The following is a 109781-nucleotide window of genomic DNA, read 5'->3' on the forward strand; positions in this document are numbered from 1 at the left end:
CCGTTGGCTCGACGATGGCGACAAAGTCACTGTCGGTGAATTGGAACTCGACGTAATCCATTGCCCCGGTCATACGCCCGGCCATGTGGTGTTCTTCCATGGGCCCAGTAAATTTGCGGTTGTGGGCGATGTTCTGTTTCAGGGAAGCATTGGCCGTACTGATTTCCCGATGGGCAACCATCAGGATCTGATCGATGCGATCACGCAAAAGCTATGGCCGCTGGGCAATGATGTGACCTTTATTCCGGGGCATGGACCGACCAGCACATTCGGCCAGGAACGCAAGACCAATCAGTTTGTAAGCGATTATGCGCTTTCTTAGTTGAGGCGCCTAGCCACCCGCGCCCTCCACCCTTCCACCCGGATAGTGTCCCGGTAGGCTCCGGGTGGAAGGGTGGAGGGCGCGGGTGGCTAGGGCATCCATCAAAAAATCCCCTAAATCACACCCAGCACAATCAGCACCGCCGCAATCGCAAGGCCCAGATGCGACAGCAGCGTTATCAAAGTGCCGACCAATCGCCCTTTCGCCAGTGCGCCGCCATCCATTCCAAACGCATGTGCAATGCGTCCGATTATGAACACGGCTGCAACAATCGGTAGCCATGGTTCGCCTTTGCCGGTCAGCTCGATCGCGGCGATCAAAATGAGGGCAAATGGGGTATTCTCAACAAAATTCGCATGGGCTCTCATGCGCCGGACGACCGCTTCATTCCCGCCGTCCCCGACCAATACGTTTTCGCCAATCCGCACTTGACCCACCCGGATCATCAGCCACGCGGCAAGAATGGAAGCGGCGGCAGCAGTGCAAAGCGTTATGGGTAAAATCATTGTGTTCCCTCCGTATTTGATCCCATGCGTACTTGCTGGTCTACCACTCGGCAAGAGGTCAGTTGTATTTTGCAACCAATATCGCATCGACGCAGGGTTGCTTTGCCTCGAGAATTGGCTATGTAGCGCGGCTTCACCGCATCAGCGGAGCTGTCTAGCGCGCGCAAACACTTGTGCCGTTCCGCTCCTTCGCCTAAGCGGCCAACCGAAACGACTTGTATTTATTTGAGGAACAGGTGCCGCCATGGCTGTCCCTAAGAGAAAAGTATCGCCACACCGTCGCGGTAATCGCCGGGCTCATGATTCGCTGAAGGTTGAGGCATTCCACGAATGCTCAAACTGTGGCGAGCTGAAGCGTCCGCACAATCTGTGCCCACACTGCGGCTATTACAACGGTCGCGAAGTCGTAGCCGTCGGCCTCTGACAATAACTGACCGGAGAACGCCATGAGCACGCCGCGTATCGCCATTGATGCGATGGGCGGCGATGAAGGCGTGCGTGTTATGGTGGAAGGTGCCGCGATTGCGCGCCGTCGCCATGACGCATTTAAATTTCTTCTCGTCGGTGACGAAACGCGCATTAAGGAAGCCCTTGATGCGCATCCCGGCATGTCGACCGCATCGGAAATCCTTCATTGCGAAGATGTCGTGGAGGGTGATGAATTGCCCAGCCGGGCTATTCGACGAGCAAAGACCACGAGCATGGGGCTGGCTGTAAACGCCGTAAAGCAGGGTGACGCTGGCGCGGCGGTAAGTGCTGGCAATACGGGTGCCTTAATGGCCATGAGCAAGCTCGCGTTGCGCACGATGCCCAGTATCGACCGACCGGCGCTCGCAGCGGTGATGCCGACACTCGACGAGGACGACGTGGTTATGCTCGATTTGGGCGCTAACACCGATGCAGATGCTCGCAACCTTGTGCAGTTCGCGGTTATGGGCGCGGCTTATTCGCGCATCCTGACGGGCCGCGAGGAGCCTAGGGTACGACTGCTCAATATCGGCACGGAGGAGATTAAAGGTACCGAAGCCCTGCGCGGTGCGGCGACGCAGCTTCAGGATGCCACTGGGCTTGCAATGTCTTTTGACGGCTTTGTCGAAAGCGACAAAATCAATCGCGGTGAAGTTGATGTTGTCGTGACAGATGGGTTTTCGGGCAATGTCGCTTTGAAAGCTATTGAGGGGACTGCACGTTTTGTGACTGACCTGCTGCGCAATGCCTTTAGCTCATCCTTGCGCTCGAAGATCGGCTTTCTTGTATCTCGACCGGCGACAGAACTTCTGAAGCACCATCTTGATCCCAATAATCACAACGGCGCGGTTTTCCTGGGTCTGAATGGTGTCGTCGTGAAAAGTCATGGCAGTGCAAATGCGAAAGGCGTCGCCAATGCGGTTATCGTGGCGGCGCGACTGCTCGAAGACAAAATCACTAATCGGATTTCCGATGATCTGGCAAAGCTCAATGGCGGGGTAGACGCAAAGTGATCCGCTCCGTCCTGCTTGGCACGGGCTCGGCGTTGCCGGCCAATTGCGTTACCAATGCGGAGCTTTCGGAAAAAGTCGATACTAGCGACGAGTGGATTGTCGAGCGCACGGGCATTCGTCAGCGCTACATTGCAGAAGACGGCGAGACCACTTCGACTTTAGCGACCGAAGCTGCGCGCAAGGCGCTGGATGCTGCGAATATCGATGGGAGTACCATCGACCTGATTATCTTAGCAACGGCGACGCCGGACCACACGTTCCCGGCAACCGCGACACAGGTGCAAGCTGCGCTGGGATGCGGCGGTGGTATCGCATTTGACGTGCAGGCCGTTTGCTCAGGCTTCTTATACGCATTGGGTACTGCCGACTCGCTGATCAAAACGGGACAGGCAAAGCGTGCCTTGGTGATAGGCGCGGAAACTTTCAGCAGAATTCTTGATTGGGAAGATCGCACAACCTGCGTGCTTTTCGGAGACGGCGCTGGCGCGGTTGTCTTGGAAGCACAGGACGTTGAAAGCGATGGCCCGGGCATTCTGGCAACGCGTCTTCATGCCGATGGTACGCACAAGGAATTACTTTATGTCGATGGTGGGCCGTCGACAACAGGAGAAGTGGGCAAGCTGCGGATGCGGGGCCGCGAAGTGTTCCGCCACGCGGTCGTTAACCTCGCTGATGTTCTGCATGAAGTGCTTGAGGATACTCACCTTTCTGCAGATGACATCGACTGGGTTGTTCCGCATCAAGCGAATGCCCGCATACTGGATGCGACAGCACGCAAGCTCGGCTTGCCGTCAAAGAAAATCGTCGTGACAGTTGACCGGCACGCCAACACATCTGCCGCCTCAGTGCCTTTGGCACTCGACCATGCTGTCAAGGATGGCCGCATAAAGCCGGGCGACCTCGTGATGTTTGAGGCAATGGGCGGGGGCTTCACTTGGGGTGCGTCGCTCGTACGTATTTGACTATTCGTCGAAAACCATCGGACGTTCGTTGCAAAAATTGCTATAAAGTTGTAACACTTTTGTGCAATTTCGCTCTGGGTCGCGCTTAGAGAGGAGACTCCGTTTATGTCATCTATCGGTACCCTAACCCGCGCTGATCTTGCTGAGACGATCAATCGAAAGCTTGGTTTCAGTCGTGCGGAATCCCTAGACTTGGTCGAGGCTATTCTTGACCAGATGGCCGGGGCACTGGATCGCGGTGAGAATGTAAAAATCTCGGGCTTCGGCAGCTTCGTTCTGCGCGACAAGCGTGAACGGATCGGACGTAATCCGAAGACCGGCATTGAAGTCCCGATCACTTCGAGGCGGGTGCTGACTTTCCGGGCCAGTCAACTGCTGAAAGAACAGATTTCAAAGGGTTAAGGCATGAGCGCAGATTTCGTAGACGGTAAGGATGAGGGCGCACTGCGCACCATCGGTGAGGTTGCGAATGCGCTCGGCATCAAAACGCATGTTTTGCGATATTGGGAAGAGCAGTTTCCCACACTGTCGCCGCTGAAACGTAGTGGTGGGCGCCGTTATTACCGCCCGGAAGACGTGGCGCTGATCGAGCAGATCGACGATCTGGTGAATGCACAAGGCTATACTCTGAAAGGTGCGAAAGCCGCGTTGGAGACCGGCGAAACGTCAAGCATTGTGAGCAATGCTGACATCGTCAGGAGCTTGAACGCAGTTCGGGCGGATCTGGCATCCGCGCTGAACGCCTAACCAGCTAAAGTGTGAATTTGCGGAACCCCAATCCCGATCGCGGGGAGAGTTCTATTCGGCGGCTAGCAATTCCGCTTGGCCAAGGTCCACGCTAACCAGGCGGCTAATACCCTTTTCAATCATAGTCACGCCAAACAGGCGATGCATGCGGCTCATCGTTACGGCATTGTGCGTGACGATCAAATAGCGCGTGGTTGTCTCGCGAACCATGGAATCGAGCAGGTCACAAAAGCGATCGATGTTGGCATCATCAAGCGGCGCATCGACTTCGTCCAGGACACAGATTGGTGCGGGATTGGTGAGGAACAAACCAAAGATAAGCGCAATCGCGGTCAGCGCCTGCTCACCGCCTGACAAGAGCGTCAGCGATTGTAGGCGTTTACCGGGTGGCTGTGCGAAGATTTCCAGTCCTGCCTCAAGCGGATCATCGCTGTCGATCAGCGCCAGATGGGCCTGACCCCCTTCGAACAGTTTCGTGAACAGACGCTGGAAGTGGTCATTCACCTGCTCAAATGCTTCGCGCAGCCGCTCGCGCCCTTCGCGGTTCAGGCTGCCAATTGAACCCCGTAGCCGGTTCACTGCTTCCACCAGCTCTGCCTGTTCTTCGGCGCTGGTTCCGTGCTCTTCTTCAATCCGCTTCAATTCTTCAGCGGCTACCAAATTGACCGGACCAATCCGCTCACGGCTGGCGGTAAGACGGTCCATCTCCTCTGATTCCTGCTCAGATGAGCTGACTTTCTCGGGATCGAACGTGAATCGCTCTGGCAGCATTGGCGGTGGGCACTGAAAACGTTCGCCGGAAATGCGCGCCATTTCTACGCGGCGGGTTTCCTGATTTTCGGCCCGTGCGGCCAGACCAGCACGCGCCTCGCGCGCCTGAGCCAGCGCTTCGTTTGTGGTATTGAAGGCGCGATCTGCTTCCTGCGCGGCCTCCTGCGCGGTTGCGACATCAGCCTCAGCCTTGGCAAGTTCCTCTGTGAGCCGCGCGCGCACGGCATCGCCTTGCTCGATTTCCTTCATCAGGCCTTCGGGTTTGACAGCGATAATCGCCCGCTCTTCCTCGATTTCCTCGAAGCGTCGGGCCATATCCGACAAACGCCGGGCCGCTTCGCCGGAGCGTGCTTCCCAATTGGCCATATCGCTCCGCTGCGCCTGTGTGCGTTCGCGGGCAACCGCCAATCCCTGATCATGCGCGGCGAGTTCCGCGCTTGCAGCCTGCAGCTCAGCCCGCGCCGCCTCGTTCTTTGCCTGCGCCGCCTCCAGCGATGCGCGCCCTGCCTCCGGATCGGGCAGTGCCTCGTGCTTTTCTTGCGCGGACTTCAGCTCTGTCTGTGCCGCCTCCAGCTGTTCTTTGTGATCCGCTTCGCTGGCATCCAGCTCAGCCAGGCGATTGGCGACGCGCTCCTGCTCTGCTTCGGCACGGTCTACTGCGCGCAGAGCTTCGCGTTCATCCTCAGCGGCCTCCGCAACAGAGCGGTCAGCGGCTATAATCTCACGCTGAATGGTGCTGAGTTCGTCATGCGTGCTGTTCTGTTGCGCTTCCGTCTTTGCAACGGTGTCGCGCAGGGCTGGTAGTTGCGCATCCAGTTCGGCAAAGCGGTTTTCCGCCTCAAGCCGTGCGGCCTCCGCCGCTCCTTCGCCGCGTGCGACAAAGCCGTCCCAACGCCGCAGATGGCCTGATGGTGTGACAAGCCATTCGCCCGGTGCCAACGCGCGCCCATCATCGTCGTCAGCAATGTGAACCAAGGCAAGTCGAGCCGCCAGTTCATCGGGGCAGGAATCGACATACTGGGCGAGGCTTTCGGGAACTTTGCGCGTTGACGAAGAACCGGTCCAATACCGCCCTTCTTCGAGGCCATCTGGTGAACCAAGCAAGGCCTTACCATCACGGCCCAGCACGGCGGCGAGGGCCCGTTCGTACCCCGGCTTGGCGCGTACGCCATCGAGTGCCTGCTTGCGCCCGGCGCGTTTCTCGGCCTGTTTGGCCCGCGCAGCACGATCGCGCTCCAACGCGCCATGCTCGCGCTCCACTCCGGCCAGCTCCGCACGTGCGGAGGACAGAGCGCTGGCTGCCTCGTCGCGCTGTTCCTGCAACGCCGCCTTACGGGTTTGAAGTTCTTCAATTGTCGATTGCGCGGTCTGCAGCGTTTCAGCGGCAGATTGCGCCGTTGCTTTCGCGCTCTCGACTGCATCCGCGCCGACTGCACCAGCGAGTGCCTGACGCTGGTCGACCATCCGCTGACCTTCGGCCTCAAGCCGCGAAACGCGCGACTTGGCCTGTTCAATTTCGGCGTCGACAACGCGCCATTCCGCCTCAACACCCGCATGATCAGCGGTTGCCTTGGCAAGCGCAAGTTCCGCGGTACGACTGGCGCGTTCTGTATCCTCACGCTTGGCCTCAAGGCTGGGGCGCTTATGCTCATCCGCGTTGAGCGCCTTCTCGTTGTTTTCAAGTTCTTTGGCGAGACGGGCCAGAGCTTCCGCTGCGTCTTTGGTCAGGCGGTCGGCATCGCCGCGATCTTCTTCCAACCGCGTCTTCTGCCGGTCGAGGTCGGCAAGGCGCTGTTCCGCGGCCTCAAGCTTGCTGGTGAGCGCGGCCATGCGGTGCCCATGCGCGCTGGCATCGTCGCGCCGGTCGGCCAGTTCCTCCCGAGCATCATTAAGAGCAATCGCTGCTTCTGCCTGCGCCTTTTGGGCGGCATCGCTAGCCTCTTTTGCGGCAGTGACCTTGCTCTCCGCGCCTGCAGCAGCTTCTTTTGCTTCATCGGCAGCCGCCGCTGCGTCGCGCCAGCGTGCATAGACCAGTCGTGCCTCGGCACTGCGGATCTGTTCGGATAGCTTAGCGTAACGTTCGGCCTGCTTGGCTTGGCGGCGCAAAGAGGCGATCTGGCTGTCCAGACCAGCCATCAGGTCTTCGAGCCGCTCAAGGTTTTTCTCGGTAGAGCGCAGCTTGCTTTCCGCATCGCGCCGCCGGACGTGAAGGCCCGCAATACCTGCGGCTTCCTCCAGCATCTGCCGACGTTCGGTTGGTTTTGCCGCAATGACCTGTGCGATCTTGCCCTGACTGACCAGAGCAGGGGAGTGCGCACCCGTCGCGGCATCGGCAAAGGTCAGCGCAACGTCTTTCGCCCGCACATCCTTGCCGTTGACCCGGTAAGCGCTGCCTGCACCGCGTTCGATGCGGCGCATGACCTCCAGTTCGTCATTATCGTCAGTCGCGCCGTGGAGGACGACCTCCGCAAAGTCACGTGGTGGGCGGCTGGCAGTACCGGCGAAGATGACATCTTCCATCCCGCCAGACCGCATCGATTTGGGTGAATTTTCGCCCATCACCCACCGGATTGCCTCCAGCAAGTTCGACTTGCCGCAGCCATTGGGGCCAACGACGCCAGTCAGCCCCGGTTCGATGCGCAGTTCGGCAGGCTCAACGAAGCTCTTGAAGCCACTCAGTTTGAGCTTCTTGATGAGCATCGTCGTTGCTGTCCCCCTCTGCTATCGCGCCCTTATCGCGCGCCTGCCCTTTGCAGGGCAGGCTCAAGGCCGGTCCAGTTGATCACGCCGTCAAGCTTTTGCCCATTGATGAAAAAGGTAGGCGTACCAGTGACCTCAAATTCCTGTGACTGGGTATTCGAATTGTCGGCAATGGTTTCCATTGATGCAAAATCAGCGAGGCAAGTCCGCGCTTGATCTTCACTTAGGCCGCGCGTCGCGAAAAAGTCGTAGAAATTGGCTACTTCAGCCGCTCTGACGAAGCGCTGATCTTCTGGCAATTCCAACGCCTGCTGGAAGGCCTGCTGATTTTCAAAGACTGGCGCGAGCACGTTTTGAAGATCGCCCCAAACCTGGTCTGAGAGCGGGTGGAACGTTTCGGACGCACCGCAGCGGACCAATTTCGCCAGCATCAAATCGTGCGGCCCATGGATCTGATTGCGCAGCTCAAAGCTGACACGGCCAGAGCTCACATATTCTTGCTTGAGCTGCTCAGCGCCGTCGGTGGCGAATGCTGCGCATGCCGGACAAGTGAGCGAAGCATATTCGACGACTTTGATTGGCGCCTCAGGATTACCGAGAATATATCCATCATATTCAGAGACGGCGACAGCGTCCGTCCATTGTGTGCCATCCGGCGCGGGAATTTCGGCGATTGGCTCGCCCTCCAGAACGGCATCGTCCGCTCCGGTACGAACCGCAGGCGGTCAGCGCAAGAGCGAGCGGGGCGGTGAATGCGGCAATGGAAAGGCGGTGAAGCGAAGCCATGACGAACAAATCCTCTTTATGAAATTATGAAGCTAGACGAAGCGGCGGAGGGAATGAAGCAGGGTAACCGTGTTTTTGAACAGCTCTGCGTTAGCAAGAATACGGAGAGAACCACATATAGATCGACGAAGATTGATTGGCTGTGTCACGGAGGCTCAATCTAGCCATCCTCAATCGCAGGGTTGAAAAACTTGTCGAGCTCTGGCTGCAAGGTTTCCCATTGGAATACGCCATTCAGTTTCTCTCCGTTGAGAACAAAGCTGGGCGTCCCGCTTAGCTCAAACGTTTCGATATCAGCGCGGCTGGTTTCGGCTAAGGCTGTCTGCTTTCGTTTCATCGGCCAGACACCGATCAATTTCGGGGCGCGAATAGCCGCGAGAGGTCATGATGCCATAAAAACCCAAATCGCTGGCAATCGCTCGGCGACGGGATGACGGCGTCCCGAACTGCCATCGGGAACGCTGCGCCCGGGACGCTCTTTGAGCAACTGCAATCCATTCATCCTGCCGGTACATGATCGCACTGTGATTTAGTGGGAACTTGGCCGGATCGCCGCAATGGGTGAGCAGCGCTGCGGTCAGATCAATCGGGTCACGCAGCAGATGACGGATTTCAAAACTGACCTTGCCTGTTGGTACATAGATCAACTTGACCGCGCCTTCGCCTTGCTTGGCAAAAGTGGCACAATGAGAGCAAGTGTAGCTGACAAATTCGACCAACTTTGCCTCAGCATCCGGGTTGCCGATCAGGTGACCATCGCGAACCTCGACTACTTCTAGCGACCATCGGCTGGCCGCCTGCGGTTCGTCATCTCTTTTGTCTAGGCTGCTTTGAGCAGATCCAGGGCTGCTAAGAATTGCAGCAGCGAGCGCCAATGCACCGGTTGTTCTCATCAGTCTACGCATATCAGTCAGTCTGGTTCTCGTTTGGGTTTTCTTCATCAGGGCCAAGGCTACGCGCAAGAGATTCGAGCACCGTGCGCAACTCTGGGTCACCAATATCGCGCAAGCTTTCGCCCAATTCCATGGGGATGGGTTTGAGCGACGGTGGCGGTTTAGGTTTTGCGCTACTTTGTGGCGGCTTAACCTCGCCTTGCCTCATCTTGATGCGGGCGACTGCGCTGTATCCGAAAAAGCGGTTCACACGCTCGATGATTTCGGGGATCACATGCTGGATCAGCGGGGCGTGAGCAGGCATCACAACCAGCTCAAGAATGCCCTCTGACTTTTCACCCGGCGGGAAACGGATCGCTTGTGGTGAGCAAACTTTCGCGTGTGTTTCTCCGACAATCTCGGGCCAGCGTGACACAACGGAGCTTTGAATGAACCCAAACCGCCTAAACGCCGTACGTCCGATTTGCGGCATAAGATCAGAAATCGGCTTGGCTGCGCCGCCGCGCGGGCGCTGATATTCACGAACCTTTTTTTTGCTCGTTGAACTTTTTGCAGGAGCCTTTTTGCCCGTCTTTGATGAATCATCCCGTTTCATGGTGGATAAGGCCATGGCATAGGCATCATCAGAGCGCCACAATGACTGCACAGATTTCTCAGAAACTCTTGGATTGGTATCGGATGCATGCGCGCGCTTTGCCGTGGCGTTCGCCGCCGGGCGAGCCTGCGCCTGATCCCTACCGCGTGTGGTTATCCGAAGTGATGCTGCAACAAACCACAGTGGCTGCGGTGAAGCCCTATTTCGCAAAGTTTACGCAAGCCTGGCCAACGATAGAAGCACTTGCTGCTGCGCCTGAAGAAGATGTGATGGCTGCGTGGGCGGGCCTGGGATATTATTCGCGGGCTCGCAATCTGGTTAAATGCGCGCGTGAGGTGGCCAAGCTGAACGGCTTTCCGGAAACTGAGACGGAGCTGCGCAAGCTGCCTGGGCTTGGTGCTTACACAGCGGCGGCGGTGGCGGCGATTGCGTTTGGCCAGCGTGCGGTGGTGGTCGATGCGAATGTTGAGCGGGTCGTTTCGCGTTTGTTTAGGATTGCAACGCCATTGCCAAAGTCGCGCCCCGAGATTCGTGAAAAGACTGATCAGATCACCCCCGACAAGTATGCTGGTGACTTCGCCCAGGCGATGATGGATCTGGGGTCAGGGATTTGCACATCGCGCGATCCGAAGTGCCTGCTATGCCCGCTGATGGATGAGTGCGCGGCACGCGTTAAGGGTGACCTGGCCAAGTATCCGGTCAAAGCCCCGAAAAAGGCTAAGCCCATGCGTCAGGGCAGAGCGTTTTGGATCGAGCGGGACGGTGCGGTTTGGCTAAGCCGGCGTGGGGGAACGGGAATGCTTGGCGGAATGCGAGCTTTGCCCGACGACGGCTGGTCTGCACGCGGAGATGGTGAGGGTGATCCACCACTTGTTGCCGATTGGCAGCTGCTTGGCCTCGTGCGTCATACTTTCACGCATTTCAGCTTGGAGATGTCTGTGCTGCGCGCGTTCATCAGTGCGCCCGATGGTCCTGGCGAGGGCGAATGGTGGCCGATCACCGACATAGAAGAGGCTGGCTTACCGACACTTTTTGCGAAAGCTGCCCGGCTCGCTGCGGCAATTGGTGAGGATTAGATAATCCCGCCACCCAGGCTCAGGCGAATGCCAGCGATTAGCAGGACGATCAGGCAGAAATTACGACCACCGTCTTTTGACGAAAGTGCGCCGATAATTACGCCGATCACGATGAGTGGCAGCGCCACCCAGTTGGCCCAACCGAGCAAGGGGATTGTCGCGGGGATCACGATGACGAGTGAGATTAGGCCGAAGAGATAAGCAAGTATATTTAGCATGTGTCCTATATGGGTAACACAGCCCATGTTTTCAAGAACAATCGAGGCGTAGCAATGTGCCTAAAAATTGATAATGGTTGCAAATCGCAATCTGGCGTTCACACAGACGTAGCAATACGCACGATACGCAAAGTGATAAAGAAACCGGGAGAAACAATGGCCTATCGCGAATTCGATCACCTTCAGATGTCTCGCCGCTCATTGTTTCGAGCCGGTAGCCTGCTCGCAGCTGGCGGTATGCTCTCTACTATGCCGATGGGGCGAGCCTTGCTGGCCCACGATGTGGGCGAAAGCTGGCCCGAAGTCGCAAAGCTTGCAAAGCGCTATCTTAATGAACGCAAGGTCGCCAATCTGTTTGTGACCTTTGGTTGGCGCCAGGAGGATCACGCGCACACTGTGGGCGGCGGCAAACTTGGTTTTAACAGCACTAAACTGATCGATGAAAACTCGCTCTATCGCATCTATTCAATGAGCAAACCGATCACCGGCATGGCCACGATGATGTGTATTGAGGATGGCCATTTCACGCTTGATACTCCGCTGGCAGAGGTCATGCCGCAATTCGCGGATATGCGTGTGTTGAAGGATCCTGAAGGAGCTTTGGATGACACCGTTCCGACGGAGCGGGAGATCACCATTCGCCACTTGCTTACCCACACGGCTGGAATAGGATATCTGATCACGAGCAAGGGGCCGTTGCTGGAGGCGTATCAAAAGAATGGTCTGGTGGGTGGCCGGGTAAGCCGTCTGCCAATCCCTGGAATTCCGCCTGTGACGCCCGCACCCGGGCTTGAGGAATGGGCCAATCGTCTCGCGACTTTGCCGTTAATGGCGCAGCCGGGTGAGAAGTGGATTTACTCAGCCGGCATTGATCTGCTCGGGCGGGTTATCGAAGTGGCTTCTGGTCAATCTTTCGAAGAGTTTCTCCAAACGCGCCTATTCGATCCATGTGGGATGGAGAGTACATTCTTCACGTTGCCCAAAAGCGAAGTTGGCCGCATGACGGACAATTATGGCATTGCAGGGGGTTTCCCAATCCCAATCGATCCAGCCGCCAACTCAATCTATCTCGACGCGCCAAAAGTGCCATCGGGCGGCGGCGGGTTGATCTCTTCACCCAAAGACTATGACAGGTTCCAGCGTATGCTGCTTGGCTATGGCAATCTCGATGGCACGCAGGTGATGAGCGAAGAATCTGTCCGGGTCGGTACGTCCAACCTGTTGCCTGACACGGTCGATCTGACGGGTAGCTGGATCGTCGGACAAGGGCATGGCGCAGGCGGTCGATCTGTCGGCAATACCTTTGGCTGGGGCGGGGCAGCTGGCACAATTGCCAGCGTTGACTTTGACCGTCAGCTGCGCGCGGCGCTCTTCACGCAGTATATGCCGACCGAAGCGTATCGGATGCGCGACGAGTTCCTCGCGGCCTTCGAGGCGGATCTTAGCAGCGTGAATGAGGCCGAGGCCGCTTGATGGCTTCCGCAGCTCTGGCGTTCACCGGTTCGCCGCTTGACCGGGCGGATAATGTCCGTGCCGATCCAGAGGCACTGGCTGGCATGATGAACTGGCGGGCGAAGCTGCTCGCGCTTGACGGTCTGATGCCGGGCATGGATGACCAAGGCGGGCTGCTCTGGACGACGCTCGCTGATGCGCCAGAAAATGCTGAGCTTGTCTTTCTTGGGCTGGATAACGGCAAACCGTGCTTCGCGGCTGTTCCTGAGCAAGGAGACGCAGCCCCACGCATGGCGAATCCCGCCGTCTGGCAGATGATGACAACGCTCTCGCCGCCTGATCTCGCAACATACGGTGCGGCGCGCAGCGTTGTTGATTGGCACGCGCGGCACCGATTTTGCGCCCAGTGTGGCGGCGCGACGGAGCTTGCGAAAGGCGGCTGGCAGAGAAACTGCACCGATTGCGGTGCGCAGCATTTCCCACGCACCGACCCGGTTACGATCATGCTGGTTGAGTATGAAGGAAAGGTAATGTTGGGCCGCGGCAAAGGATGGCCGGAAGGGCGTTTTTCCGCGCTGGCAGGCTTTGTCGAGCCGGGCGAGAGCATCGAGGAGGCGGTGGCCCGTGAGGTGCTGGAGGAAAGCGGTATTGTCGCGCGCGATGTACGCTATATTGCGAGCCAGCCTTGGCCATTCCCATCTCAGCTTATGATCGGTTGTCACGCGATGGCTGATGATGACGCGGTGACAATGGATGAGACCGAACTGGCGGAAATCCGCTGGTTCACGAAAGAAGAAATCGGCGCCGCGCTTGATGGCGATCCGAATGCCTCGCTAGGCTGCCCGCCCAAGCAAGCAATCGCGCATCATTTGATGACATGGTGGAGAGAACAGTGAGTACAGCCCCCAATTCCGCGCCGCGCACGCTAACTATCGATATTTGGTCTGATGTCATGTGCCCGTGGTGCCTGGTCGGTTGGGGGCAATTGCAAAAGGGCCTCAAGCTGGTCGAAGGCGAAATTGACGCAGATATTCGCTGGCATGCATTTGAGCTAAACCCTGACATGCCCGAACAAGGCGAGGATCGTGCCGAGCATCTTGCGCGTAAATATGGTCGCACGATAGAGCAATCGAAGGGCGTGCAGGGGCAGATGCGCGAAGCGGCGGAAAGCGCTGGGGTTTCGCTCGATTATGAAGGTGATGACGAGCCACCCGCCGCGATGATGTGGAATACGTTTGCTGCACATAAACTGCTGACCTGGGTGGGCGAGGTCCACGGTGCGGCGAAGCAAACCGAGCTGAAGCTTGCGTTGTTCAAGGCGCATTTCAATCACCGCCGTGCGATTGGCAATCGGGACGTTCTGCTTGAGATTGCACAGGAAAACGGTCTCGACCGGTACGTACCGCAGCAGAAGCGATGGGCAGTGAGGAATATGATCATAAAGTTCGCGCGGAAGAACGCGCCGCATGGGAGATGAACATTACGGGCGTCCCGGCAATGGTGATTGAGAGCAAGTTCCTTGTTCCGGGCGCGCAAGCGCCAGAAGCCTACGCCAACGCGCTCCGGCGCGTAGCGGAAAAGACGTACCGCATAATTGCTCAGTGAAGATCGGCCCGCCGCGACAAATATGACCGCCTTGCCTTGCGTCGCGGGTCGCAGTCTGCATATGTTTGAGCGCGTGGGTTCAAACAGCGTGCTACATTCAGGAGAACACCTATGAAGCGTTTCGCACTACCTCGTCTGGTAATCTCTGGCCTTGTTATTGGATCGCTTGCCGCATGTGGCGGCGAAGTTGCCGATGCTCCTGAGGATGGTGCGGCTGCTGGCGATGCTCCACCGATTATTAAAGAGCGGCAGGCCAATTTTGAGGGGATTGGTGATGCGTTCAAGGTAATTCGTGGGCAACTGGAAGGCGACAGCCCTGATTTCGGCGCCATTGGCGCAGCGGCAACTGACATTAACGAGCGCGCTCAGCAGATCACAGGCCATTTTCCTGAAGGTACCAGCGTGGACGATGGTTACGATACCGAAGCGCTCGCGACAATTTGGGAAAAGCCTGCTGAGTTTGAGCAGGCGGCACAAGATCTGGTCGATACAAGCGCTGAGTTTGTCACCGTCGCGGCGGGCGGCGATGCAGCCGCGGTTGTTGAGCAGGTCAAAGCGCTCGGCGGTACCTGCAAGGCCTGTCATGAAGAGTACCGTCTCGATACAGACTAGGCCTGATGTCTGAGGCACCGACACGCCCGGGTAGCACTATCAAGGTGTGGGACTGGCCGGTGCGTTTGTCGCATTGGAGCTTTGCCATTCTAGTGCCCGCGATGTGGTACACCGCCGATAATTCCCTATGGTGGTGGCACACCCGGCTGGGCATGGTGCTGCTGGCGGTGCTAACTTTCCGAATTCTCTGGGGATTTTTGGGATCAGAGACCGCACGGTTTAGCAGGTTTGTGCGTGGTCCGAAGGCTGTGTTGGCTTACCTACGTGGGGAGTGCGACCACACAATCGGTCATAACCCGCTTGGTGCGCTGAGCGTGGTGGCTTTGCTTGCTGCCATGCTTGCCCAAGTCACTATGGGCCTGTTCGGGGGCGATCCTTTCGATGGCGCGACCGGCCCACTCAATGGCTTTGTTGGTGTGATGACGGCGGCGACACTTACCGATTGGCATGAGAGCTTTGTGTGGGTGGTGATTTGGCTGGTGGCGCTACACCTCAGCGCGATTGCTTTTTACGCGGTTGCGAAACGCACCAATCTGGTGGGGCCGATGGTGACAGGCAGACGGTCAGCACAATCAAACCAGACCGGCATCGACCGTACGCCCACCGCAAGGGCGATTGCCTTGCTAACCCTAAGCGTCGCAGTGTCGGCGTGGATATGGTTTGGCGCACCACCCTTTGGGTGAGCCACTTTAAATCAAGCCCAATCGCTCCAGCTTCGCCGCCATTTTCCCGGGCAAGACGTCGCCGACTTCCTCGCCATCGGCCAGATCGGCAGGCGCATCACCCTCTTTGAGATAGCGCCACCCCTGATGCGCGCGTTTGCGCTTTTGATGAACGCGGACCAACTCTGGCTTCAACACGATATTCCAACGGCCATCCGAAGTTTCTTCAAAGCCCAGAATTTCCGATCGCGCGACCAGCGAGTGGTTCAGTATCCAGTAAAGCGATCCCCCCACCATTTCCTCGTGGCGAGTGGGTCGATATTTGGTGGTCAGACGCTTGGGTTCATCAGTGCGGGCATACCAACTGGCCAGATCATCCCAGCTTTTCGCTCCAAAAGCGATCTTGGTCATATGCAGCGGCATGGCGCCTACCCAACAATCCCGCTTGCTACCGCAAGGCCCAGAAACGCGAAGAAGCCCATGCTGTCTGTAATCATGGTCACGAAAACGGACGATGCGACCGCGGGATCCTGATTCAGCCGTTCAAATGCAACCGGCACCAACACGCCTGCCATGCCTGAAACGATGATGTTGATGAGCATGGCAAGAGCAATCACTACACCCAATTGCGGGGTGAAGATAACCGCTGTGCCGATGCCTATGAGTACGGCGATCGTGGCCCCGTTGATGAGGGCAACGCGCAGCTCACGCCAGACAATTCGCCAGGTATTGGATCGCGTGAGCTGGTTCATCGCAATCGCGCGCACCGCCACCGCCATTGTCTGCGTCCCCGCATTGCCGCCGATGCTGGCGACAATTGGCATTAGCACGGCAAGCGCGACCAGTTGCTCGATCGCAGCCCCGAATGCGTAGATAATCGCGCTGCCGACCAAAGCTGTGCCAAGGTTCGCAATCAGCCAGCGTACACGGCTGACATACGCCTCGCGGATCGGTTCGTTGATGTCGCCTTCGCCCGCACCGGACATGAGCAGAGCGTCTTCTGCGGCCTCTTCGGAGATAATGTGCACAACGTCATCAGCCGTCATCTGTCCGACCAGCCTACCGCTTTCATCGACCACAGCGGCGCTAATCAGGCCGTATTTCTGGAACATTAGCGCGACCTCTTCCTGATCCAGCGCAACAGGGATCAGCGTCTGGTCGCGTTTCATCACATCGGTCAGGGCAACGCCGCGCGGTGTACGCAGCACCCACGATAACAAGCATGTTCCGACCGGATGATGTTTCTCATCGACGATGAAGACTTCGTAAAACTCGTTCGCCATATCGACGCTGTCACGCAGATAGTCGATCAAATCGCCGACCGTGAGATGTTCAGGCACCGCGACAAATTCGCGGTTCATCAACCGCCCGGCGGTCTCATCTGGAAAAGCGAGGGCGCTCTCGACCGCCGCCTGCGTCTCCGGCTCCAGCTCGGCAATAACCGCCTGCTGATCGGACGCGTCGAGATCTTCGATCAGCTGAACCGCGTCATCGGTCTCCAACTGCTCGGCGATGGTGGCGACCGCCTCTGGCTCCAACGCCTCCATCATATCCTCGCGGACATAATCGTTGAGTTCTGCCACCACGTCTGAACTCATGAGGTCGGTGATTGCCGCCGCTAACTCGCCGCGCTCGCGCTTCTCAAACAGCTCCAGCAAATCGGCGATGTCTAGCCGGGTGCAGCGGTTCGACCAGCTCATAGACCCGTGCGGTGTCGCCCGCATCTAGGGCATCTTCAACACCTCGCACATATTCGGGTTTGAGCGTGTTTTCCTCGTCATGCCGCTCATCGTCAATCCGGTCATCGGGACGCGCAGCATCTTCGGCATCCACCTCTGGGGGATCGGCCAGCATGACGTCCTCGTCTTCGGAAGTGCGGTCCTGAGACATGCGGTTGGTCTAGGCAGGCAGCATTGAATTGCAAGCGCTCAGGCTCTGCCCACGTGACTTATCCCGAATAGGCACTATATCGGCGGCCAATTCACGAAATGGAGATTCACGCAATGGCCGACACACTTACCCTGACGCTGGAAACCGGCGACGTAAAAATCAAACTGCGCCCTGATCTGGCGCCCGGCCATGTTGAGCGGATTACAGAGCTTGCCAATGAAGGTTTTTACGATGGCGTCGTGTTCCACCGCGTAATCCCCGGCTTTATGGCGCAGGGCGGCTGCCCCAATGGCACCGGCATGGGCGGCAGTGACAAGCCTGATCTGAAGGCTGAATTCAACGCAGAGCCACACGTTCGCGGCACCTGCTCCATGGCGCGTACTCAGGTTCCGGACAGCGCGAACAGCCAGTTCTTCATCTGCTTTGGCGATACCGAGTTTCTCGACGGGCAGTACACCGTCTGGGGCCAGGTCGAGAGCGGCATGGAGCTGATTGACGGCCTGCCAACGGGTGAGCCGCCAGCAGAGCCAGGCAAGATTGTTAAGGCGAGTGTCGCCTAACACGCGGCGCGCCCTTGCAATGAAACCTACTAATCCTCCCAAGACCTACAGGGTCAAAAGCTTCGGCTGCCAGATGAACGTCTATGATGGCGAGCGTATGGGCGAGCTGTTGGCGGAGCAGGGCATTGCGCCTGCGCCGGAAGGGGAGGATGCCGATCTCGTCGTCCTCAACACGTGTCATATTCGCGAGAAGGCGGCGGAGAAGATTTACTCCGACATTGGCCGCCTGACGAAAGGCAAGACCCAGAAAAAAGCGCCGATGATTGCGGTCGCGGGCTGCGTTGCACAGGCAGAGGGTGAGGAGATTATGGCGCGCGCGCCGGCGGTCTCTATGGTGGTTGGTCCTCAGGCCTATCACCGCCTGCCCGAAATGGTTGAGGATGCGGCTGCCGGCAAACGCTCGACAGACACAGATATGCCCGCGATCGCGAAGTTTGCGGCTCTGCCACAACGGCGGAAAAGCGCACCTGCCGCGTTTCTGACCATTCAGGAAGGGTGCGACAAATTCTGCACTTACTGCGTTGTGCCTTACACGCGGGGTGCGGAAATCTCGCGGCCTTACAGCGACTTGATCGATGAAGCGCTGAAACTGGTTGATGCGGGGGCACGCGAGATAACGCTGCTGGGGCAGAATGTCTCGGCATGGTCGGGCGAGGACGAAAAGGGCACGCGACAGGGGCTTGCTGGCCTGATCCGGCGGCTGGCCAAGGTCGATGGGCTGGAGCGTATTCGCTACACCACGTCGCACCCCGCCGATATGGATGATGACCTTATCGCGGCGCATGGCGAGATCGACAAGCTGATGCCCTATCTGCACTTACCGGTGCAGGCGGGCAATGACCGTATTCTGAAGGTTATGAACCGCAGCCACACCGCAGAGAGCTATCTCAAACTGCTGGAACGATTCCGCGCGGCGCGGCCCGATCTGGCGTTGTCAGGCGACTTTATCGTCGGCTTCCCCGGCGAAACCGATGCCGAGTTCGAAGACACGCTGAGCATTGTTGACGAGGTCCGCTATGCGCAGGCCTATAGCTTCAAATACTCGCCGCGCCCTGGCACGCCCGCCGCGACGATGGACGGGCAGATTCCGCGTGAGGTGATGGATGAGCGGCTGCAAAGGTTGCAGGAACGCCTCAATCGCGATCAAATTACGTTCAATAAGGCCAGCGAGGGCAAAACGTGCCGCGTTCTGGTCGAACGCAAGGGTAAGTTTCCCGGGCAATGGCTCGGCAAATCGCCTTGGTTGCAAAGCGTTTGGTTTGAAGGTGAGGCAGAAATTGGCGATTTGGTCGAGGTTGAGTTGATCGAGGCGGGACCAAATTCGATTGCTGGCAAGTTACGCACCTCAATTGCGGCCTGATGCCCGGCGAAGCCGAGTGAAATTCACACGAAGACACTAAGGCACAAAGGTGTAATGCCGAGCGGATTTTCCGTCTTAATATCTTTGTGTCTTCGTGCCTTGGTGTGAAATCTGGAATGTGCTGAGCGTAGTATGCAATCATTACGTTAAGGTGACTTTCCCCAGTTCAGGGAAGTGCATAAACTTGCGCTCTGGCGCGGGCCGCTTACATTTCTACCAAGTCTCACGAGTCCCTGAAGGCCAAATCGCGAAAGGAACGCATGGGCCGTAAACCGACACGCAAAGTTGATCCTGCCAAGGAGCCTAGGCTCTCTGCTGATCCTATCCCGCAACGCGAAGTGCGCCGCGCGATGCTCGATATGGAGTTTGAGAACCAGTCGCTGCTGGGGCCGCTATTCGGACAATTTGACGCCAATCTTGTGCAAGTCGAAAACCGGCTCGGCGTGTTTATCTCTGCGCGCGGAGACCATGTGCAGATAGAGGGGCCGGAAGACGCGGTGGCGCGCGCCCGCGGCGTTCTGCAAACGATGTATGATCGGCTCGCCATGGGGCAGGACCTTGATGCAGGCGCGATTGAGTCGCTGATTTCCATGTCGAACGAACCCACCCTTGAGGGGATCGTCAACGGCAAGAAAGACGCACCGCCGATCATGATCCGTACACGGCGCAAGACGATTGTGCCGCGCAGCGCGATGCAGGCGACCTATATGCGCAGCCTGGTGCGCGATGACATTATTTTTGCGCTGGGGCCAGCGGGTACGGGCAAGACTTATCTTGCGGTCGCGCAGGCGGTGAGTCAGCTCATCAATGGTAGCGTTCAGCGCCTGATCCTGTCGCGCCCGGCGGTGGAAGCGGGAGAGAAACTTGGCTTCCTGCCTGGCGATATGAAGGACAAGGTCGATCCCTATTTGCGCCCGCTTTACGATGCCCTGTATGATTGCATGCCTCCTGAGCAGGTCGAGCGGCGCATAGCGTCTGGCGAGATCGAGATTGCCCCGATTGCCTTTATGCGCGGACGCACGCTGGCAGATGCGTTTGTGATCCTTGACGAGGCGCAGAACACCACGCGCGAGCAAATGAAGATGTTCCTGACACGCTTTGGTCAGAACAGCCGAATGGTGATTTGCGGAGATCCCAAACAGGTCGATATTCCGGGTGGCGATCGCATGAGCGGGCTGGCCGATGCGGTCGATAAGCTGGAAAGCGTGGACGGCTTTGGCACCATCCGCTTCACCGCCGCCGATGTGGTGCGCCATCCGATTGTGGGCCGCATTGTCGAGGCGTATGAGGGACCAGCGGAGTAATTGCAGTTCTCAATTGAAATCGAAAATTGGCCCAAAATTGAATTGGAGCAGTTGACCGAACGCGCTGCTCAAGCAGTGGGCGAAGTTGAGACGCTGCTCGCAAACCAACGCCTCGAAACGAGCATTCTCTTTACCTCTGACGAGCAGGTGCATCAGCTCAATCGCGAGTGGCGCGACAGAGACAAGCCGACCAATGTGCTGAGCTTTCCGATGCTCACGCGCGATGAATTACTTGCGCTCAAGGCTGATGGTCCGCCCGTCATGCTGGGCGATATTGCGCTGGCTTATGAGACCTGCGCCCGCGAAGCAGAGGAAAAAGGCATCGCGCTGGAGCATCACGCCGCACACCTTATCGTGCACGGGTTGTTACATCTTGCGGGGTATGACCACGTCACCGGCGATGAAGATGCGGACAAAATGGAGGCTCTGGAAGTCGCCATACTTGCAAAAATGGGCATTGCCGACCCATATGGGGATCGCAACTGAATAGGAGCGCACGTCAGGGCCATGCCCGATTCGTCATCACCCGCAGGAGACGCGGAGAGTAGCAGCGGGTTCTGGTCAAAACTGGGGCCCGCCATTCGGAAATTTCTCGACCCCGAAAGCGGCGAGCGTTCGCTGCGCGAGCAGATCGAAGAGACCCTCGACGAACACGAGGATGAGAACGGGCACGAAGCTCCGTCTGAGAGTGAAGATGGCGACCTGTCCTCAGTAGAGCGGCAAATGCTGCGCAATCTGCTGCATTTCAGCGAACATGATGCCGATGATGTTGCCATTCCGCGCGGCGAAATCGTCGCATTGAACGCGGATAGCAGCTGGAAGGAATTGGTCGCGGCGTTCTCTGAACACGGTCATTCGCGTATGCCGGTTTACCGCGATCAGCTCGATTCCGTTATTGGCATGATCCACATCAAGGACGTGTTTCCGTTTCTCGCGAGCGGAGATACACCGCCGGACGACTGGACTATTTTGATGCGGCAACCGCTCTATGTGCCGCAAACACGCAATGCGATGGATGTCCTCGCCGATATGCGGGCAAATCGCGTTCATCTGGCCATAGTGCTTGATGAGTTCTCCGGCACCGATGGGATCATCACAATTGAGGACCTGGTCGAGGAGATTGTCGGCGAGATTGAGGATGAGCATGACGAAGTACCAACTGAGCAGATTTCTGCTGTGGGCGATGGTTTGTGGGACTGCGATGCCCGCGCCGAATTGGAAGACATAGCTGAGAAGATCGATCCACAGCTTGGCGAAGTGGATGAGGCGGTCGATACCCTTGGCGGCCTTGCCTATGTTCTTGCGGAACAGGTTCCAGAGGTGGGAACTACGCTCGATCACCCCAGTGGATGGCAGATCGAAGTGACAGCCGGCGACGAAACCCATGTGAAGCGTCTTCGATTACATGCACCAAAGGAACCTAAAGCGACCTCGTGAGTTGAGAAAAATACCTGCGATACATAGGCGGGTCGATACTTGGGGAAGAGACGATGGCGACGCGCCGTTTGCCACCATTACGCGCCTTAGAGGCATTTGTACGCACCGTCCGTTTGGGCTCTGCACGGGCAGCAGCGGACGAATTGGGGCTCAGCCCATCGGCGCTGTCACGCCGGATTGGAAATCTTGAGACTTTCGTGGGCAAGAAACTGTTCACACGCGCGCGCCAGGCGATGCAGCTTACTGACGAGGGCCAAGCATTTTATGAGGCGGTGAATCCGCATTTGGAATCGCTTGCCCGCGCGGTAGAGAGCCAGTCAGACAATCTCTCGCTGCTCAGATTGCGGCTGGGTGTTTTGCCAATGTTTGGAAGCAATAGGCTGTTCCCACGGCTAGGTGAGTTGCGCACCCGGCACCCGTTGCTGCACATTGATATCGACACCGGGCCGCATCTGGAGGGGCGTGTCGGCGACACGTTGGATGCCGCAATTATCCTGTCGCGCGGCCCCGCGAGCGGACTGCATGCAATCCGGTTGGATCACAACAACGTGCACGCGATCGCCAGCCGCGCGCTGGCGGAGAAACTGGGTGACAAACCGGATGAAGGACTGCTCGCCAAGCAGACCTTCCTAATTCACAACGAATTGCCGGAGAGTTTTGTTGCCTGGAAAGCGGCGCTTAACCTGCAAGACCTCGATCCGGCAGCGATTGATCACTACGATTCAGGGCAATTGATGCTTGAGGCGGCGGCGCAGGGTTTAGGTATCGCGATCATGCATGATGACCACTTGCGACGTGACGAAGACAACCGTTTGCAAGAGCTCTACGACGTGGAAGTCGAGAGCCCGTATAGCTATTGGTTTGTGTGCAAGCCCACCGCGCTAGAAGAGCGTCCGGTGCGTTTATTCCACGATTGGCTGGTTCGCTCGGCGCTTTAGGCACTTCGAGTTAGCGTGCGCTATTCTCAGCGTCGTCTGGAGCCTCATAGCGGATCGGCGGGACCGTGTGGCGAAAGTCGCGTAGCGGCTTGCCAAGAGTTTCGAGTAGCGCGCTTTCGATCTCGATCCGCGCCTTTGCGCCAATCGCTTTGCGACCTCGGTGCTCCTCAGGACTGAATGGTTCCATGAAAGTGATATTTAGCGGAAATGATCCGCCGCGGGACAGTACGCGTTTTGCGTTATTAAATCCGCCCTCATCGCCGATCCAGCCGATTTCCTCCGCCACCGTGCCATAGTCTAGCAGCACCGGTTGCACCATGACGCCGGGTGGCGGCGGCTCAAGCACGCTCAACATGCTGGTTTTGAATGGCAGCAGTGACTGACCGTCTGTTGTCGTTCCTTCCGGAAAGATCGTTACTGACCAATTGTCTTCGAGGGCCTCTCGCAAAGCATTGATTTGCGCTGCCACGCCCATTCGATTCTCGCGTTTGACGAACACCGTGCGGTTTAGACGGCATAGCCAACCAATGATTGGCACTTGAGACAGTTCGTACTTTGCAACAAACGCGGTGCCGCTGGCGCCAGCAAGCGAGAGAATATCGATCCAAGAAACATGGTTGGCGACAAAAAACACATCACGCCGGAGCGGAGTGCCGGAAATGGTAACTCTAGCGCCCACAATCCAAGCCACCCATTTCAGAAAGTATTTGGGGAAGGGCGAGCCGTATGCGAAGATACGATAGAGGTAATGAAGCGGCACCAACAGGATCAGCAGCGTGAGCATCGCGATCCCCCGCACTGCAAATCGACACCAACCAATCAGCGAAACGGGAGTGTTCTCACCATGCATCGCAGCGAGGCGGATCGCCTCACGGCGCTCAGTGCCCTGACTCTTAGTCTTCGCGGTCGAGCCGGACGCCATAAAGTTCCATACGGTGATCGACCAAGCGATAGCCTAGCTTTTCTGCAATAACCTTCTGCAATGCTTCCAGCTCTGGATCGACAAATTCGACGACTTTGCCGGTTTCAACATCAATCAGGTGATCGTGATGCGCCTCTGGTGCAGCCTCATATCGTGCACGACCATCGCCAAAGTCATGCCGGTCAAGAATGCCCGCTTCTTCGAACAGACGTACTGTTCGGTACACCGTCGCGATCGAAATCTTGGGGTCGATATCGCTGGCGCGTTCGTGCAGAAGCTCAACGTCCGGATGGTCGTCGCTTTCTGACAAAACCTTGGCAATTGTGCGGCGTTGCTCAGTAATCCTGAGCCCTTTATCCGCACATAGCTGTTCCAGATCGATCCGTTGCTGCAAGACGGTCTCCCAAAATTGAAAGGACGCCCAACGCCATAGGCGTCGGATGCGTCCTTCTCAACCCCGCGAATGTAGAGCGCGGTTACGCTTTTTCTTGCGACCGCGCTTTTGCCCAGGCTTGCGACCAAGGCCGATTTTCTTTGCCAGCTTCCGGCGGGTTTCGGCGTAGTTTGGCGCAACCATCGGATAGTCCGCTGGAAGGCTCCATCGCGCGCGATACTCTTCCGGCGTCATGTCATAATTAGTGCGCAAATACCGCTTGAGCATCTTGAGTTTCTTGCCGTCCTCGAGACAGACAATGTAATCCGGCTTTATTGATGCCCGGATTGAAACGGCTGGCTCTGGTGGCGCTTCCTCCTCGACCTTACCTCCATCGAGAGATGAAAGAGCACCATAAACATTGGTGATTAAGGCGGGCACATCGTCAACAGCTACGCTGTTATTACTTACGTGCGCTGCCACAATATCAGATGTCAGAGTAATCAGCGCCTCTGATATATCAGTTTCGAAATTGTCCATAGTGAGTCCTCAACAGACTTTTTTGATGTATGTATGTGGAGCGACCCAGATGGGCATTGTACGAAAGCGACACTTTTTGCAAGCGCATTTCACAAGAAAACTGGTTGAGAATGCATTCTTACAGCTTCCTGGCGAAAGTAATCGCGTCAATTCGACCGCCAGCAGCAGTCTTATAATATTCCTTGCGTCTTCCGATCGGCTTAAAGCCAGCCTTTCGGTAGAGCGCTTCTGCTGAGTTATTTGCGCGCATTTCAAGGAACACTTTCGCCGCGCCCCGCTCTTTCGCCTGATCAACAAAGGCCGATAGAAGCGCGCGTCCCACCCCTCGATTTCGGTGATCGGGAGACACCGCGATGAGCAATAACTCCTCTTCGTCAACGACGAACCGCGACAACACGAACCCCGCGACCTCTTCATCGGCAGCGGCCAACTCACCGCGCTTGTTCACGAGCAAGAGGTGAGATCCGGGGAGGGCGAGCGTGTTGGTGAGTTGTCGCTGGTTCCAAGCCTCTCCCCAGTGCGGGTCGAACGCCGCCGTCATCACTTCCATCGCACGAGCGATGCCGCACTCTGTCGCAGTCATGAGGTCGCTTTGGCAGGCAGCTTGGCGTCGGGCGCTCTGCCATAGATTGGGCTTAGATCATCTGTCAGCTGCCTCTCGTGAAGCCGATTCGCCTTCCGTGCGTCGGGTAATAGCGAGATTGCGAACGCATCGCGGTCAAGCAGTTCGGCCAATTCTTCCGCGCGATTGCCGACAATCACATCATGCGCGCATGCTTTGGTTGCATCAATTGGTGTTAGCGAGCGGACTTCATCTTCGGCTGCGCTGCCATAAAAGTTCTGAACGAACCATTCTCCGTGCCCGCCATTCATGCAGACAGTGACGTGACGCGGGGTTGGCTGCCAGGCGGAGGCAGCCATGAATGTGAGAGTGGGATAACCCAGCACTTGCGAGCTCCATGCAACGCCCAGAGCCCGCGCTGCTGCAATACCGATACGCAACCCGGTGAAGCTACCGGGGCCGAGTGACACCAATATTCGCTCGGCTTTGCCGCTCTCGGGCAATTCGCTAATCATCGGGATCAGATGCTCAGCATGGCCGCGACCCAGGACTCTATGGCTGTTCGCCAAAAGCTTAGCGTCGTCGAACAAGGCGACAGAGCACGCCTCGGTTGCACAATCTATGGCGAGAATCCGCATGCGTTGTGCGTTGCCTCAGCCACGGTCCCGCATCAAGGGGGTAGCTGCTCGCGCGCCCTCAAACCATGCGATTAAAGCGGTCGAAGTCGGGCCGCGGGCTACGCTCAAAAATACTTTCCGGATCACCATATCCAATCGAACAGATGAAATTGATCTTGTGGCGCGGATTGTCAGCAAGGAACGCCTTTTCAATCGCTTCGGCATCGAAACCGGACATAGGACCGCAGTCGAGACCCACTGCGCGTGCTGCCATGATCAGATATGCGCCCTGCAAAGCGGCATTTCGAAAAGCACCTTCTTTGCGATCTTCTTCGCCTCCCTCGAACCAGCTTTTTGCGTCGGTATGCGGGAACAGCCATGGAAGTTCTTCATGAAAGTCGATGTCATGTGCGATCAGCACGGTAACCGGCGCAACACTGACCTTGTCTTTATTGCCATCGGCAACACACTCGACAAGTTTCGCTCGCGCTTCCTCTGACTTTACCCAAACGAACCGACCAGGCTGCATGTTCGCCGAAGTCGGCGCCATCTTCATCAGGTCATAAATGTGATGTATTTGATCATCGCTAACCGGCTTATCTAGCCAGTCATTATAGGTGCGCGCTTCGTTGAAGATTTGATCGAGTGCGGCGTTCGACAAAACAGTGTCGTGAAATTGCGTTGTCATGGGCGTCCTATGTGTTGAGGTTTAAGCTGCTCTTACCTCAACGACTTCAGGCACATAATGTTTCAACAAACCTTCGATTCCATGCTTTAGAGTCGCGGTGGATGAGGGGCAGCCTGAGCATGCGCCCTGTAATGTCAGGTAGACAATGCCGTCCTTGAAGCCGCGATAGGCAATGTCGCCGCCATCACCAGCCACAGCTGGGCGCACGCGTGTTTCGAGGAGTTCGTTGATCTGCGCGACGATTTCCTCATCATCCGCGCTTTGCTCAACAATCAGTTCCGTGCCTTCTGCTGGGACTGAAATCCCATCCGCGCTGCCACCTGCAAACAGCGGTGCCTGACTCACGAAATGATCGAGTAGGATCGACAAGACTTGCGGCTTTAAATCGCTCCACGACACCCCGGGCGCCGCAGTAACGGTGATAAAGTCACCGCCAAAGAAAACATTCACAACCTCGCCAGTGTCGAAAATGGCCTGAGCAAGCGGGCTGGCCTCAGCTGCTTCTGGCGTCGCAAATTCGCGGGTGCCGCTGGGCATCACCGTTTGACCGGGCAGGAATTTGAGGCTGGCGGGGTTTGGCGTTGTTTCGGTTTCGATAAACATATCCCATATGTAAGGATGATGATCTGCCCTCACAACCCTGGGCAAGACGACTTTTTGTGGTGATAGTATCCGTTCACTATCCCTTCACGCCATTGCGCTCTATACCGCACATTATGGTCGTTTCTCTTCGCGCCGCTCGGCGTTTCGCTCTCATACTTCCTGCGCTGTTTCTGGTGCCGCAACCGCTCGCCGCACAGGACGCGGCTCTGCCTGCGCCAACTGCGCTACAAACCGGCGATGAGACGCCTTGGATTTATCGCGGTAGTGATGTTCCTCAGGATAAGGAATGGCTGTTCGGCGAGATGAATAACGGCCTGCGCTATGCCGTGCGCCGCAATGGCGTGCCGCCAGATCAAGTGTCTATTCGCGTAAGGATTGACGCTGGCTCCCTGCACGAAATGGATGATGAGCGGGGCTATGCACACTTGCTGGAACACTTGTTGTTTCGTGAAAGCAAATATTTGGGTCCGGGGCAGGCGATCCCAACTTGGCAGCGTCTGGGTGCGACATTTGGCAGCGACACTAATGCCGAGACCAGCCCCACGCACACAGCCTACAAGCTCGATTTGCCCAATATCGACGCGGCGAAGCTAGAGGAAAGCTTCAAGCTGCTTTCAGGCATGATCCGCGAGCCAAAGATCAACCGTCGCAACTTGCGCGCAGAGGTGCCGATCGTAATGGCAGAGAAGCGAGAGCGTGGCGGTGCCGCGCAACGCAGCGCGGATGCGTCTCGCCAGACCCTATTCGCGGGCCAGAGGCTCGCCAAGCGTAGTCCGATTGGAACGGTGGAAACCTTGCAAGGGGCAAGCCCGCGCAAAGTAAATGCTTTTCACCGTCGCTGGTACCGTCCTGAAAACACTGTAATTTCTGTTGCTGGCGATGCCGATCCGATGCAGCTTGCGGCGCTGATTGAGAAGTATTTTGGCGACTGGGAGGAGCGCGGCGAAGCGACACCCGCGCCTGATTTTGGTGACCCTGTCGCGCCAGAAGGCGCCGATCCGGACAATCCAGTGGGCGAAACGGTCGTGACAGTGGAGCGCGATCTGCCGCGATCATTCACATATGCGGTAATGCGGCCATGGCGGTACGGTGCAAGATACGATCGTTTATAACCAGGGATTACTGCGTGATGCGCTCGCGCAGGCTCTGATTAACCGGCGCCTCGAATCGAAAGCTCGCGCTGGCGGAAGCTTCCTCTATGCGCAGGTACAGCAGGACGATGTCAGCCGCTCCAGCGACGCGACCTTCGTCAATTTTGCGCCCTTGAGCGAAGATTGGCAGACGGCTCTTGGCGATGTTCGTGGTGTTATCGCCGATGCGCTTGCGACTCCGCCAAGCGACGAAGAAATTGCTCGCGAGATTGCGGAATTTGAGCAGATATTCACCAGCTCGGTCGCGGAACGCGCTGTGATGCCGGGCTCACGCTTGGCCGATGACATTGTGCAGGCGGTCGACATTCGTGAAGCGGTGGCATCGCCGGAAACCGTTCTGATGGTCTTTAACGGCATGAAGGATACCATCACGCCTGAGCAGATCCTTGAGCATACGAGAGCACTGTTTTCTGGTGCGGTTATCCGCGCGGCTTACGTCACGCCGGCCGAGGGTGGGGCGAGCGCGGAAACAGTCCGTGAGGCTTTGCTGGCCGAGGCCGTTCCCGACGGGGGATCGCGGCTTGATACAACACCAATTTCGTTCGAGGATTTACCGGCGATTGGCAAACCGGGTGAGGTCGAAAAGGTCGCGCCTATTGGGGTCCTTGGCATCGAGCAGGTCGAACTGTCCAACGGGGTCAAGGCGATCATCTGGTCGAATAGTGCAGAGCCGGGCCGCGTTGCGGTCAAAGTGCGGTTTGGTGCAGGGTATCGTGCATTCGGGCCAGAAGATGGTGGGTATCTGTCGCTTGGCAAATCTGCGCTGGTTGGCTCGGGTCTCGGCGAGTTGGGCCAGGAAGAACTCGACCGGATTTCAACTGGCCGCAAGATGGGCTTCAACTTTGACATTACAGAGGGCGCTCTCACATTCTTCGCGCAGACACGGCCGGAGGATCTGGAAGACCAGCTTTATCTTTTGCGGCGAAGCTCGCGATGCCGCGTTGGGACGCGGCACCGGTCCAGCGTGCCCTTGCGGCGGCGCGTCTGGCGTATGAAAGCTATGCGACCAGCCCGGCAGGGATGATCAACCGCGATCTGGAGCTGCTGTTGCGGGACGATGATCCTCGATTTGCGACGCCTGATCTTGATGCATTGTCGCAACTGACGCCAGAGGGTTTTCGCGAGACGTGGGAACCAGTGCTGGCGCAGGGGCCAATCGAAGTTCTGATCTTTGGTGAGTTTGATCGCGAACAGGGACTTGCGGCGCTTGAGAAAACCTTTGGCGCGTTACCGCCTCGACCAATGCTCACACCTGAAGTTGCGGGCCGTCCTTCATCATTCCCGGCGCCAGGCGAAACCAAGGTGCTGCAGCATCGCGGCGACGCCAATCAGGCGGCGGCGGTGATTGCATGGCAGAGCGGCGCAGGCGTCGCAGGTCTCAGGGAATCACGACAGCTCGAAATCCTGACACAGTTGTTCAACAACCGATTGCTGGATGCGATGCGTGAGCGGGCGGGGGCCAGCTATGCCCCAGTGGTGCGGTCTGAATGGCCAAGTGATGCACCTACGGGTGGCCGGATAACGGCGCTCGCCCAGCTGCAACCACGCGATGTTCCAATTTTCTTTCAGGAGGCGGATCGCATTGCGGCTGACCTTGCGGCAAATCCGATCGGGGCTGATGAACTTGAACGTGTGACGGAACCACTTCGGCAGTATATCAGCCGGGCCTCTACCGGGAATCTCTTCTGGATGTTCCAGCTTGAGGGCAGCACGCAGGACGCGCGGATCATTACTTATCTGCGGTCACTGCTCAGCGATTATTCGCGGACGACACCAGAAAATATGCAGTTGCTTGCTCGCAAATATTTCGGGTCGCGCGGTGGATATCGCTTGGCTGTTATCCCAGAGGGGCAAGAGCTTGCGACAAGCGTTCCAAGGGGTTCGCGAGGCACATCGAGACGTGGTCGTTGAGCGCGGCTGGCGTGGTCTGAACTCAACCGTCGATCACAGTCATTGAACATTGATGCTTGACTAGACCCAAGCAGAATTGTCCTTACAGGCTTCAGGGCTGTGCTAATTACGTATCAAGAAATCTACACTCGCAACGTGCGAGAGTACTGACAGGAACAGGTGAATTATGGCGCAAAGTTGGACGCCGGACAGTTGGAGAAACTTCGAGGCGCGGCACTTGCCGACCTATGAAGACGCAAATGCACTCGCTTCGGCAGAGGCCACTTTGGCCGCGAACCCGCCACTGGTTTTTGCTGGCGAGGCTCGCGCATTAAAGGCTGAGCTGGCTGAGGTGTCCGAGGGTCGCTCGTTCCTGCTGCAAGGTGGCGATTGCGCAGAGAGCTTCGCTGAATTCCACCCCAACAACATTCGCGATACCTTCCGTGTGATCCTGCAAATGGCGGTCGTGCTGACATTTGCCAGCAAGCATCCTGTGGTGAAGGTCGGACGGATGGCGGGTCAATTTGCCAAGCCGCGCTCCTCGCAAACCGAAACGCAAGGGGATGTGACTCTGCCGAGCTATTTCGGCGATAATATCAATGGCATTGAATTTGATCCGGAGCAGCGTCGCAACGACCCCGACCGGATGGTGCGCGCCTATTCGCAAGCAGCCGCGACGCTCAATCTGCTGCGCGCATTTGCGGGCGGTGGCTACGCGAACCTGCGTCAGGTTCATCAGTGGACGCTCGACTTTATGGGGCGCTCACCCTGGGCCGAAAAGTTTGCCGAGACCGCTGATCGTATCGGCGAAGCGCTCGATTTTATGGAAGCGTGTGGGATTGACCCAGCGACAGTGCCACAATTGCAGGGCACCAGCTTCTTCACTTCGCATGAGGCCTTGTTGCTTCCCTATGAGCAGGCGATGACGCGGCAAGATTCGCTGACAGGCGACTGGTACGACACCAGCGCGCATATGGTCTGGATTGGTGATCGCACCCGGTTTGAGGGTAGCGCGCATATTGAATTTGCGCGCGGCATTGGCAATCCGCTCGGCATGAAATGCGGGCCATCGCTTGATCCTGACGCAATGTTGAAATTGCTCGACACGCTAAACCCCTCGCGAGAGCCGGGCCGGATTACGCTGATCAGCCGCTTTGGCCATGACAAGGTTCTGGATGGCCTGCCGCCGCTGGTGCGTGCGGCGAAGCGCGAAGGGCATCCCGTCGTGTGGAGCTGTGACCCGATGCACGGCAATGTCGTGAAGGCGGAAAGCGGCTACAAAACGCGTCCGTTTGACCGCATTCTGACCGAGGTGAAGGGCTTCTTTGCTGTCCATCGCGCAGAGGGCACGCATCCCGGCGGTATTCATGTCGAAATGACCGGGCAGGATGTGACCGAATGTGTTGGCGGCGCGGTCGCGATTACGGACGATGCACTGGGTGATCGCTATCACACGCATTGCGACCCACGTCTCAATGCAGCGCAATCGCTGGAGCTGGCTTTCCTTCTTGCGGAAATGCTGAATGAAGAGGCAGAGGTCCGCCGGGCGGATGCGGCCTGAGATTTGACTGCGGGTTGCATATGACCAGCGGCAGAATGCGGAATAAGTGCAAAGTCACCCTTTAATCGAGGGGCATTTCGCGCCATAGGATCAAGTGGTTGCCGGTTTGTGGCAGCCGCAGCCCCCGGGGGTCCGCATTGGCCCAAATTCAGAAGTTTGCGCTTGCCGCTCAGGGCGACGCGCTCGCGGCGCAGTTTCGAGCTACACGCAGCCTTAGCGAGGCCTTGGTTGCGCCGCTCAGTGACGCGGATGCTACGATCCAGTCCATGGAAGATGCTTCGCCCGCGAAGTGGCATTTGGCGCATACGACATGGTTCTGGGAGACATTCCTGCTGCGCGAGAACGTGCCGGGTTATCAGTTGTTCGATGAGGCATGGCCGTTCTGCTTCAATTCCTATTATGAAGCGGAGGGCGAGCGGATAAATCGATTTGCGCGCGGGATGCTGTCGCGCCCAGGTCTGGATGAGATTATCGACTATCGCACGCACGTCGATACGGCGATGCAGCCGCTGCTTGATGATCCCAAACATGCTGACCTGATAGCGTTGGGCATTGCGCATGAGCAGCAGCATCAAGAGCTGCTTTTGACTGATATCAAACATGCCCTGTTTCAAAATCCGCTAGGGCCGGCGATGTGGGGTGACGCGCGAGCAAACAACGGGCCAGCGTCTGAAATCGGCTGGGCATCTCACCCCGGCGGTGTGGCGAAAATTGGCCACCAGTCAGATGGATTTGCGTTCGACAATGAGGGGCCTGCGCACCGCGTTCTTCTGGAGCCTTTCGCGCTTGCAAACAGGCTGGTGACCAATCGCGAGTGGAGCGAATTTATCGCGGATGGTGGATACGGTAATCCAACCCTGTGGCTGTCAGACGGTTGGTCGTGGGTGAAGGAAAACGGCATTTCCGCACCGCTCTATTGGCGCGAAGACGAGCATTTTACCCATGCCGGATGGCAGACACACGAACCCGACGCTCCAGTGACGCATATCTCATATTACGAAGCGGATGCCTTTGCGACATGGGCCGGGAACCGATTGCCGACCGAGTTTGAATGGGAAGCGATTGCGCGCGGTCAAGACGGTAAGGCAGCGGCGCATGATCCCGCCGTCGGTAACCAATTGGACGATGCCTCAGCGCCACTCCCGCGTGGCGGAACCGAGCTGTTCGGCGACTGTTGGCAATTCACCCGCTCCGCCTATCTGCCTTTTCCGCGCTTCGCCCCTGCAGAGGGCGCGGTAGGCGAGTACAATGGCAAGTTTATGAGCGGACAGTTCGTGCTGAAAGGCGCCAGTTGCGCGACGGTGCGTGGCCATTCACGCGCCTCTTACCGCAATTTCTTTTACCCCCATCAACGCTGGCAATTCACCGGATTACGGCTGGCCAAGGATATCTAATGACGGATGCAAACGGATTGACGCTGGTCAATCTCGATGAACACGGCGTCAATACGGCGTTTCGTAAAGATGCGCTGGAGGGGCTGTCGCAGCGGCAAAAAGCGGTGCCAGCGCGTTGGCTTTATGATGACGCCGGCTCTGATCTGTTCGAGGATATTACGCGGCTTGAGGAGTATTATCCCACCCGCGCGGAGACCGAGATTCTCTCCACTTATGGAGAAGAATTTGCCGTTGCGGTCGGCGCGGGCTGTGCGGTTGTGGAGTTCGGATCAGGCAGTTCGGTAAAGACACCTTTATTGCTCAAGGCCATTGATCCGGGCGCTTATGTGCCGCTCGACATTGCGGGCGATTTTCTGCGCGAAGCAGCGAAAGAACTGTCAACTAAGTTTCCAGGCCTGCCTGTATATCCGGTCGAAGCGGATTTTATGCGGCGAGTGGAATTGCCTGAAGAAATAGCCGCTTTGCCCAAGATTGGCTTTTTCCCGGGCTCCACCATCGGGAATATGGTCCCCCGCACGGCGGTCGACTTGCTTCGTTCGATGCGGGATACTTTGGGCGAGGGCACTCAGCTTTTGATCGGTATGGATCTGGTGAAGGGGCGCGATGTGCTGGAGGCCGCGTATGACGATGCGCGCGGCGTTACGGCTCAGTTCAACCTCAATCTGGCACGGCGGATAAATCGAGAACTCGATGGTACGATTCCGGTCGAAAAGCTGAGACACGAGGCTCGCTGGAATGATGAATTTGCGCGTGTTGAAATGCATTTGGTGGCGAGCGAAGACCTGAGCTTCACCGTTTCAGGCCAAGACTTTTCGATGGATGCCGGTGAGACAATCCACACTGAAAACAGCCACAAATTCACACGGCGCAGCGCCAATCTGTTGCTGGAAGCCGGCGGTTGGACCCCTCGCAAACGCTGGCTGGATAGCGGCGAGCGTTTCTCGCTCCTGCTCGCCGAGGCGACAGAGCCGAGAAAGGCACCCTAGCGCGTGGATATTGCGATCATCGGCGCCGGTATGGCGGGGTTGTCCTGTGCAGAGGCGTTGCGCGTGGCCGGATATGCGCCGGTTCTGTTCGACAAGGGGCGCGGACCGGGCGGTAGAATGGCGACCCGGCGGGCAGAAATCGCTGGTGAGACTGTCCATTTCGATCATGGGACGCAGTTTTTTGATGCGGTTGATGAGCGCTTCATGGCTCAATTAGAGGCGTGGATGCGCTTAGGCGTTGTCGCTACATCGCCCACAGTGGGTGCCAATATGTATGTCGGCACGCCCAGTATGAACGCGCCGCTCAAACATATGGCGGCCAATCATGATGTGCGTTGGGGGCAGCGGATAGAGACAATCGGGCGCAAGGACGATAGGTGGCGTCTATCGGGCGCAGGTATCGCTCATAATTGCGAGGTGGTGATCGCCGCGATCCCGGCAGAGCAAGCCGCAGTTCTGCTGGCTGAACCGGCACCAGAATTCGCGAAGCTGGCGAGCGACGTCGTTTCGGAGCCCTGTTGGGCGGTCATGGTGGTGTTCGAGCAAGAGCCTGACTTGCCCGACACGTTGCGCGGGCGTGGCGCGGTCGCATGGGCGACGCGTAACTCCTCAAAGCCGGGGCGGGGCGGACGCGCAAATTGGGTTATTCATGCGACCGCCGATTGGTCGCGAGAGAATTTGGAGATGGGGCAAGAAGAAGCGGGCGAGAAGTTGCTCGCGGACTTCCTCGCGGAGACTGGCATTGGGGCGGCCAGCACCGTGCATCTTGCCGCCCATCGCTGGCGCTATTCGACGCCGATTGTTGATAATCCCCAATCCGCTTTATGGGATCCGGCATTACGATTTGGTGTTGCAGGAGACTGGTTGATCGGCCCTCGCGTTGAGGCGGCCTGGATTTCGGGCCGCGAAGTCGCTGCAAGAGTAATCAGCGGCTAACCACTTATGGAACAGCAAGCCTGACTGTACTATATGGGGTTGGTGGACATCGAACCCGCCTTTGCCGCCGCCGCTGATATTATCCGTGCAGTTCCGCGATTTGAACTGCTCGTGGCTGCGGTCATGGCCTTGGTCCTAGGGTTGATCGGCTCGTCCATGATCAGGCGCAGCATTTCAGGAGGGCGTTTTCTGAGAACGCTCAGCACGCTGTTTCTGGCTGGCATTCTTATCACCGTGGTTCTGCAACTGAGCCGCTTTGATCCGCGTCTGGACGTCGCGGTTCCGCAAATTGGCTTGCCAGAACAGATTGTTGAGGGCGGGGAAACGCGGGTGCCGATCTCACCTGATGGACATTTCTGGCTTAGAGCTGAGGTCAATGGAGTGCCAGCGAACTTCCTCGTCGATACCGGTGCGACGCTGACAGCTGTTTCACAGGACTTGGCGGATCGGGCAGGGCTGGAGCCGCGGCGCGGTGGTATCCCCGTGCGAATTCAGACTGCCAATGGCGCAGTCAACGCGCAAATTTCAACAATAGAGGCGCTGAAGTTTGGCAATGTTTCGGCGCAGGGGATCGATACGGTCATTGCACCAACGCTCGGTGATACGAATGTGATCGGGATGAATGTGTTGTCACGTCTTGGGTTGTGGCGAGTTGAGGGCCAAACCATGATCCTCGTCCCTGCCGAGGCTGATGAGCAACCCTAAACTCTAAGGCGCTGTGGCTCTTTTGGTTGTGTGACGCCAAGCATTCTGTCGCGCAGACTTTTATGACCATCCTGTTTGTTCAGGATACTGGCAACCTTTCGGCATAGGATGGCCGGATCAATCGGCTTGCGTAGATAATCCTGCGCGCCCGAATACAGCGCAGCCAATTCATCCTGTTCCCCCGAGATTCCAGTGAACATCATGACCGGCAGATCGTAAAACTCCTGCGATCCGCGCAGTTCACGCAGAAACTGAATACCGGTGATTTCTGGCATGTCCTGATCGAGCAGGATCATGTCCGGTCTGCGCCACCGCATCAGAGCGAACGCCTCACGAGGGTCTGTTACATTCCCGCAAGCGTGCCCCGCACCGATCAGTATGTTACTCGCAACCTGTGCGACCAGCGGATCGTCATCAATGATCAGAATTCGTGCCACAAACCTTCTCCAAGACCATGGCAGCCTGTCTAAGGGACTAGTCGGCAATGCCCGCTTTTCATGACGCTAGGTGCAATTGCTTAGCGGCGGTTGCTCGCGCGCCAGCAATCCTTCACGGTCGCGCGCGATGATTCGAGAAACAGCTGAACGCTTCATCCCGACTGAAGGGATCCACAATCTGCGCGATTACGGTGGCTATGCCGTCGCGGGCGGCGGCGCGGTCCGCCAAGGGCTGCTGTTTCGATCCGGGCAGCATATTACCGCCACTGACACCGATCTGGCGACATTTGACGACCTGAATGTGCGAACGATCATCGATTTGCGTGGCAATAGTGAGCGCGGAAACCATCCTTGCCGCCGCAGCGAGCGCTTCGATGCCCGAGTATTGTTTTTCGATGGCGAAACGAGCAGCAGCCCGCCGCATATGGATGTGGCCCCTGACACCACCACCGCCGAGTTCGCTCGTCAGCGTATGATTGCTGTCTACACCTACATGCCGCGTAACCCAGCGATGATTGACATGTTTGGTCGCTATCTGAATGCGTTGAGCAATAGCGAGGGCGGATCGCTGGTTCATTGTTTTGCGGGCAAGGATCGCACTGGCGTTGCGGTAATGATGTTGATGCATATTCTTGGCGCGAACAGCGACGATCAGATGGCAGAGTTCCTGCTGACCAATCATGCGCCGACGTTGAATGTCCTTCGCCAACAGTCTGTGCCGGGTATTGAGGAACGGCTTGGCCGAACTCTTGATGAGGACGCAGTACGGGCGTTGCTTGAAGTGCATGAAGATTACCTCGCCACCTTCTGGAAGGTGGTGGAGACCGAGCATGGATCGCTCAATGGCTACCTCAAAACTGTGATAGGTGTGGATGATGCGCTGCGCGAGCGGCTTAAGGCGCGTCTGATAGCGTGACTCTTGCGATCAGGGTTCCCATATAGAGCGCAACGGATATTTATGCATCCTGACCCTAAGATTTTACGAGACGACTTATGGCTACTCATCATACGAAACTGCTGATTATTGGCTCTGGCCCCGCAGGCTATTCTGCTGCGATTTATGGCGCGCGCGCAATGATGGAGCCGATCGTGGTCCAGGGCATTCAGCCGGGTGGCCAGCTAACCATCACGACTGACGTTGAAAACTATCCTGGTTTTCCTGACGTTGTCCAAGGCCCGTGGCTGATGGAAGAGATGAAGGCGCAGGCTGAACATGTCGGCACGCGGATGATGTGGGATACGATTGTTGAGGTCGACCTTGAGGGTGGATCACCGTTCCGTGCGGTCGGTGATAGCGGTGATGAATATATCGGCGACGCTTTGGTGATTGCGACAGGTGCACAGGCAAAATGGCTGGGCGCGCCGGGCGAGCAAGAGCTGGGTGGCAAAGGCGTCTCGGCCTGCGCAACATGCGATGGCTTCTTCTACCGCGGCAAGAAAGTGGCGGTTATTGGCGGCGGCAACACCGCAGTTGAAGAGGCGCTTTATCTTACCAATCATTCCGATGATGTGACCCTGATTCACCGCCGCGATGAGCTGCGCGCCGAGAAGATTCTGCAGGAACGTTTGCTCAACCACCCCAAGATTTCCGTGATGTGGAATAAGACGGTCGACAGTTTCCAGGGTGACGCAGCCGATGGCGGACTGACGCATCTGGCTTTAAAGGACACGCAGACGGGTGAAGATAGCACATTAGAAGTCGATGGTGCTTTTGTCGCGATTGGCCACGCGCCCGCGACTGAGCTGTTCAAGGGCAAGTTGCCAATGGACGGTTCGGGCTATCTCGATGTGGAGCCAGGCACGCCCAAGACCGAAATTCCCGGCGTGTTTGCGGTACCGGAGATGTGACGGACCATGTCTATCGGCAGGCAGTCACTGCCGCTGGAATGGGGTGCATGGCGGCGCTTGATGCAGAACGTTTCCTTGCAACGCTAGACGTTGCCGAACGGATGTCAGAGGTCGAAGCGGCGGAGTAATCCGCCGCCGCAAGGTCTCAAAAACTTTGGCGCCCCATAACTCAGGCACCTGGCAATCTAGGCACCTTACAACCTAGGCATTGTATCCGAAGACGACCATGGTCGCGTGGAAGATCATCATCATCAAGACGATGCTCGATAGCGCGAACAGTACAAAGCGGATCATAACCTTGTTCGTTGTCGCCTGAATGATCGAGTGAATCACACGCAATCCAACATAAATCCAGGCGAGGAATGCGTGGCTGGCATCACCGTGTCCGCTCACGGCCAAAACGATGGCAATGGCGTAGAACACCGTAGGTTGTTCGTGCAGGTGATTGTAATTGTCGGCCTTCCAGCTGACCGTTTCCGGCAGTTTCTCGCGCAGGCTTGCGCCAGTGCTCCCTACCAATTGTGCCGGCGCAGGGATATCGGGTGCTTTGTTCATGGCCGGAATGCGCGTTGCATACATCCAGATCCACATGATCATGGTCCAAATGGCGAGTGCAACAACCGGTTGCAGGATCAGAAGTTGGTCAGTCATGAAGGTGCAAGTCCCGGATCAAAAAATAATGTCGCCATGACAGCGCGGACGGCAAGAACGGTTAGAGCGATGCTCGATATTGCGAACAGCGTAATGCGCACAGGAATTGTATTGACCATAGCCTGCCAAAACGAATGGGTGATACGCAGGGCCACATAAATCCATGCAAGGGTCACATCCAGTGCGCCAGCCCCCATGATGGCGAGGATTACAACCGCTGCATAAAACGCCGTCGGCTGTTCCATCAAGTGATTGTAATTATGGCCTTTCCAATTGATCCTGTCCGGCAAGACACCTTCAAGATCTTGGCCTCGACCGCCGGGCTTGCCGATATCCGGGTTGCCCTTGAGCTTTGCCAGCGCAGGCAGTCGTGTGCCCGCCATCCACCACAACATTATCATCGACCACAGTACTAAAACTGCAGCCGGTGCGAGCATCTGAGCCTGCATGAACATCCCCTCACGTCTCTTGACGGGTTTTTGCGGGTTGCTCGTTAGATTGTCAAACGCAACCGATCACGTCGCCGAGATCGTTTCCGCAAAGACTGCTGGATCTGCATTCCCACCCGTCACCATTATCACCATACGATCATCGAGGGGGATCTTTCCCTCAAGCGCCGCAGCGAGGGCTGCTGCTCCGCCTGGCTCCACCACCATGCGCAAATTGGCAAAGGCCCAGCGTTGGGCGTTTTGCACCTCCGCTTCAGTCACGCACACGCCCGGTTCGGCGCGGCTCGACAAGATGTCGAGATTAATCTGTTTGGTGGCGGTGGGTTGCAAAGCGTCGCAGATGGTCGATGGCACATCGCTCGATACGGCAACAATCTCGCCGCGCGCCAATGCTTGGCCGACCATGTCCCAGCCAACCGGCTCAACCACATGTATTGCACTGTCTGGACAGGCGAGCGAAAGGCCGGCGGCCAAACCACCGCCGCCGCAGCAGGCAATCAGGCGAGACGGTTGATGGCCAAGTTGCGCAGTTATCTCCACACCAGCGCTGCCTTGCCCTTCGATAACCCACGGATCGCCGAACGCATGGACCAGGGTGCCTCCGCGTTCATCGATCAGTGTCGCCGCGACTGCATCGCGATCTTCGTCAGCGCGGTCATACAGCACGATCTCCGCACCCAACGCCCGTGTGTTGTCGAGCTTCACCTGTGGCGCATCGCGGGGCATCACGATGGTGGCCTTGATCCCGAGCCGCCGTGCCGCCCAAGCGACACCTTGTGCGTGATTGCCACTTGATACAGCAACAACGCCAGGCGCGCGTTCGTCTTCCCTCAAATTGCTCAGCCGCCACCATCCGCCGCGAATTTTGAAAGCACCGATCGGTTGCAGGTTTTCCGCCTTCACATGGACAGGAACCCCGTTGATTTCGACTGGCAAAAGCCGCGTAGGCGGCAAAATCGCGCTGATAGACTGTGCGGCGGCTTCAACGCCCTTTTTCGTAGGTGTTCGGATCATTTTGCGCCTCGTACGCATTCGACTAATAGCTGCGCAAGAATCACTCCCGAAAGGCTCACGATATGTCCACTGTTCTCGTCATTGGTGCTGGAGGCGTCAGTTCTGTCTGTGTCCACAAAATGGCTTTTAACAAAGACATTTTTACTGACATACATTTGGCCAGCCGAACAAAGCGCAAGTGTGATGCCATAGCCGAAAGCGTGAAAGAACGCGCTGGTGTGGACATCGCGACGTATGAAATTGATGCAGAAGAAGTGCCCGCAATGGTGCAGCTGATCCGCAAGGTTCAGCCTAGCCTCGTCGTCAATCTCGCTCTGCCGTATCAGGATCTACCGATCATGGATGCGTGCCTTGAGGCGGGCGTGAACTATCTCGACACGGCGAATTACGAGCCGAAGGACGAGGCGAAGTTCGAATATAGCTGGCAGTGGGCCTATCACGACCGTTTCAAGGGCGCGGGTTTGATGGCGCTGCTTGGCTCGGGCTTTGATCCGGGTGTGACGAGTGTTTTCACCATGTGGCTCAAGAAGCATAAGCTCAAAACCATCCGCACGCTCGACATTCTGGATTGCAATGGCGGTGACCATGGTCAGGCGTTCGCGACCAACTTCAACCCGGAAATCAATATTCGTGAAGTGACTGCGCCAGCCCGACATTGGGAAAATGGCGAATGGATCGAAACGCCAGCGATGCAAATCTCAACGCCGTTTGATTTTGAAGAAGTCGGCACGCGTCAGGCCTACTTAATGTATCACGAAGAGCTGGAGAGCCTCGCCAAGTTTAACCCGGAAATCGAGCGCGCGCGGTTCTGGATGACCTTTGGCGATGAGTACATCAAGCACCTGACCGTGCTTCAGAATGTCGGGATGACCAGTATTGAGCCGGTGCGGTATCAGGGCAAGGAAATCATCCCGCTGCAATTCCTCGCCGCTGTTCTGCCGAAGCCCGAAACGCTGGGTGAGACAACCACTGGCAACACCAATATCGGTTGTATCGCGACCGGTGAAGCGCTGGATGGCTCAGGCGAAAAAACGTTCTATATCAACAATATCTGCTCGCATGAGGCGGCGTTTGAGGAAACCGGCAATCAAGCGGTCAGCTACACCACGGGTGTGCCCGCGATGATTGGCAGCGCGCTGATGGTGCAAGGTATCTGGAGCGGTGAGGGCGTCTTCAACATGGAAGAGATGGACCCCGATCCATTTATGGAAATGCTCAATGCACACGGCCTGCCGTGGCAGGTGAAAGAACTAGATGGGCCGATCGGGTTTTAGGTGTCGGGCATCACACGAAGCCACAAAGACATGAAGATGGATCACGATGATCGTCTTGAGCATATCGCCCGGGAAGTCGTTGATTGTGGCTATCATTTGCACAAGGAATTGGGTCCAGGGCTGCTGGAGTCGGCCTATGAGCAGATTCTAGCTAAAGTAATCGAAGAACGTGGATTTGCTGTGCAACGGCAACTTTCCGTTCCGATTTCATACCAACGCGTTATCGTCGATAACGCATTCAAAATCGATCTGTTGGTCGAAGAGCGTCTTGTTGTCGAACTTAAATCAACCGAGCGAAACGCTCCTGTTCACGCAAAGCAACTCCTGACTTATCTGCGCCTGATGAAGCTACCTCTCGGTCTGTTGATGAACTTTGGGCAGCCAACGTTTAAAGGCGGGCTTCAACGTGTTGCCAATAACTATTTCGGCCACATCGGTAGGCACTGAGCTCTTCGTGTCTTTGTGTGAACCAAGAAATGAGAACACCATGCAAAATCCAATGCAAACACAAGCCGGTGATCCGGGCGCGTTCGCCCATTTTGACCTGAGCCGCGTTCAGAGCCCCGCCTTTGTTGTCGATGCGGCAAAGCTACGCACTAACTGCCAGATGCTCGCCGAAATTCGTGATGAGGCAGACATCAAAGTGCTGATCGCGCTTAAGGCGTTTTCCATGCATGCGGTCGCACCGCTGATTGGCGAGTATCTCGACGGGGCGTGTTGTTCCGGCCTGTGGGAAGCGCGGCTCGCCAGCGAGTTCTACGATGGCGAGATCAGCACATTTTCGCCTGCGTACAAGCCCGAAGAGCTGGAAGAGATTTGCCGCCTTTCTGACCACGTGATTTTCAACTCGCCCACGCAGATGCGGCGGGCAGCGCTGATCCTCGATCACGCGGCAACCACCGGGGGCGATGTGTCAGTCGGTCTGCGCATCAATCCGATGGTAGCAACCGGCGAAGTCGCAAAATATGATCCGAGCGCGCCGGGATCACGGCTGGGCTTTCCTATAGATCAACTGACCGAAGAACATATGGAGGGTGTGGACGGCATCCATTTCCATAATCTGTGCGAGCAGACATTTGAGCCGCTGCGCGCGACATGGGACCGCGTGTTCGATGCCATTGAGCCTTGGTTTGGCCAGCTCAAATGGATCAATATGGGCGGCGGGCATCACATCACGCGGGCCGACTATGAACGCGATGAACTGATTGAGTTCCTGAAAGACGCCAAAGAAGATACGGGCGCGGAGATATACTTGGAGCCCGGCGAAGCGATTGCGCTGGATGCCGGGATTCTGGTCGGTACGCTTCTAGACACGGGCTTCAATGAAGTGCCGTTTGGGATCACCGACGTTTCGGCCACCTGCCACATGCCCGACGTACTTGAGGCACCCTATCGCCCCGCAATGCTGGGCGAGCTGGCGGACGAAAGCAAAGTTCCCATTCGCCTTGGCGGGCCATCCTGCTTAGCGGGCGATGTGATCGGCGATTATCGTCTGCCGGTCCCCGCAGAACCAGGCGCGCGTTTCGCTTTCCTCGATCAGGCGCATTATTCGATGGTCAAAACCAACACCTTCAACGGCGTACCTTTGCCGTCGATCTATTTGTGGGACAGTGAGACCGACGCGCTCGATGAGGTGAAAAGCTTCGATTATCACGACTTCCGCGACCGGTTGAGCTAAGGGGAAGCTCATTGGTGAAATCGCGCGTTTTTGCTTGAAATTCGCGCACTCGTGTGTATTTCGCCACCTCGCGCTGCCGATCCCATGATGGGGCGGGGACTCTTGATCGCAAGACCGTAGGTAGCCTTGTTCAGAAACTAAACCTTCTGGGGGTCCCTTGAGTTGTACGCATATCCTAACGCACAGGCTGTAGTCGAAGCCCTCAGGCCCGACGAACCCGTTATCCTCAATCGTCCGCATGCCGCCGCGCGCGCTGCCCGCTTCTTTGTCGAGAAGTTTCCCGGCAAGTCGCTGTATGCGGTGAAAGCCAATCCTTCGCCAGAGCTGCTTCAAGCGCTGTGGGGTGCGGGTATCACGCATTACGATGTCGCCTCGATTGCGGAGGTCCGGCTAGTGCGTGCGACCCTGCCAGAGGCGGAACTGTGCTTCATGCATCCGGTCAAGGCTGCGAGCGCTGTCCGCGAGGCGTACCATACGCACGGCTGCAAAACCTTCAGCCTCGATAGCGCCGAAGAGCTGACCAAGATCATCGATGCGTGCCGCGACGAAGACGGCAATCCGGCACAGGACCTGCGCCTTTGCGTGCGTATTCGCGTGTCGAGCGAATATGCTGAGCTGTCACTTGCGTCGAAATTTGGCTGCGACCTGACCGAAGCTCCGGGCCTGCTGCAAGAGGCCCGCCAACACTGCGACTGGCTGGGCGTGTGTTTCCATGTTGGCAGCCAGGCGATGAACCCGTTTGCCTTCGTTCAGGCGCTCGACCGCACGCGTGCCGCAATTGCAGAGGCGAGTGTGGTGATCGACATGGTCGATGTGGGCGGAGGGTTTCCGAGCGTCTATCCGGGCATGGAACCTCCGCCGATGGAGGATTTCTTTGTCCTCATCGAGCGGCATTTTGAAGCACTTCCGATTGCCTACAACGCGGAGCTTTGGTGCGAGCCGGGCAGGGCGCTATGTGCAGAATATTCTTCAATGATTGTGAAGGTCGAAAAACGCCGCGAGGCGGAGCTTTACATCAACGATGGTGCCTATGGCGCGCTCTATGATGCCGCCCACGTCGCGTGGCGTTTTCCGGTCCGCGCGCTGGAAGACGACCTGATCAAGCCAGAGATGGACTTTGCCTTTTTCGGGCCGACTTGTGACGATGCGGACTATATGGCTGGGCCATTCTCACTGCCTGAGGATATTCAGGCCGGCGACTACATCGAGGTCGGAATGCTCGGCGCGTATGGCTCAGCGATGAAAACCGGTTTTAACGGGTTTGGCGACGCGCAGCAGGTGATCGTGACTGATGAACCTATGGCGAGCCTTTACGATGGCAGCCGCGTGCGCCCTGTGGCGGACAATGTGGTGAGCTTGCGGTAGGGGTACAGGCGAGTCTCCTGGAAACTGAGACTCACCCTTCCTGAACGCGATCTTGTTGAGTGTCTTCCTCAAATTCCTGCATCACTTGATCTGCCTGCTGCTCGTCGGCTTCGTCAGCTGGAACCGTGTCTTCATTGTGGTGTTCGGCGGTGTCGGGATCAAGGCACAGGCGCGCAATCACAGGTCGGTGATCGGATCCCACGGCCTCTCCAACCCTCATCTCGGCGAGCATGAACTCCTCTGTCACGAAGAGATGATCGAGCGGCCATCCCAACCAAAGTTGGTCGGCGGGAAATGTCGCGAATGTGCCGCGTCCTATCCGGGGATCAAGAAAACCACCAACGTCCTTGAACAGCTGGGTCGTGTCTGACCATGCAACATCGTTGAAATCGCCTATCGCAAGAACTGGCGAATTTGTGTTTTGAGATCGCTTGGCTGCGATGATAATCTCCGCGTCGCGCTCCTCAGTGTCTTGTCCGGGACGCGGGGGGCGCGGATGAAGGCCTATCACGCGAAATTCATGCTCGGCGACCGCGACAGTCGCAAAGACCGACGGTGTGTCTTTCTGAGCCAAATCCTGGATAGTCGCGTCGCGTATTGGCAGCTTGCTCGCAAACAGAATGCCATATTTGTTGTCTAATGCTCTGCCGGTTCGGTGCGCATAGGGCGCAAGCACTGGCTGCATCGCGTCGATCCATGCCTGATCGGTTTCCATCAGCAAGACAAGCTCGGGATCCAGACTCTCAATGAGCTCAGCTGTGCGCTGATATTCGCGATTGGTCTGCAACACATTGAGAGTGAGCACTGTGAAACAATTCGTTTCGCCGACATTAGCCTCGGAAACTTTAGCCACCTCAGCGGTCGCCAGCGGTGTGTAGGGATGTATTCGAAAAGCCTGCCAAGCTATCAGCGCGGCAAGCAGGAGAGGTACCCACGGGCGTGTGGTGCGATCAAACAACCAGAGAGCTATACCAACACTGGCCATGGCGATCAGCATTTGCAGTCGCGGAAAGTCCCAAATCCGGATCCACCACTGATTGGAATCGGTCATGCTGAGCAGTGTCGCGATCGTCAGTGCGATGGCGAAGCATCGCAGCGCCCATACGCCGACAATTCTAGATGAAGACGCTAGCCTCTCAGCCAATTCACGCAAAGTGATCGGCTCCCGCGTTCTCAGACATCGTCACACTCTCCATTGTATGCTGATGGTTGCGCAATGTTGTTGTAACGGGCTGCGATGCGGTTTGATCCGGGTAATTTTGCTGCTTTCTAATCAAACCCCAAAAACCGCGCCGCCTCTGAGACGTCGCGGCGGGTGATCTTCACCGGGTTGGCGGGGAAGTCCGGATCGGGCCAACCCATCGCGACGGCCTTCATTATTACCTGATCGTCCGGGATATTGGCATGCTCGCGTACCACGGGAGATTGCATGATCCCCTGCGAGTTAATTACGCAGCCCAATCCCCGCGACCAGGCGGCATTGACCAGCGCGGTCGTCACCGCGCCGCAATCGAATACGGTGTCGTCGGCATCGGACAGTTCCTTGTCATAAGTCACGATCACGCAGACAGGTGCATCGAACTGGCGGAAGCCGCGCAATACCCAGTCTTGCCGTTTTTCCTTATCCTCGCGCCCGATGCCCATCGCTTCGAATAGCTGGATCGCGCAGCCAACCTGCCGGTCGCGGTGCACGCCTTCAAAGGGATGTCCCTTGCGAAATTCACGGCTGTCAGGCTCGCCTGCCAAAATGCGTTCAGTGTTGCCGTTGCGAGATCCGGTCAAGCGGTTCGCCGGTGATGACATGGAAATGGTAAGGTTGTGTGTTCATCGAAGAGGGCGAACGCATTGCCATCGCAAGCACGTCTTCGATCAGATCTTGCGGCACGGACTTATCGAGGTAGCCGCGGATAGAACGACGCCCTTTTACAATCTCTGCGTACGTTTGATCAGGTGTGCCGCTCACGTATGTGCTCCTTGTCGCTTGCATCAGCACGGCTAGCGCATCAGTACGGTCTGCGCAAAGGACGCTAGGGCAGAGCGGACTTCAGGTTGTCCGTGAGAATCAGGTGCCCGTTTCGCAGACGCGAAAACTATCGACTGCAGGCACGAAAAAGGGGAGCCGAAGCTCCCCTTAAACTTTGAGCAATGTCGCTCAGTCTTTAGCGAAAATTACGCGTACTTGACTGAGATGCGACGTGCTTTGTCCTTGCGACCGCGCATCGAGAAACCGATTGCGCCGAAGCCGAGGATCATAAGTGCCCATGTGCCTGGCTCTGGAACCGCTGAGAAGTTCAGAACGCCGCTGTAGCTTGAGTCTTCAGCAACGCCGCTGATGTTCAGCGTGTAGTTACCAGCAATCGCACTGAAAGTTGGCAGATCGCCAACGAGAGTGTTGCCGAATGTTGCGAGGTTGAAATCAAACTCATTCATGTTTGAATCAACCAACCAAGCACGCGTAATCGTGATAGGGTTGATGCCGAAAGTAGCAGTCAATGAACCTTCGAAAGCGCCTTCGTCTGGAAGCACAAGATCGACAGATTCGCTGAACGCACCGTCAACACCGTTTGATTCAAACGTGAATGTGCAATCTGGTTCGCCGATGAGGCATGGATCCGGATCGGCCTGGATCGTAAGCGCAGCAGAAGCTGGAGTAGCTACTGCAAACGCCGCTGCTGCTGCCGCAGCTGAGATAGCGAGTTTCTTCATTAGATTTCCCTCTGTTTAGGCATCCAAACACGACCTTTGGATCGAATGCCGAATAAGTAAGTACGCGATTCGGTTGCGCTTTTACGGTTTGTTAACCTCTCCAACAAGCGAAAACGAGTTTGCTGTCTCTTTCCGGGACAGCACCGATTCGCTTGCCTTCAAGTGTCAGTAATAGCGCGGATTTTTCGGTTAACATTGTATGGACGCGACGCGCAATGCGACAATCCACCATGTTTCGAGAATTTACGTTTTATATCAGAGCCATGCTGATGTGCTAGGCAGCTTTGGCTAGCTCAAGATCAAGGCGATCCCAAATCTCAACCAATGCTGCGGCCAAATCTCGCATCATTTCTTCGGAATGAGCCGGGCCAGGAGTGAACCGAAGGCGTTCTGTCCCGCGCGGGACAGTGGGGAAATTGATCGGCTGAACATACACCCCGTACTCGGCGAGCAGGATGTCGCTGATCCGTTTTGCACGGACGGGATCACCCACCATGACAGGCACGATGTGCGTGACGCTGTCCATGACGGGAATACCTGCCTCACGCAGGATGTCTTTCAGCATAGCCGCATTGGCTTGTTGCGCGTCCCGCTCTTCAGAGCTTTCCTTGAGGTGTTTTACAGAGGCAAGAACACCGGCAACCAAAACGGGGCTGAGCGAAGTGGTGAATATGAAGCCAGGCGCATAGGATCGGATGCAGTCGATAATGCGTGTATCAGCGGCAATGTATCCGCCCATCACACCGAATGCCTTACCCAGCGTGCCTTCAATAATATCCAGCCGGTGCGCGGCCTTGTCGCGCTCGGTAATGCCGCCGCCGCGTTCGCCATACATGCCAACCGCGTGCACTTCGTCGACATATGTGAGAGCGTTGTATTTTTCCGCGAGGTCACAAATCGCGTGGATCGGCGCGACATCGCCGTCCATGGAATAGACGCTTTCAAATGCAATCAACTTTGGCGTGGCTTCGTCTTCCGCCGCGAGTAGCTCTTCCAGATGCTCCAGATCATTGTGGCGGAACACCCGCTTCTCACAGCCGGAATTGCGAATGCCGGCAATCATGCTGGCATGATTCAGCTCGTCTGAGAAAATGACACAGCCCGGCAGGAGCTTGGCGATGGTCGACAGCGTCGCATCGTTGGAGACGTAGCCCGACGTGAAGAGCAGGGCGCCATCCTTACCATGCAAATCGGCAAGCTCTTTCTCCAGCTCGACATGAAAGTGCGTGTTGCCGCCAATATTGCGCGTTCCGCCAGAGCCTGCGCCAACATCGTGCAGCGCTTCTTCCATCGCTTCGATCACTTTGGGGTGCTGGCCCATTGCAAGGTAATCGTTGGAGCACCAAACCGTGATCGGCTTGGGGCCGTTATGCCCGTGAAAACAGCGGGCATTTGGATAGGCGCCTTTGTTGCGCAGTATATCGATGAACACACGGTAGCGGCCTTCTGAATGAAGGCGGTCAATGGCTTCGTCGAAGACCTGTCCGTAATTCACCGGTTTTCCCTGCTCTTTGTCCGATATATCGGCTTTATTCCGAGTGACCCTTAGGCATGTCATGCGCAGAATTCTATCATGATCTTTGCGAGTGATTCGCGACATGTCGCCTTAGAATTGTTTAATCTGAGTGATGCCAAAACCCTCTAAGGCATTGGATAGTCTAGTAAATTCATCTAGGTCGCCAGTTGTAATCGCAAAATCTGGATCACTGCGTGCAAATTTTTCGTCAGTGAGCAGAGAGGCTATGCGTCGTGCGATACCTTCGCTTCCATCGACGAACCTGACGTCTGGCGACCAACCCAAGTCAAACACGGCGACATCCTCGAGCTCTTCCTTGAGCAGCGGGAAATGCGTGCAGCCGAGCACCACGTGGTCGATATACATTCCCTGAGGGTGTTCGGTGAGCGCGTTCAGAGCTGCTGCCAAAACTGCGCGGTCCACCGGCCTTCCGCGCAGTTTCTGTTCAGCGGGTTCTACAAGCTCAGGCGCTGCATGTCTGAGTAAGGTGCCATCGCCGACAAATTCTGCCTCTAACCGGTCAACATATCCCTGCCGGATTGTGCCTGCGGTCCCCAGCAAACCGATCACCCCAGTTTTGGTGGCAAGCGCTGCTGGTTTGATCGCCGGGACAGTGCCGACAATTGGCGTCTCAAGCACATCGCGCACCATATCCAGCGCTATGGTGCTCGCGGTATTGCAGGCAATGCAGATGAGGCGAGGATCATACCGTTCGGCCATCCGGCCCAGCAATCCGGATACACGCGCGGCGACTTGTGCCTCTGTCTTTGTACCATAGGGGCGACCAGCCTCGTCGGCGGCAAAGATGACCGGTGCATCGGGCAGAATCTTGCGCAATGCACTAAGGACTGTCAGCCCGCCAACACCCGTGTCGAGCAGCAGAATGGGAGCAGATGCGTTCAATTTGGACCTTCCGTTCGCCCTGAGCTTGTCGAAGGGCCGTGTTATCTCTTAGAGCGTTAGAAGAAAGTGCAGGGCTTCGACAAGCTCAGCCTGAACGGAGTTTTATTTGGAACCTCTACTCGCAGCTTTGCTCGGCTATTTCTGCGGCTCGATCCCTTTTGGCCTGCTCCTCACCAAAGTCGCTGGAATGGGGGATATTCGTGACATTGGTAGCGGCAATATCGGCGCGACGAATGTGCTGCGGTCCGGCAATAAGGGGCTGGCTGCGGCAACCCTACTGCTCGATCTGTTGAAAGGGTTTCTCCCTGTTTTTCTTGCTGGGCAGATTTGGGGCGGACCAATTGGCGACGTCGCCGGGGATTATGGCGACGTCCCGAAGGCTTTTGCCGCCGGTGCCGCAGTGATCGGCCACTGCTATCCCGTCTGGCTTAAATTCAAGGGCGGCAAGGGTGTCGCGACAAATGCGGGTGTCAGCCTTGGCCTCGCATGGCCGATTGGCCTTGTTTACGCGATCGTTTGGCTGGGGATGCTTGCGGGCTTTCGTATCTCATCGCTTGCCGGGATGTGCGCTGTTATCGCGGCGGCTGCGGCTGCGCCACTGTTTGGCTACCCACAATTTTTCCCTGTTTTGGCGGCAATAGCTGCGCTGATCGTCTACCTGCACCGGGCCAATATTGGCCGCTTGATACGTGGTGAAGAACCCAAGATTGGCCAGAAAAAGTGAGTGAGGCCGCGCTTTCACAAGCTGAGGCGTTTGCTCGCATCCGGCTGCTGCGTTCTCCCAATATCGGTCCGGTCAGCTATGCGCAGTTGCTCGCGCGGTTTGGCAGTGCGGAGGAGGCGCTGGAGGCGCTGCCCGATCTGGGCAGGAAAGGTGGTCGCCAATACAAGGCGGCGGCGGTCGACAAGATTGAGCGGGAGGTGGAAAGCGTCCGCAAATCCGGCGCGAAGTATTTGTTTCATGACCAGCCGGATTATCCAACGCTTCTCGCACAAATATCGGGTGCGCCGCCAATTGTCACTTACTGCGGGAATGCCAGCATCCCTGCCAAGCCTTGCATTGCGATGGTGGGCGCACGCAATGCCAGCGCGGCGGCGGTGAAGCTTGCGCGTGAATTGGCGATGGATTTATCGGGTGCGGGCTGGGTGGTTGTGTCTGGGCTCGCCCGTGGGATTGATGGCGCGGCGCATGAGGGCGCGCTGGCAAGCAGTACCGGCTCGACAATCGGAGTGATCGCGAGCGGGATCGATATTGCCTACCCGCCGCAGCATGAGGCTCTACAGGAACGGATCGCAAACGAAGGGCTGCTGATCGCGGAGCAGCCACCAGGTACCGAGCCGCGCGGCAGCCATTTCCCCAGCCGCAACCGCATTATTGCAGGGCTTGCGGTAGGCACGCTGGTGGTTGAGGCGGCACCAAAATCGGGTTCGCTTATAACTGCGCGGTTGGCGGGCGAGGCGGGGCGAGAGGTTATGGCAATACCCGGCAGTCCGCTCGACGCGCGTAGTCAGGGCTGCAATCATCTGATCCGCGAAGGTGCGGTGCTGGTGCAGAGTGCAGATGACATTATCGAGCTCGTATCTGATTTTGACGGGATCCCGCGCTCAACATTCCGCGAGCCGGTAAGCGAATTCGAACATGCGCCGGAGGATTTGGCTGACGCAGAGCCTGCTGACATCGCCAGCCTGTTGACGAGCGCGCCAATCGCGATTGACGAGCTAATCCGGCAGTCAGGGACGAGCGCCGCGAGCGTGCAGCTCGCGCTGCTGGAACTGGAGATTAGCGGGCAGTTGGCGCGTCATGCCGGGGGGAAGGTGAGTTTGTCTGCATGACTTTCCTTATCGTCTCCCCGGACTTGATCCGGGGTCCAGCTTTTTTGGTGAGGCCAAGCTGTGGACGGTGAGCAGATCGGCGGTTGGGTCTACATAATGGCCAATCGCTATCGCGGAACGATGTATGTCGGCGTGACGACCGATTTGCCATTTCGCGTTGCTCAACATCGGGCTGGCCTAGGTTCCAGATTTTGCGCGGAGCATGGTCTTGCGAAGTTGGTCTGGGCCGAGTTCATCGAACCGATTGACGAGGCGATCACGTATGAAAAACGGCTGAAACGCTGGCGTCGAGATTGGAAATTTGACCTGATCGAAAAGGCCAATCCTGAATGGGCAGACCTATCCGACGAGTTGAACAGTTGAGTAAATGAGCTAGACCCCGGATCAAGTCCGGGGCGACGTTTAGTTTTTGCAGTCCGCTGGAGCGCCACGCCGGGGGAAGGTGAGTTTGGGGTGAGTCAGGTCAATGGATCACCTTCCTTGTTTTCGAAGATGTCCGCAGTCAGATCCTTTTTGATAGTTTGAAGCTTGGACAGAACGAATGACTGATCTGCAGTCCAGACTGATCCATCGGCCAGTCGCGCCCTGCTAATATAGGCAACGCCGGTTCCGTATTTTTCAAAAGCAAAAGCGGCATAAGGGTTGTGGCGCCACGAACCTTTTTTGCTTTGGCTCGGACCAATTGTGTCGATTGATATACCGCCCAAAGAGCGGCCTAACTCGTCGTTGAAAGCGTCGAATGAGATAAACGAAACTTGGTACGCGACAACTGCTTGCTCGCTATCATTCGAAATTAGCACTTGGTGGGTGATGCCTTCGCGAGAATATCTTCCAAAACTGGAAGTATAAGCGGCTTGATAACTGTCAATCTTGAGTGGGCTTCCCTCTTGATTCACGATTATCGCTTCTTGAGCCGACAAGCTGCTCACCCAAACAAAACTCATTGCTAACCAAAAAAAAGATAGAATGCGCATTTTTAGGTCCCCCATTTTTCGAACCATGGCGCTACATAGCCGTTTCCAATGAGATTAATAGCTACGCTCAGACATCTCGCTATGGCAATCAACATCCCCGCTTGACGTTTCTCTTGACCCGCTCAAACTCGCGCGTACGTACACGTGAAAGCGTGAAACACACGTCAGAGGGTTACCGACACTTCCATGCAACTCGTCATCGTTGAATCGCCTGCCAAGGCGAAGACTATCGAGAAATATCTGGGCAAGGACTTCAAGGTTCTCGCCAGTTATGGCCACGTCCGCGATCTGCCGCCCAAGGATGGCAGCGTCCGCCCGGATGAAGATTTCGCGATGGATTGGGAGTTGTATCGCGACAAGCAGAAGCGCTTCAAGGAAATTAGCGATGCGGCGAAGGATGCCACGAGGCTTGTTCTCGCGACTGACCCTGACCGCGAAGGTGAGGCGATCAGCTGGCATGTTCAGGAGCTGCTGAAGAAGCGCAAAAGCCTGCCCACCAAGGTCGACCGGGTGACGTTCAACGCGATTACCAAGGGCGCGGTGACGGAGGCGATGAAAAGCCCGCGCGAGCTCGATACCGACCTGATCGATGCCTATCTGGCGCGCCGTGCGTTGGACTACCTCTATGGCTTTACACTGTCGCCAGTGCTGTGGCGACGCCTGCCCGGCGCGAAAAGCGCGGGGCGCGTTCAGTCGGTTGCTTTGCGCCTGATTTGCGAGCGCGAGCATGAGATTGAGCTGTTCAAGCCCGATGAATACTGGTCAGTGCTGGCCAAGCTCGAGCATGACGGTACGCAATTTGATGCGCGGCTGTTCAAATATAACGGCAAGAAGCTTGAGAAACTGACGCTTGGCAATGAAGGCTCTGCGCTGGAGGCCAAGGCAGCTGTTGAGCAGGGCAAGTTCACAGTTGAGGAAATCGAGACCAAACCGCTGAAGCGCAACCCAGCACCTCCGTTCACGACGTCGACATTGCAGCAAGAGGCGGCACGTAAGCTCGGCTTTTCCGCCAGCCACACAATGCGGTGCGCGCAGTCGCTCTACGAAGCAGGCGCGATCACGTATATGCGGACCGACGGTGTGCAGATGGATGGGAGCGCGATTGCGTACCGCACGTGATGCGATTGGTGAACGGTATTCAAACGATTATCTGCCAGAAAAACCACGCCATTACAGCACTAAGGCCAAGAACGCTCAGGAGGCGCACGAAGCGATCCGACCCACCAGTTTCAGCCGCGATGCAGCAGGCTCAGGCGATGAGGCAAAGCTCTATCAGCTGATTTTCAAGCGTGCGATTGCGAGCCAGATGGCAACCGCGCTGCTTGAGCGCACAACCGTCACTTTGCGTGATGCGACGGGTAGCCATGAGCTGCGCGCGACCGGGCAGGTGGTGAAATTCCCCGGCTTCTTTGCAGCGTACCAAGAGGGGTTCGACGACAAGGATGATGACGAGGAGGGCTTGCTCCCGGTCATTCGCAAAGGCGATGTGCCGGATAAGAAAGCGGTTGAGGCGAACCAGCATTTCACGCAGCCACCGCCGCGTTTCTCCGAGGCATCGTTGGTCAAACGCCTTGAAGAGCTCGGTATTGGTCGCCCATCCACCTATGCCAGCACAATCCAGACCCTGCGCGACCGCGACTATGTGCGGATGGAGAAAAACCGTTTCTTTGCAGAGGAATCTGGTCGACTGCTGACAGCATTTCTAGAGCGTTTCTTCCCGCAATATGTCGCCTATGACTACACGGCGGGCCTTGAGGATGAACTGGACGATGTGTCTGGTGGCCGCGAGGAGTGGAAGAAGCTGCTCGAGGCGTTCTGGCGTGACTTTAAGCCCAAAACCGAAGAGGTGATGGACAAGAAGCCGTCTGAAGTCACCGAGGTGCTCGACGAATATCTCGACGATTATCTCTTCCCAGAACGTGAAGACGGCAAGGACCCGCGTTTCTGCCCATTGTGCGACAAAGAAGGGCGTGAGGGTGGCCGCTTGGCACTGCGCGGTGGCCGCTATGGCGCGTTCGTCGCCTGTGCGAATTATCCGGAGTGCAAGTTCACCCGCCGCTTTGCACAGCCGGGCAGCGATGGCGATGACGGTGCCGATGATGCGGTAATGGGCAAGCACCCGGAAACTGGCCTCGACATCGAACGCAAGTCAGGCCGCTTTGGCCCGTATGTGCAGATGGGTGAGGGCAAAGAGGCCAAGCGTGCGAGCATCCCCAAGGACCTCGACGATTTCGATCTGGAATGGGCGATCAAGCTGCTAGACCTGCCGCGTGTGGTCGGCGCGCACCCGGAAACGGGCAAGGAAATCGAGGCGGCGATTGGCCGCTATGGCCCCTATCTGCGCCACGATGGCAAATACGGCAAGCTCAGCAATACACGCGAGGTTTTCGACGTGGGCATGAACCGTGCGGTCGATATTCTGGCCCAGGCTGCCAATCGCAAGGGCGGTCGCGGGGCAGCGAAAGAGCCGCTCAAGACTTTTGGCGCGCACCCCGAAAGCGGCGGCGATATGAAGCTGCTCGATGGGCGCTATGGCCCTTATGTGACCGATGGCACGACCAATGCGACGATCCCGAAGGATATGAAGCCAGAGGATGTGACCGAACAACAGGCGATTGAACTGATCACTGCGCGCGCCGCCAAGGGCCCGGCGAAGAAGAAGCGGAAGAAGGCCGCCCCGAAGAAAAAGGCACCGGCCAAGAAGAAAGCAGCGGCAAAGAAGAAGGCGGAAAAATGATAACTTCTGCGACGGCGTTTCTGCTCTCCTCCATGGTCGCCGCCGAGCCATACCCCATCTATATTCGTAATCTTCTCGTTGCGTTTCGCCAGATAGAGGATGAACCGGGAGAAGTATCTTCTGCGGATATGCGCTTAGTCGTTTCACCCAGGGGCATAGTACTGAGTTGTAAGACGTTGGCTACATCGGGCAACCCGGCGTTTGCCACACAAATTTGTGATGCAATGCCGCAAATGAAATTCAAGTTTGCGCGCGGACCAGATGGCAGAAAGGCGTACTCTATCTTCAACGAGCGGGTCATTTATTGCTCACGAGGCAGTTGCTCGGTTGAGGACGATAACGCGGCCTTCGCCGACCTGCAGGTTAAAGTGAGCGAGATTCCAAAAAAAGCGCGTGAGACCGGTTTGATGCCGATTTTGGTATGGCGCGAGAAAACCGGAGAGCTGGGCCATTGTCAGGCCCCAAAATGGGCGTCCGCGCAGCTGGCGGAGACAGCTTGTCAGCGGGCTAGAGAGCTCAAATATGTACGGTTGACCAACGAGGGACAGCCAGTCCCTTACGTTAGAGAGTTGACCGTTAGGCTACAGGAAGAAACCCCTAGCTAATGGCGAAGGATCGCTTTGAGCGGCACAAACAGCCATGGAATTCCGAGGAGGCCGGGCGGTTAAAGCTGCTCGCCTCCAAGGGACAGGGGCTTAAACAGATCGCCAAGGCCCTGAATCGTAGTGAGGAATCCACCAAAAGTTTCGCCAAGCAGAACAAGATAAAGATCGCCAAGAAACACTAGCGGACAGCTCGGTCGGCCACGCACAGTTCGTCGCAAACCCGCAATTAACGTTGCGGCGTTGGGAATTCATCAAGGATTACGCGGTATCCCCTATCTCGGAGACCGGGTAACACACGATGGCGACATCATGATTGAAATCGAAGTTCAAAACGAGACGCATCAGAGCCAGCAGCGGGTACGCTTTGCGGCAGTGCCGCGTATTGGCGAGGGGCTTCGCCTGCGCGAGCCTGACGGTATGTGGGCCAGCTATGACGTGCTCGACGTTTGGTATCAGAAGGCCGAGTTTGGCGATGTCTGGATGCCATATCTGCATGTGCGGATGACTCCCGGAGAGGGCATGGATGACGGCGCAGAAATGCCATCAGCCAAGCCTGTGAACGCACAGAGGGAGCTGGAACCATTCAACATCTGATCAAACGCACAACCGGCGCGAAAGCGAATCAGGATCCCAGGATGGAGGGCATGACGCTGGCTGAAAAGCTGGCGGCGACCAAGCAGGATACGCAAGGTGCGGATGCTCCTGAGGCGAAATCGGATGCATCTGAGGCCAATAGCGATGATGGCATCACAGAGGTTCCTGTACCGGGTATGGAGAAACCCTCCAGCGAGAGCGGAGAGACCGATGCGATTGTGGCCGCGGCCAAAGCCATGCGTCAGGTTTCATCTGCGCGAACAGGCAAAAAGGTCTGCCTGATCGTCGATGACAGCCGCATGATCCGCAAGGTGTCTCGCGGCATTGTCGAGGGGCTGGGCTATTCCGTGATGGAAGCGGAAAACGGCGAAGAGGCGCTGGCGCGGTGCAAGCACGCTATGCCTGATCTGGTGCTGACCGATTGGCAGATGCCGGTCATGGGCGGCCCGGAGTTTGTTGAGGGCTTGCGCAAACTGCCCGCGCAAAAGGCGCCAGTGGTGGTGTTCTGCACCTCGAAAGGCGAAGCGACTGACATTCATGAGGGCATCTCAGCGGGCGCGGATGATTACATCGTGAAACCGTTTGATGAGGCTGCACTGAAGACGAAATTGGCGAAGCTTGGGGTTGGGTGAGTTATAAACCGCTTTAGCATTTGGCAAGTGTGCAATTGCCGGACAACATCATCGTCTTAGACGGTCTTTTCTGATAACCGCGACTCCAAGCAGGGGGTCGTGTTGTCAACATTTCCAAAACAGTCCTCGTTGTCATTTTGGCTGTGGTGGCTCGCCATCTTTTCCGGCGCAACCTATTGGCTGGGTGCGCTAGCGCGTGCTCAGATTGCTTTTCTCGCGCTCGCTGATCTACCCGGCCCGCTTATTGTCGCTTGGAAATGTCTTGCGACAGGCTTGCTTGTTGTCGCTGCTTCAATAGTTGCTCGGTCCACACCCTTGCGTCGCCTAGGCGTATCCTTAGGCATTATCTGGCTAGCCGATCTGGTCTTGGCTCTGGGTTATGCTTTCGAGTCAGGGTTCATCTTTGTTGCTGCCCATTTTGTGGCAATTTGGGCATTCGCGTCCCTTCCAAGGCGAACCGCCGATAGGGCGCTTGCAACCGCAATATCGATCGCTCCCCTGCTGCTCGCCGTTGCTACCTTGTTTTTCACCCTATCCTTGAAACCAGATATTTTGTTCGCGATTTTTCCGTTTTGCTCAGCTTTTGCCTGCCTCGCGGCTGCGCGTAGCAATATGCCAGCAATCTGGACGGTACTGGGCTACGCGATTTTCTCTATTTCAGATGCTACGGTGATTTTGGCTTTGCTGGAGGAAGGAGACCCTGCACGATGGGGCTGGCTATCTTGGTCAACGTTCTTTGGCGGTTTAGCGCTGATGGTGCGCGGTATTCAGGTGCAAAGCCAAGCAGGTAATTCTGCCCCTCACCAATCCAGCCCGATTTCCTCGTAGATTTCCTTATCTTCCGCCCATTTTTCGTCGACTTTCACATGCAGGAACAGGTGGACCTTCTGACCCAGTAGCTCGCTGAGCTCTGCGCGGGCGGCCTCACCAATCGCCTTGATTCGTTGGCCACCTTTACCCAGCACAATTGGTTTCTGGCTGTCGCGTGCAATCACGATCTGCTGGCGGATTTCGACCGAGCCATCATCGCGCTGCGTATAGCTTTCTGGCCGTACGGCGGTGTCATAGGGCAGCTCTTCATGCAATTGCGCGTAGAGCTGCTCCCGCGTGATCTCGGTTGCCAGCAGGCGCTCTGATGCGTCCGACACCTGATCTTCGGGGTAGTGCCACGGGCCCTCGGGCATCATGCCCGCAAGCGCCGTCTTCATTTCCGGCACGCCGTCCCCGGTTAGCGCAGAGACGAAGAACACCTCGGCAAAGTCAATGCTTTCGCTCAGTTCCTGCGCGAGCGCCAAGAGCGGCTCTTTCTTGGCGCTGTCGACTTTATTCAGTACCAGAATCTTGCGTTCAGGCCGCTTCTCCAGCGCCTCTACCAGGGGCAGCAATTCGTGCCTGCGCTGCTTGATTGGATCGACCAGCAGGATCACTGCATCGGCCTCGCTCGCGCCGTCCCATGCGGCGCTCACCATCGCGCGGTCCAGCTTGCGGCGCGGCGAAAAGATACCCGGCGTATCGACGAGGATCATCTGCGTCTCATCGTGCAGCGCAATGCCCAGCATGCGGGCTCTGGTGGTCTGCGCCTTGGAACTGGTGATTGCGACCTTTTGTCCCACCAACTGATTGACCAAAGTGGACTTGCCCGCGTTGGGCGCACCGATCACGGCAACGACACCGCATTTGGTTTTGTGTTCAGGCATTTTCGTATCGCTTAATGCTCACGCACTTCGACAGGCTCAGTGCGAACGGGGGAGAAAGAAACGGCTCAAGGTCCGTTCGTCCTGAGCTTGTCGAAGGACGAGCGCAATAGCTCACCCGAATTTCTCCATAAATGATCGCGCGGCTTCACGCTCGGCCTGCTGCTTGCTGCTCGCCGTGGCCTGTGCCTCACCGACTTTGTGCACGCGCACCTCAACCGTAAACTGCGCGGCGTGATCAGGGCCAGAGCGGTCTATCACCGTATATTCTGGCGGCTTGCGACGATTGCCTGCCGCCCATTCCTGAAGCGCGCTCTTGGGATGCTTTGTCTGGCCAGCACCGCCGGTAAATGCATCATCCCATAGGCGGTGGATCAGATCGCGCGTTGCCTCAAAACCATGCTCGCGGAACTGCACACCCAGCAGCGCCTCCATCACATCGCCGAGGATATTGTCGCTGTCGCGCCCGCCATCGGCCAGCGCCTGTTTGGAAATGCGGATATGTGGCGGCAGGCCAATCTCGCGGGCAATTCGCGCGCACATCGCTCGGCTGACGAGGGCATTTAGACGCTGCGACAGCTTACCTTCGTCTGACGTGCTCGCGCTATACAGCCAGTCGGCGATGGTTAGGCCCAAAACGCGGTCACCCAGAAATTCCAGCCGTTCATAATCGCGGGTTTCACTCATGCTGCCATGCGTTATCGCGGCGAGCCAGGCGGCCTCATCACCGACGGTAAAGCCTGTCGCGATCAGCCACTCGCGCGTTTCCGGTTCAAGTGTGTTCACAGCGTGTTTCCTATGCGATTCCAGCGCGCTGCGGTAAACCAGGTCCACGGCTTGATCCACTCTGCACTGCCATCGGTTGACCAAAGGATCATGGTTGCACGCCCGACCAGCAGATCAGCAGGGACCATGCCGACGCCAGCAGCTGCGCTCGGGTCAAAGCGGCTATCCTGCGAATTGTCGCGATTGTCGCCCAGCACAAAAAGCTGCCCGGTGGGGATAGTGACCGGGCCAAAGTCATCAGCATATCCGGGGCCGAGATCGATAATCGGATAGCTGCGCCCGCTGGGTAGCGTCTCAATCTGTTCGGGATAGGCGCAGGCGGTGCCATCGCCGTGTTCCACCAGCTGCGCGAGCGGGTGGCATTCGGTATTCGCTGATAGCGGGATCAGCGCCGGATCGCCGGTGGAATATTGCAGCGGGGCACCGTTCAAGATGACTTGTCCGCCAAGCAAAGCAACAGTGTCGCCGGGTAGACCAATCACCCGCTTGATATAGTCGCTGCCATCCACCGGATGTTTGAAAATTACCACATCGCCGCGTTCTGGAAGGCTGGCGAGCACGCGCCCCGGGATCAGCGGCACTTCGCCGGGCAGCGACAGCTTGGAAAAGCCATAGGGCCACTTTGCCGCGATCAGATAATCGCCATTCATCAGCCGTGGCAGCATGCTCTCGCTGGGGATCGTGAAGGGCGAGAAGATGAAAGAGCGGAAAATCAATACGGCCAGCACCAGCTTGGTGATGAACCAAAAGAAGCTGCCCCAGCTATCTTGTCCATCAACCGCGCCTTTGCCGGTTTGCAAAGTCATTGTGGGGTTTTCTTCCATTGCCAGTGCCTCTAGTCGCACACCCGCCAACTCGAAAAGGAAATTCTACCGTGACCACTTCATCCGCGCTCTGGAGCAAGCTTGCTGATCTGCCGCGCCCGACATTGACTGAGCTGTTTGCCGCTGACGGTGCCGCACGGGTTCAGGCGCTGTCAGACCGGATTGAATGGGGCGCAGATGAGACGGCTGGTGGTATCCTTTTCGACTGGTCAAAGACTCATCTGGACGACGCGGTACTGAGCGTATTTGAGGAATTGGCGGAGGCCAGCGATTTTGCGGGCAAGCGCAACATGCTGCTGAACGGCGAGATCATCAACATAACCGAAGGGCGCGCCGCGACGCATACGGCTCAGCGCGGCACGGGCAAAGATAGCGATGTTGAAGAGGCGATGGCGCTGCGTGCGCGGATGAAGCTGCTGGTGGAGGCGATCCACGAGGGCACGCTGGGCCCGGTCAAGCATCTGATTCACATTGGCATTGGTGGCAGCGCGCTGGGCCCGGCGATGGCGGTCGATGCACTGACGCGTGATCTCGCACTGGTCGACGTTCACGTCGTCTCGAACATTGACGGGCTGGCGCTGGAGCAGGCCTTCGCTGCGTGCGATCCGGCGACAACTATGGTTGCGGTGGCGAGCAAGACTTTCACCACGATCGAGACCATGACGAACGCCGAAAGCGTGCTCAAATGGTTGAAAGAGGGCGGGGTGGCCGACCCGTCGGGCCGCGTAGTCGCGCTAACCGCATCGCCGGAAAAGGCGGTGGAATGGGGCGTCGATGAAACGCGCATCCTGCCATTTCAGGAAAGCGTCGGCGGGCGTTACTCGCTGTGGTCGAGCATTGGCTTCCCGCTGGCGCTGGCGGTTGGGTGGGATGATTTTGAGGCGATGCTGGCGGGCGCACAGGCGGTCGATACGCATTTTGCCGAGGGCGAAGGGCGCGACAATCTGTGCCTGCGTGCGGCCTTTGCTGACCTCTATTACACGCGCATTCGCGGGTGTCAGACGCGGGCGTGCTTTGCCTATGATGAGCGGCTGAGCCTGCTGCCTGACTATCTTCAGCAGCTAGAGATGGAGAGCAATGGCAAGCGCGTGACCACGGCAGGCGAACCAGTCGATGGACCGACCGCGCCGATCACCTGGGGCGGGGTGGGCACGGATGCGCAGCATGCTGTGTTTCAGCTGCTGCATCAGGGGACGGTAGAGGTGCCGGTGGATTTTATCGCCAGCATTGCGCCGGGCGATGATCTCGATCCTGCACATCACCGCATCCTGCTCACGAATTGCTTTGCGCAAGGGACCGCGCTGATGGCGGGCGGCAATATGGCGACCGATGGAACTGATCCCGCACGCGCCTTCCCCGGCGACCGCCCCAGCGCGACTATGCTCGCCGATGATCTGGATGCCGCCGCGTTAGGCGCGCTGATCGCGTTTCACGAACACCGCGTATTTGCTGGTGCTGTGCTGATGGGGATTAACCCGTTCGACCAGTTCGGCGTTGAGCTGGGCAAGAAAATGGCCAACGATATCGATGGCGGCGCGGCTGAGTTCGATGCGAGCACGCAAGCGTTGTTGGCGAAGGCTGGGTTGGGGTGATGGAGGAAAACGTGAAAATCTCTCGTAGAGAAATGGTTCAGGCTGGTGGTCTTGTAGCCGCTCTTGCCGCAGCGAGTTCTGTAGCTGCGTGCTCGCTAGCAGATCCTTTCCCATCATTGGAAGTTCCGGGTAGGTTTTTCTCGCTGATCACCGATATGCAGCTGGTGAAGGCCAGAGGTCTTCTGCTTGAAGAAGCCAATCTAGTTTTGGCAACTAGAATGGGCATCCAAACGTATTCGGGACCTGAAGATATAGCGGAAGCCGCTCATCAGCTGATCAAAATCGAGGGTTTCTCGATGATCGGGGACACCAATGAAGTTAATGCTGGCGGGATGTATTGGCGCACTGTTGGGCCGTGGGCCTGTAGCGATATGCTGAAGGGAGGCGCTTTAGTGGTTGATGGTTGTGGAGACAGCTTGCGGACCGACGTGTTGAACGTGTTCGTCAATCTGGAAGGTGAGTTGATCAAGAGCATCTTGGTCATGGAGAATAGAAACCTAACGCTGGACTGGGGAACTGGAATGTCGCAATCTCGAATTATCGAGAAATAGCTCTATCCCCGTTCGTCCTGAGCCTGTCGAAGGATGAACCGCTAGCCAAGAGCGGCGTGCTTCGACAAGCTCAGCACGAACGGATAATTGCAATACTGGTTGCCACGCTTCGACAAGCTGAGCAGGAATGGGTGGTAGACAGCCGAGCGAGCGCACTTCGACAAGCTTAGTGCGAACGGAGCTAGGAGCCTTTTCTCCGGTCTTGTCGATTGCGCGCCAAACGGCTGACTTCACCCCAATCACCGCGAATAAGCGCTTCCTTTTTTGCGCGGGTCCAGCCTTTGATCTGTCGCTCAGCAGCGAGTGCTTCATCGCGCATCGGAAACTCATCCGACCAGACCAACGTCACCGGTAACCGCTCAGATGTATACCCTTTGATCAACCCACTTTGGTGCGCTGAAACGCGCGCATCTAGGTCGTCTGTGTGGCCAGTGTAGTATGAGCCATCATTGCAGCGCAGGATGTAAGTGTGGAACGTCATGGTTGCTGCTTAGCGTGTTGGTGCGCCCTTCGACAGGCTCAGGACGAACGGATATTGGTACTGATCGAACATGCACTTCAACAGGTTCAGGGCGAGCGATGGGCATTTTACGATATTCTTTGACTTTCTCGCTGCGCTGCACCATATGGCCACTCAGCGAAGCGCGCGAGCCAGCGTGAAGCGACGATCCGTTCAAACGGATTTGTCCCGTACCGCGCTTCGGTTGATTATTCAACACCAACTTCCCTTTTCACGCGGGCGGTTATTACCGAACCCGCGCCGCGCGATGAGTCCATCTGGAATCCACCGCGCGCCGCATATTTTGCGAGCTTAAATACTTATAATGACAACAACTTTTGACCAATTGGGTCTGTCGCAACCGATCCTTCAGGCGCTTGATCTGAAGAATTACACCACGCCAACGCCGATCCAGGAACAGGCGATCCCGCCCGTTCTGGAAGGGCGTGACCTGCTGGGCATTGCCCAGACTGGCACCGGCAAAACCGCCGCATTCATGTTGCCCGGGATTGACCGGCTGCGTGACGCGGACAACCAAACTCCGTTCAAATCCTGCCGCATGCTGGTGCTGGCGCCAACGCGCGAACTGGCCGGACAGATCGCCCAGTCAGCCAAGGATTATGGCGCGCTGGCGGGCATGAAAGTACACTCCATCGTAGGTGGCACCTCGGTCAATAAAGACCGTAACAAGCTGCATCGCGGCACCGATATTCTGGTGGCTACACCGGGCCGCCTGATTGACCTGATTGACCAGAAGGCGTTCAATCTGTCGAAGCTGGAGATCCTCGTTCTCGACGAGGCGGACCAGATGCTCGACCTTGGCTTCATCCACGCGCTGCGCAAAATCCGCGAGCTTGCGCCTGATGATCGCCAGACGCTGTTCTTCAGCGCGACCATGCCCAAACAGATCAAGGAGCTGGTGAGCCAGTATTGCCGCAACCCTGTGCAGGTTAGCGTCACACCCGAAAGCACGACTGCCGAGCGGATCGACCAATATCTGTTCATGGTGCAAAAGGATGAGAAGATCGCGCTGCTCGAGATGATCCTGGGCGGTCGCCATCAGGTGCCGGGCAAGTTTGAACGTGTGCTGATCTTTACCCGGACTAAACACGGCGCAGACCGCGTGGTAAAGAAGCTGAGCCAGGCGGGCATTCCCGGCAATGCGATCCATGGCAACAAGTCTCAACCCCAGCGTCAGCGTGCGCTGGATGAGTTTCGCCGCGCGAAAACGCCGGTGTTGGTCGCAACGGACGTCGCCGCACGCGGGATCGATATTCCCGGCGTCAGCCACGTGATCAATTACGAGTTGCCGAATGTGCCGGAGCAATATGTCCACCGGATTGGCCGTACTGCGCGAGCGGGTGCCGATGGCATCGCGATTGCGTTTTGTGGCGAAGATGAGCGCAGCTATCTGAAGGATATTCGCAAGGTCACCGACGCGGAATTTGAGCGTCTGCCATTGCCGGAAAACTTTCGCGCGGTTGTGGAGGGTGTTGGCCCGACGAAGCCTGCACCCAAGGAACAGCGCCAGCGTGTGCGGCCAAAACCGAAGAATTTTGGTGGCAAGAACGCGGGTGGAAAAGGTCGCGGCGGTAAGCCTCAAAGACAACAGTCAGCTGAAGGCCAGCATCAGCAATCAGGCGATCGTCCAGCAGGCGGCAAGCCAGGCTTTAAGAAGAAAAAACATCCAAACCGTGCAGGTCGACCTCATGGTAGCGGCAAACCCGGTAGTAGGTCCGGTGGTCAACCAGGTGGCAATCGCCATGGAGGTAAGCCCGGAGGCGGCAACTCACAGGGTCGCCGCAACAATCGCGGTAACGCAGGCTCTCGCGGGTAACCTCGCGCGTATCTTCGGCGAAAAAATACTCCATATGATGCGTATGGTTGGCAAGCGCGCCGCTTGTCGCCATATCGCGCGTCTAATCAGGAGCATCACGCATGGCAGACCAATACGATTATGACCTCTTCACCATCGGTGCGGGATCGGGCGGCGTTCGCGCCAGCCGGGTCGCTGCGGCGCATGGCGCCAAAGTCGCCGTGGCAGAGGAATATCGGGTTGGCGGCACATGCGTAATTCGCGGATGCGTGCCGAAGAAGATGCTGGTTTACGGCGCGCATTTTGCCGAGGATTTGGAAGACGCGCAGAAATTTGGCTGGACTATTGAAGGCAAGAGCTTCGACTGGGCAAAGCTGCGCGACCATGTGCAATCGGACATTGATCGGCTGGAAGGCCTGTATGGCGAGACGCTGGAAAACCACGGCGTTGAGCTGTTCGAAGAACGGGCCGAGATTACCGGCGATCACGAGATTACGCTGGCGGGCGGTAAGGTTGTCACGGCTAAGTACATCCTGATCGCGACGGGCGCTCAGCCGCAAAGGCTTGACTTTCCAGGCGCTGAGCATGCGATTACCTCTAATGAGGCGTTTCATCTCGACGCGCTTCCCAAGCGTGTGATGATTGCAGGCGGTGGGTATATCGCTAATGAATTTGCCGGTATCTTTAACGAGTTCGGCAGCAAGGTTTGCATCGTCAATCGGTCTGATCAACTGCTGCGCGGCTATGACGAAAGCCTGCGTGACCGACTGCTTCAGATCAGCCTGATGAAGGGCATCAATTTCCATTTCAATACGACATTCGAGGCGATCACGAAGAATGATGATGGCTCGCTGCATGTCGAGCTGAACGGCTGTGACGATCTTGATGTGGATTGCGTCATGTTCGCCACTGGCCGCAGCCCGAATACGGGCGGACTTGGTCTCGAAACAGTCGGCGTTGAGCTGGGCGACAATGGCGAGATCAAGGTTGATAAGCTCAGCCAGAGCAATGTCGATTATATCTATGCCGTGGGCGATGTGACGGACCGTGTCCAGCTGACCCCGGTTGCCATTCGCGAGGGGCAGGCCTTTGCCGATACGGTGTTCGGCGGCGCTGAACCTTACGGAGCGGATCATTCGTGCATTGCCAGCGCGGTGTTCAGCCACCCGCCCATCGCAGCGGTCGGGATGACAGAGGGCGAGGCGCGCAACAAGCTTGGCAACATCAAAGTCTATCAGTCAGACTTCCGTGCGATGAAGAACGTTGTTGCGGGGCGGAACGAGCGCAGCCTTTATAAGATGATCACCAATGCAGCCACCGATCAGGTGGTGGGCATTCATATGATCGGGCCAGAGGCGCCAGAGATCATGCAGGCCGCAGCCATCGCGGTGAAGGCGGGTCTGACCAAAGCTGATTTCGATGCGACGACTGCGATCCACCCGACCATGGCAGAGGAACTGGTTCTGTTTAAGTAAATTGCCTTTCGCAACTGAAGTGCTAGCCTGAACGCAAATGAGCTTGGGAGAGCATATATGACGGGCACAGTTCTGGTTACCGGCGGCACCGGATACATCGCTGGCGAGATCATCAAACAGCTGTTGGCGAAGGGCTGGACGGTTCACACGACCGTGCGCAACATGGCCAAAAGCGCCGACGCGCTGCGTGCGCGTTTCGATAATCCAGATGAGGATCAGCTAAAGGTCTTTCAGGCGGATTTGATGAGTGACGATGGCTGGGCCGACGCTAATGCTGGCTGCACGCATGTGTGCCATGTTGCGTCACCGATTGCCGCTAGCACACCCAAAGACGAGAATGATATGATCGTGCCGGCACGCGAGGGAACTCTGCGGGCGCTGCGTTTTGCCAAGGCAGCTGGCGTCACACGTTTTGTGCAGACCAGCTCCATGGCTGCGGTCGCCTATGGCCGCAGCGAAAAAGATTACACCGTCGATGAGAGCGATTGGACGGACATCACGCATCCCGATGTCTACCCCTATGTCAAATCCAAAACGATTGCGGAGCGTGCGGCGCGCGACTGGATTGACGCAGAGGGAGATGGCATGGAGTTTGTCTCGGTAAATCCATCCATGGTGCTGGGCCCCGTCGATAGCGGCGACTTCTCCGCCAGTGTCGAGGCGGTGAAGCAGTTGATGGATGGCTCCATGCCGATGGCCCCCGATCTGGGTTTTGCCGTGGTGGACACCCGCGATGTGGCGGAACTTCACGTGAAATGTCTGGAGGAACCTGGTCTTGCAGGAGAACGTTTTCTTGCCGCCGGACGTTTCATGAAGATGATCGAGGTGGGGCAGGCGCTGCGCAATGGCCTGCCACCGGATCAGGTCAAGAAAGTGCCGACCAAGATCATGCCAAACTGGATGGTCAGCGTTCTCAGCCTGTTCAATGCGGGCGTGCGATCAATCAAAAGCGAGCTTGGTAAGTCGCGTCATGTTGATCGCAGTCATGCCGAACAAAGGCTCGGCTGGAAAACCCGGTACGGAAGAGGAGAGCATCGTCGATTGTGGTCGCAGCTTGATTGAGCATGGCGTGGTGAAGGTCTGAACCTGTCCCATCATGTGACGAGCATGGCTTCGCTGGGGACGGGCGGCTTACGTAATGTTGCGCAGTTGCGCGCTTGCGGCCTAGGTCCGCGTTAACGAATCACGCAAACAGGACATTTTTATGAGCTTGTTGGCTTCGCGCAGTCAGCTACGCGCCAGTTTCTTTCGGTGGGCATTGTTTACAGTGCCTCTCATCGTGCTGCTTGGCTTTTTCGCCGGACAATTGGGCGGCCCGAACACACCGTGGTTTCAAAGCCTCGAGAAGCCAGCGATTTTCCCGCCGCCAATGTGGTTCGGGATCGTCTGGTCTATCCTTTATGTGATGATCGGTATCGCCTTGGCTTTGGTCTGCAGTGCCTGGGGTGCAAAGGGCCGGATAGCCGCGATAGTAGCGTTTGCAGTGCATTTCCTGCTTAATCTTGCTTGGACACCTGCATTTTTTGGCATGCAGAATATGCAGCTGGGGCTGTACGTCATAATCGCGGTGGTGATCACACTACTTGTGGTCATCGCCCTGTTCTGGCGCGTACGCCGCGTCGCCGCGTTACTGCTGGTACCCTATCTTGCCTGGGTCTGCTTCGCGACGTTGCTCAATTACGAGTTCATTCAGGCGAACCCAGATGGCGGCGCGGTTTCGAGCGAGGGCGCGGTTGAGCGCGTGCGTATCGGCGAGTGATAGGATGCGGATTGTTGGCTTGGTCGCGGAGCACGGCGAGCGACTAGCGAGCCGCAAGGCCGACCGGCCGCCCGCAGGCCTGAAAGGCCGAGGAAATCGCAGCACGGAGGTGCTGCGGAAAACAAAGAATCTAGACAAAAACTGTATGTGACCCCATTTAGGGTAGATGCAAAGCCAGAACCCAATGATCGCCGATTTCGTAAAGCTCGCCAACGCCGCGGCGGGCACATTTGCGGGCATGACCCGCGAGGCGCGTGAGAGCGCTCGTGAACGTGCCAAGGAAGCGTTTGGCGGCATGGACTTTGTCAGCCGCGAAGAGTTCGACACTGTCAAAGCCATGGCTGCGAAGGCCCGCGAAGAAAACGAAGCGCTGGCCGAGCGTGTCGCGGCTTTGGAAGCCAAACTAAAGTGACCGTCACCCCTGCGAAGGCAGGGGTCTAGATGCCCTATCCGACGAGAACGAGAACTGCCTGAATGGTTGGCTGGGTCTACATCATGACCAATGCCCCGCGCGGTACCCTGTATATCGGCGTAACGTCACAAATTGTCGAACGTTTGGAGTTGCAGCGGGCTGGCAAAGGTTCGGAATTCTGCCGACGTCACGGCCTAAACCGACTGGTATATGTTGAAGCATATGACGACATCCACGATGCCATCGTGCGCGAAAAGGCATGAAACGATGGAAACGTCAGTGGAAGCTAAAGCTGATCAGACGTGACAACCCCGATTGGGATGACCTGTTCGATGCAATCAATTAGTTTCGTTTGCCGAGATGTTATCTGGGCCCCTGGCTGCGCAGGGGCGACTCGGGCATCGGAAATCAAATGAACCTGCGCGCACCCGCCATACTTGTCGCCGCCCGCTCTCATGGAGAGACGGCGGTTATTGCGAGAATGCTGACCGAAGAAAGCGGACTGGTCGCGGCTTATGTCGCTGGTGGGCGAGGGCGTCAGCTGCGCCCGGTGGTTATTCCCGGCAATCTGGTCGAGGCCGAGATCCGCGCGAAATCCGCCAGCCAATTGCCCTTTGCACGGCTGGAACTGGCGCAAAGCCGCGGACCCTGGCTCTCAGAACCGTTGCCTGCCGCCGCGATCAGCTGGGTCTGCGCGCTGACGGCCAGCGTGTTGCCCGAACGCAATCCCTATCCCACGCTTTATTCAGCGCTCGGCGGGCTGCTCGATGCGATTTGCTCTGCGCCATCGGCACGCGGTTGGGTCGAGGGACTGGTCGCTTACGAAACTCTGATGCTGCGCGAGATGGGCTATGGCGGCGGTCCACGGGCGGACGCGCGACCAGAAATAGCCGATCTATCGCAAGCCCTAGACATTCTCGACCAATTGGAAGAGCCGATCGCGACTTACCTGATTGCGGAGCAGCGCGCCGATGTTATGGCGGCACGGCAGTTGCTGCGGCAGCGGCTGGGGAGAATGTTGGCGTGAAGTTGATCTCATGAAGATAGCGGTTTTGCCCGGAGATGGAATTGGCCCCGAAGTAACGCGCGAGGGCGTGCGCGTGCTGGAGGCGCTCGATCTTCCAGGTCTTACCCTGTTTGAAGGCGACGTGGGCGGTGTCGCTTATAAGCGTCATGGGCAGCCCTTGCCAGCTGAAACACTGGACATGGCACGTGCTGCCGATGCGGTGTTATTCGGTGCGGTCGGTGACGAGTCTTGCGACACGTTGGAACGTCATTTGCGGCCAGAACAGGCGGTGCTTGGTTTGCGCAAAGAGCTTGATCTGTTTGCCAATCTGCGCCCAGCGCGGGTGTGGCCGGGAATGGAGAGTTTTTCGCCTCTGCGGGTGGAAGTTGCAGACGCGATTGATTGCCTCTTTGTCCGCGAATTGACGGGCGATGTTTATTTTGGCGAGAAGGGCCAGCGCACGACTGACGATGGTGATGCAGAGGGGTGGGACATGATGTCCTACTCCGAACCAGAGGTGCGCCGGATTGCGGAGATTGCATTTCGCGCGGCGGCGCAGGGCGGCGGAAAGCTTACGAGCGTCGATAAGGCCAACGTTCTCGAAACCAGCCAGTTGTGGCGCGACACGGTGAACGCAGTGGCGGCGGACTTTGATCAAGTTGTGCTCGATCATATGTATGTCGACAATGCGGCGATGCAGCTTGTGGCGGCACCGGCGCAGTTTGAGGTGATTCTGACTGGAAACCTGTTTGGCGACATTTTGTCAGATCTGGCCAGCGCCTTGGTCGGCTCCATCGGCCTGATGCCGAGCGCCTCGCTTGGCGAGCGTCAGACAGAATTTGGCACCTTTGGCCTGTATGAGCCAATTCATGGCAGCGCGCCGGACATTGCGGGGCAGGGTAAAGCAAACCCCATGGCAGCCATCCTCTCGGTTGCGATGCTGCTGCGCCATTCGTTGGGGCGTGAGAGTGAAGCGCAACGCGTGGAAGTAGCGGTAGAGGCGGCGCTCAAAGACGGTGTGCTTGGCTTTGACTTAGGCGGCAATGCCGGAACTGCTGAAATCGGCGATGCGGTGCTGGCGCGCCTCTGATTTTGTTGGCAAGGCAAGTACATGTCCGCCGCGCCGCTAGACCTTGCGATCATCCTGCCCACGCTGAATGAGCGCGATAATCTCGCCCCATTGATTGAGCGGATCGAGAGCGCGCTCGGCATTGATGGTTGGGAAGTCCTGATCGTCGACGATAACTCCGCAGATGGAACGGCGGATGAGGCACGGCGATTGTCTCTGACTGACCGGCGCGTGCGGGTGATCCAGCGTATTGGCAGGCGCGGGCTATCCAGCGCTGTTATCGAGGGTTTTTGCGCGACTGCCGCGCCCTACGCAGCCGTGATGGATGCCGATCATCAGCATGATCCGGGGATATTGGCTGATTTGCTCGCTGCGGTGAAGGGAGGCGAGACAGATATCGCTGTTGCAAGCCGCTTTGCAGAGGGTGCCAGCACAGAGGATTGGGCGAACCCTGATCGGGAGAAGCTCTCAGGACTTGCCAATATGCTGGCGCGGCGGATTACTGGCGTCGACTTGAGTGATCCGATGAGCGGATTTTTCCTGATGCGATCAGAGACTGTCCGCGACCTGGCTCCAAAGCTTTCGGGGATTGGTTTCAAGATACTGCTCGATGTGCTCGCGACTGCTGAGAAACCGCTGCGGGTCAAAGAGTTTCCCATGCGCTTTGGTGCACGGCGTTCTGGCGAATCCAAGCTTGATCGCGCGATTGCGTTCGATTTTCTTGCGGGCCTTTATGACAAGAGTTTTGGCCGCGTAATCCCGACCCGCTTTGCCATGTTCGGCACTGTCGGAGCGATGGGCGTGCTGGTGCATATGGCGGTGCTGTATCTGGTGCTGCTCGCGGCAGGCGCAGGCTTCTCGCTGGGACAGGCGATTGCGACTTTCGCTGCGATGAGTTTCAACTTCTGGCTCAATAATTTCCTAACTTACCGCGACCGGCGCCTGAAAACTGCTGGCGAAGTGTTCCGCGGTTGGGCGAGCTTCATTGCGGCATGCTCTATAGGTGCTTTTGCCAATGTCGCGGTCGCAACGACACTGCACGATCGCGGGCTGCACGCAGTTCTCGCCGCGCTGGTTGGCATCGGCATCGGTTCAGTATGGAATTACGCGCTGTCCAGCCGCTTCGTCTGGGGCCGCTTTCGGCAAGGGCAATAGAACCGCGTCAGCGCCAGCTTTCAAGCCATGCCCAAGCCAGAAACGACATCGGGCCCTGAAGTGGCGCGGCGCTGAGTATCGGATAAAAATATGCAAACACTGCGATGCTTCCAGCGACCGGAGTGATCGCCAACCAGCGATGTCCTGACTGCCACAACTCGTCCAGAGTCATCGCGAGTGCCGCGAGCAACACCATGCTGGGGAAGAAATAATGGTAGTAGAACTGTATCGGCTTGGCCGCGAGGATCCAGAAACCCAGACCAACAACGAACAGCGCAGTGACCGCGATTGATGCAGGATCGCGACGAGTCGCGGCGCGATAGGCGGTCCAGGCTATTGCTGGCAGGCCGAGCAGCATTGTGAGCGGATTGCCGATGAGCAGCACGCCCCGCTGCGCGCCATTGATCTCCTCATAGAGATACCAGATTGCCCGGTTGTTCAGTACCCAGTCGTGCCAGACCGATTGGTAAGGGTGCTCCTTCAAGACCTGCGTCTGCAAATCGAGCATGATTTGATGATGGGATACGAGGTTTTCGATTGGTTGCTGTGCAAAGTAGAAGCCGGGAATGAAAGTCGCCGCGTAAACACTAAGAGGGATCAGGCCCAGCCAGAGCGCTGCCTCCAAGAGCGAGACGCCCGGAACCGGCGCGCCGCGCACACTCAGCAACAGCCTTCTTCGACCTGCACTCAACCGGTATGCCAAGAAGCCAAGGCCCGGCAATACTGCATAGGGAATAGCGTTCCACTTGCTCGCCATGGCCAGACCGATCGCCACGCCTGTAATTGCCAGCCTCCAGCGCCCTTGTTCTGGACGGCGGACCGCCGCGGCAAACTGCCATGCGGTGATGGTCAGGAAGCATACAAAGAAGATGTCGAGCATCGCGATGCGTGCGTGAACGAACAGGTGAAATCCAGTCGCGAGCAATAGTCCGTAAGATAATGTCGCGAACCGACTGCGAGTGGCGATCCAGAGTGCACGCATGGCTGCGAAAAGAGTGACAGCGCCTGCCAAAGTAGCAAGTATTCGCCAACCGAATGGAGTGTCGCCGAACAGATATATCGATACTGCAAGCAGTTCTTTGGCGAATAATGGGTGTTCGCGATTGCTGAATATCCCCTGCGCCAGAATGTCTCTCGCCGCCGGGATGTAATGCACCTCATCAAAATACGGTGTGCCGGGGATCGTAAGCCGGATCAGGCACAAACCCCAGAACACGAATGTGACAAAAATGCACCAAACTAACGGATCACGGGTGATATTTGGCTGGGTTTCCACCATGATCAGGGCGTTAATTGTCTTCCTCTGGAAACTCAACACTTTGGCGGAATTCTGCGGTTTGCAAGTTATCTTTGGCCAGTTCACAAATGTAGTCAGACAGAAACCCGTCGCAAAAATGCCTCAATCCGCAGAAATGTCGCTGAAAGTCTTTGCTTGGTAAGAAATTTCTGGAATATGTGCAGGTGGATGGGTTCAAGTAAAAGTAATTACGTTTGGCTCATTCCAAACGAGGAGAATATCGATGCGTTTGAAGACCATTGCTATGGGGACTGCTGCAGCTGCACTCGCAACTGCTCCAGTACTCGCAGCCGACAGCCCGCTGGTACGGAGCGCTGCTCCTGCAGAAGGCGAGTCTGAGTTGGCTGGCACAAGTCTTATTATCGCGCTCTTGGCTGCTGCTGCAGTAGTCGCGGGCATCATCATCATCGCTGATGATGATGACGATCCAGTAAGCGCCTAACGGCGTTTGTCTGGTAAGACATCTGGGGCGGGGAGGAAACTCCTCGCCCCTTTTTGCTGGTCGGGCATTTCAGAGGTTCGCATCAACCTTGATCTAACTGTCGTTCGAGCCAGAACAGACGCGCAGCCATTGCGAGTAAGCCGATGCTAGCCGTGCTCACGACGAACAAAGCCCACAGGCCCACATTCATTCCGACCTTTTTCGCGCGCGCAGCCAGCAGAAAAAACGCAATTCCAACCGATAGCAGCAGATCAAACCAGACCTGTATGCCCCATAGGTTTGTGGTGTGATTGACCCAGACGGGCAGTACGCCCTCCTGCCAGATTGTAACCGCTGTAAATCCCAGAAATGCGCCACATAGCGTTGCGGCAAGGGACGAATTGCCTGCTGAAGGCTTCGCGATCAAAATATACAGAACTGCAATGAGTGTGCTCACCAAGCCAGCGGCGGCGAGTATTTCAAGTGGTGAAAGCATGCCGATCTCTCCGTTTGTGTAGCGACTGCTACAAGTCTTGTATCTGAATGTAGCGATCGCTACAAGAGGCTATGATTTCAACTAGGAAAAACTCTACAACAAGGGGCGAAATGTCGCGTGAAACGCTTCTGCCCGCGATGGCCTCTCACGTATTGGAGCATGGCATTGCAGGTTTAAGCTTGCGACCCTTGGCGAAGGCGGCTGGTACCAGTGACAGGATGCTGATTTATCATTTCGGCAATAAGCAGCAGCTGATTACTGATCTTCTTGCGCACCTGGCGCAAATGTATGCGGCTGGCCTTGACGCACGTGTCGGCGGGCAGCGAGCGACGTCGCGCAAGGAGTGCATACAGCGCATTCTTGTCGAAACTTCCTCTCCGGAAATGGGGCCATTTATGGCGGTGTGGTGGGAGATCGTCGCTGGGTGTGCCCGTGATGTTCCGGGCTATCGCGATGCAGCCGGGCAGATCATGGAACAGTTGCTGGGGTGGCTGGAGACGCAAATGCCCGTTGATGATCCCGATCCACAAGGCGGCGCGCGATACCTTTTGACGTTAATTGAGGGCACGCAAATGCTCGGAGTGATTGGTCAGGGGCGGATCGCCCGACAAGGCCTGATCGCTAGCGGATTGTAAATGCACCACTGATGATGCTTGCCGCGCGTTTCGACCGCGCCTAAGTCGCGACACCATGAAAAAGACAAGCGGTATGGATCGCGCAACCACGCGCAATTGGCGGCCTGCGACGCAAGCTATTCGTGGTGGGACGTGGCGCAGTGAGCATGGTGAGACCAGTGAGGCGTTGTTCCTCACGTCCGGCTACACCTACGATGACGCCGCCACCGTTGCCGAGCGCTTTGCGGGCGAGGCAGAGGGGATGACCTATTCCCGCCTCCAGAACCCCACCGTCGCCATGTTGGAGGAACGGGTTGCCCTGATGGAGGGCGCCGAGGCTTGTCGCGCTCAGGCGAGCGGAATGGCGGCCATGACGGCGGCGCTGCTGTGTCAGCTATCGGCTGGCGATCACGTGGTTGCCGCCCGTGCGGCGTTTGGTTCTTGCCGTTGGTTGGTCGATCAGCTCTGCCCACGCTTCGGCATAGAAACCACCGTTATAGATAGTGCAGACAATGCCGCTTGGGACGCTGCGATCCGCCCCAATACGAAGGTGTTTTTCTTTGAAACGCCCGCCAACCCAACGCTCGATATTGTCGATCTGGATTATGTGTGCGGCCTTGCCAAGGCGCACGGCATCACGACGGTGGTCGACAATGCGTTTGCGACGGCGGCTTTACAGCGTCCGCTTGAGTACGGCGCAGATGTAGTGGCCTATAGTGCGACCAAGCTCATGGATGGGCAGGGGCGCGTTTTGGCTGGTGCCGTCTGCGGCAGCGAGGAGTTTATCAATGAGGTGCTGTTGCCGTTTCAGCGCAATACCGGCCCGAACCTCGCGCCATTCAATGCCTGGGTTGTGCTTAAAGGCCTGGAGACTCTGTCGATGCGAGCGCACCAACAGAGCGCGAACTCGCTTGCGCTGGGGCAGTTTGTCGAGACGAGGGTGCCGCACATCTTACATCCCGGATTGGCGAGTCATCCCGCTCATGAACTTGCGGCCAAGCAGATGGATGCATTCGGGTCTATCTTCGCGTTTGATGTGGGCTCGCGCGAGACCGCCTTTGCCGTTCTCGACGCATTGCGGCTGATCGATATATCCAACAATATTGGGGATTCGCGCAGTCTTATGTGTCATCCTGCCAGCACAACACACGCGGGCATGACGGAGGAGGCGCGGGCGGAAATGGGCGTCACTGAAGGTCTGCTACGGATCAATGTCGGCTTGGAAGATATTGCGGATATCACAGAGGATATGGACCAGGCGCTCGCCAGGGCTGGGCTTTAATGCCGTTGGCGCCGTGCCAATCGCAGAAAACTGAATTCATTGCGTAGCATCCCCGCAATTGGGAGCAGGTTGCCGCAATCTTCATTGTCAGTAAGCGCCAGAAGCGGTGCGATCCCACCTCCGCCGATTGCTTCCATCAACAACCCTTCATCGCGGGTCATTCCTGCGGCGCAGCAGGGCGCGATGCGGATCGTCCGGTGAGAGGTTTGAGCAAGTTCATGGACCAAGCAGCGGATGAGTGTGAGCGGTTTGCGAAAGCGCACGCCGAAAGCGTGCATGGCGAACAGTGCAGCCTGCGCATCCTGATGGCCGCCCATGGCGGTGCGTCGTGCGATGAGTAGGCCTGAGCGCTCTAATCTGCACTCGGGCAGCGGGAGCGTCAGAGTGTGAGCGCATTTTCGAGCGTTGTTGTGGGGCATGTCTTTCTCCGCGAGTCGCAATTTAGAATACGCTAATGCAAATCATTCGCAACTAACTAATGCAAAGAACAGGGGACTCGTCGATCCATAGTGACGGCGGCGAGGTCGGCGTGTAGGCTTTGCCAAACGTATGATGGGGAGAGGTGCGCCGTGCCAAAAACGCTTGAATTTCTTTTCGATTTTGTCAGCCCGAATGGCTATCTCGCATGGTATCCAGTGAAAGATGTGGTCGCACGTACGGGGGCTAAGCTAAAGGTCACGCCGGTGTTTCTGGGCGGGATGCACAAGCTCACCGGAAACGCACCGCCGATGATCCGCGACAAGGATGTGAAGGGCAAAGTCGAGTATGGTATGCTCGAAATCAGGCGCTTCATCCAGAAACACGGGTTTGATAAGTTCGCGATGCACCCGCAATTTCCGTTCAACTCGGTTAGCTTTCAGCGCATGTTGCTCGCGGTCGAGGGTGAGGAGCGAAACAGGCTTGTCGACACTTTGCTACCGGCATTGTGGGAGCAGGGCGTCCCCATCGATGATCCGGCGGCGATAGGGTCGGTTTTGGCCGAAGCTGGCTTCGATGCCGAGGCATTGTTTGCCAAGACTCAGGATCCGGCAATCAAGCAGCAATTGGTCGATAACACCCAAGGCGCGGTAGATCGCGGCGCGTTTGGCATCCCGACATTCTACATCGGCGATGAGATGTTCTTTGGAAAAGAGCGGCTCGCGCAGATTGAGGAAGAGCTGGCAAATTAGGCGGGTCGCGCCCTGATGGCGGGCCACACCTGCGGCATTGTCGCAACGCATCTGGGTAAAGAGTCAAAAACCCCCTTGAGAGCGAGCCGTTTCGGGTTAGCTTACGACTCATGAGCATCAAGGCCCTGTTCCATCACGCCGCTATCACCGACGACGTCGCGGTACGCGTTTCGGTAAATTTTTTGCCTGAACAGTCTCAGCCGGAAATCGGCAAGTGGTTCTGGGTGTATCACATCCGCATTGAGAACCTTTCGCGCGAACGGATTCAGCTGATCAGCCGACATTGGCGGATCACCGATGCATTGGGCAAGGTAAGCCATGTCGATGGTGACGGCGTTGTGGGAGAGAAGCCGGTGCTGCAACCCGGCGCATCGCACGATTATGTCTCTGGATGCCCGCTGGAAACACCGCATGGGTCGATGGAAGGTTTCTACACTTTCCATCGCGAAGACGGCTCACCGATGGAAGTGCGTATCCCGTTCTTCCCACTATCCGCGCCTGCGACTGCGGATTAGCGGATCATAAGAATTCTATCGCTAGGAAACCGGGTCAAACCAGCTTTCCGGGTCATCCTCCCGATCAAATTTCCCGATCTTGATCTTGGGTTCCAGATCCAGCCATGCGGCAAGCACCTCAAGGTCCTTAGTCACCGGATAATTGCCCAGAGCTGCGCGGCTTTCATCCAGCCTCAGCACCAGTTTCTTTTTGCGCACGGCCAGCGTGCTGGTGAGCATCGACACGCGCGAAGCGGCCCCCAAACGGTGCCCTAGTCGAAAGCCGAGACCCCAGGTCAGCCCTTCGCGCAAATCCTCGTCATTGGCGAGCCGTCGGAAAGCGCTTGGCACCGCAGTACGGCCCAGGCTGCCGAACAATGCAGCGGCGATCATCGCGCGGCCACGCGGGGTCAGCCCTATCCAACGTTTGTCGAGCGCCCATTCCGTGGCGTGATTGACCCGCAAATTTGGTTCCACGCGGTGCAGCGCAACCGCCAATTGCGCGGCGGCCAGCCGGAGGCGCTCATTTACCGAGCCATCGCCCTGCGCCAGTTCCACACTCCACGCGGCAAGGCGTGCAGCGCCTGTAATCGATGAATCGCGCGGCGCAGCGAAAGCATCAACACCTGCCAGCAAGGGGTCCTTCACCTGATCCAGATCAGTAAGCCTGCTGTATAACAACCCCTCGCGCAGCCCCCATGAGGAGAAAACCAGCTGCGTCGGATCAATCGTCTCCAGCATCGGTTGCAGAAGAGCCGCCGCATCGGGCAGATATCCCGCGCGCATCGGACTGATCCCGCGTATGCCCTGCAAAGTATCGGGATCGCTACGCACCAGTTTGCGTGCAAGCCGGGCGGCTTCTTCCGGATGGAGCTCAAAACCATGCGGGTCGGTTAGCGGGTAATCGATATTGTCCATTGCATAGGCGGCAAAGGCCCGCCACGTGCCGCCGATCATGTATAGCGGTAGGGTTCCCCGACCTGCGAAGCCAGCATCTTCCAGGGCGCCTCTAACCGTTTTGCCAAACCGACCGTTTTTGCGCAGCGCGGGTAGCCGCAGTGTACCAAACGGCATGGTCACCGCACCGCTGGCCGTTCCATCGGCAATCGACACCATTTCCAGACTGCCGCCGCCGAGATCGGCAACGATCCCGTTCGCATCTGGAAACGCCCCGATTGCTCCCATGGCTGATGCGGTTGCCTCTTCCTCCCCACTCAGTAGGCGAGGGCTAAAGCCGAGCGCCTGAACCTTGCCGATGAACTTGTCGCCATTGCTGGCGTCGCGTGCGGCCGCAGTTGCCACGGTTTGTACGTCATCGATGCCAAGGTCTTGAATTATCAGGGCGTGGCGAGCGAGGGCGCCCAGCGCCTCTTCCTGTGCTTCCTTTGGGATTTTGCCTGTTTTTGAAAGATCACGCCCCAGCCGTGCAGCGACTTTCTCGTTCCAGATAACCTCAGGTGCGCGCTCTGCGCCGGAGTAAATGACCATGCGGACCGTGTTTGATCCGATGTCGATAACAGCCTTCACCCGATGGGATCGTTGGCTGCGTTTACCCCTCTTCGTTTGGCTCATTCACTACTCTTGTGCAGGGTCAAAATTGGTACGGCATGATGTTCCAATGCAGCACCGCGCCCGGACAGGGAAGGGTTGCTCATAAAATACTGGTGGCAATTGAAGCGCAGGTCCGCCGATATGTCCGCCTCCCTTGCGCGCCGATATTCCCCGTCTGGCCCCAAGAGCCAGCTCTGCTCTGTATCGATAATGTTCGCCAGCATCACTTGGTCCAGCAGCTGATCATGCACAGTTCGGTTCTTGATCGGCACCAAAACTTCAACCCGGCGATAGAGATTGCGCGACATCGCATCAGCGCTGGTCATGAAAACCTTCGCCTTTTTGTTGGGTAGGTCATCGCCATTGGCGAACGCCCACAGGCGGCCATGCTCCAGAAACCGTCCGATGATCGATTTGACCTGAATGTTCTCCGAAAGGCCGGGAATACCGGCGCGCAGGCAACAGATGCCCCGAACGACCAGCTTTATCTCCACGCCTGCCTGGCTGGCCGCATACAGCCGATCAATCGTCTCACGGTGCGTGATAGAGTTCAGCTTTGCCCAGATGCCAGCGGGTTTACCCGCCTTGGCGTTGGCAATCTCTGTATCGATCATCTCGTACAGCGTGTCGGCGAGACTGATAGGGGAAATCGCAAGCTTTTCCAGCTTGTTCGGCTCGATATAGCCGGTCACAAAATTAAACAGCTTGGCAGCATCGCGGCCTAGAGCCTTGTCAGCCGTAAAATAGCTGAAATCGGTGTAAATCCGCGCGTTGACAGGGTGATAATTGCCGGTGCCGAAGTGGCAATAGGTCCGGTATCCTTCCTCCTCGCGGCGTACGACCAGGCTAACCTTTGCGTGGGTCTTGTACTCGGTGAAGCCATAGATCACCTGAACCCCGGCGCGTTCCAGCTCGTTCGCCCAGTGCAGGTTTCGTTCTTCATCAAACCGGGCCTTGATCTCGACCACCGCAGTCACCGCTTTCCCAGCCTCCGCTGCGTCGATGAGCGCGGCGATTACCGGCGATTGATCGCCTGCGCGATACAGCGTCTGTTTGATCGAGACGACATTGGGGTCAGATGCTGCCTGCCGTAAAAAGTCGACCACCACCTCAAAACTCTCATAGGGGTGATGAATGATGATGTCTTTTTCGCGAATGGCAGAAAAGCAGTCGCCGTCATGGGCGAGAATGCGCTCTGGATACCGCGGATCATAGGGCGCAAACTTCAGATCAGGGCGCGGTTCGTTGCAGATTGCATCCAGATCATGCAGGCCAAGCATTCCGCCGCTCTTAATGACCATGGCCGAATCGACGTTGAACTGTTCGCGCAGCAGAATTTCCGCCTCGCTATCGCATTCATGGTCTACCTCAAGCATCACCGCACGGCCACGTCGACGCCGTTGTATCGCGGTGCGGAAGAAGCGAACAAGATCCTCTGCCTCTTCCTCAATCTCGATGTCACTATCGCGTAAAACGCGGAAATAGCCATCGCCAGCGATCTTGAAATCTGGAAACAGCAAATGCGCAAATTGCGTAATGAGTTTCTCGATCGCGACATAGACCGCTTCCTCACCCGGAATACGCACGAAGCGCGGGGCGCCGCTGGGGATCAGCACCATCTCCATCAGGCCCGGCTTTCGCTTGCCCCGCTTAAGGCGGAAGATCAGGCCCATCCCCAGATTGGACACGAAGGGGAAGGGGTGTGAGGGATCAATCGCCTGCGGCGTGATCAGCGGCAATATGTCATTGGTGAAATAGGTTTCGAGCCAGCTTAGCTGTTCCTGTGTCAGATCATCCAAATCCGGGATCAGGACATCCTCTTCCGCCAGAAGTTTCTGCAAAGTCGCGAGAATACTCTGCTGCCGCTCCTCAATCTGCAGAACTTCTGCTCGGATCGCCTCTAACTGCTGAAGCGGGCTTGTGCCGTCAATTGCGGTGGTTTCGATTCCGCGGCTTGCCTGACCCTCAAGCCCGGCAATGCGGATCATTGTAAACTCATCGAGATTGCTGGCTGAAATGGACAGAAATCGTAGTCGCTCCAGCAGCGGGTAGCGCTCGTTCGCTGCTTCCGCCAACACACGGCGGTTAAAGGCCAGCCAGCTCATTTCGCGATTGACGTAGCGATCCTCTGGCCCCTCAAAGCCGCCAGAAACGGTATCGCCAGTGTCCGGCGAATCGTTGGCTGGTTCTGGGCTTCGCTGTTCCATATCAGGGTGCTTTTTAGCTTTTGGCGGTCAAGAATTGGTGCGGCAATCGCTTTGGAATGCCGCTGAACGTCCCGCTATAGCATAGGTTTCGCGATGGCGACTTGTTTCCTTGGGTCGACACAATTAAGTCGCATCCCGCTATGAAGCGTACGCATCTACCCTTGAACGCGCTGCGAGTTTTCGACGCAGCTGCCCGGCATTTGTCTTTTACCCGTGCTGCGGACGAGCTGGCAGTGACGCCTGCCGCCGTCGGTCAACAGATCCGCGCATTGGAAGATCACCTGGGGACGGTTCTGTTTCGCCGCACCAGTAAAGGCCTCGAACTGACCGAGGAAGGCTGCGCGGGCCTCGATGCTTTGCGCGAGGGCTTCCTCAAGTTTGAGGAAAGCGTCCAGGCGATGCAGGCGGGCCAATCCAGCGATCGCTATACGATTGCCGCGCCGCGCGAATTTTACGCGCAATGGCTCGCACCAAAACTGGCGGAGTTTTCGAAAGAGAACCCCGGTGTGCAGTTTATCTTTGTGGCTGATGAGAATGCTGACTTCACCGAATCGAACCTGGATTTCGCGATCCGGCTGGTTGATGGACCGGGCGATCTTGAGGGGGTTGAGCTTGCGCCCGCGAGCCGGGTGACGGTCGCCGCGAAGACGGATGATGGCTCAGTTCCTGAAAACTGGATCAGCTGGGGGCCAGACGTGCCAGAGGGGGCAGAGGTCACAATCACGGTCAGCAATGCAGGACAGGCGCTGTCGAGCGCGATGGCGGGGCTGGGCAAGGCACGGCTGCCGGAACTGCTGGTGGTGGATCAGATCGCGGCGGATCGGCTGGTCGCTCTCGAGGGGCCGGAGCCCGGTCTGCGCGCCTATTGGCTCGTCGCGCCGCTGCCGCAATGGCGGCAGAAGAAGGTGAAGGCGCTGGTGAGCTTCTTGGCTGAAGGATAAGGTCTAGTCGAGTTCGGCGAGCGACCAGCGAGCCGCAAGCGCGACCGCGCGCCCGCAGCGACCGGTAGGGAGCGAGGAGATCGCAGCACGGAGGTGCTGCGGAAATCAAAATATGGCACATATTCCAATCCTCACCACACCCCGCTTCACAATGCGGCCCCTGCAGCGCAGCGATTGCGCCGCGCTGTTCCCCACGCTGAGCGACGAGATACAGTGCCGCTATCTGACGCGGCCCGCGTTTGAGAGCGAGGAAGAGCTGTGGGGCTGGTTGGCCGATCCGACATGGGATGGGCGGACGTGGATAGCCGAAGATACCGACGGCCCGAACAAGGGGCACGTCGCCGGGCGCTTTGTCGCGATGCCCGCGCATGAGGATGGCGTTTCAGAGATAGGCTATATCGTGTGCATGAACCGTCAGGGGCAGGGCGTCGCGAGCGAATGTATGGCCGCGCTGGCCGAATATCTCTTCACCAAAGACGCGCATCGCAAGCTTACCGCAGAGGTCGACGTGGACAACACTGCGTCGATCAAGCTACTGGAAAAGCAGGGTTTTACCCGCGAGGCATACTTCCGCGAGCATGAGACAACGCATATCGGACTGCGCGACGTGCTGTGGTATGGAAAGCTGAGCGCCGACTAGGGTTTTGTGTCCCGCAAGACCGCCGCGTTTTCATGCAGCGTCTTGGAGAGATCCATCCCTGTGATCAGCGCGCGGCCCGCCAGCTTGTTATCCGCCATATGCTCGACCAGCGCGATCAGGTCCTTGGTCTGCGCGTTCCGCTCCTCCCGCACCAGCGCCCGCGCCGCGTCCAGCGCGGCTTCCTCCGCCTCGGCATAGACTGCGTCGCTCGGCTTCTCCCGCGCTGGCCCATAGATGTGCGGCAGACGCTGAGCGAGCAGGAACCGCAGCAGCGCGTTATCCGGCTTGTCCCACCAGCCGAGGATCTCGCCGTGGCTGACAATGGGCGTGCGAGTGCCGGTGATGGCTCGCTCCATCGCGACATCCTCCAGCCGCTGCACCCCGCGCTCCAACGCCGCGTCCCAGGCGGCCGCAAACCCCTCCGCCCCCGGCATTCGACGTAGTTTGTAGAGCGCCTCCAGCGATTTGCCGATGGTCCGCGCGGCGTGCTTGACGATGCCCGTCGCGGCGAGCGTGGCCACAAAGCGGCGCTGCAAAGGCGGGGTGATGGAGTTCGAACGCGGCGCCTTGTGCAGATACGGCGCGAATTGCAGGAGAGGGTCGTCGTCTTCAGGCGGAATGCCTTGAAAGGCGACAGCAGAGGTCGCTTGGCGGGGGATAGCGCGGGTGGGGGTGGGTTTGTCCAAAGTGACACCTCATTGGCTTGGAATAGTCCGGCGAGCGACCAGTGAGCCGCAAGGCCGACCGGCCGTCGCGCCGAATGGCGCGGAAGCCTAAGTGAGCGGATGCGAACGCCGGCGCTTGAGGCTAAACAAAAAACTCTCTCTCCGCTTGGTCGAACTTCATAGGCAGGCACTCGGCGTCTGAGCGCAAGGTCACGAGGTCAGTCCAAGAACACACAGAGTCTTTGTTTTCCGCACGACCTCCGTCGTGCGATATCCTCGCAGCTTGCGGACAAGTCCGCGCTGCTGCGGGCGGCCTTTGGCCTTGCGGCGCTTCGCGCCGATATCAATAAATTCTCCCACACAGGATCAGCTCATTGCGGACATGACGGCGGAGGATTTTGGGGTCGGTTTTGGGTGGGCTACTGCCCTCATGTAGCGAAGCGGTAGGGCGCAAATGACCCCCAATTTGCCCGGTCGCCACCTGATGCTCCCACCGGCGCATGGCGTCGCGCGTGTCGGGGTCGCCAGCGGGGGAGAGGGTCGTGCCATTGATACGGTCGAGCGGGCCATCCGATGGCGGCTGCGAGCCAAGCCGGACGGTGGGATCATAGGGCGGTTGGTAATAAGGCGGCTTTAGCACTGACTGTCCTCCAGGGCTTCGGGGGCAAGAAGGCAAAGCAGGTTTCAACGAAGTAGGAAAATGGTTTTAGTCAGCCGGTAATCCGGTGGACGATGAGCGAGTGCAAGCGATCTGCGATCATTGTTAAGATTACTCTTAGTCATGCTTTGTATTGACCATGTCAAAGGTTTCTTCATCGATCTTAGGGCTGAACTGGAAACCAATTTCGGCACCTTCGTGCCTTACTACTTCCATTCCCGGGTTTCGATACGGTACCGGTCAAAATGCCTCATAATTGGGAGGAGGCGAAGCTTGTTGGAACCTAAATCTGCTAATGCGTGTATGAGGACGTCGGGTTGAAATGAGACCACATCTGAGATCTGGGAGTTGGGATAATCAATTTTGCACAATTCTCTATTGAGAGGGTCGCGCGCCCTGATGTGATTGTGTTTGAAACGACCATCATTTTTCGGCAATAATGTATGAATGAGGAGGTTGTGATCTAAATACTGCGACCAAGACAAAGGGCCCGGCTGGAACGTCTCGTCCTCTGAAAACCGCCTCCAGAACTGAACTGCCACTGGCCTTTTAACGAAGCCTGTATCTTCGTAGGTGACAAACTCGAACCAAGAACCATAGCGTTTCTGCAAGGCTGCATTGCCTCCAAAAAACGGATCAATAATCAAGTTGGCAACTCGATAAATCAATGCGATATCCAGTGTGCCCGCTACACTATAGGCTTGGTCGTGCATCCCACCGATGAAATCATTTGTTCCACTTCCACCAACAAGAAACAAATGCTTAGTGTCGAATGCCTCCATGTTTGCAGTGCGCAAATAGTAGTTGCAGCTTGTCATATCTCGCGGTTTTGGAGCAAAGTGTGTTGCTATATGAATGTGGCGTTTTTCATCCTGATGAAAGTTACAGCGTTCGATGCATTCGCCCAGCGGATAGTACTCTGTTCCACCCTTGGTGAATTGGAATAGTTTACTCAGTACTCGTTTGCATAGATCCACAGATCCAGAGTACTGAAATGCTGTGTGGCCAAATATTATGGTCTTTTGCTCGATGGAGTGCGGGTATGAATTTCCAAAACTGACGTTGCGTTCATGGGCCATGTGGGGCAAAATTATTTCAGAATTATTTGGATTGCCGGTGGTAACTAGTACGTCCGAAAAAAGGACGAAATAACTACCTGAGGTCTGCGGTCCGCCTGAGAGAATAAAAGTCATTGATGTGATTCCCCGTTTTTGGTCGTCGGTTATCTCTCAGCCTTCGCAGTTAGAATATTGCATGCCATTTTCAATATGCCGGAAGTTGATGGCCCCTTGACCCCCACACTCTGCCCAGCTAAGGGCGCGCAGCTTGTTGGGAACACCGAGTTTCCTACCAACAGAATTTTAAGCTGAACATTGGCGGTTGCGTCTTTGTCTGGCTGGCTCCCCGCCTTCGCGGGGATGACGGTTAGGGAAGGGCAATCGGCAAAGTAATCCGGCGAATGCAGCTGGGTGGAGTGTTTCAGTTTGCACACGCAGCGACGTGCAGCCCGTCATCCTTCGACAGGCTCAGCACGAACGGGCTGCTGATGCGAGCTTTATCCCTTCATCATGATGCCTTCGCCAAAACAAAGGTGAAGAGTAATTCATGCCTACCATTAACCAGCTGGTCCGTAAGGGCCGCACGCCGCAGAAGACCAAATCAAAGGTCCCTGCGATGGAGCAGAACCCGCAGAAGCGCGGCGTCTGCACCCGCGTCTATACAACAACGCCGAAGAAGCCGAACTCCGCCCTGCGTAAGGTTGCCAAGGTGCGCCTGACCAACCAGCGTGAGGTCATCAGCTATATCCCGGGCGAGGGCCACAACCTGCAAGAGCACAGCGTTGTCCTGATCCGTGGTGGCCGTGTGCGCGACCTTCCCGGTGTGCGTTACCACGTGCTGCGCGGTGTGCTCGACACGCAAGGGGTCAAGGACCGCAAGCAGTCACGCTCCAAGTATGGTGCGAAGCGGTCGAAGTAATTTGTTGGGTGCGCTGACGACCTCCGTCGTCAGCTTATGCCTGGCCGGCCCTCGCCCCCGCCCTTCCGCCCTTGAGGGTATACTTCCGGGTGGAAGGGCGGGGGTGAGGGCTGGCACCGAAGAATTCACACTCCAAAGGAGTTAAAAGAATGTCACGTCGTCGTCGTCCCGAGAAACGGGAAATCCTGCCTGATCCAAAGTTCGGTGATCAGGTTCTGTCAAAGTTCATGAACAACCTCATGCTCGACGGTAAGAAAGCCGTTGCAGAGGGCATCGTGTATTCTGCGCTCGATACGGTGGAAGCCAAGGCGAAAACCAATCCGGTTGAGCTGTTCCATGCTGCGCTGGAAAACATCAAGCCACAGGTTGAGGTCCGCAGCCGCCGTGTTGGTGGTGCGACATATCAGGTGCCGGTTGAGGTTCGCCCAGAGCGTGCCCAGGCGCTCGCAATCCGCTGGATGATTTCAGCCGCGCGTGGCCGCGCCGAAACGACCATGTCTGCGCGTCTTTCTGGCGAGCTGATGGATGCAGCCAACAATCGCGGCAATGCGGTGAAGAAGCGTGAAGATACGCACCGGATGGCGGATGCCAACCGCGCGTTCTCTCACTATCGTTGGTAAACACTGGCGATTGTGGATGGCCGAAAGGCAAGTCTTTCGGTTGTCACAATCGTGACTATATGGACGGGGGCAGCCGCCAGGCAGCTTCCTGACACACGCTAAGGAATTTGATTATGGCCCGCGAGTATCCGCTGGAGCGCTATCGCAATATTGGCATCATGGCTCACATCGATGCTGGTAAAACTACGACTACAGAACGCATTCTGTATTACACCGGCAAATCCTACAAAATCGGCGAAGTGCATGATGGCGCGGCGACGATGGACTGGATGGAGCAGGAGCAGGAGCGGGGGATCACGATCACCTCGGCTGCGACGACATGCTTCTGGAACCCGGAAGATGCCGACATGGACCCGATGGGCGATCCGAAAGAGCTGCGCGCGAATACGCCGAAGCACCGGATTAACATCATTGATACGCCGGGCCACGTTGACTTCACGATTGAAGTTGAGCGTTCACTGCGCGTGCTCGATGGTGCGGTTGCGTGCTTTGACGGCGTTGCGGGCGTTGAGCCTCAGTCTGAAACCGTATGGCGCCAGGCCGATAAGTACTCTGTCCCACGCATGTGCTTTATCAATAAATTGGACCGTACCGGCGCCGACTTCAAATACTGTGTTCAGTCGATCATTGACCGTCTGGGTGCGACGCCCGCTGTTCTGTATCTGCCAATCGGCATTGAAGCAGACCTTGTCGGTCTTGTTGACCTGGTTCATCAGCGTGCGATCACTTGGAAGAACGAGGATCTGGGCGCTGAATATGCATTTGGGCCAATTCCAGATGATATGGCTGATGAGGCTGCTGAGTATCGCGAGAAGCTGATCGAGCTTGCTGTTGAGCAGGACGATGACGTGATGGAAGCGTATCTTGAAGGCAACGAGCCTGATGCGAAGACCCTGAAGGCGCTGATCCGTAAGGGCACGCTCAATCAGAGCTTCGTTCCGGTTCTGTGTGGTTCTGCGTTTAAGAACAAGGGCGTGCAGCCGCTGCTCGACGCGGTTATCGACTACATGCCGAGCCCACTCGACGTGGAAGCCATTAAGGGCGTTCTGCCGGGCGATGAAGGCAAGGAAGAATCGCGCCCATCATCTGATGATGAGCCATTCTCTGCGCTGGCGTTCAAAATCATGAATGACCCGTTCGTCGGCTCACTCACATTTACGCGCATTTACTCTGGCCATTTGACCAAGGGCAGCGTGCTGAACTCTGTGAAAGAGAAGAAAGAGAAAATCGGCCGTATGTTGCTGATGCACTCCAATGACCGTGAGGACATTGAAGAGGCATATGCCGGCGATATCGTGGCGATTGCGGGCCTCAAGGAAACGACGACTGGCGACACACTGTGTGCTCAGTCTGCGCCGATCATTCTTGAGCGGATGGAATTCCCGGATCCTGTTATTGAGCTTTCGGTTGAGCCGAAAACCAAGGCTGACCAAGAGAAGATGGGCGTTGCGCTCAATCGCTTGGCGGCTGAGGATCCATCATTCCGCGTGACGACTGACCATGAAAGTGGCCAGACGATCATCAAGGGCATGGGCGAGCTTCACCTCGACATTCTCGTCGATCGTATGAAGCGTGAGTTCAAGGTGGAAGCTAACGTCGGTGCGCCTCAGGTGGCATACCGCGAGGCACTCGGTACCGTGAAGTCGAAATCACCTACACGCACAAAAAGCAGTCGGGCGGTTCAGGTCAGTTTGGTGAGGCGAAAGTTGTCGTCACACCGGGTGAGCGTGGCCAAGGCATCATCTTCGAAGACGAGATCAAGGGCGGTAACATTCCGCGCGAATACATCCCGTCTGTTGAGAAGGGTATGCGCGAGCAGGCCGAGAGCGGCTATCTCGTTGGCTTCCCAATCATCGACTTCACCATCCGCCTGATCGACGGTAAATATCACGATGTTGACTCCAGCACCGTGGCATTTGAAATCACCGGTCGCGGCGCGATGCGCGAAGCTGCTGACAGAGCAGGCATCAAGTTGCTTGAGCCAGTGATGAAGGTTGAAGTTGTGACGCCGGAGGATTATCTCGGCGACGTGATTGGCGACCTCAACTCACGGCGTGGTCAAATCCAGGGTACGGATAGCCGCGGCAACGCTCAGGCAGTCGAAGCTTTCGTCCCGCTGGCCAATATGTTCGGCTATGTGAATGAGCTGCGTTCCTTCACGCAAGGGCGTGCTCAGTACACTATGCAGTTCAGCCACTATGACGAAGTGCCAGCGAGTGTTGCACAGGAAGTCAAAGAGAAACTTGCGTAAGCAGGTTTCACAGTCTAGGGGCGGCGCCTAATTTGCTGGGGCCGCCGCCCTTCCAAACGGAATACCATTTCAGACAGAGGTTATTTGAGTAATGGCTAAGGAAAAATTTGAGCGGAACAAGCCGCACTGCAACATCGGCACCATCGGTCACGTTGACCACGGTAAGACGACGTTGACTGCGGCGATCACCAAAGTTCTGGGTTCAGCTGTCGATTTCGCAAACATCGACAAAGCGCCTGAAGAGCGTGAGCGCGGTATCACTATCTCAACGGCACACGTTGAGTATGAAACTGACGCACGTCACTACGCACACGTCGACTGCCCAGGTCACGCTGACTATGTTAAGAACATGATCACCGGTGCGGCGCAGATGGACGGCGCTATCCTGGTTGTGAACGCTGCTGACGGTCCAATGCCTCAGACTCGTGAGCACATCCTGCTTGCGCGTCAGGTTGGTGTGCCTGCTCTGGTTGTGTACATGAACAAAGTTGATCAGGTTGATGACGAAGAGCTGCTTGAGCTGGTTGAGCTCGAAGTTCGCGAACTTCTCTCAAGCTACGACTTTGACGGCGACAACATCGCAATCGTTAAGGGTTCTGCTCTTGCTGCTCTCGAAGGTCGTGACCCAGAGATCGGAGAGAACTCGATCAAGGAACTGATGGCTGCTGTTGATGAGCACATCCCACAGCCAGATCGTCCAGTAGACCAGGCATTCCTGATGCCGATTGAGGACGTGTTCTCAATCTCTGGTCGTGGTACAGTTGTTACTGGCCGTGTTGAAACCGGCATCGTCAATGTTGGCGACGAAGTTGAGATCGTTGGTATCAAAGACACCACGAAGACCACTGTTACCGGCGTTGAAATGTTCCGTAAGCTGCTCGACAGCGGTGAAGCTGGCGACAACATCGGTGCTCTGATCCGTGGCGTAGGCCGTGAAGACGTTGAGCGTGGTCAGGTTCTGGCGAAACCAGGTTCTGTTACACCGCACACAGACTTCGCTGCAGAAGTTTACGTTCTGTCGAAAGACGAGGGTGGTCGTCACACACCATTCTTCGCGAACTATCGTCCACAGTTCTACTTCCGTACAACTGACGTGACGGGTGAAGTTGTCCTTCCTGAAGGCACCGAGATGGTTATGCCAGGCGACAACGTAACGATCGACGTTAAGCTGATCGCTCCGATCGCTATGGACGAAGGTTTGCGTTTCGCGATCCGCGAAGGCGGTCGTACTGTTGGCTCAGGCGTGGTTTCAAAAATCACCAAGTAAGCCGATGTGCTTTCGCCGATAAGGCGAGGCTGATCAAAAAGTGGCCCGGTGCTCTGATGTGAGTGCCGGGCCTCTTTTTATGAGGGCGTGCGTTGTCGGGCGTTGATGCTGATTCGTGGCCAGACTGAAAAGTCCAACAAATCCCACATTTCGGGGGTTGTCAGACGGACCAAGCGAACGTATACGCGCGCCTCAGAGCAGAGGATTCGTTCTCTGCAACGTAATTTTATAAGGCCGCCCATGGATGGGAACAGAAATGGGGCCGGCCTTTTGTTTTTGAGGGATCGCCCCCTGTTTCTGTGGAAGCAATCGGTCTCTTTGGCTCTTTCGCATTGGTGTAGGTAATGGAAGCTCAGAATATTCGCATTCGCCTGAAGGCGTTCGATCATCGCGTTCTCGATCAGGCAACTGGTGAAATCGCAGAAACAGCGCGTCGTACAGGTGCTCTTATTCGTGGCCCCATTCCCATGCCGACGCGCATTGAGAAATTCACCGTGAACCGCGGCCCGCACATCGACAAAAAGTCGCGTGAGCAGTTCGAGGTTCGCACGCACAAACGTCTTCTCGACATTGTGCAGCCAAACGCTCAGACGGTTGATGCTTTGATGAAGCTTGACCTTGCTGCTGGTGTGAATGTTGAGATTAAGCTCGCCTAATTTCGGCGTGATAGTCCATCTGGCAGGACTTTAAGCAGGTCAGAGAGTTTGGGGTTCTGTATGACCCCGCTGATCATCGGGATTTCTGATGGTTCGCAAGACATAGAGATACCGCCGGTCTTTTGACCGGGTCTGCGTCTCCCGTCTCGCTCAAGTGGCCACATGCTGCGCGAGCATTTCAGCCCGGACGGGGCGACGCATCATAAAACGGGTTGAGCAAGCACGCGAGGATGGGCCTCGTGTGCCTCTGTTGAGGAGTTTTGACGATGCGCACAGGCGTTATCGCTAAAAAGGTAGGGATGACCCGCCTCTTCCAAGAGGACGGTCGGCACGTGCCGGTTACCGTTCTTGCTCTGGAAGATTGTCAGGTTGTTTCTCACCGCACTGCTGACCGCGATGGTTACTTCGCGCTTCAACTGGGTGCGGGTGAAGCCAAGCAAAAGAATGTGAACAAGCCGCAGCGTGAAGCCTTTGCGAGAGCAGAGGTTCCGCTGAAGATGAAGGTTGCTGAGTTCCGCGTGGAAACTGAAGAAGGTCTCCTTCCTGTCGGTTCACGCATTTCTGCTGAGCACTTCATAGCTGGCCAGAAAGTCGACATCACTGGTCACACGCAAGGTAAAGGCTTTGCGGGCGCGATGAAGCGCTGGGGCTTTGGTGGTCTGCGCGCGACGCACGGTGTGTCTATCTCTCACCGTTCGCATGGTTCGACGGGTAACCGTCAGGATCCAGGCCGCGTGTTCAAGGGCAAGAAAATGGCTGGTCACATGGGTGACCGTCAGCGCACGCAGCAAAACCTCGAAATCGTCCGCACGGATGCCGATCGTGGTCTTTTGTTTGTGAAAGGTTCTGTGCCCGGTTCTAAGAATGGCTGGCTGCTGGTTCGTGACGCTGTGAAGCTGAAGCTGCCAGAAGATCTGCCATTCCCAGGTGCCGTGATCGATGCATCTGCTCCAAAGCAGGAAGCTGAAGCTCCCGAGGCCGTGGTTGAAGAAACCGCAGCACCGGTAGAAGCGGAAGCAATTGCTGAGCAGGCTCCGGCTGAAACACCAGCGGTTGAGGCTGATGCCCCAGAGGCTGATGCCGCCGATGCTGAAAAGAAGGAGGACTGATCCATGAAGGTGAAGGTCCAAAAAATCGACGGTAAGGCGTCAGGCGACATCGAGCTCAACGATGCCGTGTTCGGCGTTGAGCCGCGCGCTGACATCCTGCACCGGGTTGTGACATGGCAGCTTGAAAATCGCCGTGCGACCGCACGTCCGACGCGTGAGCGTTCCGACGTTGCACGTACTGGCGCCAAGTTTGGTCGTCAAAAGGGGTCAGGTGGCGCACGTCACGGTGACCGCGGTGCCCCGATCTTTATCGGTGGTGGTAAAGCCCACGGTGCGCGCAAGCGTGACTTCAACCAGTCGCTGAACAAGAAAATCCGCGCACTGGGTCTGAAGATGGCGTTGTCTACCAAAGCGAAAGACGGCCTGATTGTGGTCGACACGCTTGACCTGAAAGATGCGAAGACGAAGGCGCTCAAGGGTCACTTCGACAAGTCTGGCTTTGCTGGCAAAGTGCTGTTCATTGACGGTGAAAGCGTAAATGAAGGCTTCAGGAAAGCTGCTGGCAACCTGCCGGGTGTGAACGTTATGCCAGCGATGGGCGCCAACGTTTACGACATCCTGAAGCACGACACGCTGGTTCTGACGAAGGACGCTGTCGAAAAGCTGGAGGCACGTTTCAATGGCTAAAAAGCAGGAAATCGATGCGCGTCACTATGACGTGATCCTCGCGCCTCACATTACCGAGAAGTCCACGCTGGCATCGGAATACAACGCGGTTGTGTTCAAGGTTGCTGGCGATGCGACCAAGCCGCAGATCAAGGAAGCTGTTGAGGCAATCTACAGCACCAAGGTCACCGGCGTGAACACGATCAATGTGAAGGGCAAGACCAAGCGCTGGCGGGGCAAACCCTACAAGCGCAATGACGTGAAGAAGGCGATTGTCACGCTTGCTGAAGGCGAGTCAGTCGACATCACGGAAGGTGTAGGCTGATGGCACTTAAGAATTACAAACCAACGAGCCCGGCGCGCCGTGGTCTCATTCTGGTCGACAAGTCTGGCCTGTATAAAGGCAAGCCGGTCAAGTCGCTGGTTGAGGGCAAGCGCAAGACCGGTGGCCGTAACAACAAAGGTCACGTGACATCACGCGGCATTGGCGGCGGTCACAAGCAGAAGTATCGTTTTGTCGACTTCAAGCGTCGCAAATGGGACGCGCAGGGCACAATCGAGCGGATCGAGTATGACCCGAACCGTACGGCTTTCATCGCACTCATCAAATATGATGATGGTGAGCTCGCTTACATCCTTTGTCCGCAACGTGTGAACGTTGGCGACAAGGTGATCGCTGGTGAGAAGGTCGACACAAAGCCTGGCAACGCCATGCTTCTGGGTCAAATGCCGGTCGGTACCATCTGCCACAATGTTGAAATGAAGCCGGGCAAGGGCGGCCAGATCGCTCGCGCTGCTGGTTCTTATGTTCAGCTGGTTGGTCGTGACCGCGGAATGGTCATCGTTCGCCTGAACAGCGGTGAGCAGCGTTATCTGCGCTCTGACTGCATGGGCACGGTTGGCGCGGTGTCTAACCCTGACAATCAGAACCAGAACCTGGGCAAGGCCGGTCGCCGTCGCTGGGTTGGTGTTAAGCCACTCACACGCGGTGTTGCGAAAAACCCGGTTGATCACCCTCACGGTGGTGGTGAAGGTCGCACAAGCGGCGGTCGTCACCCGGTAACCCCATGGGGCAAGCCGACCAAGGGTGCCCGCACTCGTAAGAACAAGCAGACGGACAAAATGATCATCCGTTCGCGCCACGCTAAGAAGAAGAGGTAATCCGACATGGCTCGTTCCGTCTGGAAAGGTCCGTTTGTGGAGCTTAGCCTTCTTAAGAAGGCGGAGACTGCACAGGAAAGCGGCGCTCGCGCACCGATCAAGACCTGGTCGCGTCGCAGCACAATCCTTCCGCAATTCGTTGGCCTGACGTTCAACGTCTACAATGGTCATAAGTTCATTCCCGTCTCTGTTTCGGAAGAAATGGTCGGTCACAAGCTCGGTGAATTCGCGCCTACGCGCTACTTCCCCGGTCACGCTGCCGACAAGAAGGGCAAGCGATAATGGGTAAGGCAAAAGCACCCCGTCGCGTCGGCGATAATGAGGCGCTGGCTGTGGGCACCACGATCCGTGGTTCTGCGCAGAAGCTGAACCTTGTTGCTGAGCTGATCCGCGGCAAGAAAGCAGAGGAAGCTTTGAACATCCTCTCTTTCTCGAAGAAGAGCATGGCCAAGGATGCGAGCAAGGTGCTCGCGTCAGCTATCGCCAATGCAGAGAACAACCACAATCTCGACGTCGACGCGCTGGTCGTCGCTGAAGCTTCGGTGGGTAAGTCGATTACGATGAAGCGGTTCCACACACGTGGTCGCGGCAAATCGACCCGCATCCTGAAGCCGTTCAGCAAGCTGCGCATTGTCGTTCGCGAAGAGGAAGAGGCGTAAGATGGGTCAGAAGAGCAATCCGATCGGTCTGCGCCTGCAGATCAACCGCACTTGGGACAGCCGCTGGTACGCCGAAGGGCGTGATTATGCCGGCCTTCTCAAGGAAGATATTGAGATCCGCAAATACATCCTCGAAACCGTGCCGCAGGCTGCGATTTCAAAGGTTGTGATTGAACGTCCAGCAAAGCTGTGCCGCATTTCGATCTATGCTGCGCGTCCTGGCGTCATCATCGGTAAGAAGGGCGCAGACATCGAAAAGCTGCGGTCTAAACTTGCATCGATGACTGACAGCGAAGTGAAGCTGAACATCGTTGAGATCCGCAAGCCGGAAATCGATGCGAAGCTCGTCGCTCAGGGTGTTGCTGACCAGCTGATCCGCCGCGTGGCTTTCCGCCGTGCAATGAAGCGCGCCGTTCAGTCGGCTCTGCGTCTTGGCGCAGAGGGCATCAAGATCGTTTGCGGCGGCCGTTTGGGCGGCGCAGAGATCGCGCGTGTTGAATGGTATCGCGAAGGTCGCGTTCCACTGCACACACTGCGTGCAAACATTGATTACGCTGAAACCGAGGCGCTGACCGCTTACGGGATCATCGGCATCAAGGTTTGGATCTTCAAAGGTGAAATCCTTGCGCATGATCCGACCGCACAAGACCGTTTGATGATGGAAGCGCAGACTTCCGGCGTGCGACCAGCGCGCTGAGATAGGTAAAGACAATGCTGCAACCAAAGAAAACCAAATATCGCAAGGCCTTCAAGGGCAAGATTAAGGGCGATGCGAAGGGTGGCACAACGCTGAACTTCGGCTCTTATGGTCTTAAGGCGCTTGAGCCAGAGCGTATTACCGCGCGTCAGATCGAGGCGGCTCGCCGTGCGATCACGCGTCACATGCGTCGTCAGGGTCGTCTCTGGATCCGTGTATTCCCGGACGTGCCAGTGTCGAAGAAGCCTGCTGAAGTCCGTCAAGGTAAGGGCAAGGGTTCGGTTGAATACTGGGCCGCCCGCGTAAAGCCGGGCCGTATCCTGTTCGAACTCGACGGTGTACCTGGCCCGCTGGCTGCAGAAGCTTTCGAGCGTGCTGCGATGAAGCTGCCGATCAAAACCAAGGTTGTTGCCCGTCTGGGTGACACCTCTCACCTGGGAGGCAACTGATGGCTAAAACCGAAGATCTGCGTCAGAAAACGGACGATCAGCTGTCTGAAGAGCTGACCACGTTGAAGCGCGAGCAGTATAATCTGCGTTTTCAGGCTGCGACCAATCAATTGGAAGCACCGGCGCGCATCCGCGAAGTTCGCCGGACAATCGCCAAAATCAAAACGCTGCAGACAGAGCGCGCAAAAGCCGCTGAAGCAGCGAAGGCGTAAGGAGTAGACCATGCCCAAACGTATACTGATCGGGACAGTCACCTCCGACAAGACCGACAAGACCGTGACCGTTCTGGTCGAGCGTAAGGTGAAACACCCCCTTTACGGGAAGATCATCCGTCGTTCGAAGAAGTATCACGCTCACGATGAGAAAAACGAATTTACGCTCGGCGATACCGTGCGGATCGAGGAGACCAAACCGATCTCCAAGACCAAGACCTGGGTTGTGAAAGACCGGGTTACCGCAGGGGGCACGCAAGCTGTTGAAGCTGATCTCGAAGTTGAGGCAGCTGCGGCGAGCACAACCTGAGCAACTGAGTAGGATTTAGGAACTGCCGGGCCTCAGTCATTTTGAGTGTCTCGGCAAGCCAATGAGAAGGAACCGGATCAATGATCCAGATGCAATCCAATCTCGACGTGGCGGACAATAGCGGCGCCAAGCGCGTCCAGTGCATTAAAGTACTGGGTGGCTCAAAGCGTCGTACCGCCAGCGTCGGTGACGTGATCGTGGTTTCCGTTAAGGAAGCCCAGCCACGTGCCAAAGTGAAGAAGGGCGACGTTCACCGCGCGGTGATCGTTCGTACGAAGAAGGACGTTCGCCGCCCAGATGGCAGCGTAATCCGCTTCGACAGCAATGCCGCTGTTCTGGTCAATAAGAGCGAGGAGCCACTTGGCACTCGTATTTTTGGCCCTGTGGTACGTGAACTTCGCGACCGCGGCTTTATGAAGATTATTTCGCTCGCTCCGGAGGTGCTCTGATGGGTGCTGCAAAGATCAAGAAGGGTGATACCGTTGTTGTCCTGTCCGGCAAGGACAAGGGCCGTAGCGGTACCGTAAACAAGGTCATGCCTAAAGACGGCAAAGTGGTCGTTGACGGTATCAATGTTGCTGCGCGTCACCGCAAGCCAAGCCAGGCAAACCCGCAAGGTGGCATCGACCGGTTCCCGGCTCCGATGGACATCTCTAAGGTAGCTGTGGCTGATCCGAAAGATGGCAAGCCTACTCGCGTCCGCTTCGAAGAGAAGGGCGGCAAGAAGGTTCGCATTGCCGTGAAATCAGGGGAGACCATCGATGGCTGATTATACCCCGCGCATGAAGACTCGTTATGAAGACGAGATCGTCAAGGCGATGACCGAAAAGTTCGGTTATGCGAACCGGTTTGCGGTTCCAAAAATCGAGAAGATCACCCTTAATATGGGTGTTGGCGAGGCGAGCCAGGACAAGAAGAAGGTCCAGACGGCTGCTGAGGAAATGGCTCTGATTGCTGGCCAAAAGCCGGTTGTCACGAAAGCCAAGAAATCGATCGCGCAGTTCAAGCTGCGCGAAGGCATGCCAATCGGTTGCAAAGTCACTTTGCGCCGTGATCGCATGTTTGAATTTCTCGACCGCCTGGTCACCATTGCAATGCCACGTATCCGCGACTTTCGCGGACTCAACCCGAAGAGTTTCGACGGGCGTGGTAACTACGCAATGGGCATGAAAGAACAGATCGTGTTCCCGGAAATCTCGTACGACAAGATCGACAAGGTCCGCGGGCTCGACATCATCGTAACCACGACGGCAAATACTGACGCCGAAGCAAAAGAACTGCTTCGTCTGTTTGGTTTCCCGTTCCCTGCTGAAGAGCAGGATGAGGCAAAGGAAGCGGCGTGAAGCCGCTAGTGAAAGGAACTTAAGTCCAATGGCGAAACTGAGTTCGATCAATAAGAATGAGCGTCGCAAGAAGCTCGTCAAGCAGTACGCTGCGAAGTACGAGAAGCTGAAAGCGATTGCGAATGACAAGTCGCTCGACGAAACTGAGCGACTGATCGCGCGTCTTAAAATGGCGGAACTGCCACGCAACGCTAACCCAACGCGTGTGCGCAACCGTTGTGCAACCACCGGCCGCCCACGCGGCTATTACCGGAAATTCGGCATCAACCGCATTGAACTGCGGAATCTGGGCAATAAGGGTTTGATCCCTGGCCTGACGAAGTCGAGCTGGTGAGGATCTGACAGATGGCTATGACCGATCCACTGGGTGATATGCTCACCCGTATCCGCAACGGCCAGCAGGCGAAAAAGGACTCCGTTCTTTCGCCAGCTAGCAAGCTGCGTGCAAATGTTCTCGAAGTGCTTCAACGCGAAGGCTACATCCGTGGCTACAGCGAAGATGGCTCAGGCAAGCACGCTGCTCTGCGGATTGAACTGAAATATTTCGAAGGCGAACCTGCGATTAAGCATGTGAGCCGTGTCTCCAAGCCTGGCCGCCGCGTCTATTCGGGTTCGAAAGAGCTGCCGACCGTGCGCAATGGCCTTGGCATCACCATCGTCTCGACGCCAAAGGGTGTGCTTTCCGACGCGGAAGCGCGCACAGAAAACGTCGGCGGCGAAGTGCTGGCGGAGGTATTCTGATGAGCCGCATTGGCAAAAAGCCGGTTGCGATCCCTAGTGGGGTCGAAGCCAAGATTGAGGACAGCACGCTGACCGTGAAAGGGCCGAAAGGCACTTTGACACTGGGGCTGTCTGACCTGATCGACTACAAAGTCGAAGGTGATGAGATCCAGGTGAGCCCGGCGAATGACACGAAAACTGCGCGTTCTTATTGGGGCATGCAGCGTACGCTGGTTTCCAACCTGGTTGAGGGCGTGACCGAAGGGTTCTCCAAGACTTTGGAAATCTCAGGCGTTGGTTATCGTGCACAGGCGCAGGGCAAGAACCTGAAGCTGCAGCTCGGTTTCAGCCACGATGTTGATATCGCCGTTCCGGAAGGTCTTGAGGTGAAATGCCCCGATCAGACGACCGTGATCATCAGCGGAATTGACAAGCAGGCCGTTGGTCAGCTCGCCGCAGAAATCCGCCGCTGGCGCAAGCCTGAGCCGTACAAAGGCAAGGGCATCAAATACCAGGGCGAATATGTCTTCCGCAAGGAAGGGAAGAAGAAGTAAGATGGCAAAGCTTTCTCTATTTGAACGCCGCCGCCGCCGTGTGCGCACTGCGCTCCGCAAGCGGTCTGGTGATAAGCCGCGTCTGTCCGTGCACCGTACGGGCCGCCACATCTATGCGCAGGTCATTAATGACGCCGATGGCCGTACGGTTGCCGCTGCATCAACGCTGGGCGCGAAGAAGTCTGGCGCAAATGTCGATGCCGCAACGCAGGTTGGCAAGGACATCGCCGCCGCTGCCAAAAAAGCTGGTGTTACGACTGTCGTGTTTGATCGCGGCGGGTTCCTGTTCCATGGCCGCGTGAAAGCGCTGGCCGATGCCGCTCGTGAAGGCGGGCTGGAGTTCTGATTATGGCTGACGAAAAGAAAACAGATACGCCGGCTGAAGAAGCGAAAGTCGAAGAGACCGCCGCTACTGAAACACCTGCTGAAGAGGTGAAGGCCGAAGCGGAAAGCGCTCCTGAAGTCGCCAAAGAAGAGCCAGCGGTTGCTGATACGCCTTCTGAAGCTGCTGACAATCAGTCTGCTGCTGCTGAGCCGGCTGCGCAACCAACCGAGAAAACAGCGAACGAAGAGCCTAAGCAGGCTCGTGGTCGCGGCGGACGTGACGGCAACAATCGCGGTCGCGGTCGTGGCCGTGGTCGCGACGGTGGTCGTGGTCGCCGCGAAGAAGAAGATGACGGTATCATCGAGAAGCTCGTGCACATCAACCGCGTCTCTAAGACGGTTAAGGGTGGTAAACGCTTTGGCTTTGCCGCACTCGTCGTAGTTGGCGACGGCTCAGGCCGTGTAGGCTTCGGTCATGGTAAAGCACGCGAGGTTCCAGAGGCGATCAGCAAGGCAACTGCCGCTGCGCGCAAGAAGATGGTCCGCGTTCCTTTGAAAGAAGGTCGCACGCTTCACCACGATGCCAAGGGTCGCTTCGGTGCCGGTAAGGTCACCGTGCGCACAGCGCCTCCGGGTACTGGTATTATTGCCGGTGGTCCAATGCGTGCCGTGTTTGAGAGCCTGGGTGTTGCAGACGTTGTGACCAAGTCGGTTGGTACGTCGAACCCGTACAACATGATCCGCGCCACATTTGACGCGCTGACTAATCAGACTTCGCCGAAGTCTGTGGCTCAGCGTCGCGGCAAGAAGGTTGCTGACCTTCTCGGCCGTGGTGGCGCCAGCGAGGCCGAGGCAGAAGCCGACGCCGCAGCAGTTGTGGAGTAAGATCAATGGCTGCCAAAAAAACAATCAAGATCAAGCAGATCGGATCACCGATCCGTCGTCCCGAGAGCCAGAAGAAAATTCTGATTGGCCTCGGCCTGAACAAGATGAACAAAGTCGTCGAAGTTCAGGATACGCCGGAAACACGCGGTGCGATCGCCAAGCTTCCGCATATGGTGGAAGTAGTCGATTAAACAGAATTGTGGCGGGGAAGGGTTCGCTTTTCCCGCCATTCCAGCGAAGGCTGGGATCTAGGGCGATCAGCGCGAACGCCTTTAGGCATAGCTAAAAACAGGCCCCAGCTTTCGCTGGGGTAAACTCCAGCGAGTGCAATATTATGAAACTGAATGATCTCCGCGATAATGCGGGTGCCCGTAAATCCCGCGTGCGCAAGGGCCGTGGTATCGGTTCTGGTAAGGGTAAAACCGCTGCACGCGGTCAAAAGGGTCAGAAGAGCCGCTCAGGTGTGGCTATCAAGGGCTTTGAAGGCGGTCAGATGCCGCTGCATATGCGCCTGCCAAAGCGTGGTTTTAACAACCCGTTTGGCAAGGACTTCGCCGAAGTGAACATCGGCATGGTGCAGAAATTCATCGATGCGAAGAAGCTCGACGGCAAGAAAGTTGTCGATCATGAAGCGCTGAAAGCTGCTGGCCTTGCACGCGGCGGCAAAGATGGTGTCCGTCTGCTGGGCAAGGGCGAAATCAAAGCCAAGGTGAAATTCTCGGTTGCTGGCGCGTCTAAAGGCGCGATTGAGGCAGTTGAGAAGGCCGGCGGTTCTGTCGAAGTGACTGCCCCGAAGAAGGTCGAAGCGAAAGCTGACGCCGAGTAAGCCGGAAAAGTTGGGCCAAAAAAATGGGGTGGGGTTCGACATTCGGCCCCTCGCTCCCTATTTGTCCAATCTAGGCCGGACATTCGGCATGAGATTTGGGATCTATTGACGTTATGGCTTCACGCGCCGACTCTATCGCGAGCAATCTGAGCCTTGCCAATTTTGGCAAAGCAACCGAGCTCAAGCAGCGCATCTGGTTCACACTGGGTGCGCTGGTCGTTTTCCGCTTCCTCAGCTTCGTGCCGTTGCCGGGTATCAACCCGCTGGCATTGCAGGTTTTGGCTGAGCAAACACGTGGCGGCATCCTGGACATGTTCAACATGTTCACCGGCGGGTCGCTGGAGCGGATGAGTCTGATTGCGCTGGGCGTGATGCCGTACATTACAGCGTCGATTGTGGTGCAGCTGGCATCGGCGCTGCACCCTACGCTCGCTGCTCTGAAGAAAGAGGGCACCGTCGGGCGCCAGAAGCTCAACCAATACACGCGATATGGCACGGTGTTTCTGTGCGCGATTCAAGGGTGGTTTGTTGCATCGGGTCTGGAGAGTTTCGGCGCGGCGAGCGGCGTTCAGGCTGTCGTTGACCCAGGCGTGATGTTCCGCATCGGCGCGGTCATAAGCCTTGTCGGCGGCACGATGCTGCTGCTGTGGCTGGGTGAGCAGATCACCTCGCGCGGTATTGGTAATGGCATCTCGCTGATTATTATGGCCGGTATTGTCGCGCAGTTCCCTAGCTTTGCTTCAAACCTGTTTGAGGGTGGCCGGACTGGATCTATCGCGCCGGGCATCATCATCGGCTTCATCCTGATGGTCGTGGTGCTGATCCTGATCATCAGTTTTGTCGAGCGCGCGCAACGCCGCTTGCTCATTCAATATCCGAAGCGTGCTTCTCAGAACGGGATGATGCAGGCGGATCGTTCGCACTTGCCGCTAAAGCTCAACACGGTACCGGTGTTATTCCGCCGATTTTCGCGAGTTCATTGCTGCTGTTGCCGCTCACGATCACCCAGTTTGCCGGAAACTCGGTTGATACCGAAAGCACGACGGGTTCATTCATTGTGACGCTGAACCAGTATCTCGCGCACGGTCAGCCGATTTATATGACGCTCTATGCCATCGGCATTATCTTCTTCGCGTTCTTCTACACTGCGGTGGTCTTCAACCCAGAAGAGACTGCTGAGAACCTGAAGAAAAACGGAGGCTTCATTCCTGGCATCCGTCCGGGCAAGCGTACCGAGGAATATCTCGATTATGTGCTGACGCGCATCACCGTGGTTGGTGCGATCTATTTGGCATTGGTCTGCGTGATCCCGGAATATATGATCGCGCAAACGGGCATCCCGTTGTTCCTTGGCGGCACCAGCCTCTTGATTGTCGTCAACGTGACTGTGGATACGATCAGCCAAGTTCAATCGCATCTCTTGGCGCACCAATATGGTGACCTTATCAAGAAGGCGAAGCTCAAAGGCCGTTCGCGGACCTAAGCGCTGTCTTAGCATTCCACGCGTAGATATCGGGGTACGACACGCCATGGACATCATTCTTCTTGGCCCTCCGGGCGCTGGTAAAGGCACTCAGGCTCAGGGTCTGGTCGAACGTCACGGTATGGTGCAGCTCTCGACGGGCGACATGCTGCGCGCGGCGGTCAAGGCGGGTACTGATGTTGGCAAGATGGCTGATGAAATCATGAAGGCCGGCAAGCTTTTTCCGGACGAGCTGATGGCTGAAATCGTCGGCGAGCAGATGGCACAGATCCCGGCTGAGACAGGTCTGATCTTTGATGGCTATCCGCGCACGGAACCTCAGGCTGCCTTGCTTGACGGTTTGCTGGATAAACATGGTCGCAAGCTCGACCACGTCATCGAATTATCTGTTGACGAGGACGCGCTTGTCGAGCGGATCACCGGGCGCTTCTCGTGCGCGAACTGCGGGGCGTTGTATCACGATACCGCAAATCCGACGGCCCAGGACGGTATTTGCGATAGCTGCGGCGGCACCGAATTTAAGCGTCGCCCGGACGATAACGAGGAAACTGTTCGAAACCGGATGGGCGTGTATCGGTCCGAGACCGCACCGATACTCCCAGGTTATGAGGCACGCGGTATAGTCAGCCGCGTTGATGGCATGGCTTCGATTGATGAGGTGGCCGCCTCTTTGGATGCTATCCTCAGCTAACTCTCTTGCATCACCGCCTCTCTGGTTTCACAAGGGTGAGCGATGAGAGGGATATTCAAACAGTTCGCGGCGTTTGCCATGGGGAGTTGCGCCTTTGTGGCGGCTCCGGCTTTCGCAGAGGTCACACAAACGACCGATACCGGTTTCGTCACCCGCGATACTGCCCAGGTTGCTGCCACACCGCTGGAAACATGGCTCGCCCTGATCAAGCCAGGCGATTGGTGGAATGATAATCATAGCTGGTCGGGCGACGCATCCAACATGACGCTGGTGCCGCAGGCTGGTGGTTGCTTTTGTGAGCGTATCCCAGGTGATGATGGTGACGAAGGTTTCGCCATGGATGGCAGCGCGCGTCACATGGAAGTGATCCAGGCATTTCCCCTGCGGGTGCTGCGTATGCGCGGAGGGTTGGGGCCGTTGCAGGGCGAGCCCGCCACAGGCATCCTCACCATTACGCTGAAAGAGATCGACGGCGGTACTCGCGTGCTGTGGGAATACAATGTCGGCGGTCCCATGCGGTTTGAAATTGGAGAAATCTCCAAAGCCGTCGATGGAGTCATGAGCCAACAACTTAAGGGCCTTCAAGCGCATCTGGGTCCGCTTGATGCGGGTGAGGATGAAAAGCCCGTTGATGGCACCACCGATGACGAGCAAAGTGGTGCTGACGGCGTTAATCTCAACAATGACGAGGACAACCTCGACAACAGCGAATTGAGCCTGGAGGCGCAGATAGACGCGCTCGCGAACGACGAATAGCCGACTGCACCGGTCTATACGGCAAGATCACCACAAAGGTGGCAGGAACATATAAGACTCAGAAAAGTATAGGTCGTATGGACATCACGCTGTCGCTCTAGTCGAGTGACGAAGAGGAGAACGCGACAATGGCTTCCGTATACGACCGGCATGTAGATCTCGACCAGTTCATGGAAGGGGTTCGCAAGCGTAATGAGGGCCAAACTGAATTTATTCAGGCAGTTCAGGAAGTCGCGCAGGATATCTTTGAATTTATCGAGGATAAGGAAGAGTATCACGAGGCGCAGATTTTACGCCGGATTGCAGAGCCGGACCGCGTAGTATCATTCCGCGTGTGCTGGGAAGATGACAATCACAACATCCGGGTTCAGCGTGGTTGGCGTGTCCAGAATAACAATGCGATTGGGCCTTACAAGGGCGGGATTCGCTTCCACCCCACCGTGAACGAAAGCGTGCTAAAATTCCTCGCTTTTGAGCAAACATTCAAAAACTCGTTGACCGGATTGCCAATGGGCGGAGGCAAGGGCGGTTCAAACTTCAACCCGCGCGGCAAGAGCGATGCGGAGGTTATGCGCTTTTGCCAGAGCTTCATGACAGAACTCTATCGCCATATTGGCCCAGATACCGACGTGCCTGCTGGCGATATCGGCGTTGGTGGCCGTGAGATCGGCTATATGTTTGGCCAATACAAGCGGATCACCAATCGGTGGGAAGGCGTTCTCACCGGCAAGGCTCAGGAATTTGGTGGGTCGAAAATGCGTCCTGAGGCGACGGGTTACGGAGCAGTGTATTTCCTTCAAAATATGCTCAAGCATCAGGGCGAGGACGTTGAGGGGAAGACTGCGGTCATTTCCGGTTCGGGTAACGTCGCCACCCATGCTGCGGAAAAGATCACGCAGCTGGGTGGGAAAGTGCTCACCTTGTCGGACAGCGATGGCTTTGTTCATGATCCTGACGGGATTGACCAGGACAAGATCGACTGGGTCAAGCATCTGAAAAACGAGAAACGCGACCGGATCAGTGAATATGTCGATGAATTCAAGAATGCTGAATACCACGAGGATAAGCGGCCATGGCACGTGAAATGTGACCTGGCGCTGCCCTGCGCGACGCAGAACGAACTGAATGAGGATGAGGCCAAGGCGCTCGTGGGCAATGGCGTTCAGGCCGTTTCAGAAGGCGCCAATATGCCTACCACGCTGGAAGGCGTTAAGGTCTTCCACGATGCCAAGATCATGTATGGCCCCGGCAAGGCAGCCAATGCAGGCGGCGTTGCCGTTTCGGGCCTTGAGATGAGCCAGAATTCAGAGCGGATCAGCTGGGATCATGAGAAGCTTGGCGACATGCTAACCGAACTAATGGAAGGCATTCACGAGAAGTGCGTTGAATATGGCGAGCAAGGCGCCAAAGATGATGATGGCTATGTCGACTATGTGAAAGGCGCGAACATAGCCGGCTTCAAGAAAGTCGCCGATGCGATGCTGGCCTTTGGCGTAGTCTGACCTGCGCGTAACTTATTGGATGCGGGCTCTCAGGCGCAATTGAAAGCTTGGGGCCCCGCTTCCGCTGTCACCTGCCATAAAGCCTCCGGGCGTGGCCCTTACAAACCTGACATTGGGATCGGTTCCATCACCGCTGTCGGCGGGCACATAGGTGAAGTTCACACCATCGGTTGAGAACTGATAGCAGTCGGTGGTGCTGGCAAAGGATACGAAGCCGCAGGTCATAGTGCTCGTCGGACTACCCTGCTGAAAGCCGAAAGGCCCGCTGCCGGGCGCGCCAAAATCGCTTACAACAAAATCAAGCTCGTTGGGTAAAGCCTCCAGTACCTGAACGGTGTTTGCATTCGGAGGCGCATTTCCATTGTTGCTGACCGTGATCAGATATTCGACAATAGTTTCGGGGATGGCGAAACCAGACCCTGACGCGTTGGTGAAACCGACGCTCGATTTTGTTACGCTTAGATCCGCCTCGAGCAGCGCGTGGAAGCTCTGCGAAAACGAGATGATCCCGGCTTGTTCGGCATCGCCGCTTGCAACGCTCCGCTCGTTGTCTTGGTCACGATCTTCATCCACCCGAACAGAAATGGTGGTGCCGTTGATTGTGCAATAGCGCAGCCAACCGCCATCAGCGTTGTTCCGGCTCAGCTTTTTCGCGACTACGACAGGGGTGCCGCCGGATTGGCCATGGGGGTTGCTGAAGCAGCCATCGTCCCACCCCCTGATGTTAGCCGGGGTTGTGCTGGCCGCCCAGTTGATTGTCGTGCCCCCAATGTCGGGAAAGCTACCGCTTGTTCCAGCGGGAAATGCAATCCACCCGATCTGTTCATTACCGGGGAAAGGGCCGCTATTGGCCTGACTGCGATCGATGGCGAGCTGGAAACCCGTGATCGAAGGGCTGCGCGCGATTGATGTTATGTGAGGGCGAGAGCTTTGGTTCGCCACATCGCGCGTTTCGCTGTTTGCGGTCTGAAGCTGGTGTATGACGGTCGGGGCGGAGGCCAGCGGGGCAGAGAAGTTGATATTTGCCCAACTTGCCGTTCCCCCCGTGAAGCCGCTGCCGAATTGAACATTACCGATGCTGTTTCTGCCGACCTCGATCACTGTGCCATCTGGCAAAACATGGCGACCGGGCTCGATCGCAATGTAGTGCGTCACCATCACAATGTGCCGACCGTCCCAATTGTCCGGTTCGAGCGCTAATTCGTCAAAGCCCGTGGTTGTAACATTCGTTATCCTGATTGATGCCGAGTTGTTCCCGTTTGACGAAGGGATGGCGATGACAACCGGCACTGTGTCGAATGCCTGCTGAAAGTTCACTCGCACCGGAGCCTGATTATTGAATGTGTCATGCGCGGTGAAGGTACCGGCTTCGATCCGTCCGGCATGGGCGGCCGTACTGATGGAGAGCAGGCACAGCAAAATGGCCGCCAACCGGGCGACGAAGATCGTCGGCTTGCTCAACACTCCCATCACAATGCGTGAAATATCGCATAGCGTGGTTAACCAAGCGTTAGAGAATGCCCGGTCTGAGCGCTAAAAATGGCCTGTCTCGCAAACTCTTGTAAACAGGGGAAACGCACCCATTTTGCAATGCAAGACACAACCAGAAGCCTCGGCGGTTGACGCGGGCGGAGAATCACCCTAAGCGCGCGCATCATTCGACATTTACGGATTGTTCGGCAGGCGGCAGCCATATTGCACGCCATCCGGGCTTTTTGCGTTACAGCAATATGTGAATGTTGAGTGGTTTTTTGAGCGTTGAGATAGGGTAGCTGGCCTGATCCAGTTGGACCCTGTGGAGCATGGAGAAGTAAGTGGCTCGTATTGCCGGGGTAAATATCCCCACAAACAAGCGTGTAATTATCGCGCTTACCTACATTCACGGCATTGGCCGTACCACCGCCGTCCAGATTGCTGACAAGCTGGGCATTGACCACGCGCGCCGCGTGCAGGACCTCAGTGACGAGGAAGTGCTGCGTATTCGTGAGACGATTGACGCGGATTATTCGGTTGAGGGTGACCTCCGCCGTGACACCGCGATGAATATTAAGCGTCTGATGGACCTTAAGTCATATCGCGGTCTGCGTCACCGTAATCAGCTGCCCGTTCGTGGTCAGCGTACGCACACCAATGCCCGCACCCGCAAGGGTAAGGCCAAGCCGATCGCTGGTAAGAAGAAGTAAGCCGCACGCCTCATACCTATTGAGGCGTCTTGCTTTTCCCTTCTTGAAAATCTGTAAGGAACACGAGAACAATGGCACGCGAACCAGGTCGGGTTAGAAAACGCGACAAGAAAAATATCTCAAGCGGTGTTGCACACATCAACGCCAGCTTTAACAACACGATGATCACCATCACCGATGCGCAGGGCAATGCAATCAGCTGGTCCAGCGCTGGTATGATGGGCTTCAAGGGCAGCCGTAAGTCAACACCTTACGCCGCTCAGGTCGCGGCAGACGATGCCGGCAAGAAGGCCGCCGAACACGGCGTCCGTACGCTGGAAGTCGAAGTGAAAGGTCCAGGCTCTGGCCGTGAAAGCGCGCTGCGCGGTTTGGCCGCAGTCGGTTTCACCATCACATCCATTCGCGACGTTACGCCGATCCCGCATAACGGGGTGAGGCCTTCCAAGCGTCGCCGCGTCTGATCCGTTAATGCCCGCGGGTCTGATGTCAGGCCCGCAGTCACATCCGAACGGACCGGACGCGCTAGCCTAGCGTTTCCGGTCTTGTCCGTATCCGATACCCGCCACAGTGCGAATTAGGGGAAATTCATGTCCGTCAACACCAAGAACTGGCAGGAACTCAAGAAACCCAACAGCCTTGAAATCAAGGAAAGCGAAGACAAGGTCCGTAAGGCGACCTTTGTTGCCGAACCGTTGGAGCGTGGCTTTGGCCTGACGCTCGGCAACGCCTTGCGCCGCGTGCTTCTTAGCTCGCTGCAGGGCGCCGCGATTACCTCGATCAAGATCGAGAATGTTCTTCACGAATTCTCTTCGCTCGCTGGTGTGCGCGAAGACGTGACTGACATTGTTCTCAACGTGAAGCAGATCGCGCTGAAGATGGAAGGTGAGGGCGTTAAGCGTCTGCAGCTTTCCGCCACTGGCCCAGCTGAAGTGAAGGCGGGCGACATTGCTGTTTCCGGCGACATCGAAGTGATGAACAAGGATCTGGTGATCTGTCATCTCGACGAAGGTGCGACGCTGAACATGGAACTGACGGCTGACACGGGCAGTGGCTATGCGCCTGCGGTTCAGAACCGTCCGGTTGATGCGCCGATTGGCCTGATCCCGGTCGACAGCCTGTACTCGCCTGTCCGTCAGGTCAGCTACAAGGTCGAAAACGCCCGTGTTGGTCAAGAACTCGACTATGACAAGCTGTCGCTGACGGTCGAAACTGACGGCACGATCGCTCCAGAAGATGCCGTTGCTTACGCCGCGCGCATTCTTCAGGATCAGCTGACACTGTTCGTCCACTTCGAAGACGGCATTCCGCAGCCTTCGAGTGCGATGATCGGCCAGGCTGCTGAGCCACAAGAGAGCGATGCAAACCAGCTCAACCGTTACCTGCTCAAGAAGGTCGACGAGCTGGAGCTTTCTGTACGTTCGGCAAACTGCCTCAAGAACGACAACATCATCTATATCGGCGATCTGGTTCAGAAAACCGAAGCAGAGATGCTGCGTACGCCAAACTTTGGCCGCAAGTCGCTGAACGAGATCAAGGAAGTGCTGTCGAGCATGGGCCTTCGACTGGGTATGGATATCCCAGGCTGGCCGCCTGAAAACATTGAAGAAATGGCCAAGAAGCTCGAACAAGAGCTACTGGGTTAAGATAGGTGAAGGTGGCGGCCTGAACGTGCCACCAGGGACGGGCTACCTCGTACGGGCCTATTACGAACGAAGCGCTGATCCCATCAGGAAAAGTGGGAACCGGTTTTCCGCCCGGATGGGTCAGCCAGAAAGAAGAATACAATGCGTCACGGAATTTCACAGCGTAAGCTGAGCCGTAAATCGGGCCACCGCAAGGCTCTGTTCCGCAATATGTCAGCCGCGCTGATCAAGCATGAGCAGATCCTCACCACGCTTCCAAAAGCGAAGGAAATGCGCCCCTATGTGGAGAAGCTGATCACGCTGGCAAAGCGTGGTGGCCTGTCAAACCGTCGTCTCGCCATGGCGCGTCTGGAGGACGAGACACAGCTGAAGAAGCTGTTTGACGTTCTGGCAGAGCGTTACAGCGACCGCGATGGTGGTTACACGCGGATCATCAAGGCCGGCTATCGCGGCAGCGATGCGGCGCAGATGGCGATCATTGAGCTTGTCGACCGCGATCCCGATGCCAAAGGTCAGGATAGCGGCCCCGTCATGACTGACGAGGAAGACCTCGAAGAAGCGTAAGACGTTTTCTTTCGGGTGGCTCGGAGCTCCGAGAACAACAAACGGGCCGTGAGAGTGATCTCGCGGCCCTTTTCTTTTGGCACCTTCCAATTTCTTGAGCGCGCGATAGGGTGCTTGTCATGGTTCGTTCGTCACTTGGCGCACTTGCGCTTCTCGCCGCAGCATCTTCTGCGTCCGCTCAATCCGCACAGGAACGGCTCGACTCGCGATACGACCGCGCGCTTGCCGCCGGGTACAAA

At 56.9% G+C, this 109781-nt stretch carries 127 protein-coding genes and 6 pseudogenes (2 of these 133 running past the window's edge); 94 read left to right on the forward strand and 39 right to left on the reverse strand.

Annotated features, from left to right (window positions below; translation table 11 throughout):
• Positions 1-322, forward strand: partial view of an MBL fold metallo-hydrolase gene (locus ACZ1GM_RS06400; protein ID WP_472678513.1) — the 3' portion only. Its footprint begins 320 nt before the window's first position; the window shows 322 of its 642 coding nt (coding positions 321-642); its start codon lies beyond the left edge, outside the window; the stop codon is at positions 320-322.
• A 113-nt stretch (positions 323-435) separates the two neighbouring features.
• On the opposite strand, the gene ACZ1GM_RS06405 is transcribed toward ACZ1GM_RS06400, so the two are convergent.
• Complete coding sequence (locus ACZ1GM_RS06405; protein ID WP_472678287.1) at positions 436-828, reverse strand: MAPEG family protein; 393 nt, start codon at positions 826-828, stop codon at positions 436-438.
• Between the two features lie 244 nt (positions 829-1072).
• Here ACZ1GM_RS06405 and rpmF point away from each other — a divergent pair, with 244 nt between their 5' ends.
• The 5 genes from rpmF (at position 1073) to ACZ1GM_RS06430 (ending at position 4018) form a co-directional block, all read left to right on the forward strand.
• Positions 1073-1252 (forward strand): 50S ribosomal protein L32, encoded by a 180-nt coding sequence (gene rpmF, locus ACZ1GM_RS06410; RefSeq protein WP_165197281.1) that lies wholly within the window; start codon positions 1073-1075, stop codon positions 1250-1252.
• 22 nt (positions 1253-1274) lie between these two features.
• A complete protein-coding gene (gene plsX, locus ACZ1GM_RS06415) occupies positions 1275-2309 on the forward strand; it encodes a phosphate acyltransferase PlsX (RefSeq protein ID WP_472678288.1) in 1035 nt (344 codons plus the stop codon).
• The gene (locus tag ACZ1GM_RS06420; RefSeq protein ID WP_472678289.1) at positions 2306-3271 is read left to right on the forward strand and encodes a beta-ketoacyl-ACP synthase III; all 966 of its coding nucleotides are present in this window, start codon (positions 2306-2308) and stop codon (positions 3269-3271) included. The genes plsX and ACZ1GM_RS06420 overlap by 4 nt, the downstream gene beginning before the upstream one ends.
• 105 nt (positions 3272-3376) lie before the next feature.
• Positions 3377-3673 (forward strand): integration host factor subunit alpha, encoded by a 297-nt coding sequence (locus ACZ1GM_RS06425; RefSeq protein ID WP_472678290.1) that lies wholly within the window; start codon positions 3377-3379, stop codon positions 3671-3673.
• A 3-nt stretch (positions 3674-3676) separates the two neighbouring features.
• Positions 3677-4018, forward strand: coding sequence for a MerR family transcriptional regulator (locus tag ACZ1GM_RS06430; protein WP_472678291.1), 342 nt, complete (start codon positions 3677-3679; stop codon positions 4016-4018).
• 51 nt (positions 4019-4069) lie between these two features.
• On the opposite strand, the gene smc is transcribed toward ACZ1GM_RS06430, so the two are convergent.
• The 5 genes from smc to ACZ1GM_RS06455 form a co-directional block, all read right to left on the reverse strand.
• Positions 4070-7489, reverse strand: a complete 3420-nt coding sequence (gene smc, locus ACZ1GM_RS06435) for a chromosome segregation protein SMC (RefSeq protein ID WP_472678292.1) — start codon at positions 7487-7489, stop codon at positions 4070-4072.
• Between the two features lie 32 nt (positions 7490-7521).
• Positions 7522-8178: a DsbA family protein gene (locus tag ACZ1GM_RS06440; RefSeq protein ID WP_472678514.1), complete on the reverse strand. Its 657-nt coding sequence runs from the start codon at positions 8176-8178 to the stop codon at positions 7522-7524.
• Positions 8179-8435: 257 nt separating this feature from the next.
• On the reverse strand, positions 8436-8612 hold the full coding sequence (locus ACZ1GM_RS06445) for a DsbA family protein (RefSeq protein WP_472678293.1): 177 nt from the start codon (positions 8610-8612) through the stop codon (positions 8436-8438).
• Positions 8569-9168 carry a thioredoxin domain-containing protein gene (locus tag ACZ1GM_RS06450; protein WP_472678294.1) on the reverse strand — a complete coding sequence of 200 codons (600 nt, stop codon included), beginning with the start codon at positions 9166-9168 and terminating at the stop codon, positions 8569-8571. Before ACZ1GM_RS06450 ends, ACZ1GM_RS06445 begins: the two co-directional genes overlap by 44 nt.
• 13 nt (positions 9169-9181) lie before the next feature.
• The gene (locus ACZ1GM_RS06455; protein ID WP_472678295.1) at positions 9182-9763 is read right to left on the reverse strand and encodes a DUF721 domain-containing protein; all 582 of its coding nucleotides are present in this window, start codon (positions 9761-9763) and stop codon (positions 9182-9184) included.
• A gap of 41 nt (positions 9764-9804) precedes the next feature.
• On the opposite strand from ACZ1GM_RS06455, the gene ACZ1GM_RS06460 reads away from it, so the two are divergent.
• Positions 9805-10839: an A/G-specific adenine glycosylase gene (locus ACZ1GM_RS06460; RefSeq protein WP_472678296.1), complete on the forward strand. Its 1035-nt coding sequence runs from the start codon at positions 9805-9807 to the stop codon at positions 10837-10839.
• Here ACZ1GM_RS06460 and ACZ1GM_RS06465 read toward each other — a convergent pair.
• On the reverse strand, positions 10836-11057 hold the full coding sequence (locus ACZ1GM_RS06465) for a hypothetical protein (protein ID WP_472678297.1): 222 nt from the start codon (positions 11055-11057) through the stop codon (positions 10836-10838). The two genes, ACZ1GM_RS06460 and ACZ1GM_RS06465, sit on opposite strands and share 4 nt — an antisense overlap.
• A gap of 156 nt (positions 11058-11213) precedes the next feature.
• Between ACZ1GM_RS06465 and ACZ1GM_RS06470 the strand changes: the two genes are divergently transcribed.
• From ACZ1GM_RS06470 to ACZ1GM_RS06495, 6 genes are all read left to right on the forward strand, one after another.
• The gene (locus ACZ1GM_RS06470) at positions 11214-12530 is read left to right on the forward strand and encodes a serine hydrolase domain-containing protein (RefSeq protein WP_472678298.1); all 1317 of its coding nucleotides are present in this window, start codon (positions 11214-11216) and stop codon (positions 12528-12530) included.
• Positions 12530-13405: an NAD(+) diphosphatase gene (gene nudC / locus ACZ1GM_RS06475; RefSeq protein WP_472678299.1), complete on the forward strand. Its 876-nt coding sequence runs from the start codon at positions 12530-12532 to the stop codon at positions 13403-13405. The genes ACZ1GM_RS06470 and nudC overlap by 1 nt, the downstream gene beginning before the upstream one ends.
• A complete protein-coding gene (locus ACZ1GM_RS06480) occupies positions 13402-13986 on the forward strand; it encodes a DsbA family oxidoreductase (RefSeq protein WP_472678300.1) in 585 nt (194 codons plus the stop codon). Before nudC ends, ACZ1GM_RS06480 begins: the two co-directional genes overlap by 4 nt.
• Positions 13926-14114, forward strand: coding sequence for a DsbA family oxidoreductase (locus ACZ1GM_RS06485; RefSeq protein ID WP_472678301.1), 189 nt, complete (start codon positions 13926-13928; stop codon positions 14112-14114). Before ACZ1GM_RS06480 ends, ACZ1GM_RS06485 begins: the two co-directional genes overlap by 61 nt.
• 111 nt (positions 14115-14225) lie before the next feature.
• Positions 14226-14726 carry a c-type cytochrome gene (locus ACZ1GM_RS06490; RefSeq protein ID WP_472678302.1) on the forward strand — a complete coding sequence of 167 codons (501 nt, stop codon included), beginning with the start codon at positions 14226-14228 and terminating at the stop codon, positions 14724-14726.
• A gap of 5 nt (positions 14727-14731) precedes the next feature.
• Complete coding sequence (locus ACZ1GM_RS06495) at positions 14732-15409, forward strand: cytochrome b/b6 domain-containing protein (RefSeq protein ID WP_472678303.1); 678 nt, start codon at positions 14732-14734, stop codon at positions 15407-15409.
• Between the two features lie 6 nt (positions 15410-15415).
• Here the strand turns inward: ACZ1GM_RS06495 and ACZ1GM_RS06500 are convergent, their stop codons facing one another.
• Both ACZ1GM_RS06500 and mgtE read right to left on the reverse strand, forming a co-directional pair.
• Positions 15416-15811, reverse strand: a complete 396-nt coding sequence (locus ACZ1GM_RS06500) for a DUF1489 family protein (protein WP_472678304.1) — start codon at positions 15809-15811, stop codon at positions 15416-15418.
• 5 nt (positions 15812-15816) lie between these two features.
• A pseudogene (mgtE, locus tag ACZ1GM_RS06505) lies at positions 15817-17242 on the reverse strand (magnesium transporter).
• Positions 17243-17391: 149 nt separating this feature from the next.
• On the opposite strand from mgtE, the gene ACZ1GM_RS06510 reads away from it, so the two are divergent.
• The 6 genes from ACZ1GM_RS06510 to ACZ1GM_RS06535 all read left to right on the forward strand — a co-directional run bounded on the left by ACZ1GM_RS06510 (position 17392) and on the right by ACZ1GM_RS06535 (position 22877).
• Positions 17392-17838 carry a peptidylprolyl isomerase gene (locus ACZ1GM_RS06510; RefSeq protein ID WP_472678305.1) on the forward strand — a complete coding sequence of 149 codons (447 nt, stop codon included), beginning with the start codon at positions 17392-17394 and terminating at the stop codon, positions 17836-17838.
• A 19-nt stretch (positions 17839-17857) separates the two neighbouring features.
• Positions 17858-19198 (forward strand): tRNA (N6-isopentenyl adenosine(37)-C2)-methylthiotransferase MiaB, encoded by a 1341-nt coding sequence (miaB, locus tag ACZ1GM_RS06515; RefSeq protein ID WP_472678306.1) that lies wholly within the window; start codon positions 17858-17860, stop codon positions 19196-19198.
• A 260-nt stretch (positions 19199-19458) separates the two neighbouring features.
• Positions 19459-20502 carry a PhoH family protein gene (locus ACZ1GM_RS06520; protein ID WP_472678307.1) on the forward strand — a complete coding sequence of 348 codons (1044 nt, stop codon included), beginning with the start codon at positions 19459-19461 and terminating at the stop codon, positions 20500-20502.
• Entirely contained in the window at positions 20503-20988 is a 486-nt protein-coding gene (gene ybeY, locus ACZ1GM_RS06525; RefSeq protein WP_472678308.1) for an rRNA maturation RNase YbeY, read from the forward strand.
• Positions 20989-21009: 21 nt separating this feature from the next.
• Complete coding sequence (locus ACZ1GM_RS06530; RefSeq protein WP_472678309.1) at positions 21010-21939, forward strand: hemolysin family protein; 930 nt, start codon at positions 21010-21012, stop codon at positions 21937-21939.
• 53 nt (positions 21940-21992) lie between these two features.
• Entirely contained in the window at positions 21993-22877 is an 885-nt protein-coding gene (locus tag ACZ1GM_RS06535) for a LysR substrate-binding domain-containing protein (RefSeq protein ID WP_472678310.1), read from the forward strand.
• A 10-nt stretch (positions 22878-22887) separates the two neighbouring features.
• On the opposite strand, the gene ACZ1GM_RS06540 is transcribed toward ACZ1GM_RS06535, so the two are convergent.
• From ACZ1GM_RS06540 to ACZ1GM_RS06570, 7 genes are all read right to left on the reverse strand, one after another.
• The gene (locus ACZ1GM_RS06540; RefSeq protein WP_472678311.1) at positions 22888-23799 is read right to left on the reverse strand and encodes a lysophospholipid acyltransferase family protein; all 912 of its coding nucleotides are present in this window, start codon (positions 23797-23799) and stop codon (positions 22888-22890) included.
• On the reverse strand, positions 23771-24193 hold the full coding sequence (locus ACZ1GM_RS06545) for a Fur family transcriptional regulator (protein WP_472678312.1): 423 nt from the start codon (positions 24191-24193) through the stop codon (positions 23771-23773). The genes ACZ1GM_RS06540 and ACZ1GM_RS06545 overlap by 29 nt, the downstream gene beginning before the upstream one ends.
• A 57-nt stretch (positions 24194-24250) precedes the next feature.
• Positions 24251-24712, reverse strand: coding sequence for a Ros/MucR family transcriptional regulator (locus ACZ1GM_RS06550; RefSeq protein WP_472678313.1), 462 nt, complete (start codon positions 24710-24712; stop codon positions 24251-24253).
• Between the two features lie 118 nt (positions 24713-24830).
• Positions 24831-25295 (reverse strand): ribosomal protein S18-alanine N-acetyltransferase, encoded by a 465-nt coding sequence (gene rimI, locus ACZ1GM_RS06555; RefSeq protein ID WP_472678314.1) that lies wholly within the window; start codon positions 25293-25295, stop codon positions 24831-24833.
• Positions 25292-25912, reverse strand: coding sequence for a tRNA (adenosine(37)-N6)-threonylcarbamoyltransferase complex dimerization subunit type 1 TsaB (gene tsaB, locus ACZ1GM_RS06560; protein ID WP_472678315.1), 621 nt, complete (start codon positions 25910-25912; stop codon positions 25292-25294). The genes rimI and tsaB overlap by 4 nt, the downstream gene beginning before the upstream one ends.
• Positions 25913-25970: 58 nt before the next feature.
• Entirely contained in the window at positions 25971-26579 is a 609-nt protein-coding gene (locus ACZ1GM_RS06565; RefSeq protein WP_472678316.1) for a malonic semialdehyde reductase, read from the reverse strand.
• A 21-nt stretch (positions 26580-26600) separates the two neighbouring features.
• Entirely contained in the window at positions 26601-27182 is a 582-nt protein-coding gene (locus tag ACZ1GM_RS06570; protein WP_472678317.1) for a NifU family protein, read from the reverse strand.
• Between the two features lie 56 nt (positions 27183-27238).
• Here ACZ1GM_RS06570 and ACZ1GM_RS06575 point away from each other — a divergent pair, with 56 nt between their 5' ends.
• From ACZ1GM_RS06575 to ACZ1GM_RS06610, 8 genes are all read left to right on the forward strand, one after another.
• The gene (locus tag ACZ1GM_RS06575; RefSeq protein WP_472678319.1) at positions 27239-28294 is read left to right on the forward strand and encodes a M16 family metallopeptidase; all 1056 of its coding nucleotides are present in this window, start codon (positions 27239-27241) and stop codon (positions 28292-28294) included.
• Positions 28272-29357 (forward strand): hypothetical protein, encoded by a 1086-nt coding sequence (locus ACZ1GM_RS06580; RefSeq protein WP_472678320.1) that lies wholly within the window; start codon positions 28272-28274, stop codon positions 29355-29357. Before ACZ1GM_RS06575 ends, ACZ1GM_RS06580 begins: the two co-directional genes overlap by 23 nt.
• Complete coding sequence (locus tag ACZ1GM_RS06585) at positions 29267-30244, forward strand: insulinase family protein (protein WP_472678321.1); 978 nt, start codon at positions 29267-29269, stop codon at positions 30242-30244. Before ACZ1GM_RS06580 ends, ACZ1GM_RS06585 begins: the two co-directional genes overlap by 91 nt.
• 166 nt (positions 30245-30410) lie before the next feature.
• On the forward strand, positions 30411-31784 hold the full coding sequence (locus ACZ1GM_RS06590) for a class II 3-deoxy-7-phosphoheptulonate synthase (protein ID WP_472678322.1): 1374 nt from the start codon (positions 30411-30413) through the stop codon (positions 31782-31784).
• Positions 31785-31930: 146 nt separating this feature from the next.
• The gene (gene egtB, locus ACZ1GM_RS06595; protein WP_472678515.1) at positions 31931-33178 is read left to right on the forward strand and encodes an ergothioneine biosynthesis protein EgtB; all 1248 of its coding nucleotides are present in this window, start codon (positions 31931-31933) and stop codon (positions 33176-33178) included.
• Positions 33178-34164: an L-histidine N(alpha)-methyltransferase gene (gene egtD / locus ACZ1GM_RS06600; RefSeq protein ID WP_472678323.1), complete on the forward strand. Its 987-nt coding sequence runs from the start codon at positions 33178-33180 to the stop codon at positions 34162-34164. Before egtB ends, egtD begins: the two co-directional genes overlap by 1 nt.
• A gap of 3 nt (positions 34165-34167) precedes the next feature.
• Positions 34168-35100, forward strand: a complete 933-nt coding sequence (locus ACZ1GM_RS06605; RefSeq protein WP_472678324.1) for an NAD(P)/FAD-dependent oxidoreductase — start codon at positions 34168-34170, stop codon at positions 35098-35100.
• A 42-nt stretch (positions 35101-35142) separates the two neighbouring features.
• A complete protein-coding gene (locus ACZ1GM_RS06610) occupies positions 35143-35805 on the forward strand; it encodes a retropepsin-like aspartic protease family protein (RefSeq protein WP_472678325.1) in 663 nt (220 codons plus the stop codon).
• On the opposite strand, the gene ACZ1GM_RS06615 is transcribed toward ACZ1GM_RS06610, so the two are convergent.
• A complete protein-coding gene (locus ACZ1GM_RS06615; protein ID WP_472678326.1) occupies positions 35802-36242 on the reverse strand; it encodes a response regulator in 441 nt (146 codons plus the stop codon). The two genes, ACZ1GM_RS06610 and ACZ1GM_RS06615, sit on opposite strands and share 4 nt — an antisense overlap.
• A gap of 127 nt (positions 36243-36369) precedes the next feature.
• On the opposite strand from ACZ1GM_RS06615, the gene ACZ1GM_RS06620 reads away from it, so the two are divergent.
• Positions 36370-37158 carry a tyrosine-protein phosphatase gene (locus ACZ1GM_RS06620; RefSeq protein ID WP_472678327.1) on the forward strand — a complete coding sequence of 263 codons (789 nt, stop codon included), beginning with the start codon at positions 36370-36372 and terminating at the stop codon, positions 37156-37158.
• Positions 37159-37235: 77 nt separating this feature from the next.
• Positions 37236-38218: pseudogene (gene trxB / locus ACZ1GM_RS06625) on the forward strand (thioredoxin-disulfide reductase).
• A gap of 73 nt (positions 38219-38291) precedes the next feature.
• Here trxB and ACZ1GM_RS06630 read toward each other — a convergent pair.
• From ACZ1GM_RS06630 to ACZ1GM_RS06640, 3 genes are all read right to left on the reverse strand, one after another.
• A complete protein-coding gene (locus ACZ1GM_RS06630; RefSeq protein ID WP_472678328.1) occupies positions 38292-38741 on the reverse strand; it encodes an MAPEG family protein in 450 nt (149 codons plus the stop codon).
• A complete protein-coding gene (locus ACZ1GM_RS06635) occupies positions 38738-39190 on the reverse strand; it encodes an MAPEG family protein (RefSeq protein WP_472678329.1) in 453 nt (150 codons plus the stop codon). The genes ACZ1GM_RS06630 and ACZ1GM_RS06635 overlap by 4 nt, the downstream gene beginning before the upstream one ends.
• 66 nt (positions 39191-39256) lie before the next feature.
• Positions 39257-40204: a threonine ammonia-lyase gene (locus tag ACZ1GM_RS06640; RefSeq protein WP_472678330.1), complete on the reverse strand. Its 948-nt coding sequence runs from the start codon at positions 40202-40204 to the stop codon at positions 39257-39259.
• A 62-nt stretch (positions 40205-40266) separates the two neighbouring features.
• Here ACZ1GM_RS06640 and ACZ1GM_RS06645 point away from each other — a divergent pair, with 62 nt between their 5' ends.
• The 4 genes from ACZ1GM_RS06645 (at position 40267) to ACZ1GM_RS06660 (ending at position 44521) form a co-directional block, all read left to right on the forward strand.
• On the forward strand, positions 40267-41478 hold the full coding sequence (locus ACZ1GM_RS06645) for a saccharopine dehydrogenase family protein (protein WP_472678331.1): 1212 nt from the start codon (positions 40267-40269) through the stop codon (positions 41476-41478).
• A gap of 36 nt (positions 41479-41514) precedes the next feature.
• Positions 41515-41925, forward strand: coding sequence for a GxxExxY protein (locus ACZ1GM_RS06650; RefSeq protein WP_472678332.1), 411 nt, complete (start codon positions 41515-41517; stop codon positions 41923-41925).
• A 52-nt stretch (positions 41926-41977) separates the two neighbouring features.
• Positions 41978-43156 carry a carboxynorspermidine decarboxylase gene (locus ACZ1GM_RS06655; protein WP_472678333.1) on the forward strand — a complete coding sequence of 393 codons (1179 nt, stop codon included), beginning with the start codon at positions 41978-41980 and terminating at the stop codon, positions 43154-43156.
• Positions 43157-43318: 162 nt separating this feature from the next.
• Positions 43319-44521 carry a type III PLP-dependent enzyme gene (locus ACZ1GM_RS06660; RefSeq protein WP_472678334.1) on the forward strand — a complete coding sequence of 401 codons (1203 nt, stop codon included), beginning with the start codon at positions 43319-43321 and terminating at the stop codon, positions 44519-44521.
• Positions 44522-44552: 31 nt separating this feature from the next.
• On the opposite strand, the gene ACZ1GM_RS06665 is transcribed toward ACZ1GM_RS06660, so the two are convergent.
• From ACZ1GM_RS06665 to murI, 5 genes and pseudogenes are all read right to left on the reverse strand, one after another.
• Positions 44553-45674, reverse strand: a complete 1122-nt coding sequence (locus ACZ1GM_RS06665) for an endonuclease/exonuclease/phosphatase family protein (RefSeq protein WP_472678335.1) — start codon at positions 45672-45674, stop codon at positions 44553-44555.
• A gap of 116 nt (positions 45675-45790) precedes the next feature.
• Positions 45791-46484 (reverse strand): annotated as a pseudogene (locus ACZ1GM_RS06670) (nitroreductase).
• Positions 46485-46690: 206 nt separating this feature from the next.
• On the reverse strand, positions 46691-47227 hold the full coding sequence (locus ACZ1GM_RS06675; protein ID WP_472678336.1) for an FxDxF family PEP-CTERM protein: 537 nt from the start codon (positions 47225-47227) through the stop codon (positions 46691-46693).
• Between the two features lie 274 nt (positions 47228-47501).
• Positions 47502-48722 (reverse strand): 5-aminolevulinate synthase, encoded by a 1221-nt coding sequence (gene hemA, locus ACZ1GM_RS06680; RefSeq protein ID WP_472678337.1) that lies wholly within the window; start codon positions 48720-48722, stop codon positions 47502-47504.
• 111 nt (positions 48723-48833) lie between these two features.
• On the reverse strand, positions 48834-49646 hold the full coding sequence (gene murI, locus ACZ1GM_RS06685) for a glutamate racemase (protein WP_472678338.1): 813 nt from the start codon (positions 49644-49646) through the stop codon (positions 48834-48836).
• Between the two features lie 106 nt (positions 49647-49752).
• On the opposite strand from murI, the gene plsY reads away from it, so the two are divergent.
• Genes plsY through ACZ1GM_RS06700 form a run of 3 tightly spaced genes read left to right on the forward strand, consistent with a single transcriptional unit; the run spans position 49753 to position 51842 of the window.
• Positions 49753-50370, forward strand: a complete 618-nt coding sequence (plsY, locus tag ACZ1GM_RS06690; protein ID WP_472678339.1) for a glycerol-3-phosphate 1-O-acyltransferase PlsY — start codon at positions 49753-49755, stop codon at positions 50368-50370.
• Positions 50367-51479 carry a DNA-processing protein DprA gene (gene dprA / locus ACZ1GM_RS06695; RefSeq protein WP_472678340.1) on the forward strand — a complete coding sequence of 371 codons (1113 nt, stop codon included), beginning with the start codon at positions 50367-50369 and terminating at the stop codon, positions 51477-51479. Before plsY ends, dprA begins: the two co-directional genes overlap by 4 nt.
• Before the next feature lie 60 nt (positions 51480-51539).
• Positions 51540-51842, forward strand: coding sequence for a GIY-YIG nuclease family protein (locus ACZ1GM_RS06700; protein WP_472678341.1), 303 nt, complete (start codon positions 51540-51542; stop codon positions 51840-51842).
• Between the two features lie 95 nt (positions 51843-51937).
• On the opposite strand, the gene ACZ1GM_RS06705 is transcribed toward ACZ1GM_RS06700, so the two are convergent.
• Positions 51938-52453 carry a hypothetical protein gene (locus tag ACZ1GM_RS06705; RefSeq protein WP_472678342.1) on the reverse strand — a complete coding sequence of 172 codons (516 nt, stop codon included), beginning with the start codon at positions 52451-52453 and terminating at the stop codon, positions 51938-51940.
• A gap of 186 nt (positions 52454-52639) precedes the next feature.
• Between ACZ1GM_RS06705 and topA the strand changes: the two are divergent.
• From topA to ACZ1GM_RS06735, 6 genes and pseudogenes are all read left to right on the forward strand, one after another.
• Positions 52640-55190: pseudogene (topA, locus tag ACZ1GM_RS06710) on the forward strand (type I DNA topoisomerase).
• A complete protein-coding gene (locus ACZ1GM_RS06715; protein WP_472678343.1) occupies positions 55187-55795 on the forward strand; it encodes a hypothetical protein in 609 nt (202 codons plus the stop codon). Before topA ends, ACZ1GM_RS06715 begins: the two are co-directional and overlap by 4 nt.
• Entirely contained in the window at positions 55795-55977 is a 183-nt protein-coding gene (locus ACZ1GM_RS06720; protein WP_472678344.1) for a hypothetical protein, read from the forward strand. The genes ACZ1GM_RS06715 and ACZ1GM_RS06720 overlap by 1 nt, the downstream gene beginning before the upstream one ends.
• Before the next feature lie 127 nt (positions 55978-56104).
• Positions 56105-56389: a hypothetical protein gene (locus ACZ1GM_RS06725; RefSeq protein WP_472678345.1), complete on the forward strand. Its 285-nt coding sequence runs from the start codon at positions 56105-56107 to the stop codon at positions 56387-56389.
• A gap of 50 nt (positions 56390-56439) precedes the next feature.
• Positions 56440-57021, forward strand: a complete 582-nt coding sequence (locus ACZ1GM_RS06730) for a response regulator (RefSeq protein WP_472678346.1) — start codon at positions 56440-56442, stop codon at positions 57019-57021.
• Positions 57022-57387: 366 nt separating this feature from the next.
• Entirely contained in the window at positions 57388-57849 is a 462-nt protein-coding gene (locus ACZ1GM_RS06735; protein WP_472678347.1) for a hypothetical protein, read from the forward strand.
• Here the strand turns inward: ACZ1GM_RS06735 and era are convergent.
• The 3 genes from era to lepB all read right to left on the reverse strand — a co-directional run bounded on the left by era (position 57822) and on the right by lepB (position 60307).
• Positions 57822-58718: a GTPase Era gene (era, locus tag ACZ1GM_RS06740; protein WP_472678348.1), complete on the reverse strand. Its 897-nt coding sequence runs from the start codon at positions 58716-58718 to the stop codon at positions 57822-57824. The two genes, ACZ1GM_RS06735 and era, sit on opposite strands and share 28 nt — an antisense overlap.
• 111 nt (positions 58719-58829) lie before the next feature.
• Positions 58830-59501 (reverse strand): ribonuclease III, encoded by a 672-nt coding sequence (gene rnc, locus ACZ1GM_RS06745; protein ID WP_472678349.1) that lies wholly within the window; start codon positions 59499-59501, stop codon positions 58830-58832.
• Entirely contained in the window at positions 59498-60307 is an 810-nt protein-coding gene (gene lepB, locus ACZ1GM_RS06750) for a signal peptidase I (protein WP_472678350.1), read from the reverse strand. Before lepB ends, rnc begins: the two co-directional genes overlap by 4 nt.
• 68 nt (positions 60308-60375) lie before the next feature.
• On the opposite strand from lepB, the gene pgi reads away from it, so the two are divergent.
• Positions 60376-61917 carry a glucose-6-phosphate isomerase gene (pgi, locus tag ACZ1GM_RS06755; protein ID WP_472678351.1) on the forward strand — a complete coding sequence of 514 codons (1542 nt, stop codon included), beginning with the start codon at positions 60376-60378 and terminating at the stop codon, positions 61915-61917.
• Entirely contained in the window at positions 61917-62468 is a 552-nt protein-coding gene (locus ACZ1GM_RS06760; protein ID WP_472678352.1) for a hypothetical protein, read from the forward strand. Before pgi ends, ACZ1GM_RS06760 begins: the two co-directional genes overlap by 1 nt.
• A gap of 181 nt (positions 62469-62649) precedes the next feature.
• On the opposite strand, the gene ACZ1GM_RS06765 is transcribed toward ACZ1GM_RS06760, so the two are convergent.
• Positions 62650-62949 (reverse strand): GIY-YIG nuclease family protein, encoded by a 300-nt coding sequence (locus tag ACZ1GM_RS06765; protein WP_472678353.1) that lies wholly within the window; start codon positions 62947-62949, stop codon positions 62650-62652.
• A 343-nt stretch (positions 62950-63292) separates the two neighbouring features.
• Between ACZ1GM_RS06765 and ACZ1GM_RS06770 the strand changes: the two genes are divergently transcribed.
• The 9 genes from ACZ1GM_RS06770 to ACZ1GM_RS06810 all read left to right on the forward strand — a co-directional run bounded on the left by ACZ1GM_RS06770 (position 63293) and on the right by ACZ1GM_RS06810 (position 71659).
• Positions 63293-64804 (forward strand): DEAD/DEAH box helicase, encoded by a 1512-nt coding sequence (locus ACZ1GM_RS06770; protein WP_472678354.1) that lies wholly within the window; start codon positions 63293-63295, stop codon positions 64802-64804.
• A gap of 101 nt (positions 64805-64905) precedes the next feature.
• A complete protein-coding gene (gene gorA, locus ACZ1GM_RS06775) occupies positions 64906-66258 on the forward strand; it encodes a glutathione-disulfide reductase (protein WP_472678355.1) in 1353 nt (450 codons plus the stop codon).
• A gap of 57 nt (positions 66259-66315) precedes the next feature.
• Positions 66316-67320: an SDR family oxidoreductase gene (locus ACZ1GM_RS06780; RefSeq protein ID WP_472678356.1), complete on the forward strand. Its 1005-nt coding sequence runs from the start codon at positions 66316-66318 to the stop codon at positions 67318-67320.
• 142 nt (positions 67321-67462) lie between these two features.
• The gene (locus ACZ1GM_RS06785; RefSeq protein ID WP_472678357.1) at positions 67463-68017 is read left to right on the forward strand and encodes a TspO/MBR family protein; all 555 of its coding nucleotides are present in this window, start codon (positions 67463-67465) and stop codon (positions 68015-68017) included.
• 166 nt (positions 68018-68183) lie between these two features.
• Positions 68184-68429 (forward strand): accessory factor UbiK family protein, encoded by a 246-nt coding sequence (locus ACZ1GM_RS06790; RefSeq protein ID WP_472678358.1) that lies wholly within the window; start codon positions 68184-68186, stop codon positions 68427-68429.
• A 62-nt stretch (positions 68430-68491) separates the two neighbouring features.
• Positions 68492-68692, forward strand: coding sequence for a GIY-YIG nuclease family protein (locus ACZ1GM_RS06795; RefSeq protein WP_472678359.1), 201 nt, complete (start codon positions 68492-68494; stop codon positions 68690-68692).
• 149 nt (positions 68693-68841) lie between these two features.
• Entirely contained in the window at positions 68842-69456 is a 615-nt protein-coding gene (recO, locus tag ACZ1GM_RS06800) for a DNA repair protein RecO (RefSeq protein WP_472678361.1), read from the forward strand.
• A 10-nt stretch (positions 69457-69466) separates the two neighbouring features.
• Complete coding sequence (leuB, locus tag ACZ1GM_RS06805) at positions 69467-70525, forward strand: 3-isopropylmalate dehydrogenase (RefSeq protein ID WP_472678362.1); 1059 nt, start codon at positions 69467-69469, stop codon at positions 70523-70525.
• Positions 70526-70546: 21 nt separating this feature from the next.
• On the forward strand, positions 70547-71659 hold the full coding sequence (locus ACZ1GM_RS06810) for a glycosyltransferase (RefSeq protein WP_472678363.1): 1113 nt from the start codon (positions 70547-70549) through the stop codon (positions 71657-71659).
• 7 nt (positions 71660-71666) lie between these two features.
• Here the strand turns inward: ACZ1GM_RS06810 and ACZ1GM_RS06815 are convergent, their stop codons facing one another.
• Positions 71667-72938 (reverse strand): phospholipid carrier-dependent glycosyltransferase, encoded by a 1272-nt coding sequence (locus ACZ1GM_RS06815; RefSeq protein ID WP_472678364.1) that lies wholly within the window; start codon positions 72936-72938, stop codon positions 71667-71669.
• A 241-nt stretch (positions 72939-73179) separates the two neighbouring features.
• Between ACZ1GM_RS06815 and ACZ1GM_RS06820 the strand changes: the two genes are divergently transcribed.
• A complete protein-coding gene (locus tag ACZ1GM_RS06820) occupies positions 73180-73398 on the forward strand; it encodes a hypothetical protein (RefSeq protein ID WP_472678365.1) in 219 nt (72 codons plus the stop codon).
• Between the two features lie 82 nt (positions 73399-73480).
• Here ACZ1GM_RS06820 and ACZ1GM_RS06825 read toward each other — a convergent pair whose 3' ends face one another.
• A complete protein-coding gene (locus ACZ1GM_RS06825; protein WP_472678367.1) occupies positions 73481-73873 on the reverse strand; it encodes a hypothetical protein in 393 nt (130 codons plus the stop codon).
• 110 nt (positions 73874-73983) lie between these two features.
• Between ACZ1GM_RS06825 and ACZ1GM_RS06830 the strand changes: the two genes are divergently transcribed.
• Both ACZ1GM_RS06830 and ACZ1GM_RS06835 read left to right on the forward strand, forming a co-directional pair.
• Positions 73984-74508: a TetR/AcrR family transcriptional regulator gene (locus tag ACZ1GM_RS06830; RefSeq protein WP_472678368.1), complete on the forward strand. Its 525-nt coding sequence runs from the start codon at positions 73984-73986 to the stop codon at positions 74506-74508.
• 55 nt (positions 74509-74563) lie between these two features.
• Positions 74564-75769 (forward strand): trans-sulfuration enzyme family protein, encoded by a 1206-nt coding sequence (locus tag ACZ1GM_RS06835; protein ID WP_472678369.1) that lies wholly within the window; start codon positions 74564-74566, stop codon positions 75767-75769.
• On the opposite strand, the gene ACZ1GM_RS06840 is transcribed toward ACZ1GM_RS06835, so the two are convergent.
• A complete protein-coding gene (locus tag ACZ1GM_RS06840; RefSeq protein WP_472678370.1) occupies positions 75766-76188 on the reverse strand; it encodes a DUF6628 family protein in 423 nt (140 codons plus the stop codon). The genes ACZ1GM_RS06835 and ACZ1GM_RS06840 overlap by 4 nt on opposite strands.
• Positions 76189-76338: 150 nt before the next feature.
• Between ACZ1GM_RS06840 and ACZ1GM_RS06845 the strand changes: the two genes are divergently transcribed.
• Complete coding sequence (locus tag ACZ1GM_RS06845) at positions 76339-76938, forward strand: 2-hydroxychromene-2-carboxylate isomerase (RefSeq protein ID WP_472678371.1); 600 nt, start codon at positions 76339-76341, stop codon at positions 76936-76938.
• A 116-nt stretch (positions 76939-77054) separates the two neighbouring features.
• Positions 77055-77453 carry a Co2+/Mg2+ efflux protein ApaG gene (apaG, locus tag ACZ1GM_RS06850; RefSeq protein WP_472678516.1) on the forward strand — a complete coding sequence of 133 codons (399 nt, stop codon included), beginning with the start codon at positions 77055-77057 and terminating at the stop codon, positions 77451-77453.
• Positions 77454-77474: 21 nt separating this feature from the next.
• Here apaG and ACZ1GM_RS06855 read toward each other — a convergent pair whose 3' ends face one another.
• Both ACZ1GM_RS06855 and ACZ1GM_RS06860 read right to left on the reverse strand, forming a co-directional pair.
• Positions 77475-79004 (reverse strand): Ppx/GppA phosphatase family protein, encoded by a 1530-nt coding sequence (locus tag ACZ1GM_RS06855; RefSeq protein WP_472678372.1) that lies wholly within the window; start codon positions 79002-79004, stop codon positions 77475-77477.
• The gene (locus tag ACZ1GM_RS06860; RefSeq protein ID WP_472678373.1) at positions 79001-81190 is read right to left on the reverse strand and encodes an RNA degradosome polyphosphate kinase; all 2190 of its coding nucleotides are present in this window, start codon (positions 81188-81190) and stop codon (positions 79001-79003) included. The genes ACZ1GM_RS06855 and ACZ1GM_RS06860 overlap by 4 nt, the downstream gene beginning before the upstream one ends.
• Positions 81191-81330: 140 nt before the next feature.
• Between ACZ1GM_RS06860 and ACZ1GM_RS06865 the strand changes: the two genes are divergently transcribed.
• Both ACZ1GM_RS06865 and ACZ1GM_RS06870 read left to right on the forward strand, forming a co-directional pair.
• Complete coding sequence (locus tag ACZ1GM_RS06865; protein WP_472678374.1) at positions 81331-82131, forward strand: LysR family transcriptional regulator; 801 nt, start codon at positions 81331-81333, stop codon at positions 82129-82131.
• A gap of 112 nt (positions 82132-82243) precedes the next feature.
• Entirely contained in the window at positions 82244-82771 is a 528-nt protein-coding gene (locus tag ACZ1GM_RS06870; RefSeq protein ID WP_472678375.1) for a GNAT family N-acetyltransferase, read from the forward strand.
• Here the strand turns inward: ACZ1GM_RS06870 and ACZ1GM_RS06875 are convergent.
• The 3 genes from ACZ1GM_RS06875 to ACZ1GM_RS06885 form a co-directional block, all read right to left on the reverse strand.
• On the reverse strand, positions 82768-83457 hold the full coding sequence (locus ACZ1GM_RS06875) for a hypothetical protein (RefSeq protein WP_472678376.1): 690 nt from the start codon (positions 83455-83457) through the stop codon (positions 82768-82770). The two genes, ACZ1GM_RS06870 and ACZ1GM_RS06875, sit on opposite strands and share 4 nt — an antisense overlap.
• Positions 83458-83779: 322 nt before the next feature.
• The gene (locus ACZ1GM_RS06880) at positions 83780-84076 is read right to left on the reverse strand and encodes a hypothetical protein (RefSeq protein WP_472678377.1); all 297 of its coding nucleotides are present in this window, start codon (positions 84074-84076) and stop codon (positions 83780-83782) included.
• 224 nt (positions 84077-84300) lie between these two features.
• A complete protein-coding gene (locus tag ACZ1GM_RS06885; RefSeq protein WP_472678378.1) occupies positions 84301-85287 on the reverse strand; it encodes a hypothetical protein in 987 nt (328 codons plus the stop codon).
• Between the two features lie 412 nt (positions 85288-85699).
• Here ACZ1GM_RS06885 and rpsL point away from each other — a divergent pair, with 412 nt between their 5' ends.
• From rpsL to gdhA, 29 genes and pseudogenes are all read left to right on the forward strand, one after another.
• Positions 85700-86071, forward strand: a complete 372-nt coding sequence (gene rpsL / locus ACZ1GM_RS06890; protein WP_472678379.1) for a 30S ribosomal protein S12 — start codon at positions 85700-85702, stop codon at positions 86069-86071.
• A 149-nt stretch (positions 86072-86220) separates the two neighbouring features.
• Entirely contained in the window at positions 86221-86691 is a 471-nt protein-coding gene (gene rpsG / locus ACZ1GM_RS06895) for a 30S ribosomal protein S7 (protein WP_472678380.1), read from the forward strand.
• Between the two features lie 113 nt (positions 86692-86804).
• Positions 86805-88942, forward strand: a pseudogene (gene fusA, locus ACZ1GM_RS06900) (elongation factor G).
• Between the two features lie 91 nt (positions 88943-89033).
• On the forward strand, positions 89034-90209 hold the full coding sequence (gene tuf / locus ACZ1GM_RS06905) for an elongation factor Tu (protein WP_472678381.1): 1176 nt from the start codon (positions 89034-89036) through the stop codon (positions 90207-90209).
• Positions 90210-90553: 344 nt separating this feature from the next.
• The gene (gene rpsJ / locus ACZ1GM_RS06910) at positions 90554-90865 is read left to right on the forward strand and encodes a 30S ribosomal protein S10 (protein WP_472678382.1); all 312 of its coding nucleotides are present in this window, start codon (positions 90554-90556) and stop codon (positions 90863-90865) included.
• 266 nt (positions 90866-91131) lie between these two features.
• The gene (gene rplC, locus ACZ1GM_RS06915; protein ID WP_472678383.1) at positions 91132-91974 is read left to right on the forward strand and encodes a 50S ribosomal protein L3; all 843 of its coding nucleotides are present in this window, start codon (positions 91132-91134) and stop codon (positions 91972-91974) included.
• Between the two features lie 3 nt (positions 91975-91977).
• Positions 91978-92601 (forward strand): 50S ribosomal protein L4, encoded by a 624-nt coding sequence (gene rplD, locus ACZ1GM_RS06920; protein ID WP_472678384.1) that lies wholly within the window; start codon positions 91978-91980, stop codon positions 92599-92601.
• Positions 92594-92905 carry a 50S ribosomal protein L23 gene (locus tag ACZ1GM_RS06925; RefSeq protein ID WP_472678385.1) on the forward strand — a complete coding sequence of 104 codons (312 nt, stop codon included), beginning with the start codon at positions 92594-92596 and terminating at the stop codon, positions 92903-92905. The genes rplD and ACZ1GM_RS06925 overlap by 8 nt, the downstream gene beginning before the upstream one ends.
• A complete protein-coding gene (gene rplB, locus ACZ1GM_RS06930) occupies positions 92905-93741 on the forward strand; it encodes a 50S ribosomal protein L2 (protein WP_472678386.1) in 837 nt (278 codons plus the stop codon). Before ACZ1GM_RS06925 ends, rplB begins: the two co-directional genes overlap by 1 nt.
• Positions 93742-93747: 6 nt before the next feature.
• Positions 93748-94023 (forward strand): 30S ribosomal protein S19, encoded by a 276-nt coding sequence (gene rpsS, locus ACZ1GM_RS06935; RefSeq protein WP_472678387.1) that lies wholly within the window; start codon positions 93748-93750, stop codon positions 94021-94023.
• On the forward strand, positions 94023-94400 hold the full coding sequence (rplV, locus tag ACZ1GM_RS06940; RefSeq protein ID WP_472678388.1) for a 50S ribosomal protein L22: 378 nt from the start codon (positions 94023-94025) through the stop codon (positions 94398-94400). The genes rpsS and rplV overlap by 1 nt, the downstream gene beginning before the upstream one ends.
• A gap of 1 nt (position 94401) precedes the next feature.
• Positions 94402-95097: a 30S ribosomal protein S3 gene (rpsC, locus tag ACZ1GM_RS06945; protein WP_472678389.1), complete on the forward strand. Its 696-nt coding sequence runs from the start codon at positions 94402-94404 to the stop codon at positions 95095-95097.
• A gap of 14 nt (positions 95098-95111) precedes the next feature.
• The gene (gene rplP, locus ACZ1GM_RS06950; protein WP_472678390.1) at positions 95112-95546 is read left to right on the forward strand and encodes a 50S ribosomal protein L16; all 435 of its coding nucleotides are present in this window, start codon (positions 95112-95114) and stop codon (positions 95544-95546) included.
• Entirely contained in the window at positions 95546-95758 is a 213-nt protein-coding gene (gene rpmC / locus ACZ1GM_RS06955; protein WP_472678391.1) for a 50S ribosomal protein L29, read from the forward strand. Before rplP ends, rpmC begins: the two co-directional genes overlap by 1 nt.
• A 10-nt stretch (positions 95759-95768) precedes the next feature.
• Positions 95769-96068 (forward strand): 30S ribosomal protein S17, encoded by a 300-nt coding sequence (gene rpsQ / locus ACZ1GM_RS06960; protein WP_472678392.1) that lies wholly within the window; start codon positions 95769-95771, stop codon positions 96066-96068.
• A gap of 80 nt (positions 96069-96148) precedes the next feature.
• On the forward strand, positions 96149-96517 hold the full coding sequence (rplN, locus tag ACZ1GM_RS06965; RefSeq protein ID WP_472678393.1) for a 50S ribosomal protein L14: 369 nt from the start codon (positions 96149-96151) through the stop codon (positions 96515-96517).
• Positions 96517-96837, forward strand: coding sequence for a 50S ribosomal protein L24 (gene rplX, locus ACZ1GM_RS06970; RefSeq protein WP_472678394.1), 321 nt, complete (start codon positions 96517-96519; stop codon positions 96835-96837). The genes rplN and rplX overlap by 1 nt, the downstream gene beginning before the upstream one ends.
• Positions 96830-97411 (forward strand): 50S ribosomal protein L5, encoded by a 582-nt coding sequence (rplE, locus tag ACZ1GM_RS06975; RefSeq protein WP_472678395.1) that lies wholly within the window; start codon positions 96830-96832, stop codon positions 97409-97411. The genes rplX and rplE overlap by 8 nt, the downstream gene beginning before the upstream one ends.
• 28 nt (positions 97412-97439) lie before the next feature.
• Positions 97440-97745, forward strand: coding sequence for a 30S ribosomal protein S14 (rpsN, locus tag ACZ1GM_RS06980; protein WP_472678396.1), 306 nt, complete (start codon positions 97440-97442; stop codon positions 97743-97745).
• Between the two features lie 11 nt (positions 97746-97756).
• Positions 97757-98152 (forward strand): 30S ribosomal protein S8, encoded by a 396-nt coding sequence (gene rpsH / locus ACZ1GM_RS06985; RefSeq protein WP_472678397.1) that lies wholly within the window; start codon positions 97757-97759, stop codon positions 98150-98152.
• Complete coding sequence (rplF, locus tag ACZ1GM_RS06990) at positions 98152-98685, forward strand: 50S ribosomal protein L6 (protein ID WP_472678398.1); 534 nt, start codon at positions 98152-98154, stop codon at positions 98683-98685. Before rpsH ends, rplF begins: the two co-directional genes overlap by 1 nt.
• A 1-nt stretch (position 98686) precedes the next feature.
• Positions 98687-99031 (forward strand): 50S ribosomal protein L18, encoded by a 345-nt coding sequence (gene rplR / locus ACZ1GM_RS06995; protein WP_472678399.1) that lies wholly within the window; start codon positions 98687-98689, stop codon positions 99029-99031.
• Positions 99031-99894, forward strand: coding sequence for a 30S ribosomal protein S5 (gene rpsE, locus ACZ1GM_RS07000; RefSeq protein ID WP_472678517.1), 864 nt, complete (start codon positions 99031-99033; stop codon positions 99892-99894). Before rplR ends, rpsE begins: the two co-directional genes overlap by 1 nt.
• Positions 99895-99899: 5 nt before the next feature.
• Positions 99900-100085 carry a 50S ribosomal protein L30 gene (gene rpmD / locus ACZ1GM_RS07005; RefSeq protein ID WP_472678400.1) on the forward strand — a complete coding sequence of 62 codons (186 nt, stop codon included), beginning with the start codon at positions 99900-99902 and terminating at the stop codon, positions 100083-100085.
• Positions 100086-100228: 143 nt separating this feature from the next.
• Positions 100229-100720 carry a 50S ribosomal protein L15 gene (rplO, locus tag ACZ1GM_RS07010; protein WP_472678401.1) on the forward strand — a complete coding sequence of 164 codons (492 nt, stop codon included), beginning with the start codon at positions 100229-100231 and terminating at the stop codon, positions 100718-100720.
• Positions 100721-100833: 113 nt separating this feature from the next.
• Positions 100834-102203 (forward strand): annotated as a pseudogene (secY, locus tag ACZ1GM_RS07015) (preprotein translocase subunit SecY).
• Positions 102204-102249: 46 nt separating this feature from the next.
• Positions 102250-102894: an adenylate kinase gene (locus tag ACZ1GM_RS07020; RefSeq protein ID WP_472678402.1), complete on the forward strand. Its 645-nt coding sequence runs from the start codon at positions 102250-102252 to the stop codon at positions 102892-102894.
• 42 nt (positions 102895-102936) lie between these two features.
• Positions 102937-103650 (forward strand): SRPBCC family protein, encoded by a 714-nt coding sequence (locus tag ACZ1GM_RS07025; RefSeq protein WP_472678403.1) that lies wholly within the window; start codon positions 102937-102939, stop codon positions 103648-103650.
• A 128-nt stretch (positions 103651-103778) separates the two neighbouring features.
• On the forward strand, positions 103779-105152 hold the full coding sequence (gdhA, locus tag ACZ1GM_RS07030) for an NADP-specific glutamate dehydrogenase (protein ID WP_472678404.1): 1374 nt from the start codon (positions 103779-103781) through the stop codon (positions 105150-105152).
• A 12-nt stretch (positions 105153-105164) separates the two neighbouring features.
• Here the strand turns inward: gdhA and ACZ1GM_RS07035 are convergent, their stop codons facing one another.
• Complete coding sequence (locus tag ACZ1GM_RS07035; RefSeq protein ID WP_472678405.1) at positions 105165-106616, reverse strand: H-type lectin domain-containing protein; 1452 nt, start codon at positions 106614-106616, stop codon at positions 105165-105167.
• 350 nt (positions 106617-106966) lie between these two features.
• On the opposite strand from ACZ1GM_RS07035, the gene rpsM reads away from it, so the two are divergent.
• The 5 genes from rpsM to ACZ1GM_RS07060 form a co-directional block, all read left to right on the forward strand.
• Positions 106967-107335, forward strand: a complete 369-nt coding sequence (rpsM, locus tag ACZ1GM_RS07040; protein ID WP_472678406.1) for a 30S ribosomal protein S13 — start codon at positions 106967-106969, stop codon at positions 107333-107335.
• A 71-nt stretch (positions 107336-107406) separates the two neighbouring features.
• Positions 107407-107796, forward strand: coding sequence for a 30S ribosomal protein S11 (rpsK, locus tag ACZ1GM_RS07045; protein ID WP_160604054.1), 390 nt, complete (start codon positions 107407-107409; stop codon positions 107794-107796).
• Between the two features lie 126 nt (positions 107797-107922).
• On the forward strand, positions 107923-108978 hold the full coding sequence (locus ACZ1GM_RS07050; RefSeq protein ID WP_472678407.1) for a DNA-directed RNA polymerase subunit alpha: 1056 nt from the start codon (positions 107923-107925) through the stop codon (positions 108976-108978).
• Positions 108979-109119: 141 nt separating this feature from the next.
• Positions 109120-109542 (forward strand): 50S ribosomal protein L17, encoded by a 423-nt coding sequence (gene rplQ / locus ACZ1GM_RS07055; RefSeq protein ID WP_472678408.1) that lies wholly within the window; start codon positions 109120-109122, stop codon positions 109540-109542.
• Positions 109543-109661: 119 nt separating this feature from the next.
• Positions 109662-109781 carry the 5' end (the start) of a serine hydrolase gene (locus tag ACZ1GM_RS07060; RefSeq protein ID WP_472678409.1) on the forward strand. 822 nt of this gene lie beyond the right edge of the window, so 120 of the gene's 942 nt are visible here — the first part of the coding sequence; it begins with the start codon at positions 109662-109664; its stop codon lies off the right edge, out of view.

The organism is Qipengyuania sp. JB2-7 (assembly GCF_055693485.1).

What these genes read in the sequence shown, in the direction of transcription:
- ACZ1GM_RS06460 (WP_472678296.1), top strand. Translation starts at nt 9,805, where the DNA reads ATGACTGCACAGATTTCTCAGAAACTCTTGGATTGGTATCGGATGCAT.
- ACZ1GM_RS06725 (WP_472678345.1), top strand. Translation starts at nt 56,105, where the DNA reads ATGATTGAAATCGAAGTTCAAAACGAGACGCATCAGAGCCAGCAGCGG.
- ACZ1GM_RS06655 (WP_472678333.1), top strand. Translation starts at nt 41,978, where the DNA reads ATGCAAACACAAGCCGGTGATCCGGGCGCGTTCGCCCATTTTGACCTG.
- ACZ1GM_RS06720 (WP_472678344.1), top strand. Translation starts at nt 55,795, where the DNA reads ATGGCGAAGGATCGCTTTGAGCGGCACAAACAGCCATGGAATTCCGAG.
- tsaB (WP_472678315.1), bottom strand. Translation starts at nt 25,912, where the DNA reads ATGCGGATTCTCGCCATAGATTGTGCAACCGAGGCGTGCTCTGTCGCC.
- rpsN (WP_472678396.1), top strand. Translation starts at nt 97,440, where the DNA reads ATGGCGAAACTGAGTTCGATCAATAAGAATGAGCGTCGCAAGAAGCTC.
- rplC (WP_472678383.1), top strand. Translation starts at nt 91,132, where the DNA reads ATGCGCACAGGCGTTATCGCTAAAAAGGTAGGGATGACCCGCCTCTTC.
- ACZ1GM_RS06925 (WP_472678385.1), top strand. Translation starts at nt 92,594, where the DNA reads ATGGCTAAAAAGCAGGAAATCGATGCGCGTCACTATGACGTGATCCTC.
- rimI (WP_472678314.1), bottom strand. Translation starts at nt 25,295, where the DNA reads ATGACTGCGACAGAGTGCGGCATCGCTCGTGCGATGGAAGTGATGACG.
- rplN (WP_472678393.1), top strand. Translation starts at nt 96,149, where the DNA reads ATGATCCAGATGCAATCCAATCTCGACGTGGCGGACAATAGCGGCGCC.
- ACZ1GM_RS06715 (WP_472678343.1), top strand. Translation starts at nt 55,187, where the DNA reads ATGATAACTTCTGCGACGGCGTTTCTGCTCTCCTCCATGGTCGCCGCC.
- rpmC (WP_472678391.1), top strand. Translation starts at nt 95,546, where the DNA reads ATGGCTAAAACCGAAGATCTGCGTCAGAAAACGGACGATCAGCTGTCT.
- ACZ1GM_RS06425 (WP_472678290.1), top strand. Translation starts at nt 3,377, where the DNA reads ATGTCATCTATCGGTACCCTAACCCGCGCTGATCTTGCTGAGACGATC.
- ACZ1GM_RS06565 (WP_472678316.1), bottom strand. Translation starts at nt 26,579, where the DNA reads ATGACAACGCAATTTCACGACACTGTTTTGTCGAACGCCGCACTCGAT.
- rplP (WP_472678390.1), top strand. Translation starts at nt 95,112, where the DNA reads ATGCTGCAACCAAAGAAAACCAAATATCGCAAGGCCTTCAAGGGCAAG.
- ACZ1GM_RS06860 (WP_472678373.1), bottom strand. Translation starts at nt 81,190, where the DNA reads ATGGAACAGCGAAGCCCAGAACCAGCCAACGATTCGCCGGACACTGGC.
- ACZ1GM_RS06645 (WP_472678331.1), top strand. Translation starts at nt 40,267, where the DNA reads ATGTCCACTGTTCTCGTCATTGGTGCTGGAGGCGTCAGTTCTGTCTGT.
- ACZ1GM_RS06820 (WP_472678365.1), top strand. Translation starts at nt 73,180, where the DNA reads ATGCGTTTGAAGACCATTGCTATGGGGACTGCTGCAGCTGCACTCGCA.
- ACZ1GM_RS06445 (WP_472678293.1), bottom strand. Translation starts at nt 8,612, where the DNA reads ATGAAACGAAAGCAGACAGCCTTAGCCGAAACCAGCCGCGCTGATATC.
- ACZ1GM_RS06780 (WP_472678356.1), top strand. Translation starts at nt 66,316, where the DNA reads ATGACGGGCACAGTTCTGGTTACCGGCGGCACCGGATACATCGCTGGC.
- ACZ1GM_RS06585 (WP_472678321.1), top strand. Translation starts at nt 29,267, where the DNA reads ATGCCGCGTTGGGACGCGGCACCGGTCCAGCGTGCCCTTGCGGCGGCG.
- recO (WP_472678361.1), top strand. Translation starts at nt 68,842, where the DNA reads ATGAACCTGCGCGCACCCGCCATACTTGTCGCCGCCCGCTCTCATGGA.
- plsX (WP_472678288.1), top strand. Translation starts at nt 1,275, where the DNA reads ATGAGCACGCCGCGTATCGCCATTGATGCGATGGGCGGCGATGAAGGC.
- ACZ1GM_RS06500 (WP_472678304.1), bottom strand. Translation starts at nt 15,811, where the DNA reads ATGCCGCTGCATATGACCAAGATCGCTTTTGGAGCGAAAAGCTGGGAT.
- ACZ1GM_RS07020 (WP_472678402.1), top strand. Translation starts at nt 102,250, where the DNA reads ATGGACATCATTCTTCTTGGCCCTCCGGGCGCTGGTAAAGGCACTCAG.
- ACZ1GM_RS06795 (WP_472678359.1), top strand. Translation starts at nt 68,492, where the DNA reads ATGGTTGGCTGGGTCTACATCATGACCAATGCCCCGCGCGGTACCCTG.
- rplE (WP_472678395.1), top strand. Translation starts at nt 96,830, where the DNA reads ATGGCTGATTATACCCCGCGCATGAAGACTCGTTATGAAGACGAGATC.
- rplB (WP_472678386.1), top strand. Translation starts at nt 92,905, where the DNA reads ATGGCACTTAAGAATTACAAACCAACGAGCCCGGCGCGCCGTGGTCTC.
- lepB (WP_472678350.1), bottom strand. Translation starts at nt 60,307, where the DNA reads ATGACTTTGCAAACCGGCAAAGGCGCGGTTGATGGACAAGATAGCTGG.
- ACZ1GM_RS06430 (WP_472678291.1), top strand. Translation starts at nt 3,677, where the DNA reads ATGAGCGCAGATTTCGTAGACGGTAAGGATGAGGGCGCACTGCGCACC.
- ACZ1GM_RS06570 (WP_472678317.1), bottom strand. Translation starts at nt 27,182, where the DNA reads ATGTTTATCGAAACCGAAACAACGCCAAACCCCGCCAGCCTCAAATTC.
- ACZ1GM_RS06405 (WP_472678287.1), bottom strand. Translation starts at nt 828, where the DNA reads ATGATTTTACCCATAACGCTTTGCACTGCTGCCGCCGCTTCCATTCTT.
- ACZ1GM_RS06470 (WP_472678298.1), top strand. Translation starts at nt 11,214, where the DNA reads ATGGCCTATCGCGAATTCGATCACCTTCAGATGTCTCGCCGCTCATTG.
- ACZ1GM_RS06630 (WP_472678328.1), bottom strand. Translation starts at nt 38,741, where the DNA reads ATGACTGACCAACTTCTGATCCTGCAACCGGTTGTTGCACTCGCCATT.
- ACZ1GM_RS06450 (WP_472678294.1), bottom strand. Translation starts at nt 9,168, where the DNA reads ATGAGAACAACCGGTGCATTGGCGCTCGCTGCTGCAATTCTTAGCAGC.
- ACZ1GM_RS06635 (WP_472678329.1), bottom strand. Translation starts at nt 39,190, where the DNA reads ATGCAGGCTCAGATGCTCGCACCGGCTGCAGTTTTAGTACTGTGGTCG.
- rplD (WP_472678384.1), top strand. Translation starts at nt 91,978, where the DNA reads ATGAAGGTGAAGGTCCAAAAAATCGACGGTAAGGCGTCAGGCGACATC.
- ACZ1GM_RS06730 (WP_472678346.1), top strand. Translation starts at nt 56,440, where the DNA reads ATGACGCTGGCTGAAAAGCTGGCGGCGACCAAGCAGGATACGCAAGGT.
- ACZ1GM_RS06535 (WP_472678310.1), top strand. Translation starts at nt 21,993, where the DNA reads ATGGCGACGCGCCGTTTGCCACCATTACGCGCCTTAGAGGCATTTGTA.
- rpmF (WP_165197281.1), top strand. Translation starts at nt 1,073, where the DNA reads ATGGCTGTCCCTAAGAGAAAAGTATCGCCACACCGTCGCGGTAATCGC.
- ACZ1GM_RS06650 (WP_472678332.1), top strand. Translation starts at nt 41,515, where the DNA reads ATGGATCACGATGATCGTCTTGAGCATATCGCCCGGGAAGTCGTTGAT.
- ACZ1GM_RS06885 (WP_472678378.1), bottom strand. Translation starts at nt 85,287, where the DNA reads ATGACTTTTATTCTCTCAGGCGGACCGCAGACCTCAGGTAGTTATTTC.
- rpsH (WP_472678397.1), top strand. Translation starts at nt 97,757, where the DNA reads ATGGCTATGACCGATCCACTGGGTGATATGCTCACCCGTATCCGCAAC.
- ACZ1GM_RS06865 (WP_472678374.1), top strand. Translation starts at nt 81,331, where the DNA reads ATGAAGCGTACGCATCTACCCTTGAACGCGCTGCGAGTTTTCGACGCA.
- gorA (WP_472678355.1), top strand. Translation starts at nt 64,906, where the DNA reads ATGGCAGACCAATACGATTATGACCTCTTCACCATCGGTGCGGGATCG.
- ACZ1GM_RS06830 (WP_472678368.1), top strand. Translation starts at nt 73,984, where the DNA reads ATGTCGCGTGAAACGCTTCTGCCCGCGATGGCCTCTCACGTATTGGAG.
- ACZ1GM_RS06495 (WP_472678303.1), top strand. Translation starts at nt 14,732, where the DNA reads ATGTCTGAGGCACCGACACGCCCGGGTAGCACTATCAAGGTGTGGGAC.
- ACZ1GM_RS06770 (WP_472678354.1), top strand. Translation starts at nt 63,293, where the DNA reads ATGACAACAACTTTTGACCAATTGGGTCTGTCGCAACCGATCCTTCAG.
- ACZ1GM_RS06675 (WP_472678336.1), bottom strand. Translation starts at nt 47,227, where the DNA reads ATGAAGAAACTCGCTATCTCAGCTGCGGCAGCAGCAGCGGCGTTTGCA.
- rplF (WP_472678398.1), top strand. Translation starts at nt 98,152, where the DNA reads ATGAGCCGCATTGGCAAAAAGCCGGTTGCGATCCCTAGTGGGGTCGAA.
- era (WP_472678348.1), bottom strand. Translation starts at nt 58,718, where the DNA reads ATGCCTGAACACAAAACCAAATGCGGTGTCGTTGCCGTGATCGGTGCG.
- rpsC (WP_472678389.1), top strand. Translation starts at nt 94,402, where the DNA reads ATGGGTCAGAAGAGCAATCCGATCGGTCTGCGCCTGCAGATCAACCGC.
- ACZ1GM_RS06530 (WP_472678309.1), top strand. Translation starts at nt 21,010, where the DNA reads ATGCCCGATTCGTCATCACCCGCAGGAGACGCGGAGAGTAGCAGCGGG.
- ACZ1GM_RS06620 (WP_472678327.1), top strand. Translation starts at nt 36,370, where the DNA reads ATGATTCGAGAAACAGCTGAACGCTTCATCCCGACTGAAGGGATCCAC.
- miaB (WP_472678306.1), top strand. Translation starts at nt 17,858, where the DNA reads ATGAAACCTACTAATCCTCCCAAGACCTACAGGGTCAAAAGCTTCGGC.
- ACZ1GM_RS06785 (WP_472678357.1), top strand. Translation starts at nt 67,463, where the DNA reads ATGAGCTTGTTGGCTTCGCGCAGTCAGCTACGCGCCAGTTTCTTTCGG.
- smc (WP_472678292.1), bottom strand. Translation starts at nt 7,489, where the DNA reads ATGCTCATCAAGAAGCTCAAACTGAGTGGCTTCAAGAGCTTCGTTGAG.
- ACZ1GM_RS06840 (WP_472678370.1), bottom strand. Translation starts at nt 76,188, where the DNA reads ATGCCCCACAACAACGCTCGAAAATGCGCTCACACTCTGACGCTCCCG.
- ACZ1GM_RS06870 (WP_472678375.1), top strand. Translation starts at nt 82,244, where the DNA reads ATGGCACATATTCCAATCCTCACCACACCCCGCTTCACAATGCGGCCC.
- ACZ1GM_RS06510 (WP_472678305.1), top strand. Translation starts at nt 17,392, where the DNA reads ATGGCCGACACACTTACCCTGACGCTGGAAACCGGCGACGTAAAAATC.
- ACZ1GM_RS06815 (WP_472678364.1), bottom strand. Translation starts at nt 72,938, where the DNA reads ATGGTGGAAACCCAGCCAAATATCACCCGTGATCCGTTAGTTTGGTGC.
- ACZ1GM_RS06855 (WP_472678372.1), bottom strand. Translation starts at nt 79,004, where the DNA reads ATGAGCCAAACGAAGAGGGGTAAACGCAGCCAACGATCCCATCGGGTG.
- nudC (WP_472678299.1), top strand. Translation starts at nt 12,530, where the DNA reads ATGGCTTCCGCAGCTCTGGCGTTCACCGGTTCGCCGCTTGACCGGGCG.
- rpsG (WP_472678380.1), top strand. Translation starts at nt 86,221, where the DNA reads ATGTCACGTCGTCGTCGTCCCGAGAAACGGGAAATCCTGCCTGATCCA.
- ACZ1GM_RS06485 (WP_472678301.1), top strand. Translation starts at nt 13,926, where the DNA reads ATGGGCAGTGAGGAATATGATCATAAAGTTCGCGCGGAAGAACGCGCC.
- leuB (WP_472678362.1), top strand. Translation starts at nt 69,467, where the DNA reads ATGAAGATAGCGGTTTTGCCCGGAGATGGAATTGGCCCCGAAGTAACG.
- ACZ1GM_RS06640 (WP_472678330.1), bottom strand. Translation starts at nt 40,204, where the DNA reads ATGATCCGAACACCTACGAAAAAGGGCGTTGAAGCCGCCGCACAGTCT.
- ACZ1GM_RS06835 (WP_472678369.1), top strand. Translation starts at nt 74,564, where the DNA reads ATGAAAAAGACAAGCGGTATGGATCGCGCAACCACGCGCAATTGGCGG.
- ACZ1GM_RS06790 (WP_472678358.1), top strand. Translation starts at nt 68,184, where the DNA reads ATGCAAAGCCAGAACCCAATGATCGCCGATTTCGTAAAGCTCGCCAAC.
- rpsL (WP_472678379.1), top strand. Translation starts at nt 85,700, where the DNA reads ATGCCTACCATTAACCAGCTGGTCCGTAAGGGCCGCACGCCGCAGAAG.
- rplV (WP_472678388.1), top strand. Translation starts at nt 94,023, where the DNA reads ATGGGTAAGGCAAAAGCACCCCGTCGCGTCGGCGATAATGAGGCGCTG.
- rpsJ (WP_472678382.1), top strand. Translation starts at nt 90,554, where the DNA reads ATGGAAGCTCAGAATATTCGCATTCGCCTGAAGGCGTTCGATCATCGC.
- gdhA (WP_472678404.1), top strand. Translation starts at nt 103,779, where the DNA reads ATGGCTTCCGTATACGACCGGCATGTAGATCTCGACCAGTTCATGGAA.
- rpsS (WP_472678387.1), top strand. Translation starts at nt 93,748, where the DNA reads ATGGCTCGTTCCGTCTGGAAAGGTCCGTTTGTGGAGCTTAGCCTTCTT.
- ACZ1GM_RS07050 (WP_472678407.1), top strand. Translation starts at nt 107,923, where the DNA reads ATGTCCGTCAACACCAAGAACTGGCAGGAACTCAAGAAACCCAACAGC.
- ACZ1GM_RS06765 (WP_472678353.1), bottom strand. Translation starts at nt 62,949, where the DNA reads ATGACGTTCCACACTTACATCCTGCGCTGCAATGATGGCTCATACTAC.
- ACZ1GM_RS06590 (WP_472678322.1), top strand. Translation starts at nt 30,411, where the DNA reads ATGGCGCAAAGTTGGACGCCGGACAGTTGGAGAAACTTCGAGGCGCGG.
- ACZ1GM_RS07025 (WP_472678403.1), top strand. Translation starts at nt 102,937, where the DNA reads ATGAGAGGGATATTCAAACAGTTCGCGGCGTTTGCCATGGGGAGTTGC.
- ACZ1GM_RS06520 (WP_472678307.1), top strand. Translation starts at nt 19,459, where the DNA reads ATGGGCCGTAAACCGACACGCAAAGTTGATCCTGCCAAGGAGCCTAGG.
- ACZ1GM_RS06455 (WP_472678295.1), bottom strand. Translation starts at nt 9,763, where the DNA reads ATGAAACGGGATGATTCATCAAAGACGGGCAAAAAGGCTCCTGCAAAA.
- tuf (WP_472678381.1), top strand. Translation starts at nt 89,034, where the DNA reads ATGGCTAAGGAAAAATTTGAGCGGAACAAGCCGCACTGCAACATCGGC.
- rplR (WP_472678399.1), top strand. Translation starts at nt 98,687, where the DNA reads ATGGCAAAGCTTTCTCTATTTGAACGCCGCCGCCGCCGTGTGCGCACT.
- rpsQ (WP_472678392.1), top strand. Translation starts at nt 95,769, where the DNA reads ATGCCCAAACGTATACTGATCGGGACAGTCACCTCCGACAAGACCGAC.
- rplX (WP_472678394.1), top strand. Translation starts at nt 96,517, where the DNA reads ATGGGTGCTGCAAAGATCAAGAAGGGTGATACCGTTGTTGTCCTGTCC.
- rplO (WP_472678401.1), top strand. Translation starts at nt 100,229, where the DNA reads ATGAAACTGAATGATCTCCGCGATAATGCGGGTGCCCGTAAATCCCGC.
- egtD (WP_472678323.1), top strand. Translation starts at nt 33,178, where the DNA reads ATGACGGATGCAAACGGATTGACGCTGGTCAATCTCGATGAACACGGC.
- ACZ1GM_RS06810 (WP_472678363.1), top strand. Translation starts at nt 70,547, where the DNA reads ATGTCCGCCGCGCCGCTAGACCTTGCGATCATCCTGCCCACGCTGAAT.
- ACZ1GM_RS06465 (WP_472678297.1), bottom strand. Translation starts at nt 11,057, where the DNA reads ATGCTAAATATACTTGCTTATCTCTTCGGCCTAATCTCACTCGTCATC.
- ACZ1GM_RS06490 (WP_472678302.1), top strand. Translation starts at nt 14,226, where the DNA reads ATGAAGCGTTTCGCACTACCTCGTCTGGTAATCTCTGGCCTTGTTATT.
- rpsK (WP_160604054.1), top strand. Translation starts at nt 107,407, where the DNA reads ATGGCACGCGAACCAGGTCGGGTTAGAAAACGCGACAAGAAAAATATC.
- rpmD (WP_472678400.1), top strand. Translation starts at nt 99,900, where the DNA reads ATGGCTGCCAAAAAAACAATCAAGATCAAGCAGATCGGATCACCGATC.
- ACZ1GM_RS06760 (WP_472678352.1), top strand. Translation starts at nt 61,917, where the DNA reads ATGGAGGAAAACGTGAAAATCTCTCGTAGAGAAATGGTTCAGGCTGGT.
- ACZ1GM_RS06540 (WP_472678311.1), bottom strand. Translation starts at nt 23,799, where the DNA reads ATGGCGTCCGGCTCGACCGCGAAGACTAAGAGTCAGGGCACTGAGCGC.
- rplQ (WP_472678408.1), top strand. Translation starts at nt 109,120, where the DNA reads ATGCGTCACGGAATTTCACAGCGTAAGCTGAGCCGTAAATCGGGCCAC.
- ACZ1GM_RS06550 (WP_472678313.1), bottom strand. Translation starts at nt 24,712, where the DNA reads ATGGACAATTTCGAAACTGATATATCAGAGGCGCTGATTACTCTGACA.
- ACZ1GM_RS06705 (WP_472678342.1), bottom strand. Translation starts at nt 52,453, where the DNA reads ATGCGCATTCTATCTTTTTTTTGGTTAGCAATGAGTTTTGTTTGGGTG.
- ACZ1GM_RS06825 (WP_472678367.1), bottom strand. Translation starts at nt 73,873, where the DNA reads ATGCTTTCACCACTTGAAATACTCGCCGCCGCTGGCTTGGTGAGCACA.